Origin of the sequence: Luteimonas viscosa (genome assembly GCF_008244685.1) — a bacterium.
GTDB classification, from domain to species: domain Bacteria; phylum Pseudomonadota; class Gammaproteobacteria; order Xanthomonadales; family Xanthomonadaceae; genus Luteimonas; species Luteimonas viscosa.
Map to the genome: position 1 here is coordinate 2,390,730 of NZ_VTFT01000001.1, position 111,673 is coordinate 2,502,402.

General features: G+C 70.5%; 110 protein-coding genes and 1 pseudogene (2 of these 111 only partly in view). 42 read left to right on the forward strand and 69 right to left on the reverse strand.

Going from position 1 to position 111,673, the window contains the following annotated elements; translation table 11 throughout:
• Positions 1-778, forward strand: the 3' portion of a protein-coding gene (locus tag FZO89_RS10550; RefSeq protein ID WP_149103219.1) for an MBL fold metallo-hydrolase. 164 nt of this gene lie to the left of the window's left edge; the window shows 778 of its 942 coding nt (coding positions 165-942); its start codon lies beyond the left edge, outside the window; it ends in the stop codon at positions 776-778.
• 30 nt (positions 779-808) lie between these two features.
• On the opposite strand, the gene FZO89_RS10555 is transcribed toward FZO89_RS10550, so the two are convergent.
• From FZO89_RS10555 to radC, 6 genes are all read right to left on the reverse strand, one after another.
• Positions 809-1,561, reverse strand: a complete 753-nt coding sequence (locus FZO89_RS10555) for an SDR family NAD(P)-dependent oxidoreductase (RefSeq protein ID WP_149103220.1) — start codon at positions 1,559-1,561, stop codon at positions 809-811.
• A 32-nt stretch (positions 1,562-1,593) separates the two neighbouring features.
• Positions 1,594-2,160: a methyltransferase family protein gene (locus FZO89_RS10560; RefSeq protein ID WP_149103221.1), complete on the reverse strand. Its 567-nt coding sequence runs from the start codon at positions 2,158-2,160 to the stop codon at positions 1,594-1,596.
• Between the two features lie 36 nt (positions 2,161-2,196).
• Positions 2,197-2,583, reverse strand: a complete 387-nt coding sequence (locus tag FZO89_RS10565; protein WP_149103222.1) for a hypothetical protein — start codon at positions 2,581-2,583, stop codon at positions 2,197-2,199.
• Positions 2,584-2,659: 76 nt separating this feature from the next.
• Positions 2,660-3,409 carry an SPOR domain-containing protein gene (locus FZO89_RS10570; RefSeq protein WP_149103223.1) on the reverse strand — a complete coding sequence of 250 codons (750 nt, stop codon included), beginning with the start codon at positions 3,407-3,409 and terminating at the stop codon, positions 2,660-2,662.
• 14 nt (positions 3,410-3,423) lie between these two features.
• Positions 3,424-5,112, reverse strand: coding sequence for an arginine--tRNA ligase (gene argS, locus FZO89_RS10575; protein WP_149103224.1), 1,689 nt, complete (start codon positions 5,110-5,112; stop codon positions 3,424-3,426).
• A gap of 73 nt (positions 5,113-5,185) precedes the next feature.
• Positions 5,186-5,860: a RadC family protein gene (gene radC / locus FZO89_RS10580; RefSeq protein WP_149104132.1), complete on the reverse strand. Its 675-nt coding sequence runs from the start codon at positions 5,858-5,860 to the stop codon at positions 5,186-5,188.
• Positions 5,861-6,055: 195 nt separating this feature from the next.
• Between radC and coaBC the strand changes: the two are divergent.
• From coaBC to FZO89_RS10595, 3 genes and pseudogenes are all read left to right on the forward strand, one after another.
• A pseudogene (coaBC, locus tag FZO89_RS10585) lies at positions 6,056-7,263 on the forward strand (bifunctional phosphopantothenoylcysteine decarboxylase/phosphopantothenate--cysteine ligase CoaBC).
• Complete coding sequence (dut, locus tag FZO89_RS10590; protein ID WP_149103225.1) at positions 7,260-7,733, forward strand: dUTP diphosphatase; 474 nt, start codon at positions 7,260-7,262, stop codon at positions 7,731-7,733. The pseudogene coaBC and the gene dut overlap by 4 nt, the downstream one beginning before the upstream one ends.
• A 20-nt stretch (positions 7,734-7,753) precedes the next feature.
• A complete protein-coding gene (locus tag FZO89_RS10595; RefSeq protein WP_149103226.1) occupies positions 7,754-10,102 on the forward strand; it encodes a phosphomannomutase/phosphoglucomutase in 2,349 nt (782 codons plus the stop codon).
• 139 nt (positions 10,103-10,241) lie between these two features.
• Here FZO89_RS10595 and FZO89_RS10600 read toward each other — a convergent pair whose 3' ends face one another.
• On the reverse strand, positions 10,242-11,363 hold the full coding sequence (locus tag FZO89_RS10600; RefSeq protein WP_149103227.1) for a Gfo/Idh/MocA family protein: 1,122 nt from the start codon (positions 11,361-11,363) through the stop codon (positions 10,242-10,244).
• Positions 11,364-11,453: 90 nt separating this feature from the next.
• Here FZO89_RS10600 and FZO89_RS10605 point away from each other — a divergent pair, with 90 nt between their 5' ends.
• Positions 11,454-12,713, forward strand: coding sequence for a TIGR03862 family flavoprotein (locus FZO89_RS10605; RefSeq protein WP_149103228.1), 1,260 nt, complete (start codon positions 11,454-11,456; stop codon positions 12,711-12,713).
• A gap of 85 nt (positions 12,714-12,798) precedes the next feature.
• Here FZO89_RS10605 and FZO89_RS10610 read toward each other — a convergent pair whose 3' ends face one another.
• Positions 12,799-13,434: a hypothetical protein gene (locus FZO89_RS10610; protein WP_149103229.1), complete on the reverse strand. Its 636-nt coding sequence runs from the start codon at positions 13,432-13,434 to the stop codon at positions 12,799-12,801.
• The gene (gene pyrE / locus FZO89_RS10615; protein ID WP_149103230.1) at positions 13,431-14,123 is read right to left on the reverse strand and encodes an orotate phosphoribosyltransferase; all 693 of its coding nucleotides are present in this window, start codon (positions 14,121-14,123) and stop codon (positions 13,431-13,433) included. The genes FZO89_RS10610 and pyrE overlap by 4 nt, the downstream gene beginning before the upstream one ends.
• Positions 14,124-14,198: 75 nt before the next feature.
• Here pyrE and FZO89_RS19060 point away from each other — a divergent pair, with 75 nt between their 5' ends.
• From FZO89_RS19060 to FZO89_RS10625, 3 genes are all read left to right on the forward strand, one after another.
• Positions 14,199-14,291, forward strand: a complete 93-nt coding sequence (locus FZO89_RS19060; RefSeq protein WP_425480441.1) for a TFIIB-type zinc finger domain-containing protein — start codon at positions 14,199-14,201, stop codon at positions 14,289-14,291.
• Between the two features lie 51 nt (positions 14,292-14,342).
• The gene (locus tag FZO89_RS19065; protein WP_425480442.1) at positions 14,343-14,549 is read left to right on the forward strand and encodes a zinc ribbon domain-containing protein YjdM; all 207 of its coding nucleotides are present in this window, start codon (positions 14,343-14,345) and stop codon (positions 14,547-14,549) included.
• A 152-nt stretch (positions 14,550-14,701) separates the two neighbouring features.
• Entirely contained in the window at positions 14,702-15,502 is an 801-nt protein-coding gene (locus FZO89_RS10625) for an exodeoxyribonuclease III (RefSeq protein ID WP_149103231.1), read from the forward strand.
• 36 nt (positions 15,503-15,538) lie between these two features.
• On the opposite strand, the gene FZO89_RS10630 is transcribed toward FZO89_RS10625, so the two are convergent.
• Positions 15,539-16,861, reverse strand: a complete 1,323-nt coding sequence (locus tag FZO89_RS10630; RefSeq protein ID WP_149103232.1) for an AmpG family muropeptide MFS transporter — start codon at positions 16,859-16,861, stop codon at positions 15,539-15,541.
• 116 nt (positions 16,862-16,977) lie between these two features.
• Between FZO89_RS10630 and FZO89_RS10635 the strand changes: the two genes are divergently transcribed.
• Together FZO89_RS10635 and FZO89_RS18845 are read left to right on the forward strand one after the other, a co-directional pair.
• Positions 16,978-17,241, forward strand: coding sequence for a hypothetical protein (locus FZO89_RS10635; protein WP_149103233.1), 264 nt, complete (start codon positions 16,978-16,980; stop codon positions 17,239-17,241).
• Positions 17,242-17,485: 244 nt separating this feature from the next.
• Complete coding sequence (locus FZO89_RS18845) at positions 17,486-17,608, forward strand: hypothetical protein (RefSeq protein ID WP_262378603.1); 123 nt, start codon at positions 17,486-17,488, stop codon at positions 17,606-17,608.
• On the opposite strand, the gene FZO89_RS10645 is transcribed toward FZO89_RS18845, so the two are convergent.
• Positions 17,596-18,696: an anhydro-N-acetylmuramic acid kinase gene (locus FZO89_RS10645; protein WP_149103234.1), complete on the reverse strand. Its 1,101-nt coding sequence runs from the start codon at positions 18,694-18,696 to the stop codon at positions 17,596-17,598. The two genes, FZO89_RS18845 and FZO89_RS10645, sit on opposite strands and share 13 nt — an antisense overlap.
• Before the next feature lie 148 nt (positions 18,697-18,844).
• Positions 18,845-20,329 carry a M23 family metallopeptidase gene (locus tag FZO89_RS10650; RefSeq protein WP_262378604.1) on the reverse strand — a complete coding sequence of 495 codons (1,485 nt, stop codon included), beginning with the start codon at positions 20,327-20,329 and terminating at the stop codon, positions 18,845-18,847.
• A gap of 185 nt (positions 20,330-20,514) precedes the next feature.
• On the opposite strand from FZO89_RS10650, the gene tyrS reads away from it, so the two are divergent.
• Entirely contained in the window at positions 20,515-21,732 is a 1,218-nt protein-coding gene (gene tyrS, locus FZO89_RS10655; RefSeq protein ID WP_149103235.1) for a tyrosine--tRNA ligase, read from the forward strand.
• Positions 21,733-21,760: 28 nt separating this feature from the next.
• Positions 21,761-22,294, forward strand: coding sequence for an MgtC/SapB family protein (locus tag FZO89_RS10660; protein ID WP_149103236.1), 534 nt, complete (start codon positions 21,761-21,763; stop codon positions 22,292-22,294).
• Here FZO89_RS10660 and FZO89_RS10665 read toward each other — a convergent pair.
• The 3 genes from FZO89_RS10665 to FZO89_RS10675 form a co-directional block, all read right to left on the reverse strand.
• Complete coding sequence (locus FZO89_RS10665; protein WP_149103237.1) at positions 22,281-22,679, reverse strand: MAPEG family protein; 399 nt, start codon at positions 22,677-22,679, stop codon at positions 22,281-22,283. The two genes, FZO89_RS10660 and FZO89_RS10665, sit on opposite strands and share 14 nt — an antisense overlap.
• 147 nt (positions 22,680-22,826) lie before the next feature.
• Complete coding sequence (locus FZO89_RS10670; protein WP_149103238.1) at positions 22,827-24,521, reverse strand: M28 family metallopeptidase; 1,695 nt, start codon at positions 24,519-24,521, stop codon at positions 22,827-22,829.
• A gap of 140 nt (positions 24,522-24,661) precedes the next feature.
• Positions 24,662-25,336 (reverse strand): DUF4097 family beta strand repeat-containing protein, encoded by a 675-nt coding sequence (locus tag FZO89_RS10675; RefSeq protein WP_149103239.1) that lies wholly within the window; start codon positions 25,334-25,336, stop codon positions 24,662-24,664.
• A 175-nt stretch (positions 25,337-25,511) separates the two neighbouring features.
• Between FZO89_RS10675 and gpmI the strand changes: the two genes are divergently transcribed.
• The 3 genes from gpmI (at position 25,512) to FZO89_RS10690 (ending at position 29,966) form a co-directional block, all read left to right on the forward strand.
• On the forward strand, positions 25,512-27,026 hold the full coding sequence (gene gpmI, locus FZO89_RS10680; RefSeq protein WP_316247539.1) for a 2,3-bisphosphoglycerate-independent phosphoglycerate mutase: 1,515 nt from the start codon (positions 25,512-25,514) through the stop codon (positions 27,024-27,026).
• On the forward strand, positions 27,023-28,258 hold the full coding sequence (locus FZO89_RS10685; protein ID WP_149103241.1) for a murein hydrolase activator EnvC family protein: 1,236 nt from the start codon (positions 27,023-27,025) through the stop codon (positions 28,256-28,258). The genes gpmI and FZO89_RS10685 overlap by 4 nt, the downstream gene beginning before the upstream one ends.
• A gap of 118 nt (positions 28,259-28,376) precedes the next feature.
• Entirely contained in the window at positions 28,377-29,966 is a 1,590-nt protein-coding gene (locus FZO89_RS10690) for a S41 family peptidase (protein WP_222928112.1), read from the forward strand.
• Positions 29,967-30,090: 124 nt separating this feature from the next.
• On the opposite strand, the gene crcB is transcribed toward FZO89_RS10690, so the two are convergent.
• The 3 genes from crcB to FZO89_RS10705 all read right to left on the reverse strand — a co-directional run bounded on the left by crcB (position 30,091) and on the right by FZO89_RS10705 (position 31,631).
• Positions 30,091-30,483, reverse strand: coding sequence for a fluoride efflux transporter CrcB (gene crcB / locus FZO89_RS10695; protein ID WP_149103242.1), 393 nt, complete (start codon positions 30,481-30,483; stop codon positions 30,091-30,093).
• Positions 30,484-30,485: 2 nt separating this feature from the next.
• Positions 30,486-30,806: a DUF1820 family protein gene (locus tag FZO89_RS10700; protein ID WP_149103243.1), complete on the reverse strand. Its 321-nt coding sequence runs from the start codon at positions 30,804-30,806 to the stop codon at positions 30,486-30,488.
• Between the two features lie 132 nt (positions 30,807-30,938).
• Positions 30,939-31,631, reverse strand: a complete 693-nt coding sequence (locus FZO89_RS10705) for a rhomboid family intramembrane serine protease (protein WP_149103244.1) — start codon at positions 31,629-31,631, stop codon at positions 30,939-30,941.
• A gap of 204 nt (positions 31,632-31,835) precedes the next feature.
• On the opposite strand from FZO89_RS10705, the gene FZO89_RS10710 reads away from it, so the two are divergent.
• A complete protein-coding gene (locus FZO89_RS10710) occupies positions 31,836-33,173 on the forward strand; it encodes an OmpP1/FadL family transporter (RefSeq protein ID WP_149103245.1) in 1,338 nt (445 codons plus the stop codon).
• A gap of 464 nt (positions 33,174-33,637) precedes the next feature.
• Here FZO89_RS10710 and FZO89_RS10715 read toward each other — a convergent pair whose 3' ends face one another.
• From FZO89_RS10715 to FZO89_RS10730, 3 genes are all read right to left on the reverse strand, one after another.
• A complete protein-coding gene (locus tag FZO89_RS10715) occupies positions 33,638-34,552 on the reverse strand; it encodes an AEC family transporter (RefSeq protein WP_149103246.1) in 915 nt (304 codons plus the stop codon).
• A gap of 1,061 nt (positions 34,553-35,613) precedes the next feature.
• Positions 35,614-39,108, reverse strand: a complete 3,495-nt coding sequence (putA, locus tag FZO89_RS18850) for a bifunctional proline dehydrogenase/L-glutamate gamma-semialdehyde dehydrogenase PutA (protein WP_262378606.1) — start codon at positions 39,106-39,108, stop codon at positions 35,614-35,616.
• 316 nt (positions 39,109-39,424) lie between these two features.
• On the reverse strand, positions 39,425-40,141 hold the full coding sequence (locus tag FZO89_RS10730) for a helix-turn-helix transcriptional regulator (RefSeq protein WP_149103247.1): 717 nt from the start codon (positions 40,139-40,141) through the stop codon (positions 39,425-39,427).
• 319 nt (positions 40,142-40,460) lie between these two features.
• Here FZO89_RS10730 and coxB point away from each other — a divergent pair, with 319 nt between their 5' ends.
• The 5 genes from coxB to FZO89_RS10750 are packed head-to-tail and all read left to right on the forward strand — an operon-like array spanning position 40,461 to position 44,713.
• Positions 40,461-41,429, forward strand: coding sequence for a cytochrome c oxidase subunit II (gene coxB / locus FZO89_RS10735; protein ID WP_149103248.1), 969 nt, complete (start codon positions 40,461-40,463; stop codon positions 41,427-41,429).
• Positions 41,430-41,455: 26 nt separating this feature from the next.
• A complete protein-coding gene (gene ctaD / locus FZO89_RS10740) occupies positions 41,456-43,075 on the forward strand; it encodes a cytochrome c oxidase subunit I (protein ID WP_149103249.1) in 1,620 nt (539 codons plus the stop codon).
• Positions 43,076-43,082: 7 nt separating this feature from the next.
• On the forward strand, positions 43,083-43,220 hold the full coding sequence (locus tag FZO89_RS18540) for a hypothetical protein (RefSeq protein ID WP_187471125.1): 138 nt from the start codon (positions 43,083-43,085) through the stop codon (positions 43,218-43,220).
• On the forward strand, positions 43,217-43,792 hold the full coding sequence (locus tag FZO89_RS10745) for a cytochrome c oxidase assembly protein (protein ID WP_149103250.1): 576 nt from the start codon (positions 43,217-43,219) through the stop codon (positions 43,790-43,792). Before FZO89_RS18540 ends, FZO89_RS10745 begins: the two co-directional genes overlap by 4 nt.
• A 24-nt stretch (positions 43,793-43,816) precedes the next feature.
• Complete coding sequence (locus FZO89_RS10750) at positions 43,817-44,713, forward strand: cytochrome c oxidase subunit 3 (protein WP_149103251.1); 897 nt, start codon at positions 43,817-43,819, stop codon at positions 44,711-44,713.
• A 278-nt stretch (positions 44,714-44,991) separates the two neighbouring features.
• On the opposite strand, the gene FZO89_RS10755 is transcribed toward FZO89_RS10750, so the two are convergent.
• Complete coding sequence (locus FZO89_RS10755; protein WP_149103252.1) at positions 44,992-45,222, reverse strand: twin transmembrane helix small protein; 231 nt, start codon at positions 45,220-45,222, stop codon at positions 44,992-44,994.
• A gap of 65 nt (positions 45,223-45,287) precedes the next feature.
• Between FZO89_RS10755 and FZO89_RS10760 the strand changes: the two genes are divergently transcribed.
• The 4 genes from FZO89_RS10760 (at position 45,288) to cyoE (ending at position 48,970) form a co-directional block, all read left to right on the forward strand.
• On the forward strand, positions 45,288-46,001 hold the full coding sequence (locus FZO89_RS10760) for an SURF1 family protein (RefSeq protein WP_149103253.1): 714 nt from the start codon (positions 45,288-45,290) through the stop codon (positions 45,999-46,001).
• On the forward strand, positions 45,998-46,567 hold the full coding sequence (locus FZO89_RS10765) for a hypothetical protein (protein WP_149103254.1): 570 nt from the start codon (positions 45,998-46,000) through the stop codon (positions 46,565-46,567). Before FZO89_RS10760 ends, FZO89_RS10765 begins: the two co-directional genes overlap by 4 nt.
• On the forward strand, positions 46,567-47,781 hold the full coding sequence (locus FZO89_RS10770) for a COX15/CtaA family protein (RefSeq protein WP_149103255.1): 1,215 nt from the start codon (positions 46,567-46,569) through the stop codon (positions 47,779-47,781). Before FZO89_RS10765 ends, FZO89_RS10770 begins: the two co-directional genes overlap by 1 nt.
• Positions 47,782-48,031: 250 nt before the next feature.
• A complete protein-coding gene (cyoE, locus tag FZO89_RS10775; RefSeq protein WP_149103256.1) occupies positions 48,032-48,970 on the forward strand; it encodes a heme o synthase in 939 nt (312 codons plus the stop codon).
• 434 nt (positions 48,971-49,404) lie between these two features.
• Here cyoE and FZO89_RS10780 read toward each other — a convergent pair whose 3' ends face one another.
• Positions 49,405-49,791 (reverse strand): hypothetical protein, encoded by a 387-nt coding sequence (locus tag FZO89_RS10780; RefSeq protein ID WP_149103257.1) that lies wholly within the window; start codon positions 49,789-49,791, stop codon positions 49,405-49,407.
• On the reverse strand, positions 49,788-51,026 hold the full coding sequence (locus FZO89_RS10785) for a DNA/RNA non-specific endonuclease (RefSeq protein WP_187471126.1): 1,239 nt from the start codon (positions 51,024-51,026) through the stop codon (positions 49,788-49,790). Before FZO89_RS10785 ends, FZO89_RS10780 begins: the two co-directional genes overlap by 4 nt.
• Before the next feature lie 295 nt (positions 51,027-51,321).
• Between FZO89_RS10785 and FZO89_RS10790 the strand changes: the two genes are divergently transcribed.
• Together FZO89_RS10790 and FZO89_RS10795 are read left to right on the forward strand one after the other, a co-directional pair.
• A complete protein-coding gene (locus FZO89_RS10790) occupies positions 51,322-53,703 on the forward strand; it encodes a circularly permuted type 2 ATP-grasp protein (protein WP_222928113.1) in 2,382 nt (793 codons plus the stop codon).
• 231 nt (positions 53,704-53,934) lie between these two features.
• On the forward strand, positions 53,935-54,816 hold the full coding sequence (locus FZO89_RS10795) for a transglutaminase family protein (protein ID WP_149103260.1): 882 nt from the start codon (positions 53,935-53,937) through the stop codon (positions 54,814-54,816).
• Positions 54,817-55,320: 504 nt separating this feature from the next.
• Here the strand turns inward: FZO89_RS10795 and FZO89_RS10800 are convergent.
• The 33 genes from FZO89_RS10800 to rpsU all read right to left on the reverse strand — a co-directional run bounded on the left by FZO89_RS10800 (position 55,321) and on the right by rpsU (position 79,339).
• Complete coding sequence (locus FZO89_RS10800; protein WP_149103261.1) at positions 55,321-55,836, reverse strand: DUF1993 domain-containing protein; 516 nt, start codon at positions 55,834-55,836, stop codon at positions 55,321-55,323.
• A gap of 115 nt (positions 55,837-55,951) precedes the next feature.
• Positions 55,952-56,305, reverse strand: coding sequence for a DUF2200 domain-containing protein (locus FZO89_RS10805; protein WP_149103262.1), 354 nt, complete (start codon positions 56,303-56,305; stop codon positions 55,952-55,954).
• A gap of 31 nt (positions 56,306-56,336) precedes the next feature.
• Positions 56,337-56,711: a DUF1330 domain-containing protein gene (locus tag FZO89_RS10810; protein WP_262378608.1), complete on the reverse strand. Its 375-nt coding sequence runs from the start codon at positions 56,709-56,711 to the stop codon at positions 56,337-56,339.
• Between the two features lie 104 nt (positions 56,712-56,815).
• Positions 56,816-57,295: an SgcJ/EcaC family oxidoreductase gene (locus FZO89_RS10815; RefSeq protein ID WP_149103263.1), complete on the reverse strand. Its 480-nt coding sequence runs from the start codon at positions 57,293-57,295 to the stop codon at positions 56,816-56,818.
• Positions 57,296-57,366: 71 nt separating this feature from the next.
• Positions 57,367-57,891 (reverse strand): GNAT family N-acetyltransferase, encoded by a 525-nt coding sequence (locus FZO89_RS10820; protein ID WP_187471127.1) that lies wholly within the window; start codon positions 57,889-57,891, stop codon positions 57,367-57,369.
• A gap of 25 nt (positions 57,892-57,916) precedes the next feature.
• On the reverse strand, positions 57,917-58,327 hold the full coding sequence (locus FZO89_RS10825) for a VOC family protein (RefSeq protein ID WP_149103265.1): 411 nt from the start codon (positions 58,325-58,327) through the stop codon (positions 57,917-57,919).
• Between the two features lie 377 nt (positions 58,328-58,704).
• A complete protein-coding gene (locus FZO89_RS10830; protein WP_149103266.1) occupies positions 58,705-58,920 on the reverse strand; it encodes a DUF4287 domain-containing protein in 216 nt (71 codons plus the stop codon).
• Positions 58,921-59,243: 323 nt separating this feature from the next.
• Entirely contained in the window at positions 59,244-59,675 is a 432-nt protein-coding gene (locus tag FZO89_RS10835) for an SRPBCC family protein (RefSeq protein WP_187471128.1), read from the reverse strand.
• Between the two features lie 175 nt (positions 59,676-59,850).
• Entirely contained in the window at positions 59,851-60,228 is a 378-nt protein-coding gene (locus tag FZO89_RS10840) for a VOC family protein (protein WP_149103268.1), read from the reverse strand.
• A gap of 171 nt (positions 60,229-60,399) precedes the next feature.
• Positions 60,400-61,005 (reverse strand): GyrI-like domain-containing protein, encoded by a 606-nt coding sequence (locus FZO89_RS10845; RefSeq protein WP_149103269.1) that lies wholly within the window; start codon positions 61,003-61,005, stop codon positions 60,400-60,402.
• Between the two features lie 42 nt (positions 61,006-61,047).
• Positions 61,048-61,392: a hypothetical protein gene (locus FZO89_RS10850; protein ID WP_149103270.1), complete on the reverse strand. Its 345-nt coding sequence runs from the start codon at positions 61,390-61,392 to the stop codon at positions 61,048-61,050.
• Between the two features lie 85 nt (positions 61,393-61,477).
• Entirely contained in the window at positions 61,478-61,873 is a 396-nt protein-coding gene (locus tag FZO89_RS10855) for a GFA family protein (protein ID WP_149103271.1), read from the reverse strand.
• A gap of 58 nt (positions 61,874-61,931) precedes the next feature.
• Positions 61,932-62,303, reverse strand: a complete 372-nt coding sequence (locus FZO89_RS10860) for a nuclear transport factor 2 family protein (RefSeq protein ID WP_149103272.1) — start codon at positions 62,301-62,303, stop codon at positions 61,932-61,934.
• A 199-nt stretch (positions 62,304-62,502) separates the two neighbouring features.
• A complete protein-coding gene (locus FZO89_RS18545) occupies positions 62,503-62,679 on the reverse strand; it encodes a hypothetical protein (RefSeq protein WP_187471129.1) in 177 nt (58 codons plus the stop codon).
• Between the two features lie 118 nt (positions 62,680-62,797).
• Complete coding sequence (locus tag FZO89_RS10865; protein WP_149103273.1) at positions 62,798-63,229, reverse strand: GFA family protein; 432 nt, start codon at positions 63,227-63,229, stop codon at positions 62,798-62,800.
• A 118-nt stretch (positions 63,230-63,347) separates the two neighbouring features.
• Positions 63,348-63,650: a putative quinol monooxygenase gene (locus tag FZO89_RS10870; RefSeq protein ID WP_149103274.1), complete on the reverse strand. Its 303-nt coding sequence runs from the start codon at positions 63,648-63,650 to the stop codon at positions 63,348-63,350.
• A gap of 264 nt (positions 63,651-63,914) precedes the next feature.
• The gene (locus FZO89_RS10875) at positions 63,915-64,373 is read right to left on the reverse strand and encodes a GNAT family N-acetyltransferase (RefSeq protein ID WP_149103275.1); all 459 of its coding nucleotides are present in this window, start codon (positions 64,371-64,373) and stop codon (positions 63,915-63,917) included.
• A gap of 166 nt (positions 64,374-64,539) precedes the next feature.
• On the reverse strand, positions 64,540-64,971 hold the full coding sequence (locus FZO89_RS10880; RefSeq protein WP_149103276.1) for a bleomycin resistance family protein: 432 nt from the start codon (positions 64,969-64,971) through the stop codon (positions 64,540-64,542).
• Between the two features lie 236 nt (positions 64,972-65,207).
• Positions 65,208-65,738 carry a nuclear transport factor 2 family protein gene (locus FZO89_RS10885; RefSeq protein WP_149103277.1) on the reverse strand — a complete coding sequence of 177 codons (531 nt, stop codon included), beginning with the start codon at positions 65,736-65,738 and terminating at the stop codon, positions 65,208-65,210.
• A gap of 120 nt (positions 65,739-65,858) precedes the next feature.
• Positions 65,859-66,407, reverse strand: coding sequence for a hypothetical protein (locus FZO89_RS10890; RefSeq protein ID WP_149103278.1), 549 nt, complete (start codon positions 66,405-66,407; stop codon positions 65,859-65,861).
• An 86-nt stretch (positions 66,408-66,493) separates the two neighbouring features.
• Positions 66,494-67,189 (reverse strand): hypothetical protein, encoded by a 696-nt coding sequence (locus tag FZO89_RS10895; RefSeq protein ID WP_149103279.1) that lies wholly within the window; start codon positions 67,187-67,189, stop codon positions 66,494-66,496.
• A gap of 88 nt (positions 67,190-67,277) precedes the next feature.
• Entirely contained in the window at positions 67,278-67,601 is a 324-nt protein-coding gene (locus FZO89_RS10900) for a hypothetical protein (RefSeq protein ID WP_149103280.1), read from the reverse strand.
• Positions 67,602-67,671: 70 nt separating this feature from the next.
• On the reverse strand, positions 67,672-68,163 hold the full coding sequence (locus FZO89_RS10905) for a hypothetical protein (RefSeq protein ID WP_149103281.1): 492 nt from the start codon (positions 68,161-68,163) through the stop codon (positions 67,672-67,674).
• 221 nt (positions 68,164-68,384) lie between these two features.
• Positions 68,385-70,418, reverse strand: coding sequence for a S9 family peptidase (locus tag FZO89_RS10910; RefSeq protein ID WP_149103282.1), 2,034 nt, complete (start codon positions 70,416-70,418; stop codon positions 68,385-68,387).
• 268 nt (positions 70,419-70,686) lie between these two features.
• Complete coding sequence (locus FZO89_RS10915) at positions 70,687-71,055, reverse strand: hypothetical protein (protein ID WP_149103283.1); 369 nt, start codon at positions 71,053-71,055, stop codon at positions 70,687-70,689.
• Positions 71,056-71,359: 304 nt separating this feature from the next.
• Positions 71,360-73,093: a DNA primase gene (gene dnaG, locus FZO89_RS10920; RefSeq protein WP_149103284.1), complete on the reverse strand. Its 1,734-nt coding sequence runs from the start codon at positions 73,091-73,093 to the stop codon at positions 71,360-71,362.
• Between the two features lie 172 nt (positions 73,094-73,265).
• Positions 73,266-74,168: a YihY/virulence factor BrkB family protein gene (locus tag FZO89_RS10925; protein WP_425480443.1), complete on the reverse strand. Its 903-nt coding sequence runs from the start codon at positions 74,166-74,168 to the stop codon at positions 73,266-73,268.
• A 59-nt stretch (positions 74,169-74,227) separates the two neighbouring features.
• Complete coding sequence (locus tag FZO89_RS10930; RefSeq protein WP_149103286.1) at positions 74,228-75,352, reverse strand: serine hydrolase; 1,125 nt, start codon at positions 75,350-75,352, stop codon at positions 74,228-74,230.
• Positions 75,349-76,473, reverse strand: a complete 1,125-nt coding sequence (locus FZO89_RS10935) for a serine hydrolase (protein ID WP_149103287.1) — start codon at positions 76,471-76,473, stop codon at positions 75,349-75,351. The genes FZO89_RS10930 and FZO89_RS10935 overlap by 4 nt, the downstream gene beginning before the upstream one ends.
• 44 nt (positions 76,474-76,517) lie before the next feature.
• Positions 76,518-77,651, reverse strand: coding sequence for an acyltransferase family protein (locus tag FZO89_RS10940; protein WP_262378610.1), 1,134 nt, complete (start codon positions 77,649-77,651; stop codon positions 76,518-76,520).
• A gap of 215 nt (positions 77,652-77,866) precedes the next feature.
• The gene (locus FZO89_RS10945) at positions 77,867-78,364 is read right to left on the reverse strand and encodes a GNAT family N-acetyltransferase (protein ID WP_149103288.1); all 498 of its coding nucleotides are present in this window, start codon (positions 78,362-78,364) and stop codon (positions 77,867-77,869) included.
• A gap of 146 nt (positions 78,365-78,510) precedes the next feature.
• Positions 78,511-78,957 (reverse strand): GatB/YqeY domain-containing protein, encoded by a 447-nt coding sequence (locus FZO89_RS10950; RefSeq protein WP_149103289.1) that lies wholly within the window; start codon positions 78,955-78,957, stop codon positions 78,511-78,513.
• A 166-nt stretch (positions 78,958-79,123) separates the two neighbouring features.
• Positions 79,124-79,339 (reverse strand): 30S ribosomal protein S21, encoded by a 216-nt coding sequence (gene rpsU / locus FZO89_RS10955; RefSeq protein ID WP_036170822.1) that lies wholly within the window; start codon positions 79,337-79,339, stop codon positions 79,124-79,126.
• Positions 79,340-79,485: 146 nt separating this feature from the next.
• Here rpsU and tsaD point away from each other — a divergent pair, with 146 nt between their 5' ends.
• The 5 genes from tsaD to FZO89_RS10980 all read left to right on the forward strand — a co-directional run bounded on the left by tsaD (position 79,486) and on the right by FZO89_RS10980 (position 84,322).
• Positions 79,486-80,556 carry a tRNA (adenosine(37)-N6)-threonylcarbamoyltransferase complex transferase subunit TsaD gene (gene tsaD, locus FZO89_RS10960; RefSeq protein WP_149103290.1) on the forward strand — a complete coding sequence of 357 codons (1,071 nt, stop codon included), beginning with the start codon at positions 79,486-79,488 and terminating at the stop codon, positions 80,554-80,556.
• A 214-nt stretch (positions 80,557-80,770) separates the two neighbouring features.
• Entirely contained in the window at positions 80,771-81,139 is a 369-nt protein-coding gene (folB, locus tag FZO89_RS10965) for a dihydroneopterin aldolase (RefSeq protein WP_149103291.1), read from the forward strand.
• Positions 81,140-82,408, forward strand: a complete 1,269-nt coding sequence (locus tag FZO89_RS10970; protein ID WP_149103292.1) for a mechanosensitive ion channel family protein — start codon at positions 81,140-81,142, stop codon at positions 82,406-82,408. It begins immediately after the preceding gene.
• Between the two features lie 87 nt (positions 82,409-82,495).
• Entirely contained in the window at positions 82,496-82,981 is a 486-nt protein-coding gene (gene folK, locus FZO89_RS10975) for a 2-amino-4-hydroxy-6-hydroxymethyldihydropteridine diphosphokinase (protein ID WP_149103293.1), read from the forward strand.
• 510 nt (positions 82,982-83,491) lie between these two features.
• Positions 83,492-84,322 (forward strand): DUF6159 family protein, encoded by an 831-nt coding sequence (locus tag FZO89_RS10980; protein ID WP_149103294.1) that lies wholly within the window; start codon positions 83,492-83,494, stop codon positions 84,320-84,322.
• Between the two features lie 135 nt (positions 84,323-84,457).
• Here the strand turns inward: FZO89_RS10980 and FZO89_RS10985 are convergent, their stop codons facing one another.
• Positions 84,458-85,195 carry a pteridine reductase gene (locus FZO89_RS10985; RefSeq protein ID WP_149103295.1) on the reverse strand — a complete coding sequence of 246 codons (738 nt, stop codon included), beginning with the start codon at positions 85,193-85,195 and terminating at the stop codon, positions 84,458-84,460.
• 53 nt (positions 85,196-85,248) lie between these two features.
• Here FZO89_RS10985 and FZO89_RS10990 point away from each other — a divergent pair, with 53 nt between their 5' ends.
• Together FZO89_RS10990 and FZO89_RS10995 are read left to right on the forward strand one after the other, a co-directional pair.
• Entirely contained in the window at positions 85,249-86,430 is a 1,182-nt protein-coding gene (locus tag FZO89_RS10990) for a class I SAM-dependent methyltransferase (protein ID WP_149103296.1), read from the forward strand.
• Positions 86,427-86,843, forward strand: a complete 417-nt coding sequence (locus FZO89_RS10995; RefSeq protein WP_149103297.1) for a VanZ family protein — start codon at positions 86,427-86,429, stop codon at positions 86,841-86,843. The genes FZO89_RS10990 and FZO89_RS10995 overlap by 4 nt, the downstream gene beginning before the upstream one ends.
• 127 nt (positions 86,844-86,970) lie before the next feature.
• Here the strand turns inward: FZO89_RS10995 and FZO89_RS11000 are convergent, their stop codons facing one another.
• The 3 genes from FZO89_RS11000 to FZO89_RS11010 form a co-directional block, all read right to left on the reverse strand.
• Complete coding sequence (locus FZO89_RS11000) at positions 86,971-89,313, reverse strand: family 20 glycosylhydrolase (protein ID WP_149103298.1); 2,343 nt, start codon at positions 89,311-89,313, stop codon at positions 86,971-86,973.
• A 107-nt stretch (positions 89,314-89,420) separates the two neighbouring features.
• Positions 89,421-92,261: a TonB-dependent receptor gene (locus tag FZO89_RS11005; RefSeq protein WP_149103299.1), complete on the reverse strand. Its 2,841-nt coding sequence runs from the start codon at positions 92,259-92,261 to the stop codon at positions 89,421-89,423.
• 142 nt (positions 92,262-92,403) lie between these two features.
• Positions 92,404-93,432, reverse strand: coding sequence for a glucokinase (locus tag FZO89_RS11010; protein WP_262378612.1), 1,029 nt, complete (start codon positions 93,430-93,432; stop codon positions 92,404-92,406).
• A gap of 348 nt (positions 93,433-93,780) precedes the next feature.
• On the opposite strand from FZO89_RS11010, the gene FZO89_RS11015 reads away from it, so the two are divergent.
• The 5 genes from FZO89_RS11015 to FZO89_RS11035 all read left to right on the forward strand — a co-directional run bounded on the left by FZO89_RS11015 (position 93,781) and on the right by FZO89_RS11035 (position 99,278).
• Positions 93,781-94,848, forward strand: a complete 1,068-nt coding sequence (locus tag FZO89_RS11015; RefSeq protein ID WP_149103301.1) for a LacI family DNA-binding transcriptional regulator — start codon at positions 93,781-93,783, stop codon at positions 94,846-94,848.
• Positions 94,845-95,903 carry an SIS domain-containing protein gene (locus FZO89_RS11020; RefSeq protein WP_425480444.1) on the forward strand — a complete coding sequence of 353 codons (1,059 nt, stop codon included), beginning with the start codon at positions 94,845-94,847 and terminating at the stop codon, positions 95,901-95,903. Before FZO89_RS11015 ends, FZO89_RS11020 begins: the two co-directional genes overlap by 4 nt.
• Positions 95,904-95,912: 9 nt before the next feature.
• Complete coding sequence (gene nagA, locus FZO89_RS11025) at positions 95,913-97,064, forward strand: N-acetylglucosamine-6-phosphate deacetylase (protein ID WP_149103302.1); 1,152 nt, start codon at positions 95,913-95,915, stop codon at positions 97,062-97,064.
• Complete coding sequence (locus FZO89_RS11030; RefSeq protein WP_262378613.1) at positions 97,061-98,131, forward strand: acyltransferase family protein; 1,071 nt, start codon at positions 97,061-97,063, stop codon at positions 98,129-98,131. The genes nagA and FZO89_RS11030 overlap by 4 nt, the downstream gene beginning before the upstream one ends.
• A gap of 73 nt (positions 98,132-98,204) precedes the next feature.
• Complete coding sequence (locus FZO89_RS11035; protein WP_149103303.1) at positions 98,205-99,278, forward strand: DNA topoisomerase IB; 1,074 nt, start codon at positions 98,205-98,207, stop codon at positions 99,276-99,278.
• On the opposite strand, the gene FZO89_RS11040 is transcribed toward FZO89_RS11035, so the two are convergent.
• Entirely contained in the window at positions 99,275-100,510 is a 1,236-nt protein-coding gene (locus FZO89_RS11040) for a multifunctional CCA addition/repair protein (protein ID WP_149103304.1), read from the reverse strand. The two genes, FZO89_RS11035 and FZO89_RS11040, sit on opposite strands and share 4 nt — an antisense overlap.
• A 158-nt stretch (positions 100,511-100,668) precedes the next feature.
• Here FZO89_RS11040 and FZO89_RS11045 point away from each other — a divergent pair, with 158 nt between their 5' ends.
• Positions 100,669-101,895: a CNNM domain-containing protein gene (locus FZO89_RS11045; RefSeq protein ID WP_222928114.1), complete on the forward strand. Its 1,227-nt coding sequence runs from the start codon at positions 100,669-100,671 to the stop codon at positions 101,893-101,895.
• 117 nt (positions 101,896-102,012) lie between these two features.
• Here the strand turns inward: FZO89_RS11045 and FZO89_RS11050 are convergent, their stop codons facing one another.
• Positions 102,013-103,938: a lytic transglycosylase domain-containing protein gene (locus tag FZO89_RS11050; protein ID WP_149103305.1), complete on the reverse strand. Its 1,926-nt coding sequence runs from the start codon at positions 103,936-103,938 to the stop codon at positions 102,013-102,015.
• A gap of 70 nt (positions 103,939-104,008) precedes the next feature.
• On the opposite strand from FZO89_RS11050, the gene FZO89_RS11055 reads away from it, so the two are divergent.
• A complete protein-coding gene (locus tag FZO89_RS11055; protein WP_262378614.1) occupies positions 104,009-104,803 on the forward strand; it encodes a sulfite exporter TauE/SafE family protein in 795 nt (264 codons plus the stop codon).
• A 222-nt stretch (positions 104,804-105,025) separates the two neighbouring features.
• On the opposite strand, the gene FZO89_RS11060 is transcribed toward FZO89_RS11055, so the two are convergent.
• The 3 genes from FZO89_RS11060 to FZO89_RS11070 form a co-directional block, all read right to left on the reverse strand.
• Positions 105,026-105,886: a hypothetical protein gene (locus tag FZO89_RS11060; RefSeq protein ID WP_149103306.1), complete on the reverse strand. Its 861-nt coding sequence runs from the start codon at positions 105,884-105,886 to the stop codon at positions 105,026-105,028.
• Positions 105,887-106,040: 154 nt separating this feature from the next.
• Positions 106,041-106,721 carry a hypothetical protein gene (locus tag FZO89_RS11065; protein WP_149103307.1) on the reverse strand — a complete coding sequence of 227 codons (681 nt, stop codon included), beginning with the start codon at positions 106,719-106,721 and terminating at the stop codon, positions 106,041-106,043.
• 276 nt (positions 106,722-106,997) lie between these two features.
• Positions 106,998-107,306: a hypothetical protein gene (locus tag FZO89_RS11070; protein WP_149103308.1), complete on the reverse strand. Its 309-nt coding sequence runs from the start codon at positions 107,304-107,306 to the stop codon at positions 106,998-107,000.
• Between the two features lie 218 nt (positions 107,307-107,524).
• Here FZO89_RS11070 and sctU point away from each other — a divergent pair, with 218 nt between their 5' ends.
• Positions 107,525-108,628, forward strand: coding sequence for a type III secretion system export apparatus subunit SctU (gene sctU, locus FZO89_RS11075; RefSeq protein ID WP_149103309.1), 1,104 nt, complete (start codon positions 107,525-107,527; stop codon positions 108,626-108,628).
• Positions 108,629-109,241: 613 nt separating this feature from the next.
• Here sctU and FZO89_RS11080 read toward each other — a convergent pair.
• The 3 genes in view from FZO89_RS11080 to FZO89_RS11090 are tightly spaced (each overlapping or abutting the next) and all read right to left on the reverse strand, a layout consistent with a single transcriptional unit that may run on beyond the window.
• A complete protein-coding gene (locus tag FZO89_RS11080) occupies positions 109,242-109,781 on the reverse strand; it encodes a response regulator transcription factor (RefSeq protein ID WP_149103310.1) in 540 nt (179 codons plus the stop codon).
• Positions 109,771-111,120: an ATP-binding protein gene (locus tag FZO89_RS11085; RefSeq protein ID WP_149103311.1), complete on the reverse strand. Its 1,350-nt coding sequence runs from the start codon at positions 111,118-111,120 to the stop codon at positions 109,771-109,773. The genes FZO89_RS11080 and FZO89_RS11085 overlap by 11 nt, the downstream gene beginning before the upstream one ends.
• Positions 111,071-111,673 carry the 3' portion of an SURF1 family protein gene (locus FZO89_RS11090; RefSeq protein ID WP_149103312.1) on the reverse strand. The gene runs 192 nt beyond the window's last position, so only the last 603 of its 795 coding nucleotides appear in the window; the start codon falls outside the window, past its right edge; the stop codon is at positions 111,071-111,073. The genes FZO89_RS11085 and FZO89_RS11090 overlap by 50 nt, the downstream gene beginning before the upstream one ends.

A 111,673-nucleotide genomic window follows, 5' to 3' on the forward strand; every position in this document is an offset into this window, starting at 1 on the left:
GTACGCCGCCATGGTGCTGCGCGACGGCGACATCCGCGTGCCCAACGACGGCTCGACCGTCGCCCAGGGCGTGCCGAAGGCCGAGACCGACGCCCTGCTCGCCGCCGCCGGGCAGCCGACCGACACCCTGCACCTCGCCATACAGGCCCTGCTGGTGCGTGCCGGCGACCGCGTGGTGCTGTTCGACAGCGGCGCCGGCAAGGCGGCGTTCGCCGATGCCGGCCGCCTGCCGCAGTCCCTGCAGGCAGCGGGAGTGGACGCGGCGGACGTGACCGACATCGTCATCAGCCATGCCCATGGCGACCACGTCGGCGGCCTGCTCGACGGCGACGGCCGGCCCGCGTTCGCCAATGCCGCGATCCGCCTGTCGGCACCGGAATGGGAAGCGCTGCAGGGCGATGCCGGCATGGCCGCGCTGGCCGAGGCGATCGCGCCGCGCGTGGAAGCCTTCGAGCCCGGCGCCGAGGTGCTGCCCGGCGTGACCAGCCTGCCGGTCGAAGGCCACACCCCGGGCCACAGCGCCTACGTCATCGCCGACGGCGACCAGCGCCTGCTGTACATCGGCGACAGCGCCCACCACCACGTCATCTCGGTGCAGCGCCCGCGCTGGACGATCCAGTTCGATCGCGATGCGCCGCTGGCCGAGGACAGCCGCGAAGCGCTGCTGGCCCGGATCGCGGACGAAGGCTGGACCATGCAGTCGCCGCATTTCCCGTTCCCCGGGCTGGGACGCATCGAACGCAGCGAGGGCAGCTTCGTCTGGGTGCCGGCGGACTGATGCGGACGCGCGGCGGGCGACGCCGACGCGTCACCCGCCGCGATGTACCTGGAATCCGGCCACCGACTGCGTCACCGGCATGATCTCCAGCCGGTTGATGTTGAGGTGCGGCGGCAGCGTGGCGACGTAATGGATCACGCCGGCGATGTCGTCGGCGGTCATCGGTTGCGCGCCTGCATACAGGGTGTCCGAGGCGCGCTGGTCGCCGCTCGTGCGGACCAGGGTGAACTCGGTTTCGGCCATGCCCGGCTCGATCGCGGTCACGCGCACGCCGGTGCCGTGCAGGTCGGAGCGCAATCCGAGCGAGAACTGGCTGACGAAGGCCTTGGTGCCGCCGTAGACGTTGCCGCCCGGATACGGATACACGCCGGCGACGGAACTGATGTTGATGATCGCGCCGCGGCGCTCGATCAGCCCCGGCAGCAGCGCGTGGGTCAGCGTGGCCAGCGCGGTGATGTTGGTGTCGATCATCTGCCGCCACTGCGCCAGGTCCGCGTGCTGCGCGAACGCGGTGCCCAGGGCGAGGCCGGCGTTGTTGACCAGCACGTCGATGTCCGCGAACCCGGCAGGGATCGCGTCGAGCGCGGCCTGCATCGCAGCGCCGTCGCGGATGTCGAAGGCCGCCACGTGCAGGCGCTCGCCGCCGTGGCGATCGAGCAGGGCCTGCAGGCGTTCGGCGCGGCGGCCGGTGGCGACGACGCGCCAGCCGTCGGCGAGGAAGCGCTCGACCGCGGCGGCGCCGAAACCGGAGGTGGCGCCGGTGATCAGGATGGTCCGTGACATGTGTCGATTCTAAGCCGTGGGCCGCGCCGGGATCACCACAGCCACGGCAGCAATCTCCAGGTGGCGCGCGCGTAGTCGGGATACTCGTCGGGAAACGCTTCGCGCAACATGGCTTCCTCCACCCGGATGCGCCGTGCGAACGCGGGCGCCACCGGCAACGCCACCGCCAGCCACGCCCAGCCATCGCCGAGCGCCAGCGCGAAACCGAGCAGGGTCAGCAGCAGTCCGCTGTAGGCGGGGTGGCGCAACAGCCGGTACGGGCCATGCCGGACCAGGCGGTGGCCGGGCCGGATCGCCACGTCGACGGTGAAGTGTTCCGCCAGCACCCGCACCGACCATGCCCGCAACGCGATGCCCGCGGCCATCGCCGCGATCCCGCCCCGGAACAGCGGCATGGCGAACTGTTGCGGCAGCGGCCAGGCGTGCAGCAGCGACAGCACCACCGCCAGCGCCAGGGCGCCCGGTACGGCGAGGTGCAGCAGGCGCAGGGTGCCGTCGTCGCCGCGGCGCGCGTCGGGGCCGGAACGACGTCGGTCGATCCAGAGCTCGCAGGCGATCCAGATGGCGCACAGGACCACGAAGACGGGGTGCCAGGGCATGCGCGCAGTGTCGCGCGCCGGGCGTCGTGGCCGGGTCTACGTCCCGGGCTTGCGTGGCGGCGGCTTCGCCGCCTTCTTCGCGGGCCTGGCCTGCTGCGGTTTCGCCGCGTCGTCGTCGCCCTGCGCCGCCGGCTTGCGCTTGCGCCCGGTGGCGGTCTTGCCGCGGGTCTTCGCCCTGGTCGCGCGATGCTTCTTCAGCATGTCCTCGGCCAGCACGATGTCCTCGGACAGGATGCCCGCGGCGCGGGCGATCGCGATCCGCGCCTCGGCACGGTTCTCGTCGGGATTGGCCTGCAGCAGTTCGCGGATGGCGTCGCGCAGCGCCTGCTCGGCGTTGCGCTTGAGCTTGAGGTCGTTGCTCTCGCGGAACAGCGCCAGCAGCGCATCGACGACGGGTTTGATCAGGGCGGCTTCGATGGCCATGGCGGTGCCTCTCTCCAGGTCCGGCAGTGTGCCGTGCCGGCATCGCGCGGTCTGCGACCGCCCTGCGACGGAGCGCTCAGTTCGCCCGGATCGCCAGCGCCGGCAGGCCGCCGTTGCCGAGCTTCTGCTTGGCTTCGGCCAGCTCGGTGGCGGTGCCGTAGGGGCCCATGCGCACCCGGTAGACGGTCTTGCCGTTGGCGACGCCGGATTCGACCCGGGCCGAGAGGCCGAGCAGGGCGATGCGGGCCTTGAGCGCCTCGGCATCGCCGGAAGCCCCGAAGGAACCGGCCTGGAGGATGTAGCGGGCGCCGTCGGGGGCGGCTGCGGGTACAGCGGCGGCAGCGGCGGTTGTCGCGGCGGACGTCGCCGCGGGCGCGGTTGGCGCGGGCGTGGCCGGAGTGGCGGGATCGGCGGCGTCCTGTTCGCGCTGGCGTTGCGCGGCGAGGGTGCGACGCTGGCGCTCGGCTTCCTCGCGCGCGCTGGCGGCCAGTTCCGCGTCGGTCATCGCCACTTCCTGCTCGGGCAGGACGGTGTAGAAGTCGTATTCGGGACTGGCGGCGCCGGCGTCCGGTGCCGCGGCGTCACGTCGCGTCGGGGCATCGTCCGCGGGGGGCGTTTCGCCTTCGTCGATCGCACTCACCGGCGGTTGCGCGGCGGGGTTGGGCTGCGGCCGGAAGAACCCGTCCTCGCGGTCGGCTTTGAGGTACTTCGGCAGCACCAGCACCGCCACCAGCGCGATCACGATGCCGAGGACCATCCACGCCCAGCCGGGCATCGGGTTGCCGTCGTTGCGCCTCGCCTGGGTCTTGCCGCGTCGTGCTGCCATCTGCTGTCGCCCTCTTACATCCGTTCGGGCGCGCCGACGCCCAGCAATTGCAGCCCGTTCGCCAGTACCTGGCGTACCGCCAGCGCCAGCGCCAGTCGCGCGTCGCGCACGGCGGCGTCTTCGACCAGGAACTGGTGGTCGTTGTAATACGTCTGGAACCCCTGCGCCAGTTCGAGCAGGTAGGCCGCGATCAGGTGGGGTTCAAGCTGCTCGCCCGCGGTGGCCACGATCTCGGGCCAGCGCGAGAGGTCGATCAGCAGGTCGCGCAGCGGGACGTCGTCGAGGTCGAGCGGCTGCGCCAGGCCGTTGTCGAGGCTGAAGGCCAGGCCGCGTTCCTCCAGCTGCCGCAGCAGTCCGCAGATGCGCGCGTGCGAGAGCTGGACGTAGTACACCGGATTGTCGAGCGACTGGCTGCGCGCCAGGTCGATGTCGAAGGTGAGCTGCGAATCGGGGCGGCGCGCAACCAGGAACCAGCGCACCGCGTCACGGCCCGTTTCCTCGATCAGGTCGCGCAGTGTGAGGTAGCTGCCGGCACGCTTGCCCAGCTTCACTTCCTGGCCGCCGCGCATCACCGTGACCATCTGGTGCAGCACGTATTCGGGATAGTCCGACGGGATGCCGGCATCGAGCGCCTGCAGGCCGGCCTTCACCCGCTGCAGCGAACCGTGGTGGTCGGCGCCGAGCTCGGTGATCGCGCGCTCGTAGCCGCGCTGCCATTTGTCCAGGTGATAGGCCACGTCCGGCACGAAATACGTGTAGGTGCCGTCGGACTTGCGCATCACGCGGTCCTTGTCGTCGCCGAAGTCGGTGGTCTTCAGCCACAGCGCGCCGCCATCCTCGTAGGTGTGGCCGTGGGCGATCAGTTCGCGCACGGTCTCCTCCACCTTGCCGTTGGTATACAGCGACGACTCGAGGAAGTAGACGTCGAACGACACTCCGAAGGCGGCGAGGTCGGCGTTCTGCTCGCGGCGCAGCCAGGCGACGGCGAAGCGGCGGATCGCATCGAGGTCGTCGGCGTCGTGCTTGCCGGTGACGAGATGGCCCTCGACTTCCACGCTGTCGCCACGCAGGTAGGCGTGCGCCACGTCGGCGATGTAGTCGCCGTTGTAGGCCTCGGCCGGCCAGTCGGCATCGCCCGGCTTCAGTCCCTTCGCGCGCGCCTGGGTGGAACGTGCGAGATTCTCGATCTGCACGCCGGCATCGTTGTAGTAGTACTCGCGCTTGACGTTCCAGCCGTTGGCCTCGAGCACGCGCGCGATGCAATCGCCGATCACGCCGGCGCGCCCGTGGCCGACGTGCAGTGGGCCGGTCGGGTTGGCGGAGACGTATTCGACGCCGGAGGTGCGGCCGGCGCCGCTGTCGTTGCGGCCGTAACGTTCGCCCTCGGCAAACACCGTGGCGAGCTGGCGCTGCCAAGCCGCAGGCGACAGCCGGAAGTTGAGGAAGCCCGGCCCCGCGATCTCGACCGCCGCGATGTCGTCGTTCGCCGGCAGCGCGGCGACCAGCGCCTGCGCGAGCGCGCGCGGATTCGACTTCGCGGGCTTTGCGAGCAGCATCGCGGCGTTGGTGGAAAAATCGCCGTGCGCGCGATCCTTCGGCCGCTCGACGACGAAGTCGGGCGGGGCGAGGTCGGCGGGCAGGGTGCCTGCGGCACGCAGGCCGGCGATGGCCTGTTCGATCAGGCCGCGGAGCTGGGATTTCACGGAAGGCGCATCGGGTTTTGCAGGCCGGCATTGTACGCGAGCGCGCCCGGCGTCCCGCGGATGGCCGTGGTGGTCACACCCAGCCGCGCGCCGCCAGCGACACCGGCGCGCCGTCGCCGATCACGAAGTGGTCGAGCAGGCGCACGTCGACCAGTGCCAGCGACTGCTTGAGCTGCGCGGTGACGGCGCGGTCCGCGGCGCTGGGTTCGGGATTGCCGCTGGGGTGGTTGTGGCCGACGATCACCGCCGCGGCGTTGTGCGCCAGCGCCCGGCGGACGACTTCGCGCGGGTGAACCTCGGCGCCGTCGATGGTGCCGCGGAACAGTTCCTCGAACGCCAGCGCGCGATGGCGGGTATCCAGGAACAGCACCGCGAACACCTCGATCGCCTGCCGGCGCAGGCGTTGGGCGAAATAGCGCCCGGCCGAGCCCGGGTCGGTCAGCGCCTCGCCGCGCTCCAGCCCGGCCGCGAGCCAGCGGTTGCACAGTTCCAGCGCCGCCGACAGCTTGCAGGCGCGGGCCGGGCCCAGCCCCGGCAGGCGCGCCATGCCGGCAGGGTCCAGTTCCAGCAGCCGGCGCAGCGGGCCGTGCAGGTCCAGCAGCTGGCGGGCGGTGGCCACCGCATCCTGGCCGCGCAGGCCCGAGCCGAGGAAGATCGCCAGCAGCTCCGCGTCCGACAGCGCGCCGGCGCCGCGGGCGAGCAGTTTTTCGCGGGGGCGTTCGTGGCTGGGCCAGTCGCGGATGTGCATGGCGGGAAGGGGGCGGGTGGTGGCGCTGGCGACCGGCGAGGCGCCCCGGCGGAACAGGGGAATTCCCATCGGGACGCGTCCGGCCCGGTCGCCAGCGTGGGGTGATTGCAACCGATCGCCACGGCCGCCGCAGCCGGCCGATCACCCGCCATCGGGTAAGCTGTCGCCCGGATCCGGGGTAGGACTTTCCTGACGATGGCAGCCGAGCGCGGCCTGCGAGGACAACGCCTGCTGCTGTGCGTGTGCGGCGGGATCGCCGCGTACAAGGCGGCCGAGCTGGTGCGCCGCCTGGGCGATGCCGGGGCGCAGGTGCAGGTGGCGATGACCGAGAACGCGCAGCGCTTCGTCGGCGCGCAGACGTTCCAGGCGCTCTCCGGCCGGCCGGTGCGCACGTCGCTCTGGGACCCCGCGGCGGAAGCGGCCATGGGCCACCTGGAGCTCGCGCGCTGGGCCGACCGGGTGGTGGTGGCACCGGCCACGGCCGACATGCTGGCCAGGCTCGCCCACGGCTTCGCCGACGACCTGGTCGCCACCCTGTGCCTGGCCACGACCGCGCCGATCACCCTGTGCCCAGCGATGAACCACCGCATGTGGCTGCATCCCGCGACCCAGGCGAACGTGGCACTGCTGCGCGAACGCGGCGCGAGCGTGATCGGCCCCGAAGAAGGTCCGCTGGCGGAAGGCGAATCCGGCCCCGGCCGGCTCAGCGAGCCGGCGGCGATCGTCGCAGCGCTGGAGGCCGCGTGAGCGGCGCGCTGTCGGGCAGGCGGGTGCTGGTGAGCGCCGGTCCGACCTTCGAGGACATCGACCCGGTGCGCTTCGTCGGCAACCGCAGCAGCGGCAAGATGGGCTTCGCGGTGGCCGCGGCGGCGCGCGGGCTCGGCGCGGACGTGGTGCTGGTCGCCGGCCCGGTGCATCTCGACACCCCCCCGGGCGTGCAGCGCATCGACGTGCGCTCCGCGGCGCAGATGCACGCGGCCGTGCTCGAAGCCCTGCCCGCCGACGTCTACATCGGCGCCGCAGCGGTGGCCGACTTCACCCCGCGCCAGGTGTCGGAACACAAGATCAAGAAGACCGCCGGCAGCGATACCCTGGTGCTGGAACTGGTGCGCACGCCGGACATCCTGGCGCAGGTGGCGGTGCACGCCCGGCGTCCCGCGCTGGTGGTCGGCTTCGCCGCCGAGACCCACGAGGTCGAGCGTTACGCGCGCGGCAAGCTCGCGAACAAGCGGCTCGACCTGATCGCGGCCAACCTGGTCGGCGCGGCCGGGAGCGGATTCGAGTGCGACGACAATGCGCTGACGGTGTATTGGGATGGCGGCGAGCGCCGGCTCGGGCCCGCGGCGAAGACCGAGGTCGCCGCGCGGCTGGTCGATCTGGTCGCCGAGCGCCTGCAGGCATGAGCCGCGCGGCCGCCGCCATCGCGCTGCAGGTCAGGCTGCTCGACCCGCGCATGGGCCGTGAGTGGCCGCTGCCGGCCCATGCCACGGACGGCAGCGCCGGGCTCGACCTGCGTGCCGCCCTCGACGCGCCGCTGGTGCTGGCGCCAGGCGATGCCGCGCTGGTGCCCTCGGGCCTGGCGATCCACATCGGAGACCCGGGCCTGTGCGCGGTGGTGCTGCCGCGCTCGGGGCTGGGACACCGCCACGGCATCGTGCTCGGCAACGGCACCGGCCTGATCGACGCCGACTACCAGGGGCCGCTGCTGATCAGCGTCTGGAACCGCGGCCGCGAGGCCTTCACGATCGAACCGGGCGACCGCATCGCGCAGCTGGTCGTGCTGCCGGTGGTGCGCGCGAGCCTGCAGGTCGTGGATACTTTCACCGAAAGCGCACGAGGTGCGGGTGGTTTCGGCCATACCGGCGTGCGCTGACAGGGGACAACGGGAACGACATGGCGACCACGAGCAATCCGACCAAGGCGCGCGTCTTCGCGCAGGTACGTCCCTGGCTGCCGTGGCTGGCGGCCGCGCTGGCGGTACTGGCGCTGTGGCTGGCGTGGAGCGGCTGGCGCGGACTGCAGGAAGACACGCGCCGCACCAGCGTGACGCTGGCGCGCGACACGGTGGCCGGGATCGCATCCACGACGCTCAGGGGGGAAATGAAACGGCTGCAGGACAGGCTTGCCTCGCCGCCGGTGCAGGCTGCGCTGCAGGCTGGTGATCTCGAGATCGCCGGGCGGCTGCTGGCGGCCGACTGGCCGGACGTTGAACTGGCGCAGGTGCATCTTGCCGATCTGGGCACGATGTACGCGGCGCTGCCTGACGCCGGCTACGGCCCGGTATCGGTGATGGAGGCGGCGCTTGTCAAGGACGAACCGGTGGTGTCGGTGATTCGCGTCGGGGATGCGCCGCGCGTCGCGCTGGCGGCGCCCGTGCGGGTGGACGGGCAACCTGCAGGCGTTGCCTTCGTCCGCCTGCCGCTGTCGCGTGCGACGCAGGGCTTCGAGGGCGCCGACGTCGATCCGGCGACCTATGTCGCGTTGCGCCAGGGCGGGTTCACCCTCCTCGAGCAGGGGGACCTCGCACAGGCCGAGGCCGCGGAGCGGATGGCGGTTCCCGTCCCCGGGACCGAACTTCGCGTGGCCGCTTCATTGCCGCGGACCGGCAGCGCTCCGTTCGGCCTGCAGGGGATCCCGTTGTTCATCGCGGTGATCGGGTTGCTCCTGCTGGCCTATCTGCTGTGGCGGGTACCCACCCGGCTGCAGCGCGCGTTGGCGGTGGACGCGCCCAGCGACGATGCGGCCGCGCCGACCCTCGCCGATGCGCTCGCACTGGGGGCAGATGGCGATGCCGACCCGTCTGGAGATGGCGCGCAGACCAAGCCCGTCATCGCCATCAAGGACACCCCCAAGCCCATGCCCGTGGACATCGACCGCAGCATCTTCCGCGCCTACGACATCCGCGGCATCGTCGGCCAGACGCTCGACGCCGGCGTGGCCGAGCTGATCGGCCATTCGGTGGGTTCGCTGATGCAGGAGCAGGGGCTGGCCGACATCGTCATCGGTCGCGACGGCCGCCTGTCGGGCCCCGACATGGTCGCCGGCCTGGTCCGCGGCCTGCGCAGGGCCGGCCGCAACGTCATCGACATCGGCATGGCGCCGACGCCGGTGATCTACTTCGGCGCGTTCCACCTGCGCACCGGTTGCTGCATCTCGGTCACCGGCAGCCACAACCCGCCCGACTACAACGGCTTCAAGATCGTGGTCGGCGGGGAGACACTGTCGGGCGACACCATCACCGACCTCTACGCGCGCATCGCCGACGGTCGCCTGCACGACGCGCCGGCACCGGGAGACGTGAGCGAGCGCGACATCGCGGACGCCTACGTCCAGCGCATCGCCGACGACATCCAACTGGCGCGACCGCTCAAGGTCGTGGTCGACGCCGGCAACGGCGTCGCCGGCGAGATCGGCCCGCGGGTGCTGGAAGCGATCGGCGCCGAGGTGATCCCGCTGTTCTGCGAGATCGACGGCACCTTCCCGAACCACCACCCGGACCCGAGCGAGCCGCACAACCTGGTCGACCTGATCGGCACGGTCAAGCGCTTCGATGCCGACCTCGGCATCGCGTTCGACGGCGACGGCGACCGCCTGGGCGTGGTCACGAAGGACGGCGAGAACATCTATCCCGACCGCCTGCTGATGCTGTTCGCGGCCGACGTGCTCGACCGCAACCCCGGCGCGGTGATCGTGTACGACGTCAAGTGCACCGGCCGCCTGCCCGGACACATCCTGCGCCACGGCGGCAGCCCGCTGATGTGGAAGACCGGGCATTCGCTGATCAAGGCCAAGATGCGCGAGACCGAGGCCGAACTGGCCGGCGAGATGAGCGGCCACTTCTTCTTCCAGGAACGCTGGTACGGCTTCGACGACGGCATCTACGCCGCCGCGCGCCTGCTGGAGATCCTGGCGCTTGATCCTGGCGATCCCAGCGAGGCGCTCAACGCGCTGCCGGGCGGCGTGTCGACGCCGGAGATCAAGGTCGAGGTCGCAGACGGCAACCCGCACGGTTTCGTCGAACGCTTCCAGCAGCAGGCGCGGTTCGAGGGCGCGCGCGCCTCCACCATCGACGGCCTGCGGGTGGACTGGAACGACGGCTGGGGCCTGGTGCGTGCGTCCAACACCACGCCGGTGCTGGTACTGCGCTTCGACGCCGACGACCAGGAGGCGCTGGACCGCATCCTGGCCGACTTCCGCGCCCAGATCGCGCTGGTGGATCCGGAGCTGCAGCTGCCGTTCTGAATGCGGCTCGCCTGCGGCGTCGCCCGGCGACGCAGGCTGTCATCCCGAACGCAGCGAGGGATCTCGATCTTGCGAACGACGACGGCAGCCCCCGCTGCGTTCGGGACGATTCGTGCGTGCCGCGCCGACGGCGGCTGGTTCAGCCCCGCGCGATCTCCACCCGCTTCCCGTCGGATTTCGCCGAGGCGAAGACGGCATCGAGCACGCGCAGGTCCCGCACGCCTTCCTCGCCGGGCACGCGCGGCGCGCGGTTCTCGAGGATCGCCCGCGCATCCTGGTCCATCTGCTCGGCCTGCATGCGCGGCTTCTTGCCCAGCTGCGGCTCGAACACGGTGCCGTCGCTGGCGCGGCCACGGTTGCCCTCGTAGCCCTGGAACGGCGACATCGTGTACCAGCCGCGCTCGCAGTCCACCTGCAGCGTGTTGAGGTTGCGGCCGAAGCTGGTCACGCACTCGGCGACGATGTCCTCGGGGAATTCGAGCCGGAAGCGCATCGTCTCGTCCACGCCCTTGAACAGCTCGCGGCGCACGGTCTCGTCCCAGGCCTGGACCGCGACCGGCTCCATGCCCGTGGAGTAGCGCGCGGCGTTCACGCAGTACACGCCCATGTCGTACATCGCGCCGCCGCCGCGTGCCGGATCGAGCCGCCAGGCCTCGTCGGCGCCGTCGCGCCAGCCGAACCAGCCCGCGTCCGCGCGCAGCTTGATGATGCGGCCGAACGGGCGCTCGGTCGCCATCGCCATGAAGCGGCGGGTGTTGGGTTCGTGCTGCATGCGGTAGCCGATGGCCAGCTGCACCTTGTGGTCGCGGCAGGCCTTGACCATCGCTTCGCCCTCGGCCGCGTCCATCGCCATCGGCTTCTCGCACCACACGTGCTTGCCGGCCGCCGCGGCGGTCAGGGCATGGGCCTTGTGCAGGTGGTTCGGGGTGACGATGTACACCGCATCGATGTCCGGGTTGTCGGCGATGCGGTGGAAATCCTCGTACGAATAGACGTTGCGGTCCGGAATGCCGTACTTGCCCTGCCACTCGGGCAGCTTGTCGGGCGATCCGGTCACCAGGCCGGCGAGGCGGCAGTGCTTCGTCAGTTCCAGCGCCGGGGCGAGCAGGCCCTTGGCGTAGCCGCCAAGCCCCACCAGCGCCACGCCGATCCTGCGTTCCTGCGCCAGCGAGCGCGGGCTCCACGCCGCCGCCGCGCCCGCCAGGGCCATCGATCGCAGCGCCTGGCGGCGCGTCCAGCCACGGTTCCGGTCCCCGGTCATCGCTCCCTCCCATCAGTCGGTGTCGGGCCCATGTTAGCGCTCACCCGTGGCGCGCGACGGCCGGTGCGGCGCGGCGGCGATAATGCGCGCATGCACGGCCCGCACCCCACGCGTCGCGTCGCGGTGGTCGGCGGCGGGCCCGCCGGCCTGATGGCCGCCGAACGCCTGTGCGCGGCCGGGCTGGCGGTCGACCTGTACGAGGCCAAGGGCTCGGTGGGGCGCAAGTTCCTGATCGCCGGCAAGGGCGGGCTCAACCTCACCCATTCCGATGCGCCGACGGCGTTCGTTGCCCGCTATCGCGGGCGCGCCGCCGAGGTCGGGCGCTGGTTGTCGCGCTTCGATGCCGAGGCGCTGCGCACCTGGGCACGCGGACTGGGGGTCGAGACCTATGTCGGCAGCTCGGGCCGCGTGTTCCCGCTCGATCGCAAGGCGGCGCCGCTGTTGCGTGGCTGGGTCCGCAGGCTGCGCGAACAGGGCGTGGCTTTCCATGTGCAGCATCGCTGGGCCGGCTGGAGCGACGACGGAAGCCTGCGGTTCGAAACGCCCCACGGCGAAATGCGGGCCCGCCCCCACGCGGCCGTGTTCGCGCTCGGGGGCGGCAGCTGGCCGCAGCTGGGCAGTGATGGGGCATGGGTGCCGCTGCTGGCGGGGAAGGGCGTGGATATCGCGCCACTGCGGCCGGCAAACTGCGGCTTCGATGTCGGCTGGTCGGCGCATTTCGCGCAGCGCCATGCCGGGGCGCCGCTCAAGCCGGTGGTGGTGCACTGGCGCGATATCGACGGCGCGCCGCACTCCCTGCAGGGCGAATGCGTGGTGACATCGGATGGGCTGGAAGGCAGCTTGATCTATGCCATTTCGGCGACGTTGCGCGAACTCGTCGATCGCGATGGCGAAGCCCGCATCCGCCTAGACCTCGCGCCCGGACGCAGCGAGGCGCAGTTGGGCGAGGCGCTGGCGCAGCCGCGCGGTCGCCGAAGCGTTTCCGAACACCTGCGCCGCGTCGCCGGCATCCACGGCGCCAGGGCTGGACTGCTGCACGAGACATTGCCGCGCGAGGCGCTCCAGGATCCGGCGCGCGTGGCTGCCGCGCTCAAGCAGCTGCCGCTGCGACTGCGGCGCCCCCGCCCGCTGGCGGAGGCGATCAGCAGCGCCGGCGGCATCCGCCTGGAGGCGCTGGACGGGCGGATGATGCTGCGCGCGCGGGAGGGCGCGTTCGCGGCGGGCGAGATGCTCGACTGGGAAGCGCCGACCGGCGGCTACCTGCTCACCGCCTGCTTCGCCAGCGGGCTGATGGCGGCGGAAGGACTGATCGCATGGCTGCACGAACGCGACGCCGATCTGCCCCCGTGAGTGGCGTGCAGCGTCGTGGCCGCCCGCCGGACAGGCTCGCCGGAGCGAAGGCGAGGGAATGCCGGGCGCCGCCGGTGCGCGGACGCTAGCGCCTGGTCGGCGCCTTCAGCGCGTGGTAGCGCTCCACCGCGTATTCCAGATCGGCGTCGAGCGAGGCGCGCTCCTCGAGCTGCTGGCGCATGATCGCCTGCTGGCGCAGCAGGTCGCGGTGCTGCGACTGGATGTTGTCGGCCAGCGCCTTGTGCACCGGTTCGCCGCGCAGTTCCAGGTCGTTAGCCTGGCGCAGCAGCGAGACCAGGCTCTGGCGCAGGTTGGCCACGCCCAGGCGCGAGGTCTTCAGGCCTTCGTCCACCAGCACGATGCGGTCGCCGAACGCGGCCCGCAGGTCTTCTTCGGTCTCGTAGGACTCGGCCATCGCCCGCTCGCGACGCTGGCGCGCCGCCTCGGCGTTGGCGGCGATCGCGGCCTGGCGTTCGGCTTCGTCCGCCGCCGCGCGCTCTTCCGGGGTGAGCTGTTCGCCCATTCGCGCCAGCGGCCGACCGCTGCGCGCGCTGAGTTCGGTGCGCGCGGCGTCCACCGCGTTGGCCGGCAGGGCGTCGCCGCAGACCTTGCGGCCGCCTTCGTTCCAGCAGTACAGCTTCTTCTCGGCCTCGTCCTGCGCCGAAGCGGTCGCGAAGAGCGCGCAGAGCGCCGTCGCGGCGAGCAACCCGTGCATCTTCATCGAATTCCGCCCCCTGCGGCTCGAATCGGTGGTGTGGTGTCACGGACGCCATATTGCGCCCGATACGCCTGCAAACGCGAACGCTCGTCCGACAGGGCCGCGCTTTGGTCGGCGAAGGCCAGCAGGTCGGACAGGGTGGCGACCGCCACCACCGGGATGCCATCGGCCGCCGCCACCGCCTGCGCGGCCGACTGCGACTGGCCCTCGCCGGCGATTTCCTGGCGGTCGAGGGCGATCACGATGCCGGCGGGGGTGCCGCCGCCCCCGCGGATGGTCGCCAGCGCCTCGCGGATGGCGGTGCCGGCGGTGATCACGTCGTCCACCACCAGCACCCGGCGCCCGTCCAGCGGCGCGCCGATCAGGCTGCCGCCCTCGCCGTGGGCCTTGGCTTCCTTGCGGTTGAACGCCAGCGGCAGGTCGCGCCCGCGGCGCGCGTATTCGCAGGCCAGCGCGCTCGCCAGCGGGATGCCCTTGTAGGCCGGGCCGAACAGCAGGTCGAACGCCACGTCCGTGGCGTCGAGCGCGTCGGCGTAGCAGCCGGCCAGCGTGGCCAGCGACACGCCCGAATCGAAGCGCCCGGCGTTGAAGAAGTACGGGCTGACGCGTCCGGACTTGAGCGTGAACTCGCCGAAGCGCAGGGCCTCCACGCGCAGGGCCAGTTCCAGGAAGCGGGTGCGATGGTCGGTCATGGCCACGCATTGTCCCATGCCCGTGCAGGCGTGGAGGGATGGGACAATGCACGGCCCAGGAGCCCGGAGACGCCGATGCCCGACCTGCCACCGTGCCCCGAGTGCGGATCGGTGTATTCCTACGAGGACGGGGGTGGCCTGGTCTGTCCCGAGTGCGCGCACGAATGATCGCCGGCCGAGCAGGCCGAGCAGGCGGCCGCCGCGAAGGCCGCCGCCCGGGTGCGCGATGCCAACGGCACGCCGCTGGCCGACGGCGACAGCGTGGTCGTGGTCAAGGACCTGAAGGTCAAGGGCTCGTCGGCAGTGGTCAAGGTCGGCACCAAGGTGCGCAACATCCGCCTGGTCGATGGCGACCACGATATCGACTGCCGGATCGACGGCATCGGCCAGATGGGGTTGAAGTCGGAGTTCGTCCGCAAGGCCTGAACGCGAGACGGGGGGTACCGGGCGCCCGCTCCACAGCGCCGGCTCCACAGCACCCGTGGCACGGCCGCGACGGCATTCGCGCGATCGGCGGCCCCGGGCAGGCGTGGGCGGATTCGGCTAGGCTTGCGCGACCCCCGTCCGCCGCTTCCCGCATGCGCATCGTCAGCTTCAACGCCAACGGCATCCGCTCGGCCGCCACCAAGGGTTTCTTCGACTGGCTGGAGGCGCAACAGGCCGACGTCGTCTGCCTGCAGGAGACCAAGTCGCAGGAAGACCAGCTGGCCGACCCCTGCTTCCGCCCCCTGGGCCACTGCTACTACCGCGACGCGATCACCAAGAAGGGGTACAGCGGCGTGGCCATCTACAGCCGCCGCGAGCCCGACGAAGTGCGCACCGCGTTGGGCTGGGCGCCGTTCGACGACGAGGGCCGCTACATCGAGGCGCGCTACGGCAACCTCAGCGTGGTCTCGTTCTACATCCCGTCCGGTTCGTCGGGCGAGCTGCGACAGGGCTTCAAGTTCGAGGTGATGGCCTGGCTCAGGCCGATCCTCGATCAATGGCTGGCCAGCGGCCGCGACTACGTGCTGTGCGGCGACTGGAACATCGTCCGTGCGCGCAACGACATCAGGAACTGGTCGAGCAACCAGAAGAACTCCGGCTGCCTGCCGCCCGAGCGCGCCTGGCTCAACGGCCTGATCGCCGATGGCTGCGGCGACGGCCTGGTCGAGGCGCCGGCGCACGGCTGGAAGGACAGCTTCCGCGTGCTCAAGCCCGACGCAGTCGAGTACACCTGGTGGAGCAACCGCGGCGCGGCGCGCGCCAACGACGTCGGCTGGCGGATCGACTACCAGCTGGTCACCCCGGAGCTGGCGAAGCGGCTCACCGGCTGCGCGGTGCATCCGCAGCCGCGCTTCTCCGACCACGCGCCCTATGTGGTGGATTACGCCGGGTGAGCGAGTGCCGCGCGATCGCGCGCGTAGCAGGGGAAATCAGGCGGATTTCGCCTTGACGTCCTGTTCCGCGATCGACGCATCCACCAGTCCGGCGCGCATCATCCACCAGAACAGCACCACACCCGGCAACGCCAATACCGTGGTCATCAGGTAAAAGTCGACGAAGCCCATACGCTCGATCAGCCCGCCTGCCGTGGTACCGGTGAAGAAGCGCCCGACGATGGAGGCCGCAGCCGACAGCAGCGCGAACTGGGTGGCGGTGAACGACAGGTTGCACAGCGCCGACAGGTAGGCAACCACCACAACACCGCCGATGCCGCTGGCGAAGTTCTCGAAGCCCATGGTGAAGGCCAGCAAGGCGTTGCTGTGGCCCACATGCGCCAGCGCAGCGAACGACAGGTTCGACACCGCCATCAGCACCAGGCTGATCAATACCGAGCGCTTGAGCCCCAGCCGCGCATAGAGGATGCCGCCCACGAAGATGCCGACCAGCATCGCAGCGAAACCCACGCCCACGTCCCAGGTCGCGATTTCGTTGTTGGTGAACCCCAGATCATTGAGCAGCAGGCGAAACGTCAGGTTGGCCAGGGTGTCGCCGATCTTGTGCAGCAGCACGAACAGCAGCACCAGCAGCGCCCCCTTGCGCCGGAAAAACTCCAGCAGCGGGCCCGCTACGGCGGCCCAGGCCGCGGCCAGCCCGCGGCGCGGGGCGGGTTCCCGGTGGCGCTCGGGTTCGCCGAGCCACAGGCCCACGAACACCGCCGGAAGCACGAGCAGCGCGCAAAGCGCATAGGCCGCGCTCCAGCCGAGCGGTTCCGCAAGCACGAGCGCCAGCGCGCCGGCACCCACCGCGCCCAGCCGCCAGCCGTACTGCGACATGCCGGAACCCACGCCCAGTTGCTCGGGCTTGAGCAGTTCGATGCGGTAGGCGTCGATGACGATGTCGAAGGTGGCCGCGGCCACGCCCAACGCGACGGCGGCAAAGGCGACCAGCGCCAGGTTGGCTGCCGGGTCGAGCAGGCCGAGGTTGACGGTCGCCGCGGCCACCAGCGCCGCCGCCAACCAGAGCCAGGAGCGACGTTGGCCGAAACGCCCCAGTAGTGGCAGGTGGAAGCGATCCACCAGGGGGGCCCACAGGAACTTGAAGTTGAACACCAGGAAGGCCAGCGCGAAGGCGGTGACGCTCTTCTTGTCGATGCCGTCCTGCGCAAGCCGGGTCGTCAGCGTGGCCCCGATCATGGCGTAGGGAAAGCCCGATGAGATGCCCAGCAGCATGGCGCCCAGCGGCGCGCGTTGCAGGTAGGGGCGGATCCAGAGGAGGGGGTCGCCGCCGCGTGCCGCCAGATCGGGGTTTGTCATCGGGCTATGCTACCTGAGCGTCGGTGCCGCCGAACCCGTGGTTGCTGTCGGCGCGGCCGCATGGCAGCGTATCGGCAGGGCGCAGAGGGAGCCTCACCCGGCAACTAGGAGGTGGCGTGACCGACATCGTGCTCAGGGACGCGGACCCGGTGCTGGTGGACCGGATCAAGCGCGTGGCCGACGCCCGCGGCTGGACCCTGCCGCGGGCGATGCAGTACCTGCTCGAGCAGGGGCTGCACATGTACGAGGGCGACGGCTCGGTGCGCTTCGACAATTCCGAGGCCGACGTGCTGCAGGCGGCGATCGCGGCGCTGGAGCAGGTGCCCGACGATCCCGGCTACGCGGCGATCGGGCGGGTGTCGCGGACGGACCCCGCCTGAGACTCTGAAGCACCCCGCGCGGCGCGCCGCCGCCCCGGCTCCGCTCCCGGCAGGCGATCCTGCGCCGGACCGGCGCCATGCCGGTGGGGCTCTTGCTGCTGTCGCAAGTGACCGGCGCGGCGATGGCCGCCGTACGCGACGGTGTCGTACGCGTCGACGGCATGCATTGCGTGCTCGACGGCAAGCCGTACCGCTTCGCCGGCGCCAGCTCCCGGTACGGCGCCTACCCGGCGCGGAACGCGGCGTGGGCGACGGCGACCGCCTGCGCGCCGGACCCGACCGGCTGCGCGATGCCGGCATCGACAACCTGCGCGTGCTGGCGATGTGGCCGCCCCCGGACAGGTCCGGCGGCCGCTACGCGGGATAGATGCCACCCAGCACCCGCGGCCCGGCGGCCCCGGTCACGCTCGGCAGATTCCCCGGCAATCCGAGCATCGTCTGCCGTGCCAACCAGGCGAAGCCCATCGCTTCGACATGGTCGGGCTCGATGCCGTGATCGGCGGTGGACTCGACGATCGCGCCGGGCAGGGCCGCGGCGAGCGCCGTCATCAGCACCGGGTTGTGCACGCCGCCGCCGCAGGCGATGACGCGACGCGTGCCCGGCTGCGTCGCCAGCAGGGCGCTGGCCACGGTGCGCGCGGTGAGCGCGTTGAGGGTGGCCTGCACGTCGGCCGGGGCCTCGTCTCCGCGCAGGCGGGCCTCGACCCAGCCGAGGTGGAACTGGTCGCGGCCGGTGGACTTGGGCGGCGCCTGGGTGAACCACGGATCGTCGAGCAGGCGCTCGAGCAGGCCTGCGTCGACCCGGCCGCGGGCGGCGAAACTGCCGTCGCGGTCGAAATCCTGTTCGAGGTGGCGCAGGCACCAGGCGTCCATCAGCGCGTTGGCCGGACCGGTGTCGAAGCCGCGCACTTCGCCCTGCGCGGGCAGCAAGGTGAGGTTGGCGATGCCGCCGAGGTTGAGCACGGCGCGGTCCTCGCCGGCATCGCGCAGCAGCGCGGCATGCAGGCCCGGGAGCAGCGGCGCTCCGTGGCCGCCGGCGGCGATGTCGCGGCGACGCAGGTCGGCGACCACGGTGATCCCGGTGCGTTCGGCGAGGGTCGAGGGATCGCCGAGCTGCAGGGTGAACGGGTACGGCCCCCAGGGACGGTGGCGCAGGGTCTGCCCGTGCGAGCCGATCGCACGCACGGCGCCGGCGGGCGTGCCGCTGTCGGCGAGTGCGAGGTTGGCGGCGTCGGCGAAGGCGCGGGCGACGCGCACGTCGAGTTCGGCGATCGCGTCCAGCGACAGCGACGCGCCCTGCTGGCCTAGCGCCACCAGTTGCGCGCGCAGCGCCGGATCCCAGGGGTAGGTGCGGCCGAAGGCGAGCCGCGCGGTGCCGTCGTCGAAGCGCACCAGGGCCGCGTCGATGCCGTCGGCGCTGGTGCCGGAGATCAGGCCTAGGAAGAGATCGGACATGGCCGCGATTCTACGGGGCCGGTTGGCGCGGGAATCGCGATGCGGCGAGGAACCGGCGCGGGCGAGGCGGCACCGGGGCCAGATGCGGAAAGGGCCTGCCAGCGGCAAGCCCTTCCATTCCCCGTCGGCTGTGGAATGCGAGGACCGCTCAGCCCTTCTTGGCGCCCGGCGCGACGCGCGCGACGGCGACCTTCGGATCGTCCTGCGTCGGCCTGGCCGGCACGGTCGCGTAGATGATTTCCTCGACTTCGCGGATCCGGTCCAGGGCCGGCGCGGTCTGCTTGCGGAACTGGGCGAGCGCGGTGCCGCTCAGCGGCTCCGGGGGCGGCATGGTGTGCTGCAGCGGGTTGCGGTGCACGCCGTTGATGCGGAATTCGTAGTGCAGGTGCGGGCCGGTGGAAAGCCCGGTGGAGCCGACGTAGCCGATCACCTGGCCCTGCGAGACGCGCTGGCCGCGCTTGAGCTTGGCGGTGCGCGACATGTGCGCGTACAGCGTCGAATAGCCCTTGCCGTGGTCGAGCACCACGGTATTGCCGTAGCCGCCGTGCCAGCCGGCCGAGACCACGCGCGCCTCGCCCGCGGCCATGATCGGGGTGCCGCTGCGCGCGGCGTAGTCCACGCCCTTGTGCATGCGCGACGTGCCCAGCACCGGATGCCGACGCTTGCCGAAGCGCGAGCTCAGGCGTGCGTACTGGATCGGGCTGCGGATGAAGCTCTTCTTCAGCGGGCGGCCCTCGGCGGTGAAGTACTCGCCCTTGCCGTCGCGCTCGAAGCGGATCGCGGTGAACGGCTTGCCCTTGGCGGTGAACACCGCGGCGGTGACCGGGCCGGACCGGATCAGTTCGCCCTCGCGCCAGGTCTGCTCGACCACCACGCTGAAGCGGTCGCCCGAGGTGACGTCGCGGTCGAAGTCGATGTCGTACTGGAACACCTCGTCGGTCAGGGTGTTGATCACCACCGGGCTGAGGCCGAGCTTGCGCGCCGAATGGAACAGCGACTTCCCGACCTTGCCGCTGACCACCGCGGTGCGGATCTCCACCGGGCGCTCGATCACCTTCTCGGCGACCTTGTCGCCGGACAGCGAGAGCTCGACGCGCTGGGTGTCGTTGCGGTCGTAGCGGAAGGCCAGCAGGCGGCCGTCGGCGGCCTGCTCGAAGGCGAGCTCGGCACCCGGCCGCAGGCGGGTGAGCGCCTGCCTGTCGGGCGCGGCATCGAGCAGGCGGTGCAGCGTCGCCGCGGGGATGCCGCGCGCCTCGAAGATCGCGCCGAGCGTCTGCCCCGACTCCACCTTCACCAGCTCCCAGTTGCGATGCTGGGCGGCGCGCTGCACCGATGCCAGCGGCGGCAGCGGCAGCGCGAACGTGGTCAGGGCGGGCGCGACCTCGGAAGTGCGCATCGCGTTGGAGAATCCGGGCACCAGGCCCAGGACCAGCGCGCCGAGGGTGGCGAACAGGCTGGCGTGCGCCCAGTCGCGGCGGGTCCAGCGGCCATTGAACGAAAAGCCTGCCCCGCCATCGACGGGGTCGGCGAATCGCTGTTCGTTGGCGGTGTTCTCGGCGGCGGCCCGGAGATTGTGGTCCCGGATGGCCTGGTGCTGGGCGTCATCCGGTGACATCGAGGGCGGCTGCGTCATGGCGACGGATCCAAAAGAGCGTGACGGGCGCGTCAGGGAGGTACCATAAGCACATGAAATGGGAGCGTCAAACCCTTGTTGGCCAAAGGGTTTTACTGGCGCACACTCCTTAACGATTCTTTTACGTTTTCTTTTGACCGGCATCACATCCCTGAAGCCGGCCGCCCGAACGCCGAGTCCCGCCGATGACCCGACCCGCTTCCGACACCGCCGAAATCGAGCGCCTCGCACGGGGCGCCGACGAGATCCTCAAGCGCGAGGAACTGGCGGCCCGGCTGGCGCTCGGGCGGCCGTTGCGGGTCAAGGCCGGGTTCGACCCGACCGCGCCGGACCTGCACCTGGGCCACACCGTGCTGCTCAACAAGATGCGGCAGTTCCAGGACCTGGGCCACACGGTGATCTTCCTGATCGGCGACTTCACCGGGATGATCGGCGACCCCAGCGGCAAGAACGCCACCCGCAGGCCGCTCTCGCGCGAGGGCGTGCTGGAGAACGCGCGCACCTACGAGGCGCAGGTGTTCAAGGTGCTCGACCGCGAGCGCACCGAGGTGCGGTTCAACAGCGAATGGTTCGGGAACATGTCGGCGGCCGACATGATCCGGCTCGCCGGCCAGCACACGGTGGCGCGCATGCTCGAGCGCGACGATTTCGCCAAGCGCTACGCGGCGCAGCAGTCGATCGCGATCCACGAGTTCCTGTATCCCCTGGTGCAGGGCTACGACTCGGTGGCGCTGCGCGCCGACGTCGAACTCGGCGGCACCGACCAGAAGTTCAACCTGCTGATGGGCCGCGGCCTGCAGGAAGCGCACGGCCAGCCGCCGCAGGTGGTGCTAACCATGCCGCTGCTCGAGGGGCTGGACGGCGTCAACAAGATGGGCAAGTCGCTGGGCAACTACATCGGCATCGCCGAGCCCGCGATCGACATCGTCAACAAGACGATGAAGATCGGCGACGACCTGATGTGGCGGTGGATCGAGCTGCTCAGCTTCGGGATCGACATCGAGGAGGCGAAGCGGCTCCGGGCCGAGGTCGCCGCCGGGCTCAATCCGCGCGACGTCAAGCTGCGTCTCGCCCGCGAACTGGCGACGCGCTTCCACGATGCCGCCGCCGCCGAGACCGCGATCGCCGGCTGGCACGTCGCGGTCACCGGGCAGGGCGACTCCACCCTGCTGCCGCTGCAGGACGTGGCGATCCCCGGCGAAGGCATCCGCATCGCCGCGCTGCTGACCGCGGCCGGGATCACCGCCAGCAACTCCGAGGCCGGCCGCAAGCTGAAGGAGCGCGCGGTCAGGGTCGACGGCGCGGTGGTCGAGGATCCCGCGACGACGTTCGCCCCGGGCTTCGAGGGCGTATTGCAGGTCGGCAAGCGCAACTTCGCGCGGGTGCGCCTCGTCACCGCGTGACGACGCCGGCCGCGCGAGGCTGGGGCGCATGGACGCCACCATCCCGCAGCAACTCGATGTCCTGGCCGGCATGGCGATCGCCATGCTGCTGGGCGGCCTGATCGGCTACGAGCGCGAACTCAAGCAGCGGCCGGCGGGCTTCCGCACCCACATGCTGGTGGCGGGCGCCTCGGCGCTGCTGGTCGGCGTGGGCCGGTTGACGGTGGAGGCGCAGGCCGCCTCGCCGGCGAGCGCGATCATGCAGGTCGATCCGCTGCGACTGGTCGAGGCGGTGATCGCCGGCGTCGCCTTCATCGGTGCCGGCACCATCTTCGGCGAGAGCCGGCGCGGCGGCGAGACCATCTCCGGCATCACCACCGCGGCCTCGCTGCTCACGGTCGCGGTGATCGGGGTCGCGGCGGGGCTGGACTACTACCTGGTGGCCGCGGCCGCGACCGGCCTGGCGCTGTTCGTGCTGGTGGCGCTGTCGTGGTGGGAACGCCGCCGGGCAGGGCCGCCCGTCCACGCCACGCCGGACGAGCCGCCGCGCGGCGAGGATCCCGGGCGGCTCAGGCGGCGTTGAGCGCCGCCATCGCCAGCAGCGCGATCACGCAGCCGAACCCGCCCGTCCACGCCAGGCTGCGCAGCATCTGCACGTCCGCCAGGTACAGGATCCCGTGCGCCACGCGCAGCACCACGAACACCACCGCCAGCAGCGCGATGCGCGCCGGGTCGACCCCGGCCAACTGTGCCAGCACCACGCCGGCGGCGAACGGCGCGAAGGCCTCGAACGCGTTGAGGTGGGCGGCGTTGGCGCGCTGCACCCGGTAGTTGCCTTCCTGCTTGGCGAGCCAGGCGCGCGGATTGCGGTTGTTGTAGCCGGGCGCGCCGGTCTTGGCGAAGCCGACCCAGACGTAGGGCAGCAACGCGGCGATCAGGACGCACCAGTAGGCGGTGGCGAGGCTCATGGCGGGGACTCCGTTCGGGGCCGCCAGAGTAGGGCACGACCGTGCAACTGCGTGGTTCCGGCTCCGGGCCCGTGTGCCGAAAGCGGGAACGGCGCCTCGCGGCGCCGTCCCGGTGAAGCATGCGGCGTTGCCGGCCGGCCGCCGGCCCTACTGCCCCGCCCGCTGCGCGTCGCGCGCCGCCTTGAACGGGTTGCCCTCGTACCAGTTCGGCCACTGGCCGCCATCGGCCAGCTCCAGGCCGACCGAGAACAGCAGTTCGAGGTCCTCGACGATGCCATCGAACTTCCAGCCCTCGTGGATCTCGTCGCCTGGCTGGTGGTAGCGGCTCGCGTAGTCGTCGCCCGCGGCCTTGCCGGCCTCCGTGCCGCCCTCGACCAGGTCGCTGCCCCCCTTCGCGTACAGCGCCGGCACGCCGGCCTTGGCGAAGTTGAAGTGGTCGGAGCGGAAGTAATAGCCGCCCGCGGGATTGCCTTCCTCGACCAGGGTGCGCTGCTGCTTGCCGGCGTGCGCCTCGAGGATGTCCTCGAGTTCGGAGTTGCCCTTGCCCGTGACCACCATGTCGCGTGCCCGGCCGGCCACGCTCATGGCGTCGAGGTTGATCACGCCGACCGTCTTCTCCAGCGGGAACGAGGGCTGGGCGACGTAGAACTTGGAGCCGAGCAGGCCCGATTCTTCCAGCGTCACCGCCAGGAACACCACCGAGCGCTGCGGCTGCGCCGACTGCTTGAACTTCTCCGCGATCTCGATGATCCCGGCCACGCCGGTGGCGTTGTCGACCGCGCCGTTGTAGATCGTGTCGCCCTCGCCTTCGTGCTTGCCGAGGTGATCCCAGTGCGCGAGGTAGATCACCGTTTCCTCGGGCGCGGCGCTGCCGGGGATGTAGCCGATGACGTTCTGCGAGGACTTCTCGGTCACCGTGCTGCGCAGGTCGAACGAGACCTTCGCCTTCAGCGGCACCGCCTTGAAACCGCGCTCGTTGGCGGCGGCGTACTGCTCTTTCAGGTCGAGTCCGGATTCGGCGAACAGCTGCTGCGCCACCTCGGTGGTGATCCAGCCCTGCGCCGGCAGGCGCGGCTCGGGGTCGTCCTCGGCGCGCAGGTCGAACTGGGCGCCCGACCAGGAATTGCGGACCACGTCCCAGCCGTAGGACGCGCCCTCGGTGTCGTGGATGATCAGCGCCGCCGCGGCGCCCTGGCGCGCGGCTTCCTCGTACTTGTAGGTCCAGCGGCCGTAGTAGGTCATGCGGTTGCCGTCGAACAGCGAGTCGTCGCCGGCGTGGAAGCCGGGGTCGTTGACCAGGAGGACCACGGTCTTGCCCTTGACGTCGACGCCGGCGTAGTCGTTCCAGTCCTGTTCGGGCGCGTTCACGCCGTAGCCGACGAACACCAGCTCGCTGTCGGCGACCTCGACCTCGGCCTGCCCGGTGCGGGTGCCGATCACCATGTCGCTGCCGAACTTGAGTTCGCGGGTCTGGCCATCGCTGTCGAGCCGCAGCACCGTCGACTCGTCGGCGGTGGTCTCGACCATCGGCACGGTCTGGAAGAAGGTGTCGTTGTCGCCACCGGGTTGCAGGCCGATGCGCTCGAACTGCTCGCGGATGTAGGCGGTGGTCTTCTCTTCGCCCACCGAGCCCGGCGCGCGGCCCTCGAATTCGTCGGAGGACAGGGTGGTGACGAGTGCGCGCACATCGTCGGCGTCGATGCCGGGCTCGAAGGCGTGGGCGGCCTGTGGCGCCGCGGCATCGGGCGCGGGCGGTGCCTCGACGGTGGCGGGCGCCGGCTCGCGGTTGCATGCGGCGAGCAGCAGGCTGCCGGCGCACAGGGCGATCAGGGATGGACGCATTCTGGGGACTCCGGGGAAACCGAATCCCGATTCTACGCGTCCGGCACCAGGCCCGCGGCCCCGCCGGGCGGGCGCGCGGCTCTCACGGATCCGATCCCCGGCGCAGCAGGCCGGCGCCCGGCATCGTCGCCCGATCCGCGCTAGTCGCTCGGGGCGCGTGCGCTGCTGTAGGCCGTCGCCGTGGCGCCGCTGACCGGGCCGGTACGCGCGGTCTCGTGCACGTACAGGGTCACGTCCCGTTCGAACTTCAGTTCGCCTTCGACCACCGCATCGGGGCCGATGATGATCCGCGGCTTGCGCTTGTTGACCTGGATCGGGAACCAGTTCGAGCTGGGCTTGGTGACGGTGATGCCGCCGGTCACGTGCGAAGCGACGCCGACGGTGATGTCGCCGCTGACCGTCTCGATGCCGCCGGCGAGGTCCACGTCGACGATCCCGATCGCGCCGTTGACCGTCTCGATGTCGCCACCGACGCTGCCGCCGCGGTCGACGAAGACGCTGCCGTTCACGGTTTCCACGCTGCCGCCGATCTGCGCGCGTTCGCCCGTCCGAATGCTGCCGTTCACGGTCGAAAGGCTGGCGGCGGTGATGTCGTTGCGGGCGCGGATGCTGCCGTTGACGGTTTCGGCGTCCTCGACGCTGGCACCGGCCTCGATGGTGATGCTGCCGTTGACGGTGTCGACGTCGCCGTAGGCGCGCCCGGCCTGCGCGACGATGCTGCCGTTGACCTTGCTGATGGCCTGCTGCGCCAGCGCGGGCGCGGTGCACAGCAGCAGGGTCAGGGCGAGTGGCAGGACGACGGGATTGCGCTTCATGGGACGGACCCCTCGAGGTCTGGGCGACGCATGGTTGCCTGGGCAACGATTCGCCGCGGGATGGCGTGTGCGCAACAGCTTGCACCCGCTTGGCTACAATCGCACCGGTCGAAAGTCACCGGGACTCCCGTCCGTGCCTGCTTCCCCCGCTTCCCCCGCCGCCCGCCCCCGCCCCGTGGTCCTGCTGATCCTGGATGGCTGGGGCCATCGCGACGACCCGCGCGACAACGCCATCGCCCTTGCGGACGTGCCCAACTGGCGCCGCCTGCTGGCAGAACATCCGACCACGCTGATCCATACCGAGGGTCGCTTCGTCGGGCTGCCGGAGGGACAGATGGGCAATTCCGAGGTCGGGCACATGAACATCGGCGCCGGACGTGTGGTCTACCAGGACCTGACCCGGATCGACGCGGCGATCGAGGACGGCAGCTTCTTCGACAATGCCGAGTTGAACGCCGCCTGCGACGCGGTGCTCGCCAGCGGCGGCGTCCTGCACATGATGGGGCTGCTCTCGCCCGGCGGCGTGCACAGCCACGAGCTGCATCTGTTCGCGATGCTCGACCTCGCCGCACGCCGCGGCGTGCCGCGCGTGGCCGTGCATGCCTTCCTCGACGGCCGCGACATGCCGCCGCGCTCGGCCGAACCGAGCCTGCGCGCGCTGCAGGACAGGTGCGACGCGCTCGGCAACGCCCGCATCGCCAGCGTGTCCGGCCGCTACTACGCGATGGACCGCGACAACCGCTGGGAACGCGTTCGCCGCGCCTGGGACGCGATCGTCGAGGCGAAGGGCGATGCGCCCGACGCGCTGTCCGCGCTGCAGGCCGCCTACGCGCGCGGCGAGAACGACGAGTTCGTCGATCCGGTCGCGATCGAAGGCGCGCAACCGATGCGCGACGGCGACGCGATCGTGTTCATGAACTTCCGCGCCGACCGCGCGCGCCAGCTCAGCGCCGCCTTCGTCTCGCCCGGCTTCGATGGCTTGGGGCCCGACGTGCGCCGCCCGGCGCTTTCGCGCTACGTGTGTCTGACCGAGTACGACGCCAGCCTGCCGGCGCCGGTCGCGTTCGCGCCGGACAATCTCGCCAACACCCTGGGCGAAGTGCTCGGCGCCCACGGGCTGACCCAGTTGCGCATCGCCGAGACCGAGAAATACGCCCACGTCACCTTCTTCATGAGCGGCGGCCGCGAAGCGCCGTATCCGGGCGAGGAGCGGATCCTGGTGCCGAGCCCGAAGGTCGCCACCTACGACCTGCAGCCCGAGATGAGCGCGCCGGAAGTGTGCGCGAAGCTGGTGGAGGCGATCGAGGCCGAGCGCTTCGACGCGATCATCTGCAACTTCGCCAATCCCGACATGGTCGGCCACACCGGCGTATTGTCGGCGGCGATCAAGGCGGTGGAGACGGTGGACCGCGCCGTGGGCGAGATCATCACCGCGGTGCGCGCCAAAGGCGGCGAGCTGCTGGTGACCGCCGACCACGGCAACTGCGAGATGATGCGCGATCCCGAAACCGGCGAGCCGCACACCTCGCACACCGTGGGGCCCGTCGACCTGGTCTACGTCGGCAGCCGCGACGCCAGCCTGCGCCGCGGCGGCGCGCTGCGCGACCTCGCGCCGACCATCCTCGACCTGCTCGGCGTCGAACTTCCCGCGGAGATGACCGGTTCGAGCCTGCTGGCCGCGAAGGGATGAGCGAAGCGGTGCGCGCACGGCTGGCCTGGGCGGCATTCGCCCTGCTCGCCGCCGGGTTCGCCACCGCTCCCGTCGCGAACGCGCAGCAGGCCGGCCGCGAGGCCGAGCGCCGGCTCGAGCGGGTGCGCAAGGAACTGCAGGATGTCGCCAGCGAGCGGCGCCGGCTCGAAGGCCAGTGCGGCGCTGCCGCACGGCAGTTGCGCAGCGCCGACGAACAGGTTGCGCGCACCGCGCGCACGCTGCAGCAGATCGAAGCCGAGCTCGCAGCCCAGCAGGCCGCGCTGCAGGAACTGGCGGACAGGCGCGACGCCCTGCGCGAGCGCATGGGCGCGCAACGCGAGGAACTCGACGCACTGCTGCGCGCCAGCCACGTTGCCGGCCGCGCCGCGCCGCTGAAGCTCATGCTGGCGCAGGACCAGGTGGCCGACGCCAGCCGCGCGCTGACCTACCACCGCTACCTGCAACGCCAGCGCGCCGCGCGCATCGCCGCGCTGCGCGGCGAACTGGCCGAACTCGACGCGCTCGAACGCGACATGGTGCAACGCCGGGCCGCGCTGGAGCGCGCGCACGAGCAGCAACGCAGCCAGGTGGACGCGCTCGAACGCGATCGCGCCGCGCGCGCGAAGGCGGTGGCGCAGCTGGACAGCAGGTATCGCGACCGCAGCACGCGCGAGAAGGCGCTGGGTCGCGACGCCAGGGCGCTCGAACGCCTGCTCGCGCGTCTGCGCGCCGCGGCGGCGAAGGCCGAGGCCGAGCGCAAGGCCGCCGCCGCGCGCGCCGCGCAGCGTGCCGCCAGCGGCGAGCCCGCCCGCAAGCCCCCGCCGGCGGTCGCGCGCGCGGCGCCGATCCAGGTCGGTGGCCTGGGCTGGCCGTTGTCGGGCGCGCTGCTCGCCGGTTACGGCGGGCGCATGCCGGACGGGCGCAGCAGCAGCGGCGTGCTGATCGGCGCCGCCGCGGGCACGCCGGTGCGCGCGGTCGCCGACGGCACCGTAGTGTTCGCCGAATGGATGACCGGCTACGGCATGATCCTGATCGTCGACCACGGCAACGGTGCGATGAGCCTGTACGCGCATTGCGAGACATTGCTCAAGGAACCGGGCACGACGGTGAAGCGCGGCGATGCGGTCGCCACCGTCGGCAATTCCGGTGGCCAGGGCCGCCCGGCGCTGTACTTCGAGCTGCGCCGCAACGGCCAGCCGGTGAACCCCGACACGTTCCTGCAGAAGCGCTGAACCCCGGGTGCGCGCGGGCATCAGGCGCGCTTCACGCAAACCCGGTGGGCGCCCGCATAATCGGATGAACCCCGCGCCTGCCGCGCGGTCGGACCTCGACCCGTCCCGGAGTGCCTGCATGCCTGTCCGCAAGTCGCCGCTGCTCGCCGTCCTGTTGCCGCTGGCGCTGGCGTGTCCGCCCGGATTCGCGCAGGACGCGCCGCCAGCGCAGCCGACGCCACAGGAACAGCCCACTCCGGAGGAGCGACCGACCCCGCAGGACCGACCGACCCCGCGGGTGCTGCCACAACCGCAGCAGGAGGAGCAGGAGCAGCAGGAGCAGCAGGAGCAGGCCGACGAGCCGCCGGCGGAATCGCCGGTGGACGCGCCGGCCGTGCCCGAGGAGGCGCTGCCGCCCGATGAGGGCGTGCCCGCCCTTCCCGACCCCGCCCCGGACCTGGACGCGGAAGCCGATCCGGTCGACGCCGCCGACGATCCCGACGCCGCCGAAAGCGCCGCCACCAAGGTGCCGCTGGAGGAAATCCGCCGCTATGTCGGCCTGTTCAACGCGATCCGGCAGGGCTACGTCGATCCGGTCGAGGACCGCAAGCTGATGAACGCGGCGATCCGCGGCCTGCTGTTCGACCTCGATCCGCACAGCGCCTACCTGGAAAAGCGCGCCGCGGAGGCCTTCGACGAGGGCACCACCGGCGCCTACGACGGCATCGGCGTGGAGGTGCTGCAGTTGCCCGACGGCAAGGTGCGGGTGATCGCGCCGATCGACGGCACCCCCGCGGCCAAGGCCGGCATCCGTTCCGGCGACACCATCGTCGCGGTCGACGGCAAGCCGCTGACCCCGGCCGATGCCGAGGGCCACGGCCCGCTGCGCGGCCCGCCCGGCACCCGGGCGGTGCTCACCGTGCTGCGCGAGGGCGAGGCCAAGCCGCTGGAGATCACGGTGCATCGCGAGACGATCCGCGTCGCCAGCGTGCGCGGGCGCATGCTCGAGCCCGGCTACGGCTACGTGCGCATCAGCCAGTTCCAGGTGGAAACCGCCGACGACTTCGCGAGCACCGTGGAGCGGTTGCAGGGCGAGGCAGGCGGCAGGCTCAAGGGCCTGGTGATCGACGTGCGCAGCAATCCCGGCGGCCTGCTGACCTCCGCCGTGCGCGTGGCCGACGACCTGCTGGAGAAGGGCAGGATCGTCAGCACCCGCGGCCGCAATCCGGTCAACGACACCGAGTTCAGCGCCACGCCCGGCGACCTGATCGACGGTGCGCCGGTGGTGGTGATCATCGACGCGGGCTCGGCGAGCGCCTCGGAAGTGCTGGCCGGCGCGCTGCACGACAACGGCCGCGCGCGCATCGTCGGCAGCCGCAGTTTCGGCAAGGGCTCGGTGCAGACGGTGATGCCGCTGGGCAATGGCGACGCGGTCAAGCTCACCACCGCGCGTTACTACACGCCCAGCGGGCGTTCGATCCAGGCGCGCGGGATCGATCCCGACCTCGTGCTCAAGCCCGACACCAGCGAACCCGAAGTGGCCTCGACCACGCCCGGTTACACCGAGGCCACGCTGCCTGGCCACCTGCGTGGCGAGGAGGAGGAGGAAGGCACCACCGCCGGGGACGTGCTCGATGGCGACGGTCCGATCGACGCGGCGCTCGCGGAGCTGAAGAAGCCGACGCCCGGGGTGGCGCCGGCACCGACGCCCGCGCCGGTCGGCGAGTAGTCTCGCCGGGACGCGAGCCGTTTGCGCAGGGGAATGGCGCGCCGTGGGTCGTCGCACCCGATGCGGACCGGGGCCACGCACTCGATCGGGACCTGGACGATGGGCCGGTGGGCGTGGACGCGCGCTACGCCTTGCCGACGAGCCTGAGGCCCAGCCACACGGCGCCGATGCCCAGCAGCACGCTGCCGCCGACGTAACCCGTCGCCACCAACCACTCGCCGCGCCGCAGCAGTTGCGCGGTTTCCAGTCCGAACGCCGAGAACGTGGTGAACCCGCCGAGCAGGCCGACGAACAGCAGCAGGCGCAGGTCCGGCGACAACCATCCCGGATGGCGCTCTGCCAGGCCCGCGAGCAAGCCGGCGACCAGGCAACCGGCCAGGTTCACCACGAAGGTTCCCAGCGGGAATTTCTGCGGCGTGGCCGCGTGCATGGTCCACGTCGCCAGCAGGTAGCGCGCGATCGACCCCGCCGCGCCGCCGAGGCCGACCAGCGCCAGCGCCTGCAGCGTCGGCGGCATGCTCAGCGCGGCTTGGCCGGCAGCGGGAAGGGCGTGACCACCTTCTCGCCCGATTCGGCGTCGCGGATCGCCGACTGGCCCTTCTTCTCCACTTCCTCCACCCGCAGGATCGCCTGCATCGGCAGGTGCAGCGCACGGGTGTTGCCGAACTCGTCGCGCAGCCGTTCCTCGGTGGGGTCGACCACGAGCCCGTCGTGCACGTCGAACACCAGCTCGGCGACCTCGACGAAGCCCCACAGCCGGCCGCTGTCCACGCGCCGCGCGTACAGCTCGTAGACCTTGCCGTGGTTCAGGAAGGTGACCTTGTAGAGCGGCTTGGACATGGGGGGATTATAGGGAGCCGTGATTGGTGATTACCGGCCTGCGGCCGTTGAAAAGCGCCTCGTGATTGGTAATTCGAAACAGCGGTGCGTGGGGCGGCGCTTTACCCAATCACGAATGACCAGTCACCACCCTCAATACCCCTTCAGCCGGCGCAGTCGCCGCGCGATCGCGCCACGCGAGGCGATCGCGAACACGATCCCGAACAGGAAGCCGGCCGCATGCGCGGCCCAGGCCACCGCGCCGAAGGCCGGGCCGATGTAGGCGAACACGATCTGCAGTGCCGCCCAGACCCCGATCAGCAGCGAGGCCGGCGCCCGCACGAACTCAAGGAACAGCCCCAGCGGCACCACCACCCCCAGCCGCGCCCGCGGGAACAGCGCCAGGTAGGCGCCGATCAGCGCCGAGACCGCGCCGCTGGCGCCGATGATCAGCCGGTCGGGCGCGCCGATCACCAGCACCGCGAACAGGTTGGCCAGCGCGCCGCCGAGGAAGAACAGCGCCAGGAACCGCCACGGCCCCATCACCCGCTCGGCAGGCAGGCCGAAGATCAGCAGGAACACCAGGTTGCCGAGCAGGTGCGCCCAGTCGGCGTGCAGGAACAGGGCGCTGAACAGGCGCAGCCACTGCTGCGGGTCGGTCCAGGTGTCCCAGGGGCCGTCGCCGGGCGCGCCGCCGGCCAGCGCGCCCCATTCCAGCAGCAACGTGCGCTGCAGCGCATCGGGACGCGACAACGCCCACAGGAACGCCGCCCACAACAGCGCGGCCAGCAGCGGCGTCGCCCAGCGCAGCGACGCCCCGGAGCGGGTGGGGACCGACACGAACATGGCGCGACCTTACACGTTCGCGCGCGTCGCCGGCTTCCGGCGGCGCCCGCCGCGTGCCGCAACGCACATTCACCACACGCCCCAGTACGGTATAGTGCGCGCCGCGTCGTGGGTCGGGAGGGCGAGTTCCGGCGGCGAAGGCGGGCCAGGCGGCCCGTCTGCACTGCGGCGCGGCACATCCCGTCACCGGAGAGAGACCCAGCAATGCGCACGATTCCCCACGTCACGGTCCTGGCGCTCGGCATTGCCGGCGCGATGGCCTTCGCCTCCCACGCCCACGCCGCCGGCTTCCAGCTCAAGGAAAACAGCGTCAAGTCGATGGGCAGTGCCTTCGCCGGCACCGCCGCCAAGACCGGCGATTCCTCGGTCGTCGCCAACAACCCGGCGGTGATGACCCAGTTCGAAGGCAACACCTTCCAGATCGACGTCACCGCGATCGACCTCAGCTACGAGTTCGAAGGCACCGCGACCGACGCCTTCGGCCGCCCGATGACCGGCGGCAACGGCGGCGACGCCGGCGACATCACCCCGGTCCCGGCGATGTCCTACATCCGCAAGTTCGACAACGGCGTCGCCTTCGGCGCCATGGTCAGCGCCCCGTTCGGCCTCAAGACCGAATACGAGGACGGCTGGGTGGGCCGCTACTTCGCCCATACCTCCGACGTGCAGATCGTCGACCTGACCCTGTCGGGCGCGATCGACATCACCGACCGCTTCTCGGTGGGCCTGGGCGCGATCGTCTCGCGCGCGGACGTCACCCTGTCGCGCTCGGTCGACTTCGGCACCCTGCTGTACTCCAACCCGGCCACGCGCCCGCTGCCGTTCGCGCAGCCGCAGGCGGCCGACGGCTTCGTGGAAGTGGGCGGCGACGACAACGGCCTCGGCTGGCTGGTGGGCGCGCACTTCCGCCCGACCGACAACGTCGCGATCGGCGTCAGCTACCGCTCCGAGATCGACTACGAACTGCGCGGCACCGCCGACTGGACCGTGCCGGGCAACGTCGCGGCGGTGTTCGGGGCCAGCCCGTTCACCGCCCCGCTGTTCCAGGACGGCAATGTGTCGGCCAACCTGACCACGCCGTCGATCCTCTCGGTCGGCGCCACCTGGCAGCTCAACGAGCGCTTCGCGCTGTCGGCCAGCTGGGCCGAGACCGGCTGGGAATCGCTGCGCGAGGTGCGGATCGATTTCGACAACCCCGATCCGGATGCGGTCGAGCCGTTCGAGTGGGACGACACCAGCTTCGTGTCGATCGGCGCCGAGTACAAGCTCAACGACAGCTGGACGCTGCGCGGCGGCATCGCCGACGACCAGACCCCGACCAGCCTCGTGCACCGTACCCCGCGCCTGCCCGACGACGACCGCCGCTGGTACTCGGTCGGCGCCACCTGGATGGTGAGCGACGCGCTCGACGTCAACTTCGGCTTCACCCACATCAAGCCGGACGACCCGAAGGTCGCCATCACCTCCAGCGGCTCGCGGATCGCCGGTCCCTACGACGGCAGCGCCAACCTCTACGGCGTGTCGGCGCAGTACCGCTTCTGATCCTGCGCTTCATCGCGACATGGAAAAGCCCCGCTTCGGCGGGGCTTTTTTATGCTTCTGCGGTCGGTGACGGCGGTGCTGGCGGCAAAAAGCGGGGCGCCACCTGCTGGTTGCATTCCCGCGTGGCTTCGGCTTGCGGAGCGTCCGGCGGCCGCGGCCTCAGGGGCGACGACGAGCCGGGGACCGGCGTCGCCCGGGTAAGCGAAGCGCACCCGGGGCGAATCCCGCGCCGGGCGACGCCAATCGCCGGGAGACTTTCCCCCGGCGCGCTCGTACCCGGTGCATCGCGCACTGCTACGCACCGCGCCGAAACGCATCGCACTTGTCCAACCGTAACCGCTCTCGACCCGCACCTGCGCTGGCGCGGAGGTGCTTCGACTTGCTGCTATCGCCTGCGCGGCAGCTGGCCCGTGCCTGCACTGCAATCGTTCCTGATCGGTCGGCGCATGGACCGCGCGGCTTCTTCACCCGAGCCGCTGCAGCAGATACGTCCACGCCGGCAGCGTCGCCATCGCCAGCACGATGCCGTAGCCGACCATGGCCGCGGCCAGGCGCGGCGCCAGCCCGTGCGAGATCGCCAGGGCCGCGGCCGTGATCATCGGCGGCATCGCCGACTCCAGTACCGCCACCTGCAGCACCCCGCCGCGCAGGCCGACGCCCAGTGCCAGTGCGAGCGAGAGCGCCGGCAGCAGTGCCAGCTTGAGCAGCAGCCCGGTGGCCAGCGGCGCGATCTCGTCGCGCGGCAGCCTGAGCTGGATGGTGAGGCCCACCGCCAGCATCACCAGCATCAGCAGCACGCCAGACAGCCGCTCCAATGCGGAGGCAATCCACGCCGGCGGATGCTCGGGCATCAGGGTCAGCCCGAACGCCAGCGCCCACATCGGCGGGAAGCGCGCGATGCGCAGCGCGACCGCGCGCTTCGTGGGCGGATGCTCGCCACCGTACTGCGCCAGCACCACCAGCCCGAGCGTCGACAGCATCACGAAGGTGCCGAACTGGTCGTAGACCACCGCATACGGCAACGCCTGCGCGCCGAGCAGCGCCTCGACCATCGGGTAGCCGATGAAGCTGGTGTTGCCGAGCATCGTGCACAACAGCAGCACCGCGAACTCGTCGCGGCGCAGGCGCAGGCGTGGCGACAGCAGGCGCAGCAGTCCCCACGTGGCGGCCGCTAGCGCCCACGGCACCAGCACCAGCCCGAGCAGCGAGAGGTCGAAACGCAGCCGCGGCACGTGGATCAGGATCGCCGCCGGCAGGCACACGTACAGCACCACCCGGTTCAGCGTCTCCGCGGCGTTGCCGGGCAGCACCCGCAGCCGCGCGAACGCCATGCCCAGGGCGAGCATCGCCAGCATCAGTGCGAAGGCGTCGAAGGCCATCGGGACCGGTCACGCGGGGTGGGAGGCCCGCCATCATAGGCAAGCGGGTGCAGCGCGCCATTGGCCGTTGGATGCAGGCGGGTCGCATGGCGCGTGGCAGCGGCGGTCTGCGGATGCGTCGATGCGCGGGCGTCATTCTGCGCCGACGGCTGTCCGCGCTGCGCGCAGCGCGCAACTCGTCGCTCCGCTTGCCAGGGCGGCAGGCGGCTTCGCGCGATTCGCGGAGGGATCGCGCCAGGCGTGGGCTGGGCACGGTGCGCCATGCGCTCGCGCGCGGCGGCGCCCTACCGGCCGCAGCCGCCCGTCTGGCACGCCGACACGCGGAAGACGTTCGGTTGGCCGCGTTCACGGACCGCGAAAGGCGTCCGTCTCGCGCAACCCGGCGCGTGCCCGTCCCGCCGCACGACGCACGGTGTCGTCCACGCGGCCGTTGTCGCTGATCGCGGAAAGCCCCATGCCCCCGTAGCCCGGGTAAGCGAAGCGCACCCGGGGGCGAGGTCGCCACGCCGCACACCGGAGCGCCGCCGCTCCGCAGCGACGGAGCGCCTTGGCCGAAGGGCGCGGCCCCTGATTGTGCTCCGATGTCCGTGCCTCCCCGGATGCGGCCTTCGGCCTTATCCGGGCTACGCGCCCCCCTGATCGCGGCAAGCCCCATGCCCCCGTAGCCCGGGTAAGCGAAGCGCACCCGGGGGCGACGTCGCCAGGCCGCACACCGGAGCGCCGCCGCTCCGCAGCGACGGAGCGCCGCCGCCCCGCAGAACGACGGAGCGCCCTGGCCGAAGGGCGCGGCCCCGGATTGTGCTCCGATGTCCGCGCCTCCCCGGATGCGGCCTTCGGCCTTGTCCGGGCTACGCGTCGTGCGACTCGCCGAAGCACGGCGGGCGGTCGTTCGCGCACGAAGCAATGCTTCGTAAGCGCGCTCATTCGGTCCGGCCCGCTGCAGCGCAGCGGGCGTTCGCAGCTGCCGCGCGGCATGCCGCGCACACGGCAGCTACTCGGTCCGGCCCGCCGAAGCGCGGCGGGCGTTCGTTCGCGCACGAAGCAATGCTTCGTAAGCGCGCTCACTCACCCAACGTCAGCAGGGAGGCGTTGCCGCCGGCGGCGGTGGTGTTGATGGTGACGGTCTTTTCGGTGGCGAAGCGCGGCAGGTAGTGCGGGCCGCCGGCCTTGGGGCCGGTGCCGGACAGGTTCTGGCCGCCGAAGGGCTGTACCCCGACCACCGCGCCGATCTGGTTGCGGTTGACGTAGACGTTGCCCACCTTCGCGCGCTGCACGATTCGCTCCACGGTCTCGTCGATGCGCGAGTGGATGCCCAGCGTGAGGCCGTAGCCGGTGGCGTTGATCGCATCGACCACCGCGTCGAGTTCGCTCGCCTTCCAGCGGATCACGTGCAGCGCGGGGCCGAAGTTCTCGCGCGTGAGCTGCGACAGCGATTGCAGCTCCCAGGCGCGTGGCGCGAAGAAAGTGCCGTGTTCGGTGCCGGGGCCCAGCCTGGCTTCGGCGATGGGCTTCGCCGTGCCCTGCATGCGCGTGGCGTGTTCGTCGAGCAGGCACTTCGCGTCGGTGTCGATCACCGGGCCGACATCGGTCGACAGCAGTGCCGGGTCGCCCACCTGCAGCTCCGCCATCGCGCCGGCGAGCATGCCGATCACCTTGTCGGCGATGTCCTCCTGCACGAACAGCACCCGCGCCGCGGAGCAGCGCTGGCCGGCCGAAGTGAACGCCGAGGCCAGCGCGTCCTTCACCAGTTGCTCGGGCAGGGCGGAGGAATCGGCGATCAGCGCGTTCTGGCCACCGGTCTCGGCGATCAGTACGCCGATCGCGGCATCGCGCGCGGCCATCGCGCGGTTGATCGCGCGTGCGGTGTCGGTCGAGCCGGTGAAGGCCACGCCGGCCACGCGCGGATCGGACGTCAGCGCGGCGCCCACGGTCGCGCCGTCGCCCGGCACGAACTGCAGCACCGCTTCCGGCACGCCGGCCTCGTGCAGCAGCTTCACCGCATGCCAGCCGATCAGGTTGGTCTGTTCGGCCGGCTTGGCGATCACGCTGTTGCCGGCGGCGAGCGCCGCGGCCACCTGGCCCGCGAAGATCGCCAGCGGGAAGTTCCACGGGCTGATGCACACGAACACGCCGCGGCCGGCGAGCTGCAGCGCGTTGGATTCACCGGTCGGACCGGGCAACGGCAGCGGTGCGAAATCGTGGCGTGCCCGGCCGGCGTAGTAGCGCAGGAAATCCACCGCTTCGCGTACCTCGGCCACGCCGTCGGGGACGGTCTTGCCGGCCTCCTTCGTGCACAGCGCGATGAACTGCGGCATGCGCTGCTCGAGCAGGTCGGCCGCGTGCTCCAGGATCGCCGCGCGCGAGGCGGCGGGCGTCGCATCCCATGCGGGGTGCGCGGTCACCGCGTTGCGCAGGGCGCATTCGACGGCAGCGTCGTCGGCGGCCTGCCACTGGCCGATGCGCTGGCGGCGGTCGGCCGGATTGGTGACGGCGATGTCCGGCCCGGCGATGGCCGCCCCCGGCACCAGCGGCGCGGCGCGCCACCCCTGTTCGCCGGCCGCGGCGACGGCGGCGTCGACCTGTTCGGCAAGCGTGCGCAGCCGGTCGTCGTTGGCGAGGTTCACGCCCATGGAATTGCTCCTGTCGTCTTGCCCGGTCGATGCCGTGAAACCGCGGTACAGGTCGACCGGCAACGGAATGCGCGGATGCGCGATCGCTTCGAAGCCGGCGACGACCTCCACCGGATCGCGCACGAGGTCGTCGATCGACACGTCCTCGTCGCTGATGCGGTTGACGAAGCTCGAATTCGCGCCGTTCTCCAGCAGCCGGCGCACCAGGTACGGCAGCAGGTCCTCGTGCGAACCGACCGGCGCGTAGACGCGGCAGGGCACGTCGAGGCGGTCCGCGGGAATCACCTCGGCGTAGAGGTCGTCGCCCATGCCGTGCAGCTTCTGGAATTCGTAGTGGTGGATCGACCGCCTGTGCTCTTCCCCTGCTTCCAGGGGGTGAGGAGGTGCTGCTCGCGCGGCATCGCCGCGCAGTGCATCAGAACGCACTGTGCGCTGCACATGGCCGGGAAGGTGCCCCGGGGGGGCGGATGAAGGCGCATCCGCCGCGTCGCGACCTGATGGCCCCCCATCCCCCACCCTTCCCCCGTGACCGGGGGAAGGGAGCGGAGCCGCGGAAGAAGGCGGTGAACCCACGGCGGAAGGCAGCAAAGCCGCCGCCATCCGGTGCACCGCCGCGATCGTCTGCGCGTTGTGGGTGGCGAACATCGGGTAGACCGCATCGGTGTTCGACAGCAGGCGCGCCGCGTTGGCCAGGTAGCTGACGTCGGTATTGGGCTTGCGGGTGAACACCGGGTAGCCCGGCAGGCCGTCGACCTGGGCGCGCTTGACCTCGCTGTCCCAGTAGGCGCCCTTGACCAGGCGCACCGGGATGCGGCGGCCGTGGCGACGGGCAAGGTCGGCGATCCAGTCGATCACGAACGGCGCGCGCTTCTGGTACGCCTGCACGACGATCCCGAAGCCGTTCCAGCCGTCCAGCAGCGGGTCGCTCCACGCACGTTCGATCACGTCCAGCGACAGCTCCAGCCGGTCGGCCTCCTCGGCGTCGATGGTCAGTCCGATGTTGTAGCCCTTCGCCTGCCGCGCCAGTTTCAGCAGCCGCGGCGCCAGTTCGGCCAGCACCCGGCCGCGCTGGGCGTGTTCGTAGCGCGGGTGCAGGGCGGAGAGCTTGACCGAGATCGACGGCGCGGCGATCTCGTCGGCGAAGTGCCCTCCGGAAGCGCGCCCGCTGGCGCCGATCGCATCGATCGCCTCGCCGTAGGCCCTGAGGTAGCGATCGGCATCGGCCTGGGTCAGCGCGGCCTCGCCGAGCATGTCGAACGAGTAGCGGAACGCGGCGTTGCCGCCCTTGCGCGAGCGCGCCAGCGCCTCGCCGATGGTCCGGCCCATCACGAACTGGTGGCCCATGATCCGCATCGCCTGGCGCACCGCCAGCCGGATCACCGGCTCGCCGACGCGGCCGACCAGGCGCTTGAACGCGTTGTGCACGTCGCGCCGGGTGTCGTCGGCCAGGTCCACCAGGTGGCCGGTCAGCATCAGACCCCAGGTCGAGGCATTGACCAGCACCGAATCGGATTGGCCGACGTGCTTCTTCCAGTCCGCCTCGCCGAGCTTGTCGCGGATCAGCCGGTCGGCGGTGTCCTGGTCGGGGATCCGCAGCAGCGCCTCGGCCACGCACATCAGCAGCACGCCTTCCTCGCTGCCCAGGTCGTACTGGCGCATGAACGCCTCGATCGCGCCCTGGTCCACGGTCCGGGCGCGGACCCGGCGGACGAGGTCGGTGGCGGTGGCGTGGATAGCGGCGCGGTCGGCGTCGCTCCATCCGGGCGCGGGCTGGCGTGCGAGCGCCAGCAGGTCGCGCACATGCGCCGACTCGTCCAGGGACCAGGCAGCGGTGATCGCCGCGCGCAGGGTCGAGGGAACCGGAGGGGCGGCCATCGGGCCGGCGGGGTCGGTCACCGGGTCGGGCGGGTCGGAGGCAGGGGGCATGGGCGGAGCCTGGAAGGGCGACGGGCGCGGGGCCGAAAGCGCGGGGCCGACGGCACATCGGCAGGGGCGGGACCGGGCCATTGTCCCCGGCAGGGCGTGTGCAGGGATTGAACGATTCCTGCGCCGCCCCTGCGGGCGGCGGCACAACGGCGCGGGGCGGTCCGCGGGACCCCGCGTCCGCAGGGCGGGGCAGGCTCGCCGGCGTGGCAGGGGGGCGGGGGCTGCGGATGGCGCGAGCGTCGCCCCGGCCGGGTCCCCGCCGCAGAGCGCACCGGGGCGTTGCGCGGGTCGGGGAGGCAGGCGGTCGCCCTGGCGCTCAGTCGGCACGCAGGCGGCGGTAGGCGCCCGGGGTCATCCCGACCAGTGCCACGAAGCGCCGGGTGAACGCGCTCTGGTCGCTGAAGCCGCAGGCCTGGGCGATCCCGGCGATGCCGCCGGGCCCCTGCAGCCGGTGCATCGCGGCCTGGATCCGGATCCGGGTCAGCAGCTGCAGCGGGGCCAGCTGGAACACCTTCTGGAAGCTGCGCTCGAGCTTGGATTCGGAGAACCCGGTGACCGCCCGCAGGTCGCGGATGCGGACATTGCCAGGGAAATGCCGGTTCATGTGCACCAGCGCCTGTCGCAGCGAGCGGTAGTCCTGCTCCAGGCCTTCGCGGCCGGCGAGGTCGCGCGAGATGCCGACCAGCCCGACCACCGCGCCGCCGGCCCGCAACGGCCGTTTGCAGGTCAGGCACCAGCCCGGTTCCTGGTCCGAGAACAGGTGCTGCTCGAGCAGGTTGTCGATCACCGCGCCGTCCAGCACCTGCTGGTCCTGCAGTCCGTAGTCGGCCGCCAGCCCACCCGGATACACGTCGCCGGCGCGCTTGCCGATGATGTCGCGCCGCGAGCGCAGGCCCAGCCGACGCAACATGGTCGCGTTGACGTGGGTGTAGCGGCCCTCGCGGTCCTTGATGAAGAACAGCACCTCGGGGATCGCGTCGAACAGGGCCGCGACCTCGGCGGCGTCGAGCGTGGGCGGAGCGGGCTTGTTCATGTCCGGGGTCCTGCGCGCGCCGCCTGCGCGGGAATGGGGCGGGCGACCCGCGCGGCCGGAGCGCGACCGCCGGTCGGAGGGAAGCCGATTCTATCCGTCGCGCCGCGGCCGCGGCGGTGCGGGAACGGCCTCGGCTTGCCCCTAAACCCCCGTGGCCGCTACCATTTGGAAGTTTTCGCGTGCCCGCAGGGCGGGTGTGCGACGTTGCGAAGCGGTATCCATGGCGGGTTCCCGGACACGGGGGGCGCGACGGATGCGCTCGTCCAACCCGTTCTCTGGCGGCCGGCAGGCCGCGACCGATGACATTGGGGTCTAGGCAATGATGCAGGCGCGTTTCTCGCGGTGGGGGTTTGCGGTTCTGGCATCGTTGCCGTTCGCGGCGGTCGCCGCCGATCCCAAGCCCTGGCAGCTCAACATGGGGCGGGGCGTCACCACCTCGTCCCAGCACGCCTACGACGCCCACATGCTGGCGCTGATCATCTGCGTGGTCATCGGCGTGATCGTGTTCGGCGCCATGGCCTACGCCATGTTCAAGTTCCGCCATTCGCGCGGCGCGGTGCCGGACAGCGGCTTCACCCACAGCACCCGGCTCGAGATCGTCTGGACTGTCGTTCCGATCATCCTGCTGGTGATCATGGCCGTGCCCGCGACCGCCAAGCTGATCGCGATGTACGACACCCGCGAGTCCGAGATGACGGTGAAGGTCACCGGCATCCAGTGGATGTGGAAGTACGAATACCTGGGCGAGGACGTGGAGCTGACCAGCCGCCTGGACCGCGAATCCGACCGCATCCGGCAGAGCGGCGAGCGCCCCGACGCGGCGACCAGCCCGCATTACCTGCTCGACGTCGACAACGCCCTGGTGCTGCCGACCGACACCAAGATCCGCTTCGTTATCACCGCCGACGACGTGATCCATGCCTGGTGGGTGCCGGCGCTGGGCTGGAAGCAGGACGCGATCCCCGGGATCATCAACGAGGCGTGGACCGAGATCCTGGAGCCTGGCGTGTACCGCGGCCAGTGCGCGGAACTGTGCGGCAAGGACCACGGCTTCATGCCGATCGTGGTGCGCGCAGTGCCGCGGGCCGAGTTCGACACCTGGCTGGCCGCGCGCAAGGCCGAAGGCGAGCCGCCGGCCGACCCGTCGCAGGTGCCCGAGGGCGGCGACGGCACCGCGCCGCGTTCGGTCGACCCGGACATGATCGAAGACGTGCAGCAGGGCGACGAACCCGCCGCGCCCCAGGCGCCCGAAGCCGCCGCTCCCGCCGACGCGTCCAGCGCCGGCTGACCGAAATCCGAAAGGCCCATCGTCCTATGTCCACGCACACCGCCACCGCAGACCACCACCACGACGACCACGGCCATCGCCAGTCCTTCGTCGAACGCTGGTTCTTCTCCACGAACCACAAGGACATCGGCACGCTGTACCTGCTGTTCTCGTTCGTGATGTTCATCATCGGCGCGGCGATGAGCGTGATCATCCGCACCGAGCTGGCGGTGCCGGGCCTGCAGCACGTCAGCCCCGAATTCTTCAACCAGATGACCACCATGCACGCGCTGGTGATGATCTTCGGCGGGGTGATGCCGGCCTTCGTCGGCCTGGCCAACTGGATGATCCCGCTGCAGATCGGCGCGCCGGACATGGCGCTGCCGCGCATGAACAACTGGTCGTTCTGGATCCTGCCGTTCGCCTTCACCCTGCTGCTGATGACGCTGTTCCTGCCCGGCGGCGGCCCGGCCGGCGGCTGGACCCTGTACCCGCCGCTGTCGCTGCAGGGCGGCTACAACGTCGCCTTCGTGATCTTCGCCATCCACATGATGGGCATCAGCTCGATCATGGGCGCGATCAACGTCATCGCCACCATCCTCAACATGCGCGCGCCGGGCATCGACCTGCTGAAGATGCCGATCTTCTGCTGGGCCTGGCTGATCACCGCGTTCCTGCTGATCGCGGTGATGCCGGTGCTGGCCGGCGCGGTGACCATGCTGCTGACCGACAAGTTCTTCGCCACCTCGTTCTTCAACGCGGCCGGCGGCGGCGACCCGGTGATGTACCAGCACATCTTCTGGTTCTTCGGGCATCCCGAGGTCTACATCATGATCCTGCCGGCGTTCGGCATCGTCAGCGAGATCATCCCCACCTTCTCGCGCAAGCCGCTGTTCGGCTACCAGGCGATGGTCTACGCCACCGCCTCGATCGCGTTCCTGTCGTTCATCGTGTGGGCGCACCACATGTTCACGGTGGGAATGCCGCTCGGCGGCGAGATCTACTTCATGTTCGCGACCATGCTGATCGCGATCCCCACCGGCGTGAAGGTGTTCAACTGGGTCAGCACCATGTGGCGCGGCGCGCTGAGCTTCGAGTCGCCGATGCTGTGGTCGATCGCCTTCGTGGTCCTGTTCACCATCGGCGGCTTCTCCGGGCTGATGCTGGCGATCGTGCCCGCGGACTTCCAGTACCACGACACCTACTTCGTGGTCGCGCACTTCCACTACGTGCTGGTGACCGGCGCGCTGTTCGGCATCATCGCCGCGGTCTACTACTGGTGGCCGAAGTGGACCGGGCGCATGTACAACGAGACCTGGGCCAAGGTCCACTTCTGGTGGACGATGGTGTTCGTGAACCTGCTGTTCTTCCCGCAGCACTTCCTGGGACTGGCCGGCATGCCGCGCCGCATCCCGGACTACAACGTGGTGTTCGCGGACTGGAACCTGATCAGCTCGATCGGCGCGTTCGGCATGTTCGTCACGCCGTTCATGATGTTCTTCGTGCTGTGGCATTCGCTGAAGCACGGCGCGCCGGCCGCGGCACGCTCGTGGGACAGCGCGCGCGGACTGGAGTGGACGGTGCCGTCGCCGGCTCCGCACCACACCTTCGGCACGCCGCCGGTGATCCGCCCGGGCGACCTGGCGCACGACGACGTGGCCCACTGACGACGTGATGGCGCAGCCCCCGCCCCGGCCCGACGACGACACCGCCCTGCGCCGCAGGCGCGCGGTGCGCACGGCGATGGTCGTGGGCGGAATCGCGGTGGCGATCTACATCGCCTTCATCGCGTCCGGGGTGATCGGACGATGAGCGCGGGCAGGCTCGGCGTGGCGAAGCTGGTCGGCATCTCGCTGGCCGCGTTCGCGTTCACCTTCTCGCTGGTGCCGCTGTACCGGATCGCCTGCGAGAAGGTGTTCGGCATCCGCCTGGACAACAGCGCGGCCGACGCCTCTGCGGTGGCCTCGGCGGTGCCCGACGAGCGCTGGGTGACGGTGGAGTTCGACGGCACCGTGAACTCGAAGCTGCCCTGGGGCTTCCGTCCCAACGCCACCCGCATGCGCGTGCGCGTGGGCGAGCAGTACGAGGCGACCTACGCCGCGCACAACAACGCCGCGCGCGCGATCGTCGGCAGCGCGACGCCGTCGGTGGCGCCGGCGCGTGCGTCGGGCTACTTCAGCAAGACCGAGTGCTTCTGCTTCACCGCGCAGACCCTGCAGGCCGGCGAGACGCGCGACCTGCCGGTGCGCTTCATCGTCGACCCGGCGCTGCCTCCGGACGTCAACACCGTCACCCTGTCGTACACGTTCTTCAAGAACGACGTGCTCACCGATCGCCTTGCCGCGGCGGCGCCGTCGTCCACCGTGCCGCGTTCGGCACCCTGACCCACCGCAATCCGGACCCACGCCATGGCCCAGGCCCACGACACCACCGCCCATCACGCCAGCGACCCGAACGTCTACTTCGTGCCGCACGGCAGTCGCTGGCCGGTGTTCGCGTCGGTCGCGCTGTTCGTGGCCATGCTCGGCTTCGCCAGCTGGCTCAACGACGCCAGCTGGGGCAGGGCGACGTTCCTGGTCGGCGTCGCGGCGCTGGCCTTCATCCTGTTCAAGTGGTTCGCCGACGTGATCCTCGAGTCGGTGTCGGGCTACTACAACAAGCAGGTCGACGTGTCGTTCCGGATGGGGATGGTCTGGTTCATCTTCTCGGAAGTGATGTTCTTCGCGGCGTTCTTCGGCGCGCTGTTCTACGCCCGCCAGTACGCGTTGCCGTGGCTGGGCGGCGCCGGCGACGGCGTGGCGACCAACTACCTGCTGTGGGACGGTTACAGCGCGGCCTGGCCGACGGCCGGCCCGGGCGAGGTCGGCGGCACGTTCCAGACCATTCCGGCCTGGGGCCTGCCGCTGCTCAACACGCTGATCCTGCTCACTTCCGGCGTGACGGTCACCATCGCCCACCACGCGCTCAAGGCCGGCCACCGTACCCAGCTGCTGGTGTCCCTCGGGCTGACCGTGCTGCTGGGCTGCCTGTTCCTGTTCTTCCAGGTCGAGGAGTACGTGCACGCCTACCGCGACCTCAACCTGACGCTGGGTTCGGGCATCTACGGTTCGACGTTCTTCATGCTCACCGGCTTCCACGGCCTGCACGTGACCCTGGGCACGCTGATGCTGGCGATCATCTGGCTGCGCTGCGCCAGGGGCCACTTCACGAAGGAGAACCACTTCGCGTTCGAGGCGGTGGCCTGGTACTGGCACTTCGTCGACGTGGTGTGGCTGGGGCTGTTCCTGTTCGTCTACGTGCTTTGAAGCCGGGAATCGGGAATCGGGAATCGGGATTCGGGAAAGCGACCGGGCACGGGATCGCCCTGCAGGAGAGCGTCGGCATGCCGGCGCTTTCCGCTTTTCCGGCCCGGCGGTCCGCCTGGCTTGTCATTCCGAGCGCCGGGTTTGTCATTCCGAGCGCCTGGTCTGTCATTCCGAGCGTAGCGAGGAATCTTCTGTCCGCAGCCGATGATGCAGGGATTCCTCGCTGCGCTCGGAATGACAGCGGAGGAGACGGCGATGGCCGGTCCCGCCACTGCCGTTCAGGGGTTCGGGTTGCTACCCACGCCGTGAAACTCGATCCAGCCCATGTAGTTGGCCAGCACCACGAGCCCGATCAGCGCCACCGACAGCGCGATGCGCCTGGTCAGCGCATTCACCGTGCGCTTGCTCTGTCCCTTGTCGACCAGCATGTAGTAGAGGCCGGCCCCGAGGTTCCACAGGATCAGCGCCAGGAAGGCGACGATCAGCAGGGTCTTGAGCGAATCGTTCATCACCGCCTCCGCAGGCGCAGCGCGCGCATGTGGCCGTCATTATCGCAGCCCGCGGGAGCAGCGGCGTGAGCCCACGCACCGCGCGCATCGCCGGCTGGGCGCTGGCACTGCTAGCGATCGCCGCGTTCGCCTCGCTCGGCCGCTGGCAGCTCGCGCGCATGCACCAGAAGCAGGCGGTGCTCGATGCCGTGGCGGCGACGCTCGAGCAGCGGATCGCGCGGCCGTTGTCGGCCGCCGCCGACCCCGACCGCGCACGCGACTACGACTGGGCTGCGGGCGAGGGCGGGTTCCTCCCCGGGCCCGCGGTGCTGCTCGACAACCAGCAACGCGACGGCCGCCCCGGCGTGCGCGTGTACCGGCTGTTCCAGCCGGTCGGCGCGGCGCCGCTGCTGGTCGAACTGGGCTGGCTGCCGGTGCCGCCGGACCGCGCCATGCCACAGGTGGCGCCGATCCGGGGCGTGCAGCGCGTGCAGGGCCTGCTCGCACCGCCGCCTTCCGCAGGCCTGGCAGACGCGACGCCGGCAGCCACCGGACACGGCGACCTGCTGGCGATCCGGCTCGACGGGGCGGCGCTGCCGGCCCGGCTCGGGGTCGAGGCGCTTCCGCCACGCGTGCTCAAGCTCGATCCCGACCTCCCCCTTGGCCATGCGCGCGATCTCGACGTGCTGCCCAATACCCTGCCTCCCGAAAAACACCTCGGTTACGCCGTGCAATGGTTCGGGCTCGCCCTGGCCGTGCTGGCGACCGCCCTCATACTGACCTTCCGGCGCCGCCGATGAACGCTCCCGTCCCCACCAGGCAACGCAACCGCAACCGCGGCATGCTGGTCCTGATCGTCGTCATCTTCCTCGGCAGCGCGGTCGTTGCCGGCGCGCTGCGATTCTCCGGCTGGCGCCCCGCAGGGACGAAGAACCACGGGGAACTGCTCGACCCGCCCGGCGACCTGCGCGGGGTGGTGCCGCGCCTGCAGGGCGGCGGCGAGTACGCCTGGAATCCCGGCGAGCGCACCTGGCGCATCGCGCTCGCGCCGGCCGGGGACTGCGGCGCGCCGTGCGTGGACCTCTCGCGCCAGCTCGACACCGTCTGGCAACTGTTCGGCCATCGCGCCGACCACGTCCACATCCTCTGGATCGGCGCGGCGCCCGATGGCGCGGTGCGCAATACCGCCTGGCGCGAGGTCGCGCCCGATCCGGCCCTGCTGGCGGCGCTGCCGCGGCGAGATGCCGCCGCAGGCACGCCGGTGTACGTCATCGACCCGAACGGTTTCGTGATCCTGCGCTACGCGCCCGGCTTCGATCCGGGCCACCTGCGACAGGACATGGCACGCCTGCTGAAGCTGAAATGATGGACACCCCGCATCCCGCCCCGTCGCGTCCGCAGGTCTACCGCCACTTCCATCGCATCGCCTGGCTGGCGGTCGCGCTGACTTTCGGCGTGATCGTGTTCGGCGCCTTCGTGCGCCTGTCCGACGCCGGCCTGAGCTGCCCGGACTGGCCGACCTGCTACGGGCGCGCCGCCTGGCCGCAGGCCGCGCAGGACGTGAGCGACCACGCCGCCAGCGCGATCCGCCCGTTCGAGACGGCCAAGGCGTGGCGCGAGCAGGTACACCGCCACCTCGCCGCCACCCTCGGCGTGCTGGTGCTGGTGCTGGCGCTGCTGGCGGCGCGCCGGCGCAGGTTCGGCGTGGCCACCGTGCTGGTGGCGTCGGCGCTGGTGGCCGCCGCGATCCCCCTGTACATGCGCGGGCAGGTGCTTCCGGCGCTGCTGGTCGCCGGGCTCGGGGAGGCGCTGCTGCTGGTCGCGGCGCTGCGCTGGTCGGGCATCGGTGGCGCGCGCGCGGGTGCGCCGGCGGATCTCGCGAACGTCGCCGCCTTGACCCTGGCGGTGGTGATCTTCCAGGCGCTGCTCGGCAAATGGACGGTGACGATGCTGCTCAAGCCGGTGATCGTCATGGGCCACCTGCTCGGCGGCATGCTCACCTTCTCGCTGCTGGCGTGGATGGCGTGGCGCGCGACCCACCTGCCGCTCGTGCACGCCGATGCCGCGCAACTGCGCCGCTGGCTGCTGGCGGGGGTCGCCGCGCTCGGCGTGCAGATCGCCCTGGGCGGCTGGGTCAGCGCCAACTACGCCGCGCTCGCCTGCGGCGCCGGCGGCTGGACCACGGCGCAGCCGCACTACGCGGACTTCCCGAAGTGCGTCGGCCAGTGGTGGCCGACGACCGACTTCCGCGAGGGCTTCGTGCTGTGGCGCGGCGTCGGCGTGGACTACGAGGGCGGCGTGCTCGACGGCGCCTCGCGCATCGCCATCCAGATGGCGCACCGGCTGTTCGCGATCGTGGCGGCGGCCATGCTGCTGGCGGCGTCGTGGCGCCTGGCGCGCATGCCGGGCCTGCGCGGCTGGGCGCTGGCACTGGCGCTGCTCACGCTGGCCCAGGTGCTGCTGGGGGTGCTCAACGTCAAGCTGTCGCTGCCGCTGCCGGTGGCGGTGATGCACAACGGCGGCGCGGCGCTGCTGCTGTTCGTGCTGGTTTCCCTGCTCGCGCGCCTGCGGCGGCCTTAGGGCGCCGCAGGCCCGACATGACGCACGTGCCGCCGGCCATAATGCCTGCCTGGCCAACCACGCCGCCTACGGCGCGCCGCCGCCAGGCCCCGGAGCCATCGCGCATGACGCCAGGCCGGCAAGGCCGACCATGCACAATGGCCGGCTGGCTGGCACCTCGTTCCTGTCGCGCCCGGCTGCAGAAACCCCGCCCTGCGCCGACAATCGAACCCTGCTTCATCGCGCGCCGGCGCCCGCCCCACGGAGATCGATGAGTTCCTCCAGTTCCACCGACGTTCGCCAGTACTGGGCGCTGACCAAGCCGCGCGTGGTGGCGCTGATCGTGTTCACCGCGCTGGTGGGCATGTTCCTGGCCGTGCCCGGCCTGCCGCCGTGGCGCGAGACCGTGTTCGGCCTGCTCGGCATCTGGCTGGCGGCGGCGTCGGCGGCCGCGATCAACCACCTGATCGACCAGCGCATCGACAAGGTGATGGTGCGCACCTCCGACCGCCCGCTCGCCACCGGCGCGCTGCGCCCGATGCAGGTGCTTGTGTTCGCGGTGGCGCTGGGCGCGCTGTCGATGGCGCTGCTGGTGGCGCTGGTGAATCCGCTCACCGCCGCGCTCACGTTCGCCTCGCTGATCGGCTACGCGGTGGTCTACACCGGCTTCCTCAAGCGCGCCACGCCGCAGAACATCGTCATCGGCGGCATCGCCGGCGCCGCCCCGCCGCTGCTGGGCTGGGCCGCGGTGACCGGCATGCAGGGGCGGTGGGACTGGGCGCACGCGCTGCTGCTGGTGCTGATCATCTTCGTATGGACGCCACCGCATTTCTGGGCGCTGGCGATCTTCCGCCGCGACGACTACGCGCGCGCGCTGGTGCCGATGCTGCCGGTCACCCATGGCGTGGAATACACGCGCTGGCAGATCCTGTTCTACACCGTGCTGCTGTGCGTGGTGACCCTGCTGCCGGTGGCGGTCGGCATGAGCGGGCTGTTCTACCTCGGCGGCGCGGTGGTGCTGGGTCTGGCCTTCCTGTGGTACGCGTGGCGCCTGCTGGATCCGCCGGACGAACTGTTCGCGATGAAGGTGTTCAACTATTCGGTGGTGTACCTGATGGCGCTGTTCGCGTTCCTGCTGGTCGACCACTGGCTGCTGCCGTGGCTGGAGCCGGCGACGGTGCAGGCGTTCGAACTGCAGCGGGTCGACTGAGGACGCGCCGCCCGGTGCCCCCCTAGGCCGCGGCGATCTTCCTTTCTCCGGCGGGGCGGGAAGGTGCCGAAAGGAAACCGACCCTCCTTCCCCCGCAGGGCGGGGAAAGATGCCGAAGTGACACCTTCCCTTCCTTCCCCCGCTCTGCGGGGGAAGGAAGGGAAGGCGCGTGGCACGGCGCCGGCGCCGTGCGATCGGGAGCGGTGGACGGCGGCCCAGCGTCCGCCTCGCAACGTTGCTGCTTGCTCCTCCGGCTCGCGCGATCAGCGCCTATCGGCAGAGGGTGCCGCAGGGCGGCGGAACCATGCCGCAGGCGCGAACAGGTGCGTCGCTTCAGAAAGGCCCTCACCCCGACCCTCTCCCGCAAGCGGAGAGGCTGGCAGGAACGCATGCGGCAAGGAGCGCCTGCGCCTGCATGGAAACCGTCGCGTCGCTTATGCCGGGCGCGCGCGCTCCGCCACTTCTGACAATGTCGCCGGCGTGATCTCCCACCGCTCCGCGTCCTCGTACACGAATTCGGCATGCAGCTTGCCGCCCGCGCGCCTGAGCTGGATCACGCACACCGTCCACGGCGCCTTGCCTTCCGCCTGCGTGGCTTCGCGCAGCTCGTCCAGGCGCGCGCCGATGGTGTCGAGTCCGGTCTGCGGCGTGGCCGCGCGCGGCGCTTCGCCGTCGCGATAGCCGAAGCCGCTGATCCGGCGCGCGCCATCGGCGTAGGAGACGATCAGCGCGTAACCGTCGAGGTCGTGCCCGGCGGTGGCGATGTCGCGCACCAGCAGTTCGCCGATGCCGCGGATCAGCGCGTCCTTGTCGGCGCTCAAGAGCGCATTCCGATCATGTCGTCCATGTCGTTGCGCGCGATGCGGTCGAACACCTGGCCGGCCTCGTTGTCGAACACCATCAGCTGCGGATCATAGACCGCGCGCCCGGTCGCCGGGTCGATCACCTCGTAGTCCACCCGCACCTGGTCCGGGCGCTGCACGTTCGCGGGCCCCAGCGCGATTTCGATCCGCACGTCCATGCCCTCGGCCAGCCAGTCGGCCCATTCCTGCTCCATGCCGGCGAACACGCGCTGGTTGAAGTGGCTTTCCTGCGGGAACATGTTGACCGGCCCGTGGCCGTTGACGAAGCGGTAGGCGATGACGTGGCCGACGTCGTCGCCGCTGCCCTTCATGTCGTTGTCGCTGCGGAAGCGGCTCTGCGCATTGCCCTCGATGCGGTCGGAATCTCGGCCACCGCTGCCCGGCTCCCAGGTCAGGGTGGCGTCGGCCGACACCGGCCGGCCCTTGCCATCTAGCGTCCACACCACTTCATTGGTCTCGCCGCTGCCGGTCTGGGTCACGATGCCGGTGATCTCGCGGCCCTCGACGTCCTCGGCGATGCGCACGCTGGCGTCGGGCACGGTGCCGTCGAGCAGCATGCGGCTGTAGCCGGCGCGGTCGGCGCCGGCCGGGTCGTCGAGCATCGCGGTATGGCGGGTGAAATCCTCACGCTCCGCCGGGTACGACGCCGGCCCGCCGTCGCGCGGCGCATCGAACAGCCGGTTGTCGCCGGTCATCACCCGCAGCTCGCCGTCTTCGGTCATCTCCAGCGACAGCCGCAGGTCGTCGATCGACGCGAGGTCGTTGGCATCGGCCAGCGCACGGAACGAGGCCTCGAGCGGGGTGCCGGCGTAGTCGCGGCCGAACACCTCGATCCGGGTGCGCGGCGGGATCGTCGCCGGGTCGAAGGGATTGACCTCGCGCAGCTGCGCCGGCGATGCGTTCTCGTTGCGGATCGTGACGTCGTAGCGCACCGGCACCGTCTGCGCCTCGACACCCGGCGCCGACACCTGCATCTCGCCCGAGGCCGAGTAGGTGGTGTTCCACTGTTGCGCGTTCTCGCCGGTGATGCGAACCGAGGCCGGATCCAGTGCGAATTCGACCTCGGCCGGGTCGGCGGCGAGCAGCGCGGGATCGAACCCCGTCGCCTGGCCGGCATCGGGCCGCAGCGCGGGCAGGCCGGGCCACTGGGACACCGGCGGCGGTGGCGGGAGGCGGGTCGTCTCGTAGCTCATGCGCGGGCCGGGCATCCGGTGCCGTACGGCACCCTCGGGAGCGCAGGTTAACCGTCGCCCGCCGACGGCGACATTGGGGAAAACCCGGGGGCAGGAGCGCCACGACGGGCCGCAGGGAGCGCCCGTCGCCGTCCCGGGCGCGCCGAGCGCCCATGCCCGGCGTCGAACCGGCGGTCACACCCCCGCCCCTATACTCTGCAGTCCGAACCGCGCCGGCGCAGGGTCCGCTTCCCGGGTGTGCGCAGGCGCGATCGATCACCGGATGGACCAACCCGCGATGTCCGCAGCACCGCCAATGTCGGGTTCCGTCGGCGACGGCCTGCACTCGCGCTACCGCACCCTGTGGGGCGGGGTCGACGAGATGCTCGATGCCGACGGCAGCCTGCGCCCGGTCTGGCGTCGCTTCGTGCACATGCTCGACGACCTGACCGAGACCGAGCTGGCCGCGCGCTTCGCCCGTGCCCAACAGTACATGCGCGATGCCGGCGTGTATTACCGCGCCTACGACCACCCCGGCGGCCCGCGCGAGCGCGAATGGCCGCTGTCACCGCTGCCGGTGCTGATCGATGCCGCGGAATGGCGCGACATCGGCGCCGGCCTGGTGCAGCGCGCCGACCTGCTCGAACGCGTGGTCGCCGACCTGCACGGCCCGCAGCAGCTGGTCGCCGACGGGCTGCTGCCGCCGGAGTTGATCGCGGCCAATCCCGAGTTCCTGCGGCCGATGGTGGGCGTGCCGCCGCGCGGCGGCCACTACCTGCATTTCTGCGCGTTCGAACTCGGGCGCGGGCCCGACGGGCGCTGGTGGGTGCTCGGCGACCGCACCCAGGCCCCGTCCGGCGCCGGCTTCGCGCTCGAGAACCGCGTCGCCACCGTGCGCGCGTTCCCGGACCTGCCCGAGGACATGCACCTGCATCGCCTCGCCGGCTTCTTCCGGCGCTTCCGCGACGCGCTGCTGGACCTGGCCGAGGGCCGCATGGGTGCGATCGGCGTGCTCACGCCGGGCCCGAACAACGAGACCTACTACGAGCACGCGTGGATCGCGCGCTATCTCGGCTTCCTGCTGCTGGAAGGCGACGACCTCACCGTGCGCGACGGCGCCATGCACGTGCGCACCGTCTCGGGCATGCAGCCGGTGAGCGTGCTGTGGCGACGCGTGGATGCCGCCTTCGTCGATCCGCTGGAACTGCGCGCCGATTCCTGGATCGGCACGCCCGGCGCGGTCGCCGCCTTGCGTGCGGGCTCGCTGTCGATGGTCAACGCACTGGGCTCGGGCGTGGTCGAGACGCGCGCGATGCAGGCCTTCATGCCGCGCATCTGCCAGGCGCTCACCGGCCGCGGGCTGCAGCTGCCGGGCATCGCCACCTGGTGGTGCGGGCTGGCCGCCGGGCGCGAACTGGCGGTGGCGCAGGCCGACCGCATGCTCATCGGCCCGGCGTTCTCCACCCGACTGCCCTACGAGGATCCGCAGGCCACCCTCCCGGGCGCGCAGCTCGATCCCGACGAACGCCAGCGCCTGCTGCAACGGCTGCAGGTCGAGGGCGCGCAATGGGTGGCGCAGGAAGCGGTGACGCTGTCGACCACGCCGGTGTACATCGACGGCCGGCTCGAACCGCGCCCGTTCGTGCTGCGCGCGTTCGTGGCGCGCACGCCCGACGGCTGGGAAGTGATGCCGGGCGGCTTCGCGCGCATCGGCGCGCAGGCCGACACCCGCGCGATCGCGATGCAGCTCGGCGGCCAGGCCGCCGACGTGTGGGTGGTGGGCGAACGCCCGGTGGTGCAGGAGACGCTGCTGTCCGGCGGCTACCTGCAACGCCGCGACCCCGCGGCCCTGCCCAGCCGCGCCGCCGAAAACCTGCTCTGGCTCGGCCGCTACACCGAGCGCAGCGAGGCGATCGCGCGCATCCTGCGCGCCTACCACGTGCGCCTGGCCGAACTCGGCGACCATCCGCTGCCGCTGCTCGACGTGCTCGGCGAATACCTCGACCGCATCGGCATCGACGTGATCGACCCGATCCCCTCGGGCCTGCTGCGCAGCCTCGACGGCGCCGCCACCAGCGCGGGCCGCATCCGCGACCGCTTCTCGCCCGACGGCTGGGGCGCGCTGCACGACCTGTCCACCACCGCCAACCGTTTCGCCGAGCGAGTCAGCGCCGGCGACGACGCCAGCCGCGCGGTCACCGTACTGCTGCGCAAGCTCGCCGGCTTCTCCGGCCTGCTTCACGAGAACATGTACCGCTCCACCGGCTGGCACTTCCTCGAGATCGGCCGTCGCATCGAACGCGGCGTGCAGCTCGCCGAACTGCTCGGCCTGCTGTTCCACGCCGATGCGCCCGCCGGCCTGCAGCAGGCGCTGCTGGAGATCGCCGACAGCGTGATGACCCATCGCAACCGCTACGGGGTCAACGCCGGCGCGCAGAGCGTGCTCGACCTGCTCGCGCTCGACGGCGCCAACCCGCGTTCGGTGATGTTCCAGGTGGACGTGCTGCGCGACGCGTTCGCGCAATTGCCCGCCACCGGCGCGCCGCACGCGATGCCCGACTTCGCCAAGCAGGCGATGCGCCTGCACACCGAGATGTCGATCCGCGACGCCGGCACCGTCGACGCCGCCTGCCTCGCCGGCCTGGCGCGCGACATCGCCGGCCTCTACAACGGCGTCTCCCGCGCGTATTTCCAATAGCCTCCATGCCCCTGGCCGACGCGAGACCCGACCCTCACCCCAACCCTCTCCCGCATGCGGGAGAGGGGGCGAAGAGTGCTTTAGAGGGGGCGAAGAGTGCCTTGGAGGGGGCGAGGAATGCTTTTCTTCCCCCGCGGCGCGGGGGAAGGTGCCGAAGGCGGACGGGGGCGCGCCGCAGGCGCGTGCCGCAACGCCGATCCGCCGCATCTCCATCGCAGCTCCAGGCCCGCCATGCGCTATGACATCCGCCTGCGCCTGAGCTACGCCTACCAGCGGCCGGTGGGCGACGCGCGCCACCTGGTGCGGGTGCAACCGCGCGAGCTGCCCGGCATCCAGCACGTGCAGGACCTGCGGGTGCGGATCGAGCCGCAGCCGTCCGAGCGCAGCATGTTCGAGGACTTCTTCGGCAACCCGGTGCTGGCGATCGCGCTGCGTCCGCCGCACCAGACGCTCGACGTGGAGATGCGCGCGCATGTGCGGGTGGAGCGCGACACCCAGTCGCACCTCGACCTCTCGCCGGATCCTGCGGGCCTGCAGGCCGAACTCGCGACGCTGCGCTCGCTGGCACCGGACGCGCCCTGCCATTTCCTGCCCGCCAGCGTGCGCGCGCCGCTGCTGTCGCGGCTTACCGACTACGCCCGCGGCAGCGTGCGCCAGGGCGGCAGCGTGCTGTCGCTGGTGCAGGACCTGGGCATGCGCCTGCGCGGCGATTTCGCCTACGATCCCGACGCCACCGAGGTCGACACTCCCGTCGGCGAAGCCTTCGACATGCGCGCCGGCGTCTGCCAGGACTTCAGCCACATCATGATCGCGGGGCTGCGCGGGCTGGGCATTCCCGCCGGCTACGTCAGCGGGTTCCTGCGCACCGTGCCGCCGCAGGGCCGGCCGCGGCTGGAAGGGGCCGACGCCACCCACGCCTGGGTGCGCGCCTGGTGCGGCGTGCAGATGGGCTGGCGCGAATTCGATCCCACCAACGGCATCCATGCCGGCGACGACCACATCACCATCGCCTACGGCCGCGACTACGCCGATGTCTCGCCGCTCGCCGGCGTGCTCAAGACCACCGGCGCGCAGACCGGCACCCAGGCGGTGGACGTGCTGCCGCTGGATTGAATCCGCGCCGGAGTGCCGCATTGGCGTGCATCGATGCGCGACGCCGCGCGGACGGCTCCCGCGCGAACGGCTCCTCTACGCACGTTCGATGAAGAACCAGCGATGGCCCTCGAGGTCCTCCGCGCGGTAGCGGCGCCCGGGCGGACCCTCCTCGATCTGCGACAGCACGGTCGCGCCCGCGGCCCGCGCGTTCGAAGTGGGCGTCGAGGCGGTCGACGTATACCAGCACGCCGTCGATCACCCATGGCACCGCCGACCAGCGGCGCGCCTGCGCGCAGTGCTCGCGATGCCGTCGCGGACTCTCGTAGTCCGGCGTCGGCGAGGCCAGCATCACCAGCCCGCCGCCGGTCTCGAGTTCGCCATGCGCCAGACGCCCGTCGGGTCCGGTCATGCGCGTGCGCTCGACGAAACCGAAGGCCGCCACCAGCCAGTCCATCGCCGCCACGCCGTCCTCGTAGGACAGCATCGGCACCACCCCCTGCGCCTGCGTGGGGGTGGCGGCCATCAGCTGGCCTGCCGCACGTGCGGCCTCAGGAAACGCATGTAGTCGGCCTTGCCGACCGGCACGCCTAGCTTGCGCAGGATCGCGTAGGTCATGGCGATGTGGAAATAGAAGTTCGGCAGCAGGTAATCGCTCACGTACAACCGCGCCGGGGTTTCGCAGTACATGCCCGGGCCGAGGCCGGTGCGCTTGGATTCGTCCAGCCGCGCATCGTCGGCCTGGATCGCCGCCACCCGTGCGCGCGTGTCGAGGATGTAACCCCGCGCCGTCGCGATGCCGGTCACCCCGGGATCGAGCAGTTCGATCGGCTGGCCGGCGCACCACTGCGAGAATCCGAGCGGCTGGTTGCAGGCGAACGCGATCTGGGTGCCGAGCGGAAACATGTCGGGCGCCAGCCGCTCGCCCAAGGCGGCATCGATGTCGGGCAGGTGCGCCTGGCCGACATCGAGGATGTGGTCGAGCGTGTCGAGGCGGGTGCTGAAGATCCGCTGGATTTCTGCGATTTCGGTAGTGCCCATGCGTGGGTCCTGTGATGGAGTCGGGGGGGGCGAGGGGGCGAGGCGCCGGGCGACCGCTGCGCCGCAGCCGGCATCTTATCCGCAGCGCGCGTGCGTTCCGCACCGAATGCCCTGGTCACGAACCGCGCAGGATCTTCTCCATCGGCTTGCCCTTCGCCAGTTCGTCGACCAGCTTGTCGAGGATGCGGATCTGGCGCATCAGCGGGTCTTCGACCTCTTCCACGCGCACTCCGCACACCACGCCGGTGACCTGAACGCTGGCCGGGTTGGGCTTCGGCGCCTTCGCGAAGAACGTCTCGAAATCGCTGCCCTGCGACAACTGCCGTTCCAGTCCCGCCCGGGTGTAGCCGGTCAGCCAGCGGATCACCTGGTCCACCTCGGCCTGGGTGCGGCCCTTGCGCTGCGCCTTCTGCACGTACAGCGGGTACACGCTGGAGAATTTCGTGGTGAAGATGCGGTGTCCGGCCATGTCCTGCTCCGTGTTCGTGTGGTGGGTGCCGTCAGCCGCCCTCGACGCCGAGCCTGGCCAGCAGGTCCGCGCCGCGATGTCCCTCCGCGACGCCCTGCACCAGCAGCAGGTCGCCCTGCGTGTGCTCCGTTCGCAGCGGGCGAATGGCGGCATAGGCGGGCGAGTCGTACCAGGCCTTCGCCAGCGCCATCGACGGGAATTCCACCACCACCACGTCGCCGCTCCAGGTGCCTTCCATCGTCTCGCAGGCACCGCCGTGCACGCGGTACTTTCCCTCGAACGGCGCGAGCGTGGCGTCGACCCGCTGCAGGTATTCGCGGATCTCCGGCCCGAAGCGCGTCTCGCGGAGCAGGGCAATGGCGTAGGCGGTCATCTCTTCCTCCAGGTCGTTCGAGCGGCAACGCATGCGATGGTGACGCCTGCCTGGCGCGCAGGGAAGCGAGCGCAGCCGGGATCGGTGCGATCCCGTCCAAGGGGCGCGGCGCAATCGGAGCGGAACAACGCACCGTGTCAGCGCGCGACGCCCTTGTTCGAATTATGGCTGGCCCGGATCCGCCATCTGCCACCCTCCTCGACCGTGAGCCAGGTGAACAGGCCCTCCCGTGGCGGGCGTGGCGTGCCGTCGTCGTTGTGATCGCCGCGTAGCCCCCATTGCACGTGGACCACCGCCACGCCCGGCCGGACCACGGCCACATCGATCGCCTGCACGCTGAGCACGCTGTCCTTGAACTTGCCCGCGTGGACGCGTGCGTGTCCGTCGACGATGGCCTTGCGACCCCGACCGCGGTAGCCATCGACATTCACCCAGTCCGCATCCCCGGTGACCAGTTCGCCCAGGGGGACCATGTCGTGCGCGTTCCACACCGCCTCGAATGCCGAGGCCAGCGCCCGGTTGGCCGCTTCCGGCGTCGCCTCCTGCGCGTGCGACAGCCAGGGCAGGAGCAGGAGCGCAGCCAGGAGCAGCCGAGAGGTCGTTGGTTCGTGCGTCATGCGCGCCTCCACGTGTGCGCCCCTGTGTGTGTTGTGACGGGATGGGCGACACCGCCCGGCCAATGCACTGCCTACCAGGGCAGCCCGCACAGGTCGACGACGGCCGGGTCGACCGCGTCCCCGGCCGGGTCCAGCAGCATGCACTCCGCCGTCCACGTACGCATTCCTCCGGGCTGTTCGAAGCGCACCTCCGCCGACACCCGCTGCCAGCCGAGGCGTTCGTAGAACGGCACCAGCGCCCCGGCACACAGCAGCAATCCGTAGCGCGCAGCCATCGCCGAGAACCACACCTGCCCGGTGGCGGCCAGCAGTTCGGACGCCAGTCCACGCCCGCGGTAGGGTTGCGTGGTGATCAGGTTGTGGAGTCCCGCCACCGCGACCGGTTGCCCGTCCATGCGCACCACGCGCTCCACCAGATGATAGAAACAGGCCAGTTCGCCGCGGTCGTCCGTGCCGAGGAACGTCCAGTCCGGCGTCGCCCAGCGGGTCTCGCGTACGATCGGGAACCGGTCGAAGGCCTCTCCCGCGAGCGCGCGCAACTGCTCTCGCCGCGCCTGCGGCAGGTCGTGGTGGCGATGCCGTTCGATGGCGAGCATGCCGTTCCCGGATCCGGCCGGTTGGTCAACGTGTTTGCTGTCGGGCGGCATATTGCAGCAGGTCCCACTGGTTGCCGTAGGGGTCGCGGAACACCGCCACCGTGCCATAGGGTTGCTCGGCCGGCGCGCGCACGAACTCCACCCCCGCGGCGCGATAGCGAGCGTAGTCGCGCTGGAAGTCGTCCGTCTGCAGGAACAGGAACACCCGGCCGCAGGCCTGGCGGCCGACGCAGGCGAGTTGTTCCGCGCCCACGGCGCGCGCCAGCAGCAGCGAGGTGCCGCCATCCCCCGGCGGCGCCACCACCACCCAGCGCTTGCCCGGTTCCGGTTGCGGCGAATCCTCCACCAGCCGGAACCCGAGCGTGCCGACGTAGAAGCCGATGGCCTCGTCGTAGTCGCGGACCAGCAGGGCCACGTGGGCGATGGATTGGGACATGGCGAAGGCGCGACCGTGGTTCGGACCCGGCTGGATCCGGGCGGGCGGAAGAGGCGGCAACGCGGCGGGCGCCAGGCATGGCCTGGACCGGACGCGATTCGGCGAAGGTGAGTGTAGAGGACGGATTGCCGGCCGACCCGGGCGACCCGGGAGCCCCGCTCGCACTGGGACGTCGGCCGGAAATCCCTCACGCATGGGCCGGAAAGTCTTGCGCGCTGAGCGGAAAGTGTCGCACCGGGACAAACGCCCGGCGCTTCGAGCAGGAACCCGCCCCGCGCTTCAGCAACAAACCCCGGACGCACCGGGCATGAGCCCCCGGCGTCGAGCAACATGCCGGCGCAGCGGACGTGCGCGCTGCCGCGCACCCGAGCGCAGCGCTAGCGTTCCGCCTGCGCCTTCCGGTACGCCACCAGCGCATTCGCGTGGCCGTGGCCGATGCCGTGTTCCTGCTTGAGGAACGCCACCTGCCCCATGTGCGCGCGGTCCCGCACCGTGTCCAGCAGCGCCAGCCAATGCGCCACCGGCTTGCCATAGGTTTTCTCGATCGAAGGGAAATAGGACGCCGGTCCGCTCACCTTTGCCTGGCCTGCCATGGGAGTGCTCCTTGTCGGGGAATGTGCCGCAGCGCCCCGGCGCCACGCCGGCGGCGATCTGCTGCATTCCGTTGTCGACGATCCAGCAGGCGCCGGATCGACGCTAGTGCCGGTGCGGCGCATACGATGGCGCCGGGCGCAGCACGCGCCACACCGACACCCGCACCGCGCGCCTGCGCGGTTTCCCAACGGTGTGGAAGGCTGCATCCGAACCGCGTCTCCCGCGCCACGAGCATGACCCCCGCCAGCGCCGGCAAGCGCAACAGGGAAGAACACCGCACGAATCCGACGGGAGGCCGCATGCAACGCATCGAACGAGGCCTTCAGCCGGCCTCGGACAGCGCCCTGACCTGGGCCAGGATGCCTTCCCAGCTGCCTTCCGAACGGCTGCGCGATGCCTCGTCGCGGTAGCCCTGCTGGCGCACCGTCAGGGCCGTTCCGTGCGGCGTCTCCTCGAGCGCGTAGGTGACCGTGGCGTAATGCTCGGGACGATCGTCGAGCCCACAGGCACCGCCGTAGTAGCTGTAGCGCAACCGCGCGGGGCGCTCGACCTCGAGCACGACGCCGTGGTCCTGCCATGGTTGCCCCTGGTACTCGCCGCGGAAGATCACCGCGTTGCCGACGGTCCAGTCGGTGACGAGCTCGGCTCCGAACAGGTACTGCCGCACGTACTCCGGCTGGGTGAGAACGCGCCATACGGTTTCGCGCGGACTGTCGATGGCGATGCACTTCGAGGCGACGAGACTGTGGTCCACGTGTTTCCTCCTTCGGCCTGGCGAGACGATCGATGTCCAGGCGGATCCCGGTCGGCGCACGATTCTGGCACGGCGCGACGACGCTCGCCTGCAGCGGCGCCGGACGAGCGTGGCGCCCGCACGCCACGCTGGCAGCGCATGAAACGGCGTCCACCAGGCGCGTCCGGGCGGCCGCTCACCCGGCGCCCGCGACATGGAAGACGCCGAATTTGTTGCCGTCCGGGTCGCGGAAGTAGGCGGCGTACACGTCGGGCCTGCGTTCACCGGGCGGCCCTTCGCAGGTGCCGCCAAGGCGCAGGGCGGTCTGGTGCACCAGGTCGACTTCGCGCGTCGAGCCTGCCTTGAGGCCCACCATCGTTCCATTGCCATGGGTGGCGGCCTGGCCGTCGTGCGGCAGGCAGACGGCGATGCCGCTGCCGGCGTCGCCCGGCTTCCAGAGGATGGAACGCGCGTTCCTCATCACCTGCCGCGCGCCGAACAGCGCGAGCAGCCCGTCGTGGAACGCCGCCGCCCTGTCCAGGTCGTTGCTGCCGAGGACGACGTTGGCGAGCATCCGGGCTCCCAGGCCGCGATGCGTCGCGGCGGATGAATGACGCGGAGGATATCCGCGAACCCGGACGCAGCGTACAGACGACTGGTCGAACCGTGCTTGCCCCGGTTGCGAGGCCGCAACGGAACAGACGGCCAGTGGCCTGAAACCCGCACCGCAGCCCGGCCCGCGTCCTCAGGCCATCGGCTGGCGGATGATCGTTTTCCACTTCGCCGGCGCCGCGCGGCGGATGTCGCTCAGGTAGATCTCGTGGTGTTTGCCGGCCAGCGCGCCGCGCTCGGCTATGAAGGCGTGCACGCGTTCGATCGTCGGTCCTTCCTCGCTGAAAGGACCCAGGTGCAGGGTCTGCGCGCAGCGGCCCTCGGCGAAGGTGTCCAGCCGCAGCCGGTCCAGCGCCGGCGACGCCTTCTTCCGCCGCACCTGCGCCATCGCCGCCTCGATCGTCGCGGCCTCCACGAACGGCGGCTGCAGGATCATCATCGTCCACTGCCATCGCGCGCGATCGTTGGCGGCGAAGGCGGACAGGTCGTCCGACCACCACAGGCCCTCCAGCGGCATCACCGCGTAGTCGGGTCCGCCTGCACGCTTGAGCATGAACTTCGCCGTGTACGACACCGAGAACAGCGCCTCCACCGCCTCGGCATACGCCGGCGAGGTATTCGGGTCGCCCTGGCCGTCGATCATCAGGAAGCGCAGTGGCGGCACGTCCACCTCGACCACGGCCTTCGCGGACGGCGCGTAAAGGTGCTTCAACTCCTTTTTCAGGTCGATCCTGGACATGCCGGTCGTGTCGGGTTCCGGTGCCGACTTACAGTCGTCGCCTCAGCGCACCGCCGCCGCGCACCGTGCGGTCAGTGCGTCGAGTTCGTCCAGCAGGGTCGCATCGACCGCCGTGAAGTTGAAGCAGGACTTGCCCTGCATGCGCTTGCGCAGCGCCGGCGTGATGCCGGCCAGCAGGCCCGGATCCTCGTACACCGGCATCAGGTGGTAGCTGATGTAGGACTTCTTCGCCTGCACCGCACCGAAGAACCTGGGCTTGCCCCTGGGCTGCGCGGGCGCGAGTTCCACGTAGAGGTGGTCCGGCTCATCCGTGCGGATCGACATGCCGGCCGCATGCCGGCGAAGCAGTGCGGACAACGTCGCGAAGACCGGATCCGCATCGTGCATGGCCATCCTCCAGGCGCCGCGGGCAGGCGCATCGATGATACCGGGCAAACGGCGCCATGGCCGCGCGCCCGGTTCGTGCGCGGTCTCAATCGTAATGCTCGATGCCCTCGGGCAGGCGCACCCAGGCGTGCATCCGGTCCTCGTAGACCGACACCGTCGGTGGCGGGAAGCCGGGGTCGGCGAAGGTCCCGACGGGAATCGCCACCATGTCGGGGAGTGCTTCGGGCCGGTAGAACACCGTGACCCCGCACACCGGGCAGAAGTGGAACCGCGCCCGGCCGCCCTCGTCGCCGATGCGCACGTATTCGGTGCTGCGGCCTTCGATCGCGACCGTGGCGGCCGGGAACCTGGCTTGCGAGGCGAACACGCTGCCGGTGCGCCGCTGGCAGGCCAGGCAGTGGCAGATGGAGATGCGCACCGGCTCCGCGTGCGCGGTGGCGGTGAGTTGTCCGCAGCTGCAGGACGCGTGGTGGGTGGGCATCGGCAGGGCTCCGGTTGAGCGGGCCGTCGCAAGACCGTCGGCGCGTGCGCGATCGGGCTCAGTCGCCCAGGTAGCGTTCCGGCACAGCGATGCCCTGCTGCCGGAAGAACGAGAGTTGGTCGAAGTAGCCGCGCTGGAACACGATCATGCCGTCGCGCACCCGGAAGAAGCCGCAGCCCCGCAGGCCGCCCGGGTCGCGCCATTCGAGGATCGCCCACTCGCCATCCTCGAACAGGTTCTCGACCAGGCAGGTCATGGCGGCGCGGCCGAACTCGACCTCGAACATGCCGCGGATGGCCGCCCGGCCGTGCAGCGGTTCCATGACCACCTGGTGGTTGACGGCGTCGCTCGCGTAGAGCGACGCCAGGCCCTCGACGTCGCCCTCGTTGAAACGACGGACCCATTCCTGGACGAGCTGCTTCGGTGTCATCTGCCACTCCATTGCCGGTGGAGGCCGGGGACGACGTGCGCCGGATACCCACGATCCCGCCCGCGACCCCGGCCGTCAGCGCAAAGAGTGCCCGACCCGATCCCCGGAGGCCAGTCGCGGCAGCGCAATTCACGCGGGATATTTCTCGGATGCCGCCCGGCGGAAAGGTCGCGGGGTGGCCTCTCAACCGGCCGGGACGTCAATCCTCCGGCTTGCCGCCGGCGGCCTGTGCCAGCGCGAGGATCAGGGCAACGACGATCAACATGCCCCCGGCAAGCCGGAAGCCGCCGTTGTCCGTCCACCTGCCGATCGCCAGAACGAACAGCCCCGCCACGAGCAGCGCCCAGGTGGTCGACTCGATGTTCCGCAGTTTCATCCGATCCTCCGGCCCGGCTCGCATGCGACGGGCGCCGGCCGATGGCGTGCATGCCCCGCACCCGGCCGGTTTGCGGCACGGACCCCACCCGGACGCACCGGCAGCCGCATCGCCACGATCACCTGTAGTCGTCGACGAGGGCGCCATCCGAGGAAGCCTCGTACTGCGGTAGGCCATCGGTGATCTCGTAGAAGTCGCATTTCTCGCCCACGAAGATGTGCCCGATCGTCCTGAGCGAGGTCGGGCCGTCCAGCGAGCCGGCGATGATGCCGGTGGCGTCGAGATCGAACGGCTCCCAGAACAGGCTCGACCCGCACACGCGGCAGAAGCCGCGCCGCGCGATCCTGGAGCTGGCGTACCAGGCCAGTCCGGCGTCGCGGGTGATCGTGATGTTGACCTTGCGCGCCTTGGAGTGGGGCCCGAAGCTGCCGTGCAGCCGCTGGCACATGCTGCAATGGCAATTGACCACATCGCGCAGGGGACCTTTCACCTCGTAGCGCACGGCTCCGCACAGGCAGCCTCCGGTCGTGGTTTTCACGCTGTCGGTCATGTCCAATCTTCCCGTCGTGCTGTGCCAGGCCGCACCGCATGGCCGCGGCGGCAGGCATGTCCAGCGCCTTGCGCGCTCGTCTGGTCCAGATGAAGCCGCGTCGGCCCCTCGCGATTCGCTAGCCCGGGACCAGGATGCCATGGCCACCGACCGGCACCGTCTCGACGTGCTGGTCGAAGGCGGCGATCAGCGGCCTGCCACGCGCGATCGCGTCTTTCACCGAGGGCAACGACAACGACGCCTTGTGGCTGGCCTGGCTGTCCCAGGCCTCGGTGACCCAGATCGCGTCCGGATCCGCCGGATCCTGCGCGACGATGTAGCTGAGGCAGCCGGGCATGCCGGACACCCCCTCGAGCAGGATCGAGACCAGGGCATCGCGTTGCCCCGGCACCGCTTTCATCTTGCCGATCAGTCCGTACATGGGCGTGGCTCCGGTAGGGGTGGCGCAGGCAGGAAGGGCGAGGCCGACCGCGCCGGCTGCAACGAGCCCGATGAACTCGCGTCTGCCAGCCATCATCACAGCCGGCCTGGAACGAACGGAATCACGACCGCTCCTGCGAAGCGGTGGCCGCCGCAGTCGCGGAAACGACATGAATTCCTCGGGCCGCGGTCCGGCAACATGGCGCCTCCGGCGCGCATGATGACAGCACCCGGGCCGAGCTGTCCCGGTAGCGATCGTTCGGCTTCACCCCAGTGGTTTGACGTACTTGAACCATTCGGCACGATATCCCATGCGCTCGTAAAGCCTGCGCGCTCCCGCATTCCCTGGGAGCACGTAGAGCTGCATCATCCGGTAGCCCCGGCACCGCGCCCAGGCCTGCGCAGCCTGCACCAGCGCCTCCCCCACCCCCTTGCCCTCCGCCTCCGGTGCCACGACGAGATCGGACACGTGTCCGATCGGCGACTGCGTGTAGTAGTCGGTGACCGTCCTGGCGTGCACGAAGCCGACCACCACGCCGTCCTCTTCGGCCGCGAGCATCGCACTCTCCGGCGAGGCATCGTCGATGGCGGCCGCGATGGTCTGCAGGTCCACCGCCACGACCTGGCGCTGCTCCCGCCCCGCAGGCGTGCCGCACTCGGCAAGCCGCGGCACGAGGGCCAGGATCGCTTCGCGGTCGGCGGGCGATGCGGGGCGGATGTTCACGACACGGTCTCGGGTCTGTGCTGGCCGCCCGACATCTTATGGCTTCGATTTCTCCCGGACCAGGCGTCGGGAGTCCGGGGTACAACCCGCGGAAAACGCCATGTCTGCCAGATGCCGATCCGGCGCGTCCAGAGAATCCAGGCAGCGGTGCGCTTCGGGTGCAGATTCACCCGCTACCAGAAGTTGTCCCCTGGCCTTCGATGCCCTGACCGATCCTGAACACGTGTCCGTCCGGATGGCGAACGTGCATCTCCCTCACGTTCCACGGCATGTCCGTGGGCGGCCAGGTCACTTCGATCCCCTGCTCGAGACAGCGTTGATGAACCTCATCGACGTCGTCTACCCACAGCGACATCCACACCGCCTTTTCAGCCGCCTCGTTGGAACCGGGACCGAATGTCGCCGGATAGCCACTGGCGCCCCGGCCACCCTGGCCGCCCTGGCAGAGGAAAATCTCGCAATGGCCCGAGCACACGCCGCCGAAGCTCGGTGGCGTACCCCAGTCCCAGCCCTTCTTCCATCCGAGCTTCCCGAACCAAGAGAAGGACTGCTGGATGTCGGAGACATTCAGAATCGGGGTCAGATGCTTGACGATCATGGGTGCCTCATGTGGCGCAGAACGCATCAACCATGCCCGCCCGCCCATCGGTGCGCAAGATCATGGAGCGCAACGGACGGAATGTCGGGCTGGACGAAGCCCTGGCGTGCCTGCGACGAGAACGGCAGGTCAGCAGAGGGGCGCGTCAGCATGATCCTGTCGTCCGGCAACCCGGGTTCGCAGCGATGAACACGGCAGCGGTGCCGGCACGAACGCATTGCTGGGCCGCGCGCCGTTCATTCGTCGGATACAGGATCCCGTTGCGACCATATCACCGAGATGATCTTCCAGCCGTCCTCGGTGTGCACCAGGTGCCACATCTCGCGGCCCCAATGGGCTTCTTCCCCATTGCGCAGAGTGGAATAGTCGAAGTTCACGGAAGCGACCAATCCATCCGTATCTATGGTTACGTTCCGAAATACTTCCTCGAGCGATCCTGAATCAACTGCGGTTGTCGCATCGATCATGGCGAGGTAGGTGTTCTCCGGCCACCTGACGACCCGACTCGCCTCGGGTGCGAATTCCTTGAACCGGGCGACCCTCGTATCGTCGTCCACCATCTGCCATGTCACATGCTCGGGCTTGTCGGAAAAAAAGAGCTCAACGAACGTTGCCTTGTCCTTGTTGATGATTGATGTACGGAACGCTTCCACAATCTCACGAATCGCGGCCACGTCTCGGGGTTCGTTATGGGCCGCTACTGCGGGTTGCAGGCTGGCTGACAGTAAAACAAAAGTAATAAAGGCAATCTTCTTCAGAGGCGACATGTGGATTCTCCGTGGCCTAACACCCAGGTTAGGCCGAGACGCGTAGTGGAGCCGACCACATGGCAAGCTCAATCTGCCATGTGATTGGCGAAACGAAGCGGTTTCGGCTTGAACGCATTGTCAGCTGCCAGCGGGTGCGTTCTCTAATCTGAGCTTGGCGCCGCTGATCAGAGGACTGAACGGATCTTCGGCCGACATTTTGAGGTCTGCCCAGAAGGTGACCTCACGGGCCTCCGGGGGAGCCGTGGCGAAAGGGGCGCGGACACTCAACTCAAAGGTCTCCGGTGCGCCCGTCAACATGAATCGTTGGAGTTCTCTCAACTCCTGGACGCCCTCCGGGCTCAATGCCAGCGAGTAGGTGGACACCGGCACGTCAGGGCGGAAAAGACCGTTGGAGCGGGACTCTTGCCTGACGCCAAGCAGCGACAGAGCCATCTGGCCGCGGCGGGTGCCCCCCGAGCCTGAGAGGGTAAGGCTTAACCGGCTCTCAGCCAGGTCCAGCTCAAACCCTCTTGAGACCGAGAGCTCGAGCCGAACCTGTGTCGGGTCCACCTGCACCAACGTACTTGGCGACATGGAGGACAGGCTCAGGGCCGTGGAAAGAGGGATGGATGTGCAACCAGCGACTACGAAAGTCGTTGCAAGTATCAATCCTTTCAGAATGCGCATAACTCTCATCGGCAGCTACTACCTGGGTCAGCCGCGCCACGAAGTGACGTCGGCTTGGACGAACCGTTGGATGCGCGGTGGCCAGGCTATTGGGTGCTCAGATTGTATTCCTGACGAATCTTCAACGGATGAGCCGAGCGTGCGGGATCGGGCGGGAACTTGGTGAGCAGCCCTGCGGCAATTGCGCGCTCCCTCATGCGGTTACCGGCACCCTCCGCGCTTTCCATCTCCACGGCGCTGACGGAGCCCGCCGCGTCAACTTGCATGACCCACACCAGGCGCCCGATGTACTCGCTGGCGGGAATCTTCGTGTCGTAGTTTGGTCGTCCCAAGACGTAAGGGCGCGACCCTTGCGCATAAAAAGGCGCGTCCTTCAGCGTCCTTGCGACCTCGATGGTCTTCGCCCCTGCCAGCGTCTCACTGATGTAGACGTTAAAGGTCCATTCGCCGGCGGTCCCCGTTGTGCCCAGCTGTGCTTTGTAGCAGCGCTTTGAGCCACGGAAGTCCTCGTGCACCTGCCTGTTCACGAGCTTGCCGGATGCATCAACGACCTCAATCGTCAGGACGTCCTCCTCACGCCAGTCGGTCAGCGCCGCCACACACACACGATGGTCCTGAGCAGGCTCCAATGTGAAGCCGTAGGCTTCGGCTCGCGCCAGTGCGCTTTTGGGGGGAGTTGCCCACAGGAACTCTAGGTAAGCGTCGTCGCCGGCCCAAGCCGCACTCCACGCCGCGGGCAGCACCAACACAGCAAGCACGGCTGAGCAGGTTTTTGCCTTCATCGAGCACTCCTGTAGCTTGAGAAGCGGATCTAACACCTGAGTTGAGCCGACCCGCGAAGCGGGTTCGGCTTGAACGATTTGTTAGGCATCATGGCCGCTTGCCAAAGTACTTCGTGATGTCAAAGTACACGCTGCGCTTCTCTCCAGAGGGGAGCACTACGTCGAAGCGATCGTAGATTTTTCCGCCATTGTTCACCAGCGCCTGTCGCTCGATCTTTGAGTCAGGCAGATTGCGTTCAATCCACCGGTACTCCAGCGGAACGCCCTCCGCGCTGCTTTTGGCATCGATAACTATAGCGGCCTCGGGTGTTTCCCCAGACCGCACTTCCGCGGCGCCGCCGCCATCACCTGCAACACTCGACGTACTTGCAAGAAGCAACAGCGCGGCGATAGCAGCTGGAACAAGTCTCATGAATCCTTCTCCTGATGCCTAACACCTGAGTTAAGCCGACCCGCGAAGCGGGTTCGGCTTGACCGAACTGTTAGGCATCACCAGCCCGTGCGCGGTCAGCGAAAGCGCGAACTGCATGATGGTGCCTAGAGATGAGAACCGCTGCTGCAATGGACACCACAAGAAAGACGATAGCTGCCGTCACCGACATGTGCCAAATGAGTGAGACTACAGAAACGCATAACAGAAGCATGCCTGCTAATGCTAGTAGCACGGCGACCAAAGAGCCCTTAAGGCTATTGAAGTGCTCGTGGGATTCCTTTCCGCAGAACATATACGCCTCGACATATTGCCATGCGGCAATCCATGCAGGAATGGCAAAGATTGCCGCGTACAAAGCAACGATGAGGGGTCGGCTACCGAGGTCTGTTTGAAGGAGCAACAGAATTACGCCGAGTGCAATGCTTGCACCACCGATGGCGGAAGTGCGCATACGCTCAAGTGTCGCTTCAGTCAGACGCTCAGTGACCGAAGTTCGCATGTCTTCTCGGTAGATACTTTCCAGGTCGCGATCGTCTGTCATGTGATGCCTAACACCTGATTAGTCCCCAAGAGCGGGGAATAACACGACTTTGCGTGCTCCGTTTCGCGCCGTCAATCCTTTCCGAATCAGATGCTTGCGAACCGTTTGCTTGTCCACGCAGGGATATCGTGCGAAAACGCGCTGATATCGGATATCTCCGCGGATCTGTCTGATAACACGTCGGCCACGAGGGCCGGGCAGCTCCGGCCGTCGCTCGTCGCTCACTCCGTCAGCAGGTGCCGCTCCCAGAACAGCATCGAAGCGGCGCCGAAGTAGTCGCTGTTGCTCTTCTTGCGGAAGCCGTGGCCTTCGTCGTTGAACATCAGGAACCACACGGGGTTGCCGTTGGCGCGCACGGCGGCGGCGATCTGTTCGGCTTCGGTGTACGGCACGCGCGGGTCGTTCCTGCCCTGGGCGACGAACAGCGGCGCGTCGATGCGCGATGCGTTCTTCAGCGGCGAGATGCGGTCGAACACGGCGCGCATCGCCGGGTCGCGTTCGTCGCCGTACTCGGCGCGGCGCAGGTCGCGGCGGTATTCCTCGGTATTGGTGAGGAAGGTGGTGAAATCGGAGATGCCGACCACATCGATGCCGGCGCGGATGCGGTCGCTGTAGTGCATCAGCGAGGCCAGCACCATGTAGCCGCCGTAGCTGCCGCCCATCACGCCCACGCGCGAGGCGTCGAGTTCGGGCTGCTGCGCGATCCAGTCGAGCAGGGCGCCGATGTCCTTCACCGAGTCCTCGCGCTTCTCCGCATTGTCGAGGGTGAGCCAGGTCTTGCCGTAGCCCGACGACCCGCGCACGTTCGGCACCAGCACCGCCACGCCCAGTTCGTTGACCATGAACTGGATCGAGGGATTGAAGCCGGGCAGCGCCTGCGATTCCGGACCGCCGTGGATGCTCACGACCACCGGCAGCTTTCCACTCGCCGCGGGCGTCGCCGGCCTGTAGTAGAAGGCGGGAATCGTGCGCGGCGCGCCGTCGACCTGGTCGAAGGTGGGGTAGCGGACGAGGGTAGGTGCGACGAAGCGCGCGGTGTCGAGGCCGCCCACTTCGCTCTTCGTCCAGCGTTCGAGCGCGGAGCCCTCGAGATCGATCACGTAGACGTCGCTCGGCGAGGTGGCGGTGTTGAGCGTGACCGCGAGGCGCTTGCCGTCGGGCGAGAATTCCAGCCCGCCGATCAGGCCGACCGGCAGTTCCGGCAGTTCCAGCGGCCGGTGCGAAGGCAGGGCCAGCACGGTGAGGCGGTAGATGCCGTCCTCGTTGGTGACGTAGGCCAGGTGGCGGCCGTCGTCGGACACCTCGAAGCCGTCGACGTCCCACGGCGCGGTGCTCACGCGCACCGGTGCGCCCTGGCCTGGCCGGTGGTGGCGCAGCACCTGGAACTCGCTGGGCGCGCCATCGACCGGTTCGTCGGACACGTAGTAGATGCCTTCGCCATCGGGCGCATAGCGAAAGCCGCCGAACGCGGCCTTGCCGCCATCGATCGGGAACATCTGCAGCGTGCCGCTGGCCACGTCTACCTCGCCGGGGTAGGACTCGTTCGCCGAGACGTACTTCGTCACCAGCAGGCGCTTGCCGTCGGGCGAGAAGTCGAGCGCGCCCCAGGTGCCGCCTTCCTGCAGCAGCACGCGTGACTGGCCGCTGCGGGTATCGCGCAGCCAGATGTCGCGATCGGTGCCGTTGCGCGCGGTACTGCTGTACGCCATCAGGCCGCCGTCGCGGGTGAGCACGGTACCGCCGTTCTGGCTGCGCTTGCCGTCGGTGAGCAGCATCGATTCGCGCGTCTGCGCATCGAACCAGTACAGCTGCGAGAACTCGTCGCCGCCCCTGTCCTTGCCGTAGACGAAACCGTCGCGCCAGGCGCCTGGTGGCGAGACGGTCACGCCGGCCACGGGTTCGGGATAGAAGGTGAGCTGTTCGCGCATGCCCAGCGGCTCGCAGACGCGGTGCACCTGGCTGGTCTCGGCGAACCGGGTGGAGACCAGCAGGCAGCCTTCCTTCGTCCAGCCGCTGACGCTGGCGCCGCGGGTGTTCTGGTAGCGGTTGAGGCTTTCGATCAGTTCCGCGGGGATCTCGGGGAGGTTCTCGGTGACGCGGTTGCCCTGTTCCTTGCGCTCCACGGCGGAAGGGGGTGGGCTGGCGCCGGTCTGCGCCTGAGGGGTGGCGGTCTGGGCGAGCGCGGGCAGGGCAAGCACAGGCAGGGCCAGGCTCAGGCCGAGGGCGAGGGTAGCGAGCGGTGGGCTCAGGCGCATGGGGCGGCTCCCGGAAAAGGATGGGCACAGGCTAGTGCAGATCGCGGGGCGACGCAGGTGCCGCGTCGGGTTCGCGAAGCGGGGGCAGGTTGCTGCGCGGGCGGTGCGCGCGGACACCGGGGGAGCTGTCACGGCGCTCGCGGCTGGACGTCGCTGCCGGGGGCGCCCCTGCAAAGGCGCATGTCCATCGAGCGGACGTGTCCACGGGACCAGCCCCGCGGCAGGGCCGTGGGTGGCGCGCTCCGGTTCCGGAACGACCGCATCCGCTTCAATCGCGCGGCGTGAGCACCATCAGCACGGTGGCGCCTTCGCTGCCGGCCGGCGGCGCCACCAGGGCGGCGGCGACCACGCGGGTACCTTCGGTCCAGGCCCGGCGCGGATAGCCGGTGCCCTGCGCGGAGAGGCCGGAATGCGGCTGCCAGCCTGCGGCCTGCGCCTGCCGGTCGAGCTCGCCGCGCAGCACGGTCCAGTCGCTGCCCGCGGGAACGCGGTAGTACACCGGCGTCCAGCGGTCGTCGCCGAGCGCGCGCAGCGCGGCATGCAGGTCGGCGAAGGCGAGGGCGACGCGATCGGTGCTGGCGCCGTCGATCGCATACGGCGTGGCACCGGCCGGCGGCGAGAGCGGGAGTGTGCCCACCCCCGCACCCGGCGTGCATCCGGCGCCGGCGAGCAGCGCGGCGAGTACGACGGCGGGAAGGAGGCGGACGCGCGCGTGCATCGGTCCTGGCGACGAAGACGGGAACGGCAGCCTAGCGCGTCGCATGTCGAGGCGGCATCGAGGCAGTACGCGACGGCGGGGTACGCGTGGCCCGACACGCGCCTTCGGCGCGCCCGCATCCGCCTTCGGCACCTTCTCCCGCAAGCGGGAGAAGGGAAAGCCGGGCTGTTGCGACTGCGCCCCTCCCTTTCCCGTCTCGCGCTCCGGGCGCAAACCCAGGTCCTCACCGCCGCTGCAACAACTCCCGCAGCTCCGCCTTGTCGGCGTCGTCCAGGCCCTCGCCGCGTTGCTTCTCCTGCAGTTCGTCCACGCGCTGCTGCAGCGTCTGCCGGTCGAGCTGGGCGATGGCGTCGAGGAACTCGGTGCGCCAGGCCGCCTCGTCGCCGGGCATGGACTGGCTGGCGAGCTTCTGCAGCGCGGCGCCTTCCTCGCGGTCGGCGAAGTGTTCGAGCAGCGCGCCGATGGTGATCGCGGGGCGCATGTGCACCAGTGCGATCAGTTCGGTCAGCAGTTCGATACCCGGCTGGCGCAGCGCGACGAAGTGGTAAGGCGGTTGCAGTTCGAGCGCCAGCGCGGGCTGCTGCAGCAGCAGCGCGATCGCGCCGCGTACCACGCTGCGCCTGGGCGGTGCCAGCGGGCGGCTGCCCTGGCGACGGATCGGCGCGGACGGTTCCGGCGCGGCCTGGCGCGCGCCGACGCCGGTGAGCTCGGTCAGCCGCTGCTGCATCAGGTCGCCGAAGGCGCCGTCGGGGATCTGCGCCAGCAGCGGCTTCGCGCGCTCGGCCAGGCGCGCCTTGCCGTCGAGCGTGGACAGCGCGATGCCGTCGGAGAGCGTGTCGAAGAAGAACCGCGACAACGGCGTGGCCTCGCGCAGGCGCGCCTCGAACCCTTCCGCGCCTTCCTTGCGCACGATGCTGTCGGGATCCTCGCCCTCGGGCAGGAACAGGAAGAAGCCCTGGCGCCCGTCGCGCATGCGCGGCAGCACCGATTCCACCGCCTTCCATGCCGCGTTGCGGCCGGCTCGGTCGCCATCGAAACAGAAATACACGTCGGGCGCGTTGCGGAACAGCAGCTCGGCATGGTCGGGCGTGGTCGCGGTGCCGAGCGTGGCCACGGCCACGGTCACGCCGTGTTCGAACAGTGCGACCACGTCCATGTAGCCCTCGACCACCACCAGGCGCTCGATCCTCGGATTCGCCTGCCGTACCTGCCACAGGCCGTACAGTTCGCGGCCCTTGTGGAACAGCGCGGTCTCGGGCGAGTTGAGGTATTTCGGGCCGGCGTCGCGGCCGTCTGCAGGCGCGGCCAGCACGCGCCCGCCGAAAGCGATCACGCGGCCCCGGCGGTCGTGGATCGGGAACATCACCCGGTCGCGGAACTTGTCGTAGACGTGGCCGCGGTCGTTCTTCGAGAACAGGCCGGCACGCTCGAGCAGGTTCATCCGGCGCGCGTCGGTGCCGAGCGCGTCCTTCAGCGCGGAGAAGCCGTCCGGCGCGTAACCGATCGCGAACTGCGCGCGTACCGCCTCGCCGACGCCGCGCTGGTCGAGGTAGGCGCGCGCCCGTTCGCTGGTGGCGAGCTGGCGCTGGAAGAACGTCGCGGCCGCATCGAGCGCCTTGAAGATGTCCAGCGTGTCGGGATTGGCGTTGCGCTGCTGGGTGTCGCGTGGCACTTCCATGCCCGCGCGCCGGGCCAGTTCGTCGACCGCGTCGAGGAACTCGAGCCGGTCGTAGTTCATCAGGAACGAGATCGCGGTGCCGTGCGCGCCGCAGCCGAAGCAGTGGTAGAACTGCTTGGTCGGCGAGACGGTGAACGAGGGCGAGCGCTCGTCGTGGAACGGGCAGCGTGCCGAGTACTCCTTGCCCTGGCGCTTGAGCGGCACCCGTGGCTGGATCACCTCGACGATGTCGGTGCGGGCGAGCAGCTCGTCGATGAAGGCGTCGGGAATGCGGGCCATGCTCAACGCTCCCGCGGGCCGCGCGCCGCCGCACCGCGCGTGCGCGCGGGCATCGCGCCGCCCGGGGCGGCGCCGCGGGGGCGGGCGGTTGCGTCTGGAATCCGGGACACCGCGCCATGATCGCATCCCGACGCCGGGCACGGCGCCGGACCCGGCCTGACGGGCCTGCGGGTCAGCCGGGGTCCGGCCGTTCCGCCGCCCGGGCGGCGGCCCGTGCCTCGCGCGCCCGCCGCGACACCCGCTCGTCGATCAGGGCGGTGATCAGCGCGCCGGTGAAGAACACCATCGCCGCGTAGTACATCCACACCAGCAGGATCACCAGCGTGCCCATCGACCCGTAGGCGCTGCCGGGCGCGGCCCGGGCGATGTACAGCCCGATCGCCCAGCGCCCGAGCACGAACAGCAGCGACGTGATCACCCCGCCCAGCAGCGCCTGGCGCCAGCGCACGCGGCGGTCGGGCAGGTAGTGGTACATCAGGGCGAAGGCCAGCGAGTAGATGCCCAGCGCGGCCAGGTTGCCGAGCACCGGCAGCGTCGGCGAGCCGGCGAACAGCACCTCGAGCGCGGTGGTCAGCGCCGCCGACACGACCAGCAGGAACCCCAGCGCGAACACCACTCCGAACGAGAACACGCGCTTGCGCAGCCAGGCCTTGAATCCGCCCAGGCGCCGGGCATCGGTGAGGAACACCACGTTGAGCGTGTTCTGCAGCCGCGCGAACACCGCGGTGGCGCCGACGAACAGCAGCAACGTGCTCCACAGGCCGGCCAGCGAGCCCACGTCGGGCTGGTCCTCGGCATTGCGCAACACCGTGGCCGCGACCTCCTGCGCGCCGCGCCCGGCCAGCACGCCCAGCTGCTCCATCAGCTCGGCCTGCGCCGACGGGTACAGCGAGGCGGTCAGCCACAGCAGCAGCACCAGCAGCGGCGCGAGCGAGAGCAGTGCGAAGAACGACAGCGACGCGGCGTGGGTGAGCAGGTCGATCTCGATGAAGCGCTGCACCAGCTGCGCCGGCAGCGTCCGTTGCAGGCGGTCCAGGCGCGCGCGGAGCGTGGGAGACAGTCGCATGGCGGACATCATCGCCGTCGCGGCGTGGCGGGCGCGTCAGCGCCATAGCCGGAGCAGGCCGCGGGGGATCACGGAGCCGGTACCGTGGCCAGCACCGTCCCGTCGAGCGCGCGTCCGAGCGCCTGGAAGGCCCGCTCGGCCTGCGCCAGGTCCCCGAACCGTTCCGCGCAGGCCACCACCACGGTCGCGCCGTCGGCGCCGAGACCGGGTTCGAGGATGCCGACGTTGCAGGCGCGGCCGAGCTGGGTACCGGTCTTCTGCGCGAAATCCGTGCCCGCGGGCAGGCCGGCCGCGATGCGGCGGTCGCCGGTGCTGATCGCGCGCATGTGGCCGAGCAGCCGCGCGCGGCCCGCGTCCGAGAGCAGCTCGCCGGCGGCCACGCGCTGCAGCAGCCGCGCGAATGCGGGCAGGGTCGCGGCGTTGGCGCCGGTGGCGTAATAGTCCTCGAACACGTCCTGCAGCGATTTGGCGGGCAGTGCGTCGCGCGCCACGCCCAGGGTGCGCGCCAGCGCCTGCAGCCGCGGCTCGCCGGCCGCGGCGTTGCGCAGGGCGACGATCTGCAGGTTGTCGAGTCCGGCCACCCCCGGGTGCAGCGCGCCGTAGGCGTCGTAGCGGACCTGCAGGATCGTGGTGACCGGGCCGAAGCCTGCCCCCACCCAGTCGGCCAGGCGGGCGTCGAGATGGCCCTCGCCCAGGCGCCGGATGAGCATGTCGGTGGCGGTGCTGTCGCTGTCGCGCAGCGACTTCTGCAGCAGCGTGGCGATGGTGAAGCGCGTGCCGGGGGCCTGACCGAGCATGTCGCCGGCGCCGTCGACGAAATCGCCGCGTTGCAGTTCGATCTCCTCGTCCAGGTCGATACGTCCGGCGTCGACCTCTTCCAGGATCGCGATCGCCACCGGCACCTTGACCGTCGACGAGAGATACCAGCGGCGCCCGTCGCCGCGGTCGAGGGTGCCGGCCTGGTCGCCGAAGCGGGCCACGTACACCCCGAAATCGCCGGGCATCGCCTGGTCGATCGCCTCCACCGCCTCGTCCAGCGGCGCCACCCACGCCGGGTCCGCCCGTTGCGCGTCGACCTGGCGCTCGACCGGTCCGCGCGGCTCGTCGCGGCACCCGGCCAGCAGTGCCAGCAGGAGTACCGGGAACCATGGCGCCGGCCGCGGGCGCGTGCGAAGCGTCGAAGCGGGGTTCATGTGGGATCGGGCGGCGACACCGTCGGACGCGGCGGGACGTCCATGAATATCCCGGAAGCGGTGACGGCCGCGCCGACATCGCGCAGCGCGCGTTCGGCGGCCGCGGTGCCGGTGCCGCGCGCGCAGGCGGCGATCACCACGCGCGCGGGCGCGGAGCCGGCGCGCGGCGGCGGCACGGTGGCGATGCCGAGGTCGCAGCTGCGCCGGTGCTGGGTGCCGGTCTTGTGCTCGAAACGCGTGCCCGGCGGCAGTCCGGCGCGGATCCGGCGCTTGCCGGTCTGCACCCGCGCCATCAGGTCGAGCAGGTAGGCGGTCTCGCGTGCCGGCAATGCGTGTCCCTCGGCGAGCGCGGCGAGCATGCGGCCGAAGTCGACCAGGCTGGCGCTGTTGACGTGGGTGGCGTAGTAGGCCTCGAACGCGCTGTCGAGGTCCCCCACGCGCAAGGCCTCCGGCGGTACCTGCAGCAGTTGCACCAGCTTGCGCACGCGCGCCTGGCCGGCACCGCTGCGCTTGAGCGCCAGCAGGTCGGCCGAGCGCAGCCCGGCCGCGTCCGGATGCAGTTCGCCGTAGGCCAGGCGGCGCACGTCGGCCAGGGTGGTGATGCGCACGCCGGCGGTATCGGTGAGTTCGGCGGCGACCGCGTTGACCGCATCGATGCCCACGCTGCGGATCAGCACGTCGCTGGCGGTGTTGTCGCTGTGCACGATCATCTGCTCGAGCAGCCAGGACACACGCAGCCGGCTGCCGGCGCGGACGCTGTTGGTGGCGCCGGCGCCGTCGACGAAGTCGTCCTCGCGCAACGTGATCCGCGCGTCCAGCGCCAGTTCGCCGCGTGCCACGGCGCGCAGGACCGCGATCGCCACCGGCACCTTGATGCCCGAGGCGAGGTACCAGGGCTCCTCGGCGAGGTAGGAGAACGACTCGTCGCGCTCCAGGTGGCGCACGTACACGCCGAGGTCGCCCGGGTAGCGCGCATCGGCCGCGGCCAGCCGTCGCTGCAGCTCCTGCGTCCATGCCGGGACCTGCAGGCGTTCGTCGGCGCCGCCCGCAGCCGCGCCCGCGACGCCGGAAACGGCGAGCAGGAGGGCGAGGCAGGCGGCGAGGGCGGTCGGGCGCTCCATCGTCGCCGGAGTCTGGCGTGATGGCGCGCGACGTGCGCTGAACATCAGTCCGCGGGGGCCGCCCGTGCGGCGCGCGGACGGTCCAGCGCGCGCTTCATCGCCTGCCACAGCCGGATCCACAGCGCAGCGAGCGCGATCAGCCCGATCGACCACCACAACGCGCGTTCGTACGGCACGGCCTGGTACAGGCCCAGCGTGTTGCGCAGCACGATGAAGATCACGCCGATATGCACGATGAACGCCATCAGCGCATCGCTGCCCACGATCGCGACCGGCCGCAGCACGCGCGCGAGCAGGTTGCCGCCGGCGATGCACAGCGCCAGCAGTACGAGCGCGCCGCCGACGCTGAACAACGAGAAATCCAGCCCCGGGGGATGCTTGCCGTCGTTGCGGCCGATCGCCACCAGCGAGGCCTGCAGGTCGTCCACGCGCAGCGCGAACCAGGCCAGCAGCACCAGACCCGCGCACGCGATGCCCGCGGAGAGCAGCAGCCGTCGACCGGTGGTGTCGTTCCAGCGCAGCAGCAGCCCGCCGGCGAGCAGGCCGGCCAGCACCAGCGGCAGGCGCGAAAGCTGGCCCCATGTGTAGTACTCGGGATGTTCGACGAAGACCGCCTGCAATTGCGGCACGCCGCCGAAGCCGGCGTGCTCCAGCAGCCACCACGACAGCCAGACCACCGGCAGCGGACTCAGCCAGCGAAGCCAGGCCGGCGCCTTCGCCCACAGCGGCAGCAGCCACGGGATCCACAGCAGGGCGATGGCGTAGAAGCCCAGGATCTCGACGAACGAGGGGAACTGGCGATACAGCAGCGCGTCGGTGATTTCCCCGCGGCTGCGGTCCCACAGCTCCACCACCGTCAGCACCTTGTACCAGAACAGCACCAGCAGCCCGCGCCAAAGCAGGCGGTTGCGCCGCCGCGGCCAGTCGGGCGACCCCGTCTTCGGCACGAACGCCACCGCCAGCGCGACCCCGAACACGATGAAGAACAGCGACGAGGAGAACTTGGTCAGCGCGTGCACCGGCACCTGGCCCCAGTCCGGGAAGTCGCTGTAGGGCATCAGCGCGTTGGTGCCGTGGGCGATGATCATCAGGCACACGGCGAAGCCGCGGGCGAGGTCGACTGCGTCGATCCGTCCGCCGTGCCGGGGATTGCCGTTGTCGGGTTCCGCCGGACTCACTGCGCCGGTGCCGGCGCGTGGGCCGGTGTCGTCGTGTCCGCCCGCCCGCTCGCGCCGCCGCGCGCATCGACGGACACCATCGACGCGGTCGGCGCGCGGACCGGAAGCGGGCGCCGCGGATCACGGCCGGACGGGCGGCGCATTGGCAGGAGCCTCCTCTCGCAGGAAGCGGCATTGCAACAAGCGCGCCGTGATGGCGCGGTCAGCGCGCGGCGTCAGCCCGGTGTCGCGGCGAGCCGCCGCAACGCGTCGCCGTCGACGCGCTGCACGGTCCATCCGTCCATGCCGATCGCGCCGAGGCCGCGGTAGAAGCCGATCGCCGGCGCGTTCCAGTCCAGCACCGACCATTCGAAGCGGCCGCAGCCGCGCGCCAGTGCGAGCTGCGCCAGGTGCACCATCAGCCGCCTGCCGATGCCGTGCCCACGGAAGCGCGGCTGCACGAACAGGTCCTCGAGGTAGAGGCCGGGCCGGGCGAGGAAGGTGGAATAGTTGTGGAAGAACAGGGCGAAGCCGGCGGCCTCGCCATCGGTCTCGGCGATCACAACTTCGGCGCAGGGCCGCTCGCCGAACAGGGTCGCGGCGAGTGCGGGTTCGTCGGCCTCGACCTGGTGGGCGAGCTTCTCGTACTCGGCCAGCGCGCGGATCAGCGCGAGCAGGGTCGGCACGTCGTCGCGGCGCGCCGGCCGCAGGACGATGTCGGGAGGAGTGTTCATGCCGCGATTGTCCGCGCAAAACCGCGTCCGCATCCACTACCCGCCGGCACGACCGGCCCGGTCCGGAATCCCGGCGCGGCCGGTGCATGGCGCGCCGGCGCCATCCCGCGCCATCCCGCGGCGGCCCGGGCGATCGCGACCGCCGCTCAGCCGGCGAGCTTCCTCTTCACCAGCGCCGAGACTTGGCCCATGTCGGCCTGGCCCGCCAGCTTCGGCTTGAGCACGCCCATCAGCCTGCCCATGTCGGCCGGGCCGCTGGCGCCGGTATCGGCGATGGTGGCGTCGATCGCCGCGAGGATCGCCGCCTCGTCCAGCTTCGCCGGCAGGTAGGCCTCGATCACCACGATCTCGGCGCGCTCGATCGAGGCCAGGTCCTCGCGGCTGGCCGCTTCGTACTGGCTCACCGAATCCCGGCGCTGCTTGACCATCTTCTCCAGCACCGCCAGCACCGCCGCATCGTCGAGCTCGACCCGTTCGTCGACCTCGCGCTGCTTGATCGCCGCATTGATCAGGCGGATCACGCCGAGGCGCTCCTTCTGCCCGCCCTTCATCGCGGCCTTCATGTCTTCGGTGAGTTGCTGTTTCAGGGTCATGGCGATCGGGTCCGGTGGATTGGGGCGGGAGGCACGGTGGCGGGGGGTGGGGAAACGGGGCCGCATCGGGCGCGGCCATTGCCACTACCGGTTCGCGTGGTGCCAGAAACACAAAAAGCCGGCAGCGCTCGCGCGCGGCCGGCTTCGGATGCGGCGTCGCCCGGGATCAGTACAGGCGCTGGCGCTTGGTGACGTCGCGCGAGGTGCGGCGGGCCTGGCGCTTCACGGCGGCCGCGGCCTTGCGCTTGCGCTCCTGGGTCGGCTTCTCGTAGAACTCGCGCTTGCGGGTCTCGGCGAGCACGCCGGCCTTCTCGCAGGTGCGCTTGAAGCGGCGCAGGGCAAACTCGAACGGCTCGTTTTCGCGGACTTTGACGCTGGGCATAGGAATCTCGGGTTTCTTGGGACGTCCGGCCCGCGGGCCGGCCTGTGCGAAGGACTCGCACCCGCCCGGCGGCGCTGCAGCCTGGGCGAGCCGCGTATGATAACTGCCCGCCTTGCAACGGCGCAACCGGCGCCCATCTGTCCCGCATGAAGGTCCTGGGCATCGAATCGAGCTGCGACGAGACCGGCGTGGCCGTCTACGACACGGCCCTGCTCGGCGCCGCCGGCCTGCGCGCCCACGCGGTCTACAGCCAGGTCGCCCTGCACGCCGAATACGGCGGGGTGGTGCCGGAGCTGGCCAGCCGCGACCACGTACGCAAGCTGCTGCCGCTGGTGCGCCAGACCCTGGCCGAGGCCGGGCTCGGGGTCGACGACATCGACGGGGTGGCCTACACCGCCGGCCCGGGGCTGGTCGGCGCCCTGCTGGTGGGCGCCGGGGTGGCGCGGTCGCTGGCCTGGGCGCTGGACGTGCCGGCGGTCGGCGTGCACCACATGGAAGGCCACCTGCTCGCGCCGCTGATGGAGGATCCGGACCCGGTCCACGGCGCCCCCGAGCCGCCGTTCGTCGCCCTGCTGGTGTCGGGCGGGCACACCCAGCTGATCGCCGTGGACGCCATCGGCCGTTACCGGCTGCTGGGCGAAACCCTTGACGACGCGGCCGGCGAGGCCTTCGACAAGACCGCCAAGCTGATGGGCCTGCCCTATCCGGGCGGCCCGCAGCTCGCCGCGCTGGCCGAACGGGGCACCCCGGGCGCCTACCGCTTCTCGCGGCCGATGACCGACCGCCCCGGGCTGGATTTCAGCTTCAGCGGGCTCAAGACCCAGGTGCTGCTGGCGTGGCGCCAGTCAGACCAGACCGACCGGACCCGCGCCGACATCGCCCGCGGTTTCGAGGATGCGGTGGTCGACACCCTCGCGATCAAGTGCGAACGCGCGCTGGATACGGCCGGCAGCGACGTGATCGTGGTCTCGGGCGGCGTCGGCGCCAACCGCCGGTTGCGTGCGCGCTTGCAGGACATGGCCGCGAAGCGCGGTGGCCGCGCCTGCTTCCCGCGCCCGGCGCTGTGCACCGACAACGGCGCGATGATCGCCTTCGCCGGCGCGCTGCGGCTGCAGGCCGGCCAGCACGACGACGCGGCGGTGCATGTGACGCCGCGCTGGGACATGGCCTCGCTGCCGCCGGTGGCGGCAGCGGCGGGATTGGGGATTGGGGATTAGGGATTCGCAGATGCGCACGCGCCTTGCCCGCATCAGGCGTGCCTCAGACTTGTCATCCCGAGCGCAGCGAGGGATCTTGCCTCGGATGCAACGCGCATCAGATCCCTCGCTGCGCTCGGGATGACAGTTTTCCCCACGACGTCAACGCCAAAACCCCCAGTCCCCAACTCCCGATTCCGAATCCCCAGTCCCCAATCACGAATCCCGGCTTCCCATGGACAAAGTCTTCATCGAAGGCCTCGAGATCGAGGCGCTGATCGGCATCTACGACTGGGAACGGCGGATCCGGCAGACCCTGGTGTTCGACCTGGAGATGGGCTTCGACAACCGCGTGCCGGCGGCCACCGATTCGATCGCCGACACCCTCAACTACAAGGCCGTGAGCAAGCGCCTGATCGAGTACGTGGCGCAGTCCGACTTCGGCCTGGTGGAAACGCTGGCGGAGCGCTGCGCCGGGATCGTGATGAACGAGTTCAAGCTCGACTGGTTACGATTGAAGCTGAGCAAGCCGGGTGCGGTGCGCGGTGCGCGCGCGGTCGGCGTGGTCATCGAACGTGTACGCACGCAGGACGGGAACGGGTAATTGCAGGCACATCTGGAGACTCTTCGCACGGCCCTCGCGCCGTACCCCTGGGCCTACACCGTAGTGGTGATCGCCGCGCTGCTGCTGGCGGCGTGGCTGGCGAACTGGCTGACCAAGCGCGTGCTGCTGCGCGGCATCCAGCGCGGCCTGCGGGCGACGGCGCTGGGCGGCGCGCAGCACGACCGCGAGGTGCAGTTGCGGGTGATCCCGCGGCTGGCCAACGTGGTGCCGGCGCTGGTGATCGCGGGCGGCGTGGCCGTGGTGCCGGACCTGCCGCCGCAGGTGGTGGCGGTGGTGCGGGCGCTGTGCCAGGCCTTCATCGTGCTGACGGTGGCGCTGTCGGTCTCGCGCGCGCTGGACCTGCTGAACCAGTCCTACGAGCGCCGCCCGGACGCGCGCAACAAGCCGATCAAGGGCTACCTGCAGGTGGCCAAGATCGTGATGTTCGCGCTGGTGGGGATTTCCATCGTCGCCACCCTGATCGGTGCGCAGTTCCTGCATATCCTCACCGGCCTGGGCGCGGCCACCGCGGTGCTGATGCTGATCTTCCAGGACACGATCCTGTCGCTGGTGGCGAGCGTGCAGATCAGCAACGACGGCCGCGTGCGCATCGGCGACTGGATCGAGATGCCGAGCCAGAACGCCGATGGCGACGTGATCGACATCGCTCTGCACACGGTGACGGTGCAGAACTGGGACAAGACCATCACCACGGTCCCGACCAAGAAGCTGATCAGCGACTCGTTCAAGAACTGGCGCGGCATGACCGAGGCCGGCGGGCGCCGGATCAAGCGCGCGCTGTACCTGGACCAGCACTCGGTGCGCTTCCTGGACGATGACGAGCTCGCGCGCCTGCGCCGCTTCGCGCTGATCGAGGGTTACCTCGACGCCAAGGCCGGCGAACTGCGCGAGTGGAACGCGACCCTGGCCGAGCGGGGCACCGAAGCGGTGAACCGGCGGCGGGTCACCAACCTCGGCACCTTCCGCGCCTATGTCGAGCGCTACCTGCGCAGCCATCCTGGTGTCCACCAGCAGCTGACCCTGCTGGTGCGGCAGCTGCAGCCGACCGCCGAAGGCCTGCCACTGGAGATCTACTGCTTCACCAGCGACACCGCCTGGTCGGCCCACGAAGCCATCCAGTCCGACATCTTCGACCACCTGCTGGCGATCCTGCCCGAGTTCGGGCTGCGCGTGTTCCAGGCGATGGGCGACGCGCCGCTGGACGTCAGGCTGCGCCGCGCCGAACCTGCATCGCCCGGCGCCGACTGAGCCACGCCACGGCGGACGTGCGTTGACGGACGTGCGTTCCGGTACCGCCGCCGATGCGCGATCATGGGCATCCTCCCGGAGCGCGCCATGCCCATCGCCCACCTCAGCCTCGGCAGCAACCTCGATCCCGAGCGCCACCTGCGTGCGGCGATCGCGGCATTGCGCGAGCGCTTCGAGGAGGTGCGCGTGTCGCCCGTCTACCGGTTCCCGGCGGTGGGCTACAACGGGCCGGACTTCCTCAATGCCGCGGCCTCGTTGCGCACCGACCTGTCGCCCGCGACGCTCAACGCCTGGCTGCATGCGCTGGAGGACGCGCACGGGCGCGACCGCAGCGGACCGCGCTACAGCGACCGTACGCTCGACATCGATATCGTGCTCTACGACGAGCTGGTCGCCGAGGGCGAGGGCAACCTGCGCATCCCGCGCGACGAGCTGCGCCACGCCTTCGTGCTCAAGCCGCTGGCGGAGATCGCGCCGGACGCCCGCCACCCGGCGTCCGGCGAACGCATCGCCGCGTTGTGGGCGGCGCATCCCGACCACGGCGCGGCCTTCGAGCGGGTGGCGCTGGACTGAACCGGCAGGCACCGGGCCGGCGCCGGCGCCAACGCCAGCGCCAGCGCCGGTCGGAAGTCGCCCCACCGCTGTGGTCCCGAACGAAGCGGGGGATCTGCAGGCGGGCCGGACACCGTCGGCGCGTTACCCGGACCTGTCATCCCGAGCGCAGCGAGGGATCTTGCCTCCGATGCGACGCGGATCGGATCGCTCACTGCGCTCGTGATGACAACTTCAACTCGACGCTCTGCCCGGCGACGGTCTTCCCCACGACTTCAACTTCGAGCGTCGCCGCGCAAGCAGGAACATCCGCTGTCGCCGCCCGCCCGGATGTCTCCCCTCGGTCGACATGACAGGCGCAGCGATGTCGTTTCCGCAGTCGCCCGAGCTCCTGCCCAGAGGTTCGCACCGGGGCGCACTGCGTGCCGCTGTCACATCCGCCGCCCCGCCGGGGTCGAGTGGGTGACATCCGTCAATTGCCGGCGCCGGGGCGCCCGGGCACGATGGCGGACATTCCACGGAGGCGACACCATGTTCGACAAGTTCTCGCGCAGTTGGGACCTGGTCAAGGCCAGCGCTTCGGTGCTGCGCTCGGACAAGGAGCTGATGCTGTTCCCGGTGATCTCGGGGGCCGTCACCCTGGTGGTGCTGGCGACGTTCCTGCTGCCGATGTTCGCGTTGCGCATCTTCGCCGACGGCATCGGCATCGGCGGCGCCGTGTTCGGCTTCCTGTTCTACTTCGTGCAGTACAGCGTGATGATCTTCTTCAACTGCGCGCTGGTGGGCGCGGCGATGATCCGCCTCGAGGGCGGCGATCCCACCCTGGCCGACGGCTTCAGGGCCGCGCGCGCGCGGATCCAGTCGATCCTGGGCTACGCCGCGATCGCGGCCACAGTCGGCGTGCTGCTGCAGGGTCTGAAGCAGAAGGACAACTTCCTGGTGCGCATGATGGGCAGCGTGCTCGGCGCGGCCTGGACCCTGGCCACCTTCCTGGTGGTGCCGGTGCTGGTGTCGCGCGACATCGGCCCGATCGACGCGTTGAAGCAGAGCGTGTCGCTGCTCAAGCGCACCTGGGGCGAGAACGCGGTGGGGCAGGTCGGCATCGGCGCGGCGTTCGGGCTGATCACGACCGCGGTGGCGATCGTCGGCTTCGGCCTGGCCCTCCTCGCGGCCCAGGTCTCGTTCGCGCTGGCGGTCGTGGTGGGTGCGGTGGCGCTGCTGGCGGTGCTGCTGGTCGGCGTCTACCAGGCCGCGCTCAGCGGCATCTACTCGGCGGCGCTGTACCGCTACGCGGTCTCGCACGAGACGCCGGACGCCTTCCGCGGCACCGACCTGGAGCATGCGTTCCTGCCGAAGGCCTGATCCGCGCCGGCCCTCGCCCCCTGCCCCTCTCCCGCGCGCGGGAGAGGGTTCCACTGCCCTTCTCCCGCTTGCGGGCCTACGTGCCCACCGGGGTAGAAGGTGGCCCGAAGAGCCGGATGAGGGCGCCCCCGGGTGCTACAGCGGCGTGCGACCGCCGTCGACGGCGACCACCGAGCCGGTGGTGTAGCCGGCGTCGCGCAGCAGCCACAGCGCGGTGGCCGCGATCTCGTCGACCTGGCCGGTGCGCGCCAGTGCCGTGTGCGACAGGATCCTGTCCTGAAGCGCCGGGTCGGACGCGTCCTCCGGCCACAGGATCGCGCCCGGAGCGATCGCGTTGACCCGCACCGCCGGCGCCAACGCCACCGCCAGCGCGCGCGTCATCGCCTCCAGTGCGCCCTTGCTGGTGGCATAGGCGGCCAGGTCGGCGCGCGGCTGCCGGGCGTAGACGTCGCTGAGGTTGAGGATCGCGCCGCGCGCGGCCGCCAGGTGCGGCGCCGCGGCCTGCGACAGGAAGAACGGTGCGCGCACGTTGGCGGCGAACAGCGTGTCCCACTGCACGGGCGTCACGCTGCCCAGCGGGGTCGGGAAGAACGTGGCGGCATTGTTGACCAGGGCGTCGAGTCGGCCGAAGCGGCCGACCACCTGCGCGACCAGTTCCGGCAGCCGGTCGAACTGCGCCAGGTCGGCCTGCAGCACGAGGGTGCTGCCCTCGCGCGTGGCCTCGAATTCCGCGGCCAGCGCGTCGGATTCGGCGCGCGAGTCCCGGCAGTGCAGGGCGACCGCATAGCCGGCCTCGTGCAGCCGCCGCGCGATCGCCGCACCGAGGCGGCGCGCGGCGCCGGTGACCAGGGCGACGCGGGGCGGGGCTGGCATGGCGTCCTCCGGAATGCCGTTATCCTGTGCATTGTCGCCGCTGCCGCCGCCCGATGCCCGATTCCCCGCTTTCCGACGAGGCGCTTGCACACAGCGCACGCCTGCAGTCGCTGATCCGCGAGCAGATCGCGGCCGCCGGCGGGGCGATCCCGTTCTGGCGCTTCATGGAACTCGCCCTGTACGCGCCGGGCCTGGGCTACTACAGCGCCGGCGCGACGAAGTTCGGCGAAGCCGGCGATTTCGTCACCGCGCCCGAGCTCGGGCCGCTGTTCGCCGGGTGCGTTGCGCAGGCGCTGGCACCGGTCCTCCGCCAGCTCGGCGGGGATGCGCGCCTGCTCGAGATCGGTGCCGGCAGCGGGCGATTCGCCGAACACGCGATCGCACGACTGCTGGAACTCGACGCGCTGCCGGCGCGCTACGCGATCCTCGAACCCAGCGCGGACCTGCGCGAGCGCCAGCGAGAACACCTGTCGCGCTCGCTGGCGCCGCGGTTGTTCGACCGGGTCGAATGGCTGGACGGACCGATGCCGGACGACTGGAACGGCGTGCTGTTCGCCAACGAGGTGATCGACGCGCTGCCGACGCCGCGGTTCGCGATCCGCGGCGGCGACGTGTGCGAAGAGCATGTCGCGCTCGACGACGACGGCGGCTTCGTTCGCTGCGAACGGCCGGCGGATGCGTTGCTGGCCGCGGCGGTGCGCCATGTCGAACGCCGGCTCGACGCGCCGTTCGCCGAAGGCTACCGCTCGGAGCTGCTGCCGCAGCTGCCGTACTGGCTGCAGGCGGTCGCGGGCGGGCTGAAATCGGGCGCGATGCTGTTCGTCGACTACGGCCACCCGCGCCGCGAGTACTACGATCCACGCCGCGGCGACGGCACGCTGCGGGCGTTCCATCGCCATCGCGTGGTGGACGACGTGCTCGCACGCGTCGGCCTGCAGGACATCACCGCCTCGGTGGATTTCACCGCGCTGGCGGAAGCCGGCACCGGCGCCGGCTTCGATTTCGCCGGCTACTGCACCCAGGCCAGCTTCCTGATCGGCAACGGACTGGAGCAGTGCCTGGCCGCGCACGAGGCGCGCGCCGCCGACGAAGCCGCGCGCTACGCGCTGCGTCAGCAGGCCAAGGCCCTGACCCTGCCGGGCGGAATGGGCGAGCGCTTCCAGGCCATCGGGTTCGCGCGCGGGGTCGACTTCGATGCGGCCTTCCTGTTCGGCGACCTGGGCTTCCGCCTGTGAACGGCCGGCGCTTCGGCCGTTCGCTCAAGCCGCTGCGGCATCCGCGCGCCTGGTGCGCGCTGTGGTGCCTGGCGATCGCGGTCGTGGTGGTGGCCTCGCTGATGCCGCCGCCACCGATGCCGGACTTCGACCACAGCGACAAGTGGTCGCATTTCCTCGGCTATTTCGTGCTGGCCGCGTGCGCGGTGCAGCTGTTCCGCAACTGGACCGCGCTGCTCGGCGCCGGGCTGGGGCTGGTGCTGCTCGGGATCGGCATCGAGCATGCGCAGGGCGCGCTCTCCACCGGACGCATGTTCGACATGCGCGACGCGCTGGCGAACACGCTCGGCGTCATCGCCGGCCTCGGCATCCGGCTCACGCCGCTGCGCGACCTGCTGCTGAGGATCGACGGACGACGCGAACGCGGGGACTGATCCGCGCGGGTGTTCCGCCGGCGACCGGCGTGCGCGCGCACCAGCGGCAACCCGGGGTTCTCCGCCCGCCTACGGGGTGATTCGAGACGGGACCGACGCTGCGTGCGGCGTCGGCCCGTCGGTGCCTTCAGCGCGGCACGAGCGCGACGCGGTCGACCACCCACATCGCCGGGCGCGTGTCGCCGGTGGTGGTGAAGCACAGGTCGGTGCTGCCGGTGACCCCTTCGAACGGTACATCGACCTCGACGAAGCCGTCGGCGCCGGTCGTGCCCGGCAGCGGCTGCCGCGCCACGGTCCGGCCGTTGCAGCCGCCCGCCTGCACCAGCAGTTCGCCGTGTTCGGTTTCGGCCGCCATGAACTTGCGGGCCGGCTCGTCATGGGCGAGCTGGAAGTAGTAGGGCATCCGCCCCAGCCGCACCTTCGCCGATGCGATGCCGTCCAGGTCGGCGTCGGCCCACAGCCAGCACGGGTAGAAGATCGTCACGTTGTAGAGCGCGCGTTCGCCATCGGCCGGGCCGTCGTCTTCCAGGCGCAGCAGCAGCCGGCCGGTGTCGGGGCAGGTGGCGAGCTGCTCGTCGCTGCGCACCAGCAGGCTCGCCGCGTCGTAGGCGTGCCGCGCGGCAGGGGCCAGCGGCGACGTGCCGGCGAACGCGGCGGCGCGGATCTCGACCGGCAAGGTCGCCCCGATCGGCGCTTCGTACAGCGGCGAGTCCGCGTCGGGTTCGCTGCCGTCCAGGGTGTAGCGAATGGCGTAGCCCAGCGGATTCTCGAGCGCGACCTCCACCGTGCCGGCACGGCGATCGTCCGTCGCCGTGGCCAGCACCTCGAACGGCGTCTGCGCGTAGGCGATGCCGAAGGCACGGTAGCGCGCCAGCTGCGCCGGCAGGCGGGTGAGGAAGTCGGCGTAGTCCTTGCGCCCGGCCGGCGACCACGCCGATTCGGCCAGCGCGGCCACGCGCGGAAAGAGCGCGTGCTGCACCCGCGGCCAGGTGCGCATGTGCTCGGTCCAGACATTGGCCTGCACGCCGAGGATGTGCTTGCGCTGCGCGGCCGTGAGCACCTCGGGCACCGGCTCGAAGTCGTAGACCGTCTGCAGGGTCACCTGCGTCGGCCGGCCCGGCGGCTCGTTCGGCGACATGGTCTGCAGGTAGTCGAGGTAGAGCTTGTCCCAGGGCGTCATCACCACGTCGTGTCCGGCCTGGGCCGCGGTGATGCCGCCCTCGGTGCCGCGCCAGGACATCACCGTCGCCCGCGGCGGCAGGCCGCCGTCGAGGATCTCGTCCCAGCCCAGCAGGCGCCGGCCCTTGCCCTCGAGGTAGGTCTCGAGCCGCTTGATGAACCAGCTCTGCAGCGCGGTCTCGTCCGCGATGCCGAGTTCCTTCATCCGCGCCTGCACGATCGGCGACTGCTGCCACTGGTCCTTGACAGCCTCGTCGCCACCGATGTGGATGTAGGTCGAGGGGAACAGGGCGACGATTTCGTCGAGCACGTCCTCGATGAAGACGAAGGTCTCCTCCTCGACGTTGAACAGGTACTGGTGCACGCCCCATTCGTTCGAGACCGGCGGCGTGTCGCCGAGCGAACCGTACTGCGGGTAGGCGGCGACGACCGCCTGCACATGGCCGGGCATGTCGAACTCCGGCACCACGGTGATGTGGCGCTGCGCCGCATAGGCGACGATGTCGCGGATCTGGGCCTGGGTGTAGTAGCCGCAGTAGGGCCGGGTTTCACCGGTCGCCGGGTCGGTGCCGGCTTCGCCCGCGGGGATGCGGCATGCGGCGACTTCCATCAGCTTCGGATACTTCGGGATCTCGATCCGCCAGCCTTGGTCGTCCCCCAGGTGCCAGTGGAAGGTGTTGAGCTTGTGACGGGCCATCGCATCGAGCAGCTGCTTGATCTCGTCCACCGACTGGAAGTGGCGCGCGGAATCGAGCATCAGCCCGCGCCAGCCGAAGCGCGGCGCGTCCTCGATGCGCAGCGCCGGGATGCGCACGGCCTGGCCCTGCGCCGAGGACAGCAGTTGCCAGAGCGTGACCGCGCCGTAGAACAGGCCGCGCTCGTCGCTGGCCGCGACGCGCACGCCCTCCGGCGCCACCTCCAGCAGGTAGCCTTCGGGCGCATCGGCCGACACCGCGGGATCGATCGCGAACACGATGCCGGTCCCGGCGTCCTGCCCGCCGCCCGCAGGCGCGGGTTCGATGCCGTTGGTCGTGGCGACCAGCGCCGCGAACTGGGCCGCGACGCGCTGCGCCGCCTCGCCATCGGCCGACAGGCGGGTCGAAGCGTCGAAGCGGAAGCTGCCGTCCCGCGGCTGCAGCGAGGCAGGCGCCGGGATCAGCGCGGGCCTGGCGGTCGTCTCGCCCTGGGTCCCGGGCGCGGCCGCGGGCCCGGGCTCCCGACCGCAGCCGGCGAGCAGGATCGAACAGCACAGCGTCAGCGCCAGGTGCCACGTGCGGGGGATCGGACTCATCGGGTCTCCTCGGTCTGGCATGGAAGATAGCGAAAAAGGCGCGGGCCCGGACGAATCCAGGCCCGCGCGCACAACGGCATCGATCTGGGAGGGGATGCCGTGGTACCTCAGAACTGCATGCGCAGCGAAGCCATGTAGCGACGACCTGTCCGGTACAGCCCGCGGACCAGTTTCTCGGTATTGGCCACGCCCGGGACGTCGGCGTAGGTGTAGTACTCCGAATCGAGCAGGTTCATGCCGTCGAACGTCAGGCTGAGGCTGTCGTTGATGCGGAAGCCGATGCTGGCGTCCAGCGACTCGTAGTCGGAGGTGACCAGGAAGTTGCCGCGGTCGACCTGGGTGTAGTACTTCGAGCGCCACGAGTAGGTCAGGCGCGCGCTCCAGCGGTCGTTCTCGAAGAACGGGCTGATGTTGTACTGGTTCTCCGATGTCCACGGCATCGGGTCGCCGTTCTCGGCCTCGGCGTCGGAGTAGGTGTAGTTGGCCAGCATGCCCAGCCCGCCCCACAGGTTCTGCTGGTAGTTCAGCGACAGGCCCTGGATGGTCGCGGCGCCGGCATTCTGCGGACGGGACACGGTGAAATCCATGAGCTGTCCGTTGCTTTCGTTGACGTGCTCCTCGATCCCGGTCGTGTAGAGGATGTAGTTGCCCACGTCCTTGTGGAACAGGGTGCCGGCGAGGATGCCGTTCTCGGCGAAGTACCACTCGGCCGAGAAGTCGAGGTTGGTGGAGCGGTAGGGGTCGAGCTCCGGGTTGCCGCCACCGCCGGTGAGCGTCTGCGGGCCCAGCCACAGGTAGTTCGACATGTCGCCGTAGTTCGGGCGCGAGATCACCTTCGCCGCCGAGAAGCGCAGCACCAGGTCGTTCCAGTCGTAGACGACGTTGATGTTCGGCAGGAAGTCGTTGTACTTCTTCTTGACGCTGACCTGCTCGTAGGTGTGCACGCCGCCGTTCGCGGCGCTGTTGCAGTTGGCGCTGGCGGTGCACTGCCAGCCCAGGCTGTCGGATTCGGTCTGCACGTAGCGGAAGCCGACGTTGCCGCGGAAGCCGTTCCAGCTGTAGTCGGCCTGCACGTAGCCGGCGTTGATGTCTTCTTCCACCAGCCAGGTGTTCTGCACGAACGACAGGTCGTTGAACGTGCCGGGCTCGGGCATGGTCTGCCACGGCGCCAGCCAGTCGCCGCCGAGGATCCAGTCCGCCAGCGCCCAGCCGTCGATGGTGAAACGGTTGGACAGGTCGCCCGTGTTGCCGAAGCCGCTCAGGTAGTTGCCGGGGAGCGGACGCGGCGAAAACTCCGAGGTGGTGGCATCACCGTAGCCGGCGACGGACGCGACCGAGACCCCGGCCATGGTCTGCCCGGTCTCGTGCTGGCGCCGCTTCGCGCCGAAGCGCACCTGGTAGACGGGCGAATCCAGGCGGATGCCGAAATCCACCTGCCCGTAGACTTCCTCGTCCCAGGTGGGCTTGGTCACGATGTTGCCGCCCCAGCCGGTATTCCAGGTCGATCCGTCGTTCGGATCCGCGCCCCAGCCGCCGTCGATCCGGAACGCATCGGGATCGGTGAACGGGCTACCCGCCACGTTCGGGCTGGTCGCCGGGGCCGAGCCGTAGTTGTAGCCGGCGAAATCGAGCCGCGGCGTGCCGGTGAGGTCGTAGCTGTAGTCGGCCCAGTTGAGGAACTCGCCGAACACCTGGCGTCCGGTACCGCCGGTGGCCTCGGTGGTGCCGAAATGCCAGGTGGCGAACCAGCGCTCATCGTTCCAGGTCGCCTTGATGTCGTAGGAATTGGTGTCGACGGTGGCTTGGCGGTTGATCAGGTCGTAGACCGTCAGCGCATTGCTGAACGAGGCGCGAGTGATCACGCCGCCGTCGACCTCGAGATCGGTCAGGCGCATCAGGCTGTTCCAGGCGTTGCCGTTGAAGGCGAACATGGAGTGGCTGACGTTGTCGTAGTTCGCGGTGACGTCGAGCGCGTTGAACTCGACGTTCATCTTTTCGTGCGGCTTGAACTGGATCGCCAGCGAGATCGTGTCGCGCTCGCGCTGCTGTTCGAAGTAGTGCGCGCTGATCGAGTTCGGTGCGATCGCGTCGAGGTTGGCGCGCAGCGTGGTTTCGCACTCGCCCGAGCACGATGGCGGTACCTCGACGCCCGCGCCCCAGTCCATCGTCGGGGTGAAGGAGTTGCCGCCGCCCTGTCCCTCGGCGTAGTCGCGGCCGGTCACCGTGCCATACGACTCGACGCCATCGCGGCGGATGCCCTCGTCGGCGCGCTGCGCGGCGACGATCAGGCCGAAGGTTTCCGCATCGTTCTTCCAGCCGAACAGCAGCGAAGCCTGCGGATCGCCGCCTTCGATGCGATCGTTGTACAGATAGCCGACGTGGCCGGCGATGGTGGTCTTCTCCAGATCCAGCGGCTTGCGCGTATGCACGATCACGGTGCCGCCGATCGAGCCTTCGTCGATGTGCGCCTCGGGAGACTTGTACACCTCGACCTTGCCCACCAGCGAAGGCGCGAGCAGCGAGTAGTTGAAGGTGCGGCCCGGCTGGTCGGTGATGAACCAGTCCGCGGAGGCGACCGTCTGCCCGTTGAGCAGGGTGCGGCTGAGCGCCGGGTCGGTGCCGAGGATGCTGATCTTCTCGCCCTGTCCGAAGGCCTTGTCGATGGTGACGCCGGGCAGCGACGAGATCGCCTCGGCGACATTGGTCGACGGGAACTTGCCCACGTCCTCGGCGGTGATCACGTCGATGATCGCGTCGGAATTGCGCTTGGTGTCGAGCGCCTGCTGCAGGCTGGCGCGGATGCCGGTCACGACGACCCGGTCGAGTTCGGCGGCGCTTTCGTCGCCTGCGTCGCCGCCCTGCGTGGCGGCTTCCTGCGCGTTCGCCTGCGCGGCGACCCCGAGGCACACGGCGATGGCGGCCGACAGCATGGATGTGCGGTGCTTCATGACGGTTCTCTCCGTTGCGGAATGGTTTGGCTGTGGGCGCCGGCAAGGATTCGCCGGGGCCCGGGGCAGTGCCGTTGCATGCGCCCGCCGCGGGAGCGGCGCATGCGCGGGCAGGGGGTCAGGTCAGCGGGCGGGCATCCGTTCACTCGTTGTCGTTCTGGGATTGGTCGAGGTACCAACCGGCGGCGCCGATCACGCCCAGTTGCCCGTGATCGACCAGCGTCACGGGGATGCGGAGCAGCGCCTCGCGCATCGGTCCCTTGTCGAGGAACCGCCGCACGAAACTGCTGTGTTCGAGGAAGTCGCGGATCTGCGGCAGGATCCCGCCGGCGAGGTAGACGCCGCCGTGCGCGCCGTAGAGCAGCGCCATGTCGCCGACGGCGCCGCCGAGCAGGCCGCAGAACAGTTCGAGCGTGTCGCGCGCGAGCGGATCGTCGCCGCTGCGTGCGGCTGCGGTGATCGCGTCGGGGGTGGCGTGGCCGGGCTGCATGCCGCGCACCCGCGCCAGGGCCGCGTGCAGCCGCACCAGGCCCGGCCCCGACAGCGCGTGCTCGATCGGCACGTGGCGCCGGTCGCGCAGGAACTCGCGCAGGACGTCGATCTCCGCTTCCGTGGAAACGGTCAATGCCGCCTGCCCCGCTTCGGTCGCCAGCACCACGGCGTGGCCCGGGGCCGGAATCCGCACAGCCGCGCCCAGGCCGGTGCCGGGCCCGACCACCAGGACCGGACCGGGCGGGGCGAGGTCGGGCCCGGTCAGGCGCAGCAGCGACTGCGCGCCCGCCGCGGCGACGGCATGGGCCACCGCCTCGAAGTCGTTGACCAGACGCAGGTCGTCGAAGCCCAGTTGCGCGCGGATCCGCTGCGGCGCCACGGGCCAGGGCAGGTTCACCGACAGCAGCGATCCATCCTCGAGCGGGTGCCCGGCGCAGGCGATCACGCCGTGGCGGACCGGCCCGGAAGCCGGCAGCCCGGCGAGGTAGGCCTCGAGCACGGCCGCGAGGGACGGGAAGTCGGCGCAGGCGTACTTGCGGTAGTGCTCGACCTGGGTCGGGCTGTCGCCGCACACCAGTCCCACACGCACATGGGTGCCGCCGACATCGGCGGCGATGAACGGCACGCCGGCCGGCTGGTGGCCGGCGGCGGCGGGCAGGGGACGGGTCGTTGCTCCCACACGGGCTCCTGCGGTGCGTCGCCTGCGGATCGCGGCGGCATGGACGCAGTGTCGGCAGCTCGTGACAACGATGTCAAGCGCATATGACAAGAGGGTGTGCATTCGCGCTGAAACATACGTAATTTCAGAACGATAAATAGAATTCGGCGATATTGTTCTGATAGAAACGTTAAAAACCAGGCCCGAGCCCGATGTCCAGCGCGTGTCCTGTACCGGGCATGCTGCAGGACAACACTGCCGAGCCCGCATGCTCCGCCCTTCGGAGGCGCCCGGTCTGGCAATTGCGATGAAACTATGACAACGTTAGTCACCCTGTCCGAGGGCAGGACAACGAGGGCAGGAAGGCAGATGAGCGAGGTAGCGGCCAGTCCGCGCAAGCCGACGATCCGCACCGTGGCCGAGCGCGCCGGGGTGTCGCTGAAGACCGTCTCGCGCGTGATCAACAACGAGCCGTCGGTGCTGCCGGCGACCCGCGCCCGCGTGCTGCAGACCATCGCCGAGCTCGACTACGAGCCGGACCCGTCCGCGCGCAACCTGCGCAGCGCCAGCGCCTACGTGATCGGCCTGGTCTACGACAACCCGAACCCGTACCACATCATCGGCCTGCAGAACGGGGTGCTTTCGGCCTGCCGCGAAACCGGCTTCGGCCTGCAGATCCATCCCTGCGACGCGACCTCCCCGCTGCTGGCCGACGAACTGATCGAACTGGTGCAGCGCTCGCGCATCGCCGGGCTGGTGCTCACCGCGCCGATCTCGGAACGCGCCGAGCTGATCGAGGCGCTGGAACAGGCCGGCGTGCGCGCCACCCGGATCATCGCCGCGGCCGAGGACCCGAAGGACGGGCATCCCTGCGTGTATGTCGACGACCGCGACGCCGCCTACGAGATCACCGAGCACCTGGTCCAGCTCGGACACCAGCGCATCGGCTTCCTCTGGGGCGGGCAGGAGCATCGCTCCAGTTCCGAGCGCTACCTGGGCTACGAGCAGGCCCTGAAGGATTACGGCATCACCCTCGACAAGCATCTCGTGGTGCCTGGCGACTACACCTTCGACGACGGTTTCCGCGGCGCGCGCCGGTTGCTGGCGCTGCGCGATCCGCCGACCGCGATCTTCGGTTCCAACGACGAGATCGCCGCCGGCGTGCTCGCGGCGGCCAAGTCCGCCGGCATGAACGTGCCCTACGACCTGTCGATCGCGGGCTTCGAGGACAGCCCGTTCTCGCGCCAGTCGTGGCCGGCGCTGACCACCGCCAAGCAGGCCACCGAGGACATCGCGCGCCATGCCGCGCGGATGCTGATCGCCGGCCTGCGCCCCGATGCCACTCCCACGCAAAACCAGGGCTTCGTGCCGCAACTGGTGGTGCGCGGCTCCACAGCGCCGGTGCGTCCGCGCGCGCAGCCCGCGAGCGAAGCATGAATGCACTGATCGAAGCGGATGCGCTGCGCGCACGCGCGGCATCGACCCGGATGTTCCGCGAAGCCGCCGAGGCGGCCAGCGTGGTGGCCTCGCAGTTCGTCGCCAACCGCGACGTGCTGGCCGGGCTCGCGGCCGACCTGCGGCTTCGGCCGCCGGCCTTCGTCGCCACCTGCGCGCGCGGCAGCTCCGACCACGCCGCGACCTATGCCAAGGCGTTGTTCGAGACCCAGCTGGGCGTGGTCACCGCCTCGGTGTCGCCGTCGATCGGCTCGGTCTATCGCGTGCCGCAGCGTCTGGGCGACGCGCTGTTCATCGCGATCTCGCAGTCGGGCCGCAGCCCGGACCTGCTGCGCAACGCCGAAGCCGCGCGCGCGGCGGGCGCGCGCGTGGTCGCGCTGGTGAACGTCGAGGATTCGCCGCTGGCGGCACTGGCCGACGTCGTGGTGCCGCTGCACGCCGGGCCCGAACGCAGCGTGGCCGCGACCAAGAGCTACCTCGCCTCGCTGTCGGCATTGCTGCAACTGGTCGCATTGTGGAGCGACGACTTCGCCCTGCTCGACGCGCTGGAGCGGCTGCCCAACGCGATGCGCGCGGCCTGGGACTGCGACTGGTCGCCGGCAGGCGAGGGGCTGGCGGGCGCGCACAACCTGTTCGTGCTCGGGCGCGGCCTCGGCCTGGGTGCCGCGCAGGAAGCGGCGCTGAAATTCAAGGAAACCTGCGGCCTGCATGCCGAGGCCTACAGTTCGGCCGAGGTCAAGCACGGGCCGATGGCGCTGGTCGGTCCCGGCTTCCCGGTGCTGATCCTCGACCAGCCGGACGAGACCGGCACCGGCACCCGCGCGCTGGCCAGGGAGTTCCGTGCGCGGGGCGCGCAGGTGTGGCTGGCGTCCTGCGGCGGCGAGGCGGATCTTCCGGTGCCGCCGGCGCCGCACGCGGCCTGTGCGCCGCTGCTGCTGGTGCAGAGCTTCTACCGGATGGTGAACGCGCTGTCGCTCGCGCGCGGGCACGATCCGGACACGCCGCCGCACCTGAACAAGGTCACCGAAACGGTCTGAGGGCACGCGATGGCGACCGCACTGGTCAATGGCCGCCTCCTCGGCGACGACGGGTTCCACGACGGACGGGTGGTGCTGGTCGACGGTGGGCGGATCTCGGCGGTAATCGATGCGCGAGATCCGAGGATCGCCGACGTCGACCGCATCGACCTCGACGGCGGCACCCTGGTGCCGGGTTTCGTCGACGTGCAGGTCAACGGCGGTGGCGGGGTACTGCTCAACAACACGCCGACGCCGGAGGGCGTGCGTGCGATCGCCGCGGCGCATCGCCGCTTCGGTACCACCGGCCTGCTGCCGACCCTGATCAGCGACGACATCGACACCATGCGCGCCGCGATCGCCGCGGTGCGCCAGGCGATCGCGCAGGGCGTGCCGGGCGTGCTCGGCATCCATCTCGAGGGCCCGTACCTGGCGCCGACCCGCAAGGGCACCCACGATGCGCGCGTGTTCCGCGTGCCCGATGCCGACGAGATCGCGCTGGCGACCTCGCTCGGCAACGGGGTCACCCTGCTGACGCTGGCGCCGGAGCGGGTGCCGCCCGCGACCATCCGCGCACTGGTGGCGGGCGGCGCGATCGTCGCCGCGGGACATACCGCGGGCAGCTACGAGCAGATCCTCGCCGGCCTCGCCGCCGGGGTCCGCGGGTTCACCCATCTCTACAACGCGATGTCGCCGCTGCAGGGACGCGAACCGGGGACGGTCGGCGCGGCGCTGGAAGACCGCGACAGCTGGTGCGGGATCATCGTCGACGGCGTGCATGTGCACCCGGCCAGCCTGCGTGTCGCGCTCGCGGCCAAGCCGCGCGGCAAGCTGTTCCTGGTGACCGATGCGATGCCGATGGTCGGCGCCGACGATCCGGCGTTCGTGCTGTACGGCGAAACCATCACCGCGGTCGATGGCGTGGTGCGCAACGCCGCCGGTTCGCTGGCCGGATCCGCGCTCGACATGGGGACGGCGGTGCGCAACACCGTGCGCATGCTCGGCCTGCCGCTGGAGGAAGCCGTGCGCATGGCCTCGCGCTATCCGGCGGAGTTCCTCGGGCTTGGCGACCGCCATGGCCGGATCGCGCCGGGTTACGCCGCCGATCTGGTGTTGCTGGACGCCGCACTGGAGGTGCGCGCGACCTGGATCGCCGGCGAGATGGCGCGGCACGACGCTTGAGCGCGCCGGCGCCGAGGTTCGCATCGGTCGATGCGCTGCGCGGCCTGACCGTCGCGGCGATGCTGCTGGTCAACAACCCGGGCGACTGGGGCCATGTCTACGCGCCGCTGCGGCACGCGGCGTGGCATGGCTGCACCCCGACCGACCTGGTGTTCCCGTTCTTCCTGTTCGTGGTCGGCGTGTCGATCGCGCTCGGAATCGTGCCGCGACTGGAGCAAGGTGCGGATCCGCGCGCGCTGCATCGTGCGATCGTGTCGCGCGGGCTGCGCATCGTCGCCGCCGGGCTGCTGTTGCACCTGGTGGCGTGGTGGGCTTACGACCAGCCGCACTACCGGCCCTGGGGCGTGCTGCAGCGCATCGGCCTGTGCTTCCTGATCGCCGCGCCGCTGGCGATGCACCTCGGGGCCCGCGCGCAATGGGCCTGGATCGCGGGGCTGCTGCTCGGCTACTGGCTGCTGCTGGCGCCGGGCGGGTACGCACCCTTCGACAACCTCGCCGACCGCATCGACACCGCGCTGTTCGCGCCGCTGCTCTACCGCTACGACCCGGTGACCGGAACCGGCCACGATCCCGAAGGCCTGGTCAGCACGCTGCCTGCGGTCGCAACCGCGCTGCTCGGCGTGCGTGCGGGCGACTGGCTGCGCCGCGGCCGGATTCGGCGCCTGCTGCTGGCGGCCCTGGCGATGCTGGGCATCGGTGCTTTGTGGTCGCTGGCGATGCCGGTCAACAAGGCTTTGTGGACCTCCTCGTACGCGCTTTGGACCGGCGGCTGGGCGGCGCTGGCGCTGGCGCTCGCGCACGTGCTGGTCGACCGGCGCGGCTGGCCGGCACCGGGGCGCAGCTTCGGCGTCAACGCGATTGCCGCGTACGCCGGATCGGCGCTGATGGTCTACCTGCTCGCGGCGACCGGCGCGTGGGGTGTCCTCTATCAGCACGGATTCGCCGACTGGATGGCGCCGCGCTTCGGCCCGACCCTGCCCTCGCTCGCGTTCGCGCTGGCCTTCGTGGCGCTGTGGTGGGGCATCGTGCGCGTCATGGACCGGCGCGGCTGGTACCTGAAGATCTGATGCCGCGACCGCCGCGAGGCGCGCCCCGCACAGGTTCACCGCCGCATCACGGCTGCCGGCTACGCTCCGCCGCATGCGCACATCGACGTCGGCCAAGGGCCGCAGGAAGCCCCGGACCCCGCTGACGCCGGAACAGCGCGACGCGATCGAGGCGGGCCTGCGCTACGTGAGCGATGCCGCGCCGGGGATCCGCCGGGTGCGCCACGGGCGCGGGTTCGGCTACCGCGATCCGCAGGGACGCGCGGTGCGCGATGCCGAGACCCTGCAGCGCATCCGCGCGCTGGCGATCCCGCCGGCCTACCGCGAGGTCTGGATCTGCACGTCCGCGCGCGGCCACCTGCAGGCGACCGGGCGCGATGCGCGCGGGCGCAAGCAGTACCGCTACCACCCGGACTGGCGCCCGCTGCGCGACGCCAACAAGTTCGACCGCATCGTCGCCTTCGGCCGCGCCCTGCCCAGGCTGCGCCGCGGCGTACGTGCCGACCTCGCGTTGCCGGGCTTGCCGCGCGAGAAGGTGCTGGCCGGGGTGGTCGCGATCATGGCCACCACCTTGGTGCGCGTCGGCAACAGCAGCTACGCGCGCGACAACGGCTCGTTCGGCCTGACCACGCTGCGCAACCGCCATGCCAGGTTCCTAGGCGGCGAACTGCGGTTGCAGTTCGTCGGCAAGGGCGGGCGCCTGCACGAGGCCGGCATCCAGGACCGGCGCCTGCTGCGGCTTGTGCGCGCGGTGCACGAACTGCCCGGGCAACGCCTGTTCCAGTACCGCGACGAGGACGGCGCGCTGGTGCCGGTCGAGTCCTCCGACGTCAACGATTACCTGCGCGAGCGCATGGGCGCAACATTCACCGCCAAGGATTTCCGCACCTGGGGCGCGACCCAGGCCGCGTTCCGGCTGCTGGCGGAGATATCGCCGGATCCCGATGCGAGCGTGGTCGCGACCAGGGCCGTGGGCAAGCAGGTGATCGAGGCGGTCGCGAACATGCTCGGCAACACCGCGACCGTCTGCCGCAAATCGTACGTGGATCCGCGCGTGCTGGACGGCTGGGCGGAAGGCCGCTTGCAGCGCGCGGCGAAGGGCGCGCGCGGACCGCGGCAATGGGAAGGGGCGGTGCTGCGCTTCCTGGCACGGGCGCCGAAGGGCTAGGCGTCGGCAGTCGCGCCGCGCGCCGCGCGGATCGCGGCCACGCGCGCCTTGCGCAGCGCATCGCCGATCGCCGGGCCCTCGAGACCCTCGCGGGCGAGATCGCGCGCCTGGATCGAGAGTGCGGCGGCATGCATGCGCCGCAATTGCGCGGCCTGCGGATACGGTTCGTCCTCCAGCCCCAGGCGACCACGCTTGTCGGCTTCGCAGACCAGCGCGAGTTTCGCGATCCGCCCGGGCTTGCGGAAGGCATCGCAGCGCACCAGCAGGTCGTGCACGGTGGTGTCCCGCAGTTCGCGCAGGCGATGCACGTTGAGGTGCTCGCGGCAGGCGACGAGGGCGAGGTCGCGGTGCTCAAGCGGCACCTTCAGGCGTTCGCACAGCGCGCGCAGCGGCGCCAGCCCCGCCTGCTCGTGGCCGACGTGTCGCGGCAGTTCGTGCGCCGGGGTGCGGGCCTTGCCGAGGTCGTGGGTGAGCGCGGCGAATCCGACCACGGTGTCGCCGGGGGCGAGCCGCGCGGCCATGTCGCTGACCAGTTCCTGGTGGATGCCGGTGTCGACCTCGGGGTGGTACTCGGCGCGCTGCGGCACGCCGTACAGCGCGTCCACTTCCGGCAACACCGCGCGCAGCGCGTCGGCCTCGCGCAACGTGCGCAGGAAGGCGGAAGGCTGCGCTGCGGACAGCGCCTTCGACAGTTCCTGCCACACGCGCTCGGCCACCAGCGTGTCGAGTTCGCCGCCGGCTGCCATCTGCCGCATCAGTGCCATCGTCTCCGGCGCGACTTCGAAGCCGAGCGGTGCCAGCCGCGCCATGAACCGGGCCGCTCGCAGTACCCGCAGCGGATCCTCGACGAAGGCCGGGCCGACATGGCGCAACACCCGCGCCTCGATGTCGCGCACGCCCCCGAGCGGGTCGACGACGTCGCCGTCGGCGTCCTCGGCGATGGCGTTGATGGTGAAGTCGCGGCGCGCGAGGTCCTGGTCCAGCGTCACCGAAGGATCGGCGTGCACCACGAAGCCGCGATGGCCCGGCGCGGATTTTCGTTCGGTGCGTGCGAGCGCGTACTCCTCGCCCGTGTCGGGATGCAGGAACACCGGAAAGTCGCGACCCACAGGCCTGAAGCCGGCGGCGAGCATCGACTCCGGCGTTTCGCCGACCACCACGAAATCGCGGTCGCCGGGCGGCAGGCCCAGCAGCCGGTCGCGGACCGCGCCGCCGACGAGATAACTCTTCATCCGCGCATGATGCCTCAAGCCTCGCGACCGCGACGTGGTGGCCGGGTGCGCGGCTTCCGTGGGCGCGTCTCTGCGACCGGCTGCGGCGGAAACAGGCGCCCTGCCGCGGCGTGCGTGCGTGAACCCGACGAAGGCAGGCCGCGCCCTATACTGTGCTCATGAAGCCGCGAACATTCCTGCGCGCGCGACGCTTCGCCGCGGTCGCGATGGCCCTGTGGCTGCCGATGGTCGCGCATGCTGCCGGCGCGCCCGCGTCCGGCGAGGTCGCCGCGTCGGGAACGCCGCTCGATGTGGTGCTGATGGTCGCCTACCTCGGCGGCGCGATCGTGCTGTCGTTCCTGTGCTCGATCGCGGAGTCGGCGCTGCTCAGCATGACGCCGTCCTACATCGCGGGTCTGCGCAACGCGCGCCCGCGGCTCGCCGAGCGGCTCTGGCGCCTGCGGCTGGGCAATATCGACCGCTCGCTTGCCGCGATCCTGACCCTCAACACCATCGCCCACACCGCCGGCGCCGTCGGCTCCGGCGCCAAGGCCACGGTGGTGTTCGGCAGCGCGTGGGTCGGCGTGTTCTCCGCGGTGGCGACGCTGCTGATCCTGTTCATGTCCGAGATCGTGCCGAAGACGCTGGGCGCCCTTTACTGGCGCCGGCTCGCGTTGCCGACGATGTGGTTCGTGCGCGTGCTGATCGTGCTGCTGTATCCGCTGATCCGGCTGTCGGAACTGCTGACCCGGCTGCTCTCGCGCGGACACGAGGCCGAGGGATTCAATCGCGAGGAATTCCTGGCGATGGCCGGCATGGGCGAGGCCAGCGGCGACCTCGATCCGCGCGAGTCGCGGATCCTGCGCAACCTGTTCGGCATGAGCACCCTGCGCACCTGGAACGTGATGACCCCGCGTACGGTCGTCGCCGCGCTGGCGGCGGACACGACCGTGGAGGAAGCGCTGGCCGATGCGCGCGCCGCGCCGTTCTCGCGCATCCCGGTGTTCACGCGCGACATCGACGACATCTCGGGCTTCGTGCTGCGCGACGAGCTGCGCCAGGCCGAGGCGACGGGGCGTGGGCGCGAGCCGGTGTCGGCGTTCGCGCGAACGCTGCTGACGATCGCCGACAGCATGCCGTTGAGCGCGCTGCTGGAATTCCTGCTCGAGAAGCGCCAGCAACTGGCGCTGGTGGTCGGCGAGTACGGCGATACCGTCGGGCTGGTGACGATGGAGGACGTGGTGGAAACCCTGCTCGGCGACGAGATCGTCGACGAACGCGACCGCGTCAGCGACATGCAGCGCCTGGCACGCGAGCGCTGGGAACGGCGCGCGGCGAAGCACGGCGTCGTCTGGCCGGACGAGGACGACGAGCCCGGCGGACGCGGCGCATCGCCGCCCGGGTAGCCTGGCGCTTTCGACAGCCTGCCGCCGGCCCTTGCAGCGAACGGCGACGGCGCGCGCCCTGCCCTCGCATGATGGGCTGACGCAATCCCGGTGCGGCGCGACGGGCGGGTGGCGGGGCTATGAAGCCGGGCAGGCGAACTTGCGGCGCGGCGAACCGGTGATGCCGAGCATGCGGTCGCTGACCGGCGTCGCCATGCCGTACATGCGCCAGTCGTAGATCACGCTGAAGGCGAGGATGCGGGCGACGTACTCGCGCGTTTCCTTGTAGCTGATGGTCTCGATCCACAGGTCCGGATCCATCGTCGGCCGCTGCGAGAGCCAGCGCGAGGTCGGCGTCGGCCCGGCGTTGTAGGCCGCGATGGCGACGTAGGGCTTGCCGTACATCTCCTCCTTCTCGCGCAGGTAGGCGCTGCCGATGACGATGCTGGTTTCCGGATCGTGGAGGCTCTGCACGCCGCCCCAGGGCAGGCCCAGCCGACGCGCGACCGCGGCACCGGTATCCGGCATCACCTGCATCAGGCCGCGCGCACCGGCGGGCGAGCGCGCGCGCGGGTTGAAGGTGCTTTCGGCACGGATCTCGGCGGCCACCCAGGCCGGATCGAGACCGTTCTTCCTCGCCTCGCGCTGGATCACGTCGGCGTGGTGGATCGGGAAGCGCAGCGTGTACAGCCGCAGTTCGCCCGGCGCCTTGCCCAGGCCGAACACGCCGCGGTCGAACCAGCCGTGCTCCTGCGCGACCTCGACCGCGATGCGTCGCTGCGCATCGTCGAAGCGCGACAGGGCATCGTTCCATTCGCGCACCGCCCAGCCGCTGCGGTCGGCGCGATACAGCGCCATCGCGCGCACGATCGCCGGGTCGGCGGCGACGGTCGCCTTCTGCGCCGGCGTCCAGTCGGGCATCCACGGGCACAGCGCGTAGGGCTGCTGCAGCCTGTCGGCGGCGAGGAAGCCGTGGAAGTCGGCGTTGCCCGCGACCTGCGCGTACAGCGCCTGCGCGCCGGCACCGTCGCCGGTCAGCTCGCGCATGCGCGCCTCGAACCACCGCCAGCGCGAGTTGCCGCGCTGCTCCGCACCCATCTTCTGCAACGCCGCGAGCGCGGCGCGCCAGTCCGATCGCGCCAGCGCCTCACGCACGCGCCATTCGTGCAGGCGCTCGTCGTAGGCGCTGTCGGGCACCAGCGCCAGCAGGCGCGCGGAGTCGGGCAGGTAGGAAGCCACCGTCCACAGCGCGGCCTGGTACAGCACGCGGACCCGCTCCTCCTCGCCGAAGCCCAGCGCATCGGCGATCGCCGGCAGCCGCGCTTCGGCGGCGAGCGGGTCGGCCTTGGCGAACTTCGCCAGTCCGTGCGAGGCGACGAGGCGGCTGCGCGCGGTCTTCGGCCACCCTGTCGCGCGCGCGTGCGGCGCCTGCACGAAGTCGGCGTAGTCGTTCGCCTGCGCGACCTGCTCCGGTGGCAGCCCACGCGCGGCGGCGCGCATCACGCCCGGCTCCCACTCGGCGGCGGCGAGCTCGATCCGTTCCCAGCGCAGTTCGTCGCCGAGTCCGCCGCGCGCTGCGAGCGCGGCGAACACCGGATCGCATTCGTCCGGCAGCGACTTGCCGCTGCTGCGCCACATGTCCTGTGCGTCGCGGATCCACTGCGCATCGGCGGCGCCGGTGCGCTGGCGCGCCTCGAGTTCGGCGCAGCGCAACGCCACGCTGCTCACCGAGGGCGACCATGCGGCGCGCAGGCCGCTCCAGTCCTGGCGCTTGAGCAGGGCACGCAGCCAGGCGTCGCGGAACACTCCGGCGACCGCTTCGCCGCGGTAGCGCGCCAGGAACGCCTGCGCCTGTGCCGTCGGCAGGGTATCGATGTCCCGGCGCAGCGTCGCCATCTCCACCCAGCGGCGCGCGGGATGGTCGCCGGCCAGCGGTGGCGCCGGCAGGCCGCGTTCGGCGGCTTCGATCGCGATCCGGAGTGCGGCATCGGTGTCCTGCGCGTGCGCGGCGGGCGCCAGCAGCAGGGCGGCGGCGAGTACGATGGACAGGCGTGGCTTCGACATGCAAGGACTATAGCGAAGGGCCCATGAACTCCGATTCAGACTGCTTCATCACCGGTGCGGGGGCGCGCGCGTGATCGAAGGCTGGTGGGTGTTTCCGCTGCTCGGCGTCGCCGCCGGCGTGCTCGCGGGCCTGCTCGGCATCGGCGGCGGGCTGGTGTTGATCGGTGCGCTGTTGTGGCTGTTGCCTGCGTACGGCGTGCCGCAGGACGCGGCGATGCACGCGGCGCTGGCGAGTTCGCTGGCGAGCATCGTGCTCACCGCGGCCTCGTCCGCGCGCGCGCACCATCGCCGCGGCGGCGTGCTGTGGCCGACGGTCGCGTGGATGGTGCCTGGGCTGCTGCTCGGTGGCTGGCTCGGCAGCCTGGTGGCGGTGGCGATGGACGGCGACGTGCTGCGCTGGTGCGTGGCGGTCTACTGTTTCCTGGTCGCGGCGCAGATGGCCTTCGGCGGCCCGCGTGGCGATGCGGCGCGCCCCGGCATCGTCCCGACGGGCTGGCCGATGTCGCTGGCCGGTGGCGGCATCGGCGCGGTCTCGGCAGTGGTCGGCATCGGTGGCGGCAGCATGACCGTGCCGTTGCTGGTCTGGCGTGGCGTGGTACCGGTGCGCGCGGTCGGCACCTCGTCGGCCTGCGGCATCTTCATCGCCCTGGCCAGCGCGGCGGGCTACGCGGTGCATGCGCCGGCGGGCGCGCTGCCGGCGCATTCGGTCGGCTATGTCTACCTGCCCGCGGCGATCGGGATCGCGCTGGCCTCGGTCCTGGCGGCGCCGCTGGGCACGCGGCTGGCGCACGCGATCAGCGGCAGCGCGCTGCGGCGCGTGTTCGCCGTGTTCATGGTGCTGGTGGGAATCAGCATGCTGCTCTGAAAGCGAAAGCAGGAACCGGACAGGAACCGGACAGGAACCGGACAGGAACCGGACAGGAACCGGAGTCGGAGTCGACTGTTCGACCCGTGTCGTTCCTGCGCACGCGCCGCCGGAGGGTGAAACTCGACCCTGGCGCCTGAAAATCCGGGTCGGAGTCGACTTCCGGACGCCTTGCCGATCCCGCCCGGGCACCGGCGGCGGAGGTCGACTCGGACCCGGGTTTCATTCCGGCGCGACCGCAGCCTCCGCATGCCTCAGGAAATCGCTGACGTACCAGCGGCCGTCGCGGCGTTCGAGGTTGACGATGGTGTCGATCGGCGTGCCGGCGAGCGTGTACTGCAGGCGCACGCGGGCGAGGTCGCCGGTCTGCGAGAGCAGTTGCACCTGCATCCCGCCCAAGTCGGCGTCGAGATCGAAACCATAGGACGCCAGCACCTGCTTGGCGGTCGCCAGCATCTTCGACATGCGCCGCAGGCTTTCCGCCATGCCGGCGTCGGCGAAGGCCTGCCCGTCGTCGAGCCCGGCCTCGCGGGCGGCGGCGGCCATGGTCGCGATCGTGGCCTGCGCGCGCGCGCGGTCTCCCACCGGCGCCTGCGCGGCCCACGTGCCCAGTGCCTGCACCAGCTGCGGGTAGTGCTCGCGTTCCGAGACGCTGAACTCGCCCTGCCGGGTGATGTACTGCACGGTGAACACCGTGAGGAACTCCGCCGCCGAAGCCACGCTGGCATTCGCGAGCTGCCGGTCGAAGCCCTGCTGCAGGCTCTTTTCCGCGTCCGGCGCGGACAGGGCCGCCATCGCCCGCGGCAGGTGCTGGGCGAACGGCAACTGGTCGAGCGGCCAGCGGGTCCGGCCCTCGCGCCAAGCCGTTTCGAGCTGTGCGTGCACCGCCGGCGTCACCGCGTCGCGGGCGAAGGCTTCCAGATCGCTGGCGCGCAGGTGTGCGGTGAGTGCACGCACCGTGTCGCCGGGTGTCGGCGCCTCCGCCGGCGGCGTGGCCGGCGCCTCGCCGCGACAGCCGGGCAGCAGCGCCAGCGCGGCAGCCATCAGCAGCGCGACGCACGCGGCGATCCTGCGGTTCCCCATGGCGGGACACTTCCCCCTTGATCCGTCCGCATCTTGGCCGCTGGGGCAGCGGGCGGCAACCGGAAGGTGCGAAAATCGGGGCTGGCGTCGGCTTTTCTGGCCGGTTCTCCGTGAGGACCGGGGCGTGGGGCGATTCCGGTGCGCGGCGCGGGCGCTACAGGTCGCGCACCACCCAGCCGGGAGGAAGATCGGCATGGCCGGCATCGATCGCCGCCTGGGCGACGGCCTGCGGCGGCTCACCCGCCCGCCAGGCGCGGGCGATCGCCGCCAGCCGTTCGCGGGTGGCGCGGGTGTAGGCGCCTTCCAGCTCGTTCTGTGCGTCGGCGGCGAGCTTCTGCGGATACAGCGCGCGCGCCTCTTCGCTGTGGTTGAGCAGGTCGACCATCAGCGCCAGCTGCTGGCGGAACGTGTCCACGCCCAGCGACGTGCGCTGGGTGCGCTGCAGGTGCCACACCAGCAGGTACTCCACCGGACCCAGCATCCGCCGCGGCGACGCCCCGAAGAAGTGTCCGGACAGCGTGCCCACGGACAGGCCGGTGACGTCGTCCGGCAGACGGGTCGCGCCCCAGGAACTCAGGGCGCCGCCGGGCAGGTCGGCGCGGCGCAGCGCGGTCGCCACGGTGTCGGCGAGCAGGCGCTTGGCGGCGTGGTCGTCGCTCTCGGCGACCACGCCCAGCAGGCGCAGGAACATGGGGTAGTGGTCCTCGCCCAGGCGCCGGGACAGGCGCTTGAGCACCGCCAGGCGGTATTCGGGGTCGTCATGCGCGGCCAGCGCCGAGACGAGGCGGCCGGCGGCGTCGCGCAACTGCTCGGCGGAGGGCGTGGTCAGGCTCATCGGGGGCCAGGAAAAGAGGATCGCCCATTATCGGCCCGATATCGCGCCTTGCCGGGCCCCGGCGTGTGCCGACCTTGCGGCGGGCCTCCGCGCCACGGCGGGCCGGACATCGCGGGCAAGCGGTGGAAGCCTGTGGGGCCGGGCCGAGACGTGCAGCGGGGAGGGCAAAGACGCAGGACGGGGCGGCCCGCTGCAACAGTTCGCAACCCCTCCGAAACCGGCGCGTGCCGTGTTGCGCCCAGCCCGCCCCGGTCGATATGCGGACCGACGCGGGGCTCAGAGCGCCGAGAGGATGCCGTCGACCGCCGTGTTGGCCGCTTCGGCGCGATCCAGCTGCGACAGTTGCGAGGCCAGCGCGTCGGAGCGCGGCAGCATGCGCGGCGCACCGGCGTCGCCCCAGGCCGACAGGTTCAGCAGGGTTTCCCCGCTGTCGACCAGCGGCGCCGGAGCCGCCTCCGGAACCGGTGCGCCGACATCGGTGCGCAGCAGTCCCTGCTGGCGGGCCTCGTCGAACGAGACCTGGCCGCCGGCCGGATCGAATCCGGTCGTTCCCAGTCCAGGTGGCGTGGAACCGATGGTGCTCATGGCAAGGCGCGTGGTCCGGCAGGTGCTGGCAAGCCGCGGCTGCGGCGACAGGCCCACTCTAGCGAGGCTGTCATCGCACTGTCACCTCGGGTCGACCCTAGGACGCGGCGCCCGCTGCGGCTGCATTCACCTGCCTGCCGTGGCGGCCGTCTCGACTGCGGTCGCCGCCGCGCCATGCTAGCCTCGATCGACGCGAACCAGGCACGGGACGAAGTGGCATGGCCGACAAGGACCAGGGCGCCGACAAGACCGAAAAGCCGACCCCGAAGAAGATCCGCGACGCGCGCAAGGAAGGCAACGTCGCCAAGAGCAGGGAGCTGACCGGCACCGTGCTGCTGCTCGGCTGGGTCGCGATGGGCGGCATGCTGGCCACCTTCATCTACGGGCAGATCGAGGCGCTGTTCGACCAGAGCCTGCAGGCGGTCGGCAAGCCGTTCCACGAGGTGTTGCCGCAACTGGGCCAGCTCGGGTTCGAGACCCTGCTGTGGATCTGCCTGCCGCTGATGGCGATGGCGCTCGTGCTGGGCGTGCTGATCGAGTTCCTGCAGGTGGGGCCGGTCGCCTCGATCAAGAAGGTGACGCCCAACATGGAGAAGATGAATCCGGTCCAGGGCATCAAGAAGATGTTCTCGATGGACAACTTCGTCGAGCTGGTGAAGTCGATCCTCAAGTGCGCGGCGCTGCTGGGCATCGGCTACATCGTGCTGCGCGGGATGATGGAGTGGCTGCTGAAACTGCCCTATGCCCCGCCCGCGGCGATGGCGGCGGCATTCTGGCACGCGGTGAAGTGGATCGCGGTGTGGACGATCGCGGTGTTCTTCTTCGTCTCCGCGCTGGACGTGTGGTACCAGAAGTTCTCCTACACCAAGAAGCTGCGCATGAGCCGGCGCGACATCCGCCAGGAGGTGAAGGAGAACGAGGGCGATCCCTACGTCAAGCAGCGTCGCCGGCAGTTGCACCAGGAGTGGGCGCAGCAGAACATGCTCACCTCCGTGCGCAAGTCCAACGTGGTCGTGACCAATCCCACCCACATCGCCGTCGCGCTGCAGTACGAACCCGGCGAGACCGACCTGCCGGTGGTGGTGGCCAAAGGCGAGGGCGCCTTCGCCGAGCTGATCAAGAAGACCGCCGAGGAAGAGGGCATCCCGATCCTGCAGAACGTGCCGCTGGCGCGCGGGCTCAACGAGCAGGTGGAGCTGGACGACTACATCGGCAACGAGTTCTTCGATGCGGTGGCCGAGGTGCTGCACTGGGCCGAGAACGTGCGCCGCGAACGCGGCGACGACATCGAGACGGTCTACCGCGAGCCGGAGCCGGAATAGGGCGGATCGACGGCGTTCCTTCAGTTGTCAATTCGACCGGAGGGAGAAATCTTTCCCGACGGCACGAGATTTCTCCCTTCGGTCGAAGCGACAGGGCTTTAGTCGAAACGACAGGGCTTTAGTCGAAACGACAGGGCTTGGGTCGAAACGACAGGGCTTGGGTCGAAACGACAGGGCTTCGGCCGAAACGACAGGGATTCTGTGGGAATGACGGGGCTTTGGTCGAAACGACACGGCTTCGGTCGGATCGACACGTCCTCGAGTTTGTCATTTCGACCGCAGGGAGAGATCTTTCCCGACGGCACGGGATTTCTCCCTTCGGTCGAAATGACAGGGCTTTAGTCGAAACGACAGGGCTTCGGCCGAAACGACAGGGATTCGGTGGGAATGACGGGGCATTGGTCGAAACGACACGGCTTCGGTCGGATCGACACGTCCTCGAGTTTGTCATTTCGACCGCAGGGAGAAATCTTTCCCGACGGCACGGGATTTCTCTTCGGTCGAAATGACAGGGCTTTGGTCAAAACGACAGGGCTTTGGTCGAAACGACGGGGCTTCGGTCGAAATGACAGGGTTCTGGTCTGCATGCTGGGGAGGAGGCGCCGCGCCCGGGCTACTTGACCCGCCGCTTCTCCAGCTTGCGCGCCAAGGTGCGCCGGTGCATGCCGAGCTGACGCGCGGCTTCGGAGATGTTGAAGTCGGCCGCGGCCAGCGCCTCGTGGATGTGCTCCCACTCCAGGGTCTTGATCGAGGTCTGGCGCCGGGTGAGCTCCACCCCGGCGTCGCCGCCCTCGCGCGCGAACGCGGCCTCGATGTCGTCGGTGTTGGAGGGCTTGGCGAGGTAGTGCCGGGCGCCGAGCTTGATCGCCTCCACCGCGGTGGCGATGCTGGCGTAGCCGGTCAGCACCACGATCAGCATCTCCGGATCGTGCGCATGCAGGAGCTTGACGCAGGCCAGCCCGGAGTCGCCGCCCGCCAGCTTCAGGTCGACCACGGCGTGGGTCGGCGCGAACTCCGCGAGCGTCTGCTCCAGCGCGTGCAGGTTGGCGGCGTTGCGCACCTCGTAGCCGCGGCGCTCGAACGAGCGCGTGAGCGTGCGCGCGAACGCGGCGTCGTCCTCGACGATCAGCAAGCGGCGCGGATCAGTCGTCATCCTCGTCCGTCTCCAGTGCCAGCACCGGCAGCGGCAGGGTGACCACCACGGTCGCGCCGCCGCCGGCCTCGTTGCGGGCCTCGATGGTACCGCCCAGCGTGCGCGCCACGTTCACGGCCAGGAACAGGCCCAGGCCGCGGCCGGGCGCGCCCTTGCTCGACTGGTAGGGCTTGCCGATGCGCTCGAGCATGTCGGCGGCGAAGCCCGGGCCATCGTCGCGCACGCGCAGCACCAGCGCGTCGTCGATCCGGTCCGCTTCCAGCAGCACCCGCGACCGCGAGGCCTCCAGCGCGTTGTCCAGGATGTTCCACAGCATCTGCTGCAGCCCGGCATCGGCGACGATGGCGTGCTCGCCGTCGACCCGGTCGCGGTACTCGAAGCCGCGCACCGCGCGGCTGCGCTTCCACTCGTCCACCAGGCCGTCGAGGAAGGCGCGCAGCGTGGTGCCGCGGGTCTGTTCGCCGCGGGTCTCGCCGGCGGTGGCGAGGATGTTGGAGACGATCGCCTTGCAGCGCAGCACCTGCGCCTGCATCTCGCTCACGTCCTGCAGCAGCTCGGGGTCGGAGGTGAAGTGCGGCAGGTGCTGCCAGTCGCCGAGGATCACCGCCAGGGTCGACAGCGGCGTGCCCAGCTCGTGCGCGGCGCCGGAGGCCAGCAGCCCCATGCGCACGATGTGTTCCTCCTCCGCCGCGCGCTGGCGCAGCGCCGCCAGTCGCGCATCGCGCGCGCGGATGATCCGGCCGATGCGGGTGATGAAGACCACCAGCAGGGTCGCGATCAGCATGAAGCACAGCAGCAGGCCGAACACGTAGGGATCCGACAGCCCGCCCGCCTCGCTGGCCGGCAGCGTGACCGGACCCGGGAACAGCGCCAGCCCCACCACGCACGCGCTGGTCAGCGCCACGATCACCCAGCTCGACCAGGGCTTGAGCAGCACCGCCGCCAGCACCACCTGCAGCAGGTACAGGAACGCGAACGGATTGGCGATGCCGCCGCTCAGGTAGAGCTGCGCGGTGAGCGCGGCGACGTCGGCCAGCAGGCCCAGCAGCAGCGCGGTGTTGGTGACCCGCCGCGGGCCACGCCAGCGCAGCATCGCCAGCGCGTTGAACGTGGCCAGCGCCGCGAGCACTGCCAGCATAGGCTGCAGCGGCAAGGTGATCCCGAGCCCGGCGTGGACCACGACGATCGTGAGCAGCTGGCCGACGACCGCGATCCAGCGCAGCTGCACCAGCTGGCGCATGTTGTTGACCCCGGCGCTGTCGCCGGTCGCGCGCGCGGCGAGCCGCGGATCAGCGGCGATCGGGTCGGGCGGCGACGTGGGCGTGGTGGCGTGCGGCATCGGAGGGATCGGTGGGCGAAACCCGGCGCCGCAGCCGCGGCCCGGACAGCACGCGCCACGCGGCGAAGGCCACCATCAGCGCCAGCGCGAACCAGGTCAGCGCGTACTGCAGGTGGTGGTCGCGGAACCGTACCACGGTCATGCCGCCGCGCGGCCAAGGCGCGGCGGCGGGGTCGAACGCGGCGTCGATGAAGTACGGCGCCACGGCGCCGAGATCGCGCGCGGCGGCGATCGCGTGCACGTCGCGCGAATACCAGCGCTCCTGCGCCGGCACGTTGGCGCGCAGGATGCGGCCGTCGGGTTCGTCGATCCGCAGCAGGCCCTGCACCCGCACCTCGCCGCCGGGCGCGGGCGCGGCGGTCTCGCCGGCCGGCACGAAGCCGCGGTTCACCAGCAGCGTGTCGCCGTCGACGGTGCGCAGCGGCGAGAGGATCCAGTCGCCGGGGCCGAGCGCGGTGAGCGCGTCGACGCGGGTGTCGCGGCCGGGCAGGAACCGTCCGCGCGCCGCCACGCGCCGGTACTCCGCGCTGGCGCGGTCGATCCCGTCCCAGGC

Bases quoted from the DNA above. Each gene is read 5' to 3' on its own strand.
- FZO89_RS10555 (WP_149103220.1), bottom strand. From the start codon at position 1,561: ATGTCACGGACCATCCTGATCACCGGCGCCACCTCCGGTTTCGGCGCC.
- FZO89_RS10560 (WP_149103221.1), bottom strand. From the start codon at position 2,160: ATGCCCTGGCACCCCGTCTTCGTGGTCCTGTGCGCCATCTGGATCGCC.
- FZO89_RS10565 (WP_149103222.1), bottom strand. From the start codon at position 2,583: ATGGCCATCGAAGCCGCCCTGATCAAACCCGTCGTCGATGCGCTGCTG.
- FZO89_RS10570 (WP_149103223.1), bottom strand. From the start codon at position 3,409: ATGGCAGCACGACGCGGCAAGACCCAGGCGAGGCGCAACGACGGCAAC.
- radC (WP_149104132.1), bottom strand. From the start codon at position 5,860: ATGCACATCCGCGACTGGCCCAGCCACGAACGCCCCCGCGAAAAACTG.
- dut (WP_149103225.1), top strand. From the start codon at position 7,260: ATGAGCCGCGCGGCCGCCGCCATCGCGCTGCAGGTCAGGCTGCTCGAC.
- FZO89_RS10595 (WP_149103226.1), top strand. From the start codon at position 7,754: ATGGCGACCACGAGCAATCCGACCAAGGCGCGCGTCTTCGCGCAGGTA.
- FZO89_RS10600 (WP_149103227.1), bottom strand. From the start codon at position 11,363: ATGACCGGGGACCGGAACCGTGGCTGGACGCGCCGCCAGGCGCTGCGA.
- FZO89_RS10605 (WP_149103228.1), top strand. From the start codon at position 11,454: ATGCACGGCCCGCACCCCACGCGTCGCGTCGCGGTGGTCGGCGGCGGG.
- FZO89_RS10610 (WP_149103229.1), bottom strand. From the start codon at position 13,434: ATGAAGATGCACGGGTTGCTCGCCGCGACGGCGCTCTGCGCGCTCTTC.
- pyrE (WP_149103230.1), bottom strand. From the start codon at position 14,123: ATGACCGACCATCGCACCCGCTTCCTGGAACTGGCCCTGCGCGTGGAG.
- FZO89_RS19060 (WP_425480441.1), top strand. From the start codon at position 14,199: ATGCCCGACCTGCCACCGTGCCCCGAGTGCGGATCGGTGTATTCCTAC.
- FZO89_RS10625 (WP_149103231.1), top strand. From the start codon at position 14,702: ATGCGCATCGTCAGCTTCAACGCCAACGGCATCCGCTCGGCCGCCACC.
- FZO89_RS10630 (WP_149103232.1), bottom strand. From the start codon at position 16,861: ATGACAAACCCCGATCTGGCGGCACGCGGCGGCGACCCCCTCCTCTGG.
- FZO89_RS10645 (WP_149103234.1), bottom strand. From the start codon at position 18,696: ATGTCCGATCTCTTCCTAGGCCTGATCTCCGGCACCAGCGCCGACGGC.
- FZO89_RS10650 (WP_262378604.1), bottom strand. From the start codon at position 20,329: ATGACGCAGCCGCCCTCGATGTCACCGGATGACGCCCAGCACCAGGCC.
- tyrS (WP_149103235.1), top strand. From the start codon at position 20,515: ATGACCCGACCCGCTTCCGACACCGCCGAAATCGAGCGCCTCGCACGG.
- FZO89_RS10660 (WP_149103236.1), top strand. From the start codon at position 21,761: ATGGACGCCACCATCCCGCAGCAACTCGATGTCCTGGCCGGCATGGCG.
- FZO89_RS10665 (WP_149103237.1), bottom strand. From the start codon at position 22,679: ATGAGCCTCGCCACCGCCTACTGGTGCGTCCTGATCGCCGCGTTGCTG.
- FZO89_RS10670 (WP_149103238.1), bottom strand. From the start codon at position 24,521: ATGCGTCCATCCCTGATCGCCCTGTGCGCCGGCAGCCTGCTGCTCGCC.
- FZO89_RS10675 (WP_149103239.1), bottom strand. From the start codon at position 25,336: ATGAAGCGCAATCCCGTCGTCCTGCCACTCGCCCTGACCCTGCTGCTG.
- FZO89_RS10685 (WP_149103241.1), top strand. From the start codon at position 27,023: ATGAGCGAAGCGGTGCGCGCACGGCTGGCCTGGGCGGCATTCGCCCTG.
- FZO89_RS10690 (WP_222928112.1), top strand. From the start codon at position 28,377: ATGCCTGTCCGCAAGTCGCCGCTGCTCGCCGTCCTGTTGCCGCTGGCG.
- crcB (WP_149103242.1), bottom strand. From the start codon at position 30,483: ATGCCGCCGACGCTGCAGGCGCTGGCGCTGGTCGGCCTCGGCGGCGCG.
- FZO89_RS10700 (WP_149103243.1), bottom strand. From the start codon at position 30,806: ATGTCCAAGCCGCTCTACAAGGTCACCTTCCTGAACCACGGCAAGGTC.
- FZO89_RS10705 (WP_149103244.1), bottom strand. From the start codon at position 31,631: ATGTTCGTGTCGGTCCCCACCCGCTCCGGGGCGTCGCTGCGCTGGGCG.
- FZO89_RS10710 (WP_149103245.1), top strand. From the start codon at position 31,836: ATGCGCACGATTCCCCACGTCACGGTCCTGGCGCTCGGCATTGCCGGC.
- FZO89_RS10715 (WP_149103246.1), bottom strand. From the start codon at position 34,552: ATGGCCTTCGACGCCTTCGCACTGATGCTGGCGATGCTCGCCCTGGGC.
- putA (WP_262378606.1), bottom strand. From the start codon at position 39,108: ATGCCCCCTGCCTCCGACCCGCCCGACCCGGTGACCGACCCCGCCGGC.
- FZO89_RS10730 (WP_149103247.1), bottom strand. From the start codon at position 40,141: ATGAACAAGCCCGCTCCGCCCACGCTCGACGCCGCCGAGGTCGCGGCC.
- coxB (WP_149103248.1), top strand. From the start codon at position 40,461: ATGATGCAGGCGCGTTTCTCGCGGTGGGGGTTTGCGGTTCTGGCATCG.
- ctaD (WP_149103249.1), top strand. From the start codon at position 41,456: ATGTCCACGCACACCGCCACCGCAGACCACCACCACGACGACCACGGC.
- FZO89_RS18540 (WP_187471125.1), top strand. From the start codon at position 43,083: ATGGCGCAGCCCCCGCCCCGGCCCGACGACGACACCGCCCTGCGCCGC.
- FZO89_RS10745 (WP_149103250.1), top strand. From the start codon at position 43,217: ATGAGCGCGGGCAGGCTCGGCGTGGCGAAGCTGGTCGGCATCTCGCTG.
- FZO89_RS10750 (WP_149103251.1), top strand. From the start codon at position 43,817: ATGGCCCAGGCCCACGACACCACCGCCCATCACGCCAGCGACCCGAAC.
- FZO89_RS10755 (WP_149103252.1), bottom strand. From the start codon at position 45,222: ATGAACGATTCGCTCAAGACCCTGCTGATCGTCGCCTTCCTGGCGCTG.
- FZO89_RS10765 (WP_149103254.1), top strand. From the start codon at position 45,998: ATGAACGCTCCCGTCCCCACCAGGCAACGCAACCGCAACCGCGGCATG.
- FZO89_RS10770 (WP_149103255.1), top strand. From the start codon at position 46,567: ATGGACACCCCGCATCCCGCCCCGTCGCGTCCGCAGGTCTACCGCCAC.
- cyoE (WP_149103256.1), top strand. From the start codon at position 48,032: ATGAGTTCCTCCAGTTCCACCGACGTTCGCCAGTACTGGGCGCTGACC.
- FZO89_RS10785 (WP_187471126.1), bottom strand. From the start codon at position 51,026: ATGAGCTACGAGACGACCCGCCTCCCGCCACCGCCGCCGGTGTCCCAG.
- FZO89_RS10790 (WP_222928113.1), top strand. From the start codon at position 51,322: ATGTCGGGTTCCGTCGGCGACGGCCTGCACTCGCGCTACCGCACCCTG.
- FZO89_RS10795 (WP_149103260.1), top strand. From the start codon at position 53,935: ATGCGCTATGACATCCGCCTGCGCCTGAGCTACGCCTACCAGCGGCCG.
- FZO89_RS10800 (WP_149103261.1), bottom strand. From the start codon at position 55,836: ATGGGCACTACCGAAATCGCAGAAATCCAGCGGATCTTCAGCACCCGC.
- FZO89_RS10805 (WP_149103262.1), bottom strand. From the start codon at position 56,305: ATGGCCGGACACCGCATCTTCACCACGAAATTCTCCAGCGTGTACCCG.
- FZO89_RS10810 (WP_262378608.1), bottom strand. From the start codon at position 56,711: ATGCGTTGCCGCTCGAACGACCTGGAGGAAGAGATGACCGCCTACGCC.
- FZO89_RS10815 (WP_149103263.1), bottom strand. From the start codon at position 57,295: ATGACGCACGAACCAACGACCTCTCGGCTGCTCCTGGCTGCGCTCCTG.
- FZO89_RS10820 (WP_187471127.1), bottom strand. From the start codon at position 57,891: ATGCTCGCCATCGAACGGCATCGCCACCACGACCTGCCGCAGGCGCGG.
- FZO89_RS10825 (WP_149103265.1), bottom strand. From the start codon at position 58,327: ATGTCCCAATCCATCGCCCACGTGGCCCTGCTGGTCCGCGACTACGAC.
- FZO89_RS10830 (WP_149103266.1), bottom strand. From the start codon at position 58,920: ATGGCAGGCCAGGCAAAGGTGAGCGGACCGGCGTCCTATTTCCCTTCG.
- FZO89_RS10840 (WP_149103268.1), bottom strand. From the start codon at position 60,228: ATGCTCGCCAACGTCGTCCTCGGCAGCAACGACCTGGACAGGGCGGCG.
- FZO89_RS10845 (WP_149103269.1), bottom strand. From the start codon at position 61,005: ATGTCCAGGATCGACCTGAAAAAGGAGTTGAAGCACCTTTACGCGCCG.
- FZO89_RS10850 (WP_149103270.1), bottom strand. From the start codon at position 61,392: ATGCACGATGCGGATCCGGTCTTCGCGACGTTGTCCGCACTGCTTCGC.
- FZO89_RS10855 (WP_149103271.1), bottom strand. From the start codon at position 61,873: ATGCCCACCCACCACGCGTCCTGCAGCTGCGGACAACTCACCGCCACC.
- FZO89_RS10860 (WP_149103272.1), bottom strand. From the start codon at position 62,303: ATGACACCGAAGCAGCTCGTCCAGGAATGGGTCCGTCGTTTCAACGAG.
- FZO89_RS18545 (WP_187471129.1), bottom strand. From the start codon at position 62,679: ATGAAACTGCGGAACATCGAGTCGACCACCTGGGCGCTGCTCGTGGCG.
- FZO89_RS10865 (WP_149103273.1), bottom strand. From the start codon at position 63,229: ATGACCGACAGCGTGAAAACCACGACCGGAGGCTGCCTGTGCGGAGCC.
- FZO89_RS10870 (WP_149103274.1), bottom strand. From the start codon at position 63,650: ATGTACGGACTGATCGGCAAGATGAAAGCGGTGCCGGGGCAACGCGAT.
- FZO89_RS10880 (WP_149103276.1), bottom strand. From the start codon at position 64,971: ATGATCGTCAAGCATCTGACCCCGATTCTGAATGTCTCCGACATCCAG.
- FZO89_RS10885 (WP_149103277.1), bottom strand. From the start codon at position 65,738: ATGTCGCCTCTGAAGAAGATTGCCTTTATTACTTTTGTTTTACTGTCA.
- FZO89_RS10890 (WP_149103278.1), bottom strand. From the start codon at position 66,407: ATGCGCATTCTGAAAGGATTGATACTTGCAACGACTTTCGTAGTCGCT.
- FZO89_RS10895 (WP_149103279.1), bottom strand. From the start codon at position 67,189: ATGAAGGCAAAAACCTGCTCAGCCGTGCTTGCTGTGTTGGTGCTGCCC.
- FZO89_RS10900 (WP_149103280.1), bottom strand. From the start codon at position 67,601: ATGAGACTTGTTCCAGCTGCTATCGCCGCGCTGTTGCTTCTTGCAAGT.
- FZO89_RS10905 (WP_149103281.1), bottom strand. From the start codon at position 68,163: ATGACAGACGATCGCGACCTGGAAAGTATCTACCGAGAAGACATGCGA.
- FZO89_RS10910 (WP_149103282.1), bottom strand. From the start codon at position 70,418: ATGCGCCTGAGCCCACCGCTCGCTACCCTCGCCCTCGGCCTGAGCCTG.
- dnaG (WP_149103284.1), bottom strand. From the start codon at position 73,093: ATGGCCCGCATTCCCGACGCCTTCATCGACGAGCTGCTCGCCCGCACC.
- FZO89_RS10925 (WP_425480443.1), bottom strand. From the start codon at position 74,168: ATGTCCGCCATGCGACTGTCTCCCACGCTCCGCGCGCGCCTGGACCGC.
- FZO89_RS10930 (WP_149103286.1), bottom strand. From the start codon at position 75,352: ATGAACCCCGCTTCGACGCTTCGCACGCGCCCGCGGCCGGCGCCATGG.
- FZO89_RS10935 (WP_149103287.1), bottom strand. From the start codon at position 76,473: ATGGAGCGCCCGACCGCCCTCGCCGCCTGCCTCGCCCTCCTGCTCGCC.
- FZO89_RS10945 (WP_149103288.1), bottom strand. From the start codon at position 78,364: ATGAACACTCCTCCCGACATCGTCCTGCGGCCGGCGCGCCGCGACGAC.
- FZO89_RS10950 (WP_149103289.1), bottom strand. From the start codon at position 78,957: ATGACCCTGAAACAGCAACTCACCGAAGACATGAAGGCCGCGATGAAG.
- rpsU (WP_036170822.1), bottom strand. From the start codon at position 79,339: ATGCCCAGCGTCAAAGTCCGCGAAAACGAGCCGTTCGAGTTTGCCCTG.
- tsaD (WP_149103290.1), top strand. From the start codon at position 79,486: ATGAAGGTCCTGGGCATCGAATCGAGCTGCGACGAGACCGGCGTGGCC.
- folB (WP_149103291.1), top strand. From the start codon at position 80,771: ATGGACAAAGTCTTCATCGAAGGCCTCGAGATCGAGGCGCTGATCGGC.
- folK (WP_149103293.1), top strand. From the start codon at position 82,496: ATGCCCATCGCCCACCTCAGCCTCGGCAGCAACCTCGATCCCGAGCGC.
- FZO89_RS10980 (WP_149103294.1), top strand. From the start codon at position 83,492: ATGTTCGACAAGTTCTCGCGCAGTTGGGACCTGGTCAAGGCCAGCGCT.
- FZO89_RS10985 (WP_149103295.1), bottom strand. From the start codon at position 85,195: ATGCCAGCCCCGCCCCGCGTCGCCCTGGTCACCGGCGCCGCGCGCCGC.
- FZO89_RS10990 (WP_149103296.1), top strand. From the start codon at position 85,249: ATGCCCGATTCCCCGCTTTCCGACGAGGCGCTTGCACACAGCGCACGC.
- FZO89_RS11000 (WP_149103298.1), bottom strand. From the start codon at position 89,313: ATGAGTCCGATCCCCCGCACGTGGCACCTGGCGCTGACGCTGTGCTGT.
- FZO89_RS11005 (WP_149103299.1), bottom strand. From the start codon at position 92,261: ATGAAGCACCGCACATCCATGCTGTCGGCCGCCATCGCCGTGTGCCTC.
- FZO89_RS11015 (WP_149103301.1), top strand. From the start codon at position 93,781: ATGAGCGAGGTAGCGGCCAGTCCGCGCAAGCCGACGATCCGCACCGTG.
- FZO89_RS11020 (WP_425480444.1), top strand. From the start codon at position 94,845: ATGAATGCACTGATCGAAGCGGATGCGCTGCGCGCACGCGCGGCATCG.
- nagA (WP_149103302.1), top strand. From the start codon at position 95,913: ATGGCGACCGCACTGGTCAATGGCCGCCTCCTCGGCGACGACGGGTTC.
- FZO89_RS11035 (WP_149103303.1), top strand. From the start codon at position 98,205: ATGCGCACATCGACGTCGGCCAAGGGCCGCAGGAAGCCCCGGACCCCG.
- FZO89_RS11040 (WP_149103304.1), bottom strand. From the start codon at position 100,510: ATGAAGAGTTATCTCGTCGGCGGCGCGGTCCGCGACCGGCTGCTGGGC.
- FZO89_RS11045 (WP_222928114.1), top strand. From the start codon at position 100,669: ATGAAGCCGCGAACATTCCTGCGCGCGCGACGCTTCGCCGCGGTCGCG.
- FZO89_RS11050 (WP_149103305.1), bottom strand. From the start codon at position 103,938: ATGTCGAAGCCACGCCTGTCCATCGTACTCGCCGCCGCCCTGCTGCTG.
- FZO89_RS11060 (WP_149103306.1), bottom strand. From the start codon at position 105,886: ATGGGGAACCGCAGGATCGCCGCGTGCGTCGCGCTGCTGATGGCTGCC.
- FZO89_RS11065 (WP_149103307.1), bottom strand. From the start codon at position 106,721: ATGAGCCTGACCACGCCCTCCGCCGAGCAGTTGCGCGACGCCGCCGGC.
- FZO89_RS11070 (WP_149103308.1), bottom strand. From the start codon at position 107,306: ATGAGCACCATCGGTTCCACGCCACCTGGACTGGGAACGACCGGATTC.
- sctU (WP_149103309.1), top strand. From the start codon at position 107,525: ATGGCCGACAAGGACCAGGGCGCCGACAAGACCGAAAAGCCGACCCCG.
- FZO89_RS11080 (WP_149103310.1), bottom strand. From the start codon at position 109,781: ATGACGACTGATCCGCGCCGCTTGCTGATCGTCGAGGACGACGCCGCG.
- FZO89_RS11085 (WP_149103311.1), bottom strand. From the start codon at position 111,120: ATGCCGCACGCCACCACGCCCACGTCGCCGCCCGACCCGATCGCCGCT.